Origin of the sequence: Pseudomonas sp. Irchel 3H9 (assembly GCF_900187495.1) — a bacterium.
GTDB lineage: Bacteria > Pseudomonadota > Gammaproteobacteria > Pseudomonadales > Pseudomonadaceae > Aquipseudomonas > Aquipseudomonas sivasensis.
On sequence record NZ_FYDK01000003.1, the window covers coordinates 115343 to 230685 of the forward strand.

The following is a 115343-nucleotide window of genomic DNA, read 5'->3' on the forward strand; positions in this document are numbered from 1 at the left end:
GCCGAAGGTCACCGGCGTGTAGTTGGGGCGGAACATGGTGGTGCCCATCTGCGGGATGGTCACGTTCAGCGAGCGCGCGGCAATCGCCAGGCCGTTGACGTTGCCGAGCTTGCCCTGGTCGGTGCCGAAGCCCAACGCGGTGTAGCGTTTGACGTGTTCCACCGACTCGAAACCTTCGCGGGTGGCGAGTTCGATGGCGGCGGCGGTGACGTCGTTCTGCAGGTCGACAAATTGCTTCGGCGCCCGTGCGGTAGCTTTCTCGTGAGGCACTTGGAACAGCGCCAGGGTTGGCTCTTCCAGACGGCTCAAGGCTTTTGGCAGCGTACCTTCCACCGGGGCAAAACCGGCTTCGCTGGCCGCGCGTACGCCGCCTTCAAAACCATCCGCCAGGGAATCGCCAAGGCCGTAGACGCCGTTGATGCCACCGACGCACACACGTTTCTGCGGTGCTTCGCCCGGTACAAAACCGAGGATGTCTTCGCGCCAGGTCGGCTTTCCACCCAGGTGCGAGGCCAAGTGGACCACCGGGCTGTAGCCGCCGGAGCTGGCCACCAGGTCGCAGTCCAGCCACTCGCCGGGGCTGGTGACTTTATGCGCCTTGACGTCGATCGCGGCGATACGCGCAGCGGTCACGCGCTTGGTGCCACGAGCCTCGATCACGGCGCTGCCGGTGAGGATACGAATACCTTTGGCGCGAGCTTCTTCAACCAGCGCGCCGCGTGGGTTGTGGCGCACATCAGCCACCGCCACCACTTGCAGACCGGCATCGAGCCAGTCCAGCGCAACGCGGTAAGCGTGGTCGTTGTTGGTCGACAGCACCAGCTTTTTACCCGGCGCTACGCCATAGCGACGCACGTAGGTGGACACTGCACCCGCGAGCATATTGCCCGGCACGTCGTTGTTGCCGTACACCAGCGGACGCTCGCAAGCACCGGTCGCCAGGACCACACGCTTGGCACGCACGCGGTGGATGCGCTGGCGCACCACACCAATCGGCGCACGGTCACCCAAGTGATCGGTGAGGCGCTCGTGAATGGTCAGGAAGTTATGGTCGTGGTAACCGTTGACGGTGGCGCGGGGCAGCAGCACCACGTCCGGCAGGGATTTCAGTTCGGCGATGACACTCGCGACCCATTCAGTGGCCGGCTTGCCGTCGAGGCTTTCGCGGGAATCGAGCAGCGAACCGCCGAACTCTTCCTGCTCATCGGCGATGATCACGCGGGCACCGCTGCGCGCAGCAGCCAGTGCAGCAGCGAGGCCGGCGGGGCCTGCGCCGACCACCAGCACGTCGCAGTGACGGTTGAAGTTGTCGTAGGTGTCCGGGTCGTTCTCGGTCGGCGAGCGACCCAGCCCTGCGGCCTTACGGATGTACTTCTCGTAGGTCATCCAGAACGATTGCGGGTACATGAAGGTTTTGTAGTAGAAACCCGGCGGCATCAGCTTGCCGCCGACCTTGCCGAGAATGCCCATCATGTCGTTGTTGACGCTCGGCCAGCCGTTGGTGCTGGTGGCGACCAGGCCTTGGTACAGCGCCTGTTGCGTGGCGCGCACGTTAGGGATTTGCGTGGCTTCGGTGGCGCCGATCTGCAGCACCGCGTTTGGCTCTTCAGCGCCGGCAGCAAAGATGCCCCGTGGACGCGAGTACTTGAAGCTGCGGCCAATGATGTCGACGCCGTTGGCCAGCAATGCAGCGGCCAGGGTATCGCCTTCAAAGCCTTTGTAGCTCTGGCCGTTGAAGCTGAAGGTCAGGACTTTATTCCGGTCGATCCGGCCACCGTTGGACAGGCGATTGATCTGGCTCATACCTTCTCTCCAGAGGCCTTGGCGGTGAATTGCGGCTTCTCACCGATCTTGTAGGTTTCAAGAATTTCGTAGGTCACGGTGTCGCGGGTCACGTTGAAATATTGGCGGCAACCGGCGGCATGGATCCACAGTTCGTGATGCAGGCCGCGCGGGTTGTCGCGGAAGAACATGTAGTCGCCCCACTGCTCGTCGGTGCAGGCATTCGGGTCCAGCGGGCGCGGGATGTGCGCTTGGCCGGACGCGTGGAATTCCTCTTCGGAGCGCAGTTCGCCACAGTGAGGACAGAAGATATGCAACATAGGAAATTTCTCCTGTTAGTGGGCGACGGCCGCAGCGCCGTGTTCGTCGATCAACGCACCGTTGTGGAAACGGTCGATGGAGAAAGGTGCAGCCAATGGGTGCATTTCACCCTTGGCGAGACTCGCGGCAAACACGTTGCCTGAGCCCGGCGTAGCCTTGAAGCCACCGGTGCCCCAACCGCAGTTGAAGAACATGTTCGGCACTGGGGTCTTGGAGATGATCGGGCAGGCGTCCGGCGTGGTGTCGACGATGCCGCCCCACTGACGGTTCATGCGCACGCGCGACAGCACCGGGAACATCTCGACAATGGCCTGGATGGTGTGTTCGATCACCGGGTACGAGCCGCGCTGGCCGTAGCCGTTGTAGCCGTCGATACCGGCGCCGATCACCAGGTCGCCCTTGTCGGACTGGCTGATGTAACCGTGCACGGCGTTGGACATGATCACGCTGTCGATAATCGGCTTGATCGGCTCCGACACCAACGCTTGCAGCGGGTGGGATTCGATCGGCAGGCGGAAACCGGCGAGCGAAGCCATGTGGCCGGAGTTACCCGCCGTCACCACACCGACGCGCTTGGCGCCGATAAAACCCTTGTTGGTTTCCACACCGATGCACACGCCGTTTTCCTTGCGGAAACCGATCACTTCGGTCTGCTGGATCAGGTCCACGCCGAGTGCGTCAGCGGCGCGGGCAAAGCCCCAGGCCACGGCATCGTGACGGGCAACGCCGCCGCGACGTTGTACGGTGGCGCCAAGCACCGGGTAGCGGGTGTTCTTGGAGCAATCCAGGTACGGGATCTCGTCGGCCACTTGCTTGGCATTGAGCAGTTCGCCGTCCACGCCGTTGAGGCGGTTGGCGCTCACACGCCGCTCGGAATCACGGATGTCCTGCAGGGTGTGGCACAGGTTGTACACGCCACGCTGAGAGAACATCACGTTGTAGTTCAGGTCCTGGGACAGGCCTTCCCACAGTTTCATCGCGTGTTCGTACAGGTGCGCCGACTCATCCCACAGGTAGTTGGAACGCACGATGGTGGTGTTGCGCGCGGTGTTACCGCCGCCCAACCAACCTTTCTCGACCACGGCCACGTTGGTGATGCCGTGTTCTTTGGCCAGGTAGTAAGCCGTCGCCAGACCATGCCCGCCGCCGCCGACGATAACCACGTCGTAGACCTTCTTAGGGGTCGGCGTGCGCCACATCTTCTGCCAGTTTTCGTGGTGGCTGAGGGAGTGCTTGAAGAGGCCGAAGCCCGAGTAGCGTTGCATAGTCATTACTCCAAAACCGCGCTCAGCGATAAACCGGGAAATCAGCGCACAGGGCAGACACGTGCTTGGCCACGTTGGCCTCGACGTCGGCATCGCCGAGGTTGTCGAGGATGTCGCAGATCCAGCCGGCCAACTCAACACACTGCGCCACTTTGAAACCGCGCGTGGTCACCGCCGGGGTGCCGATGCGAAGGCCCGAGGTCACGAACGGCGACTGCGGGTCATTCGGCACGGCGTTTTTGTTGACGGTGATGTGGGCGCGACCGAGGGCGGCATCCGCCTCTTTGCCGGTGAGGCCCTGACGGATCAGGCTGACCAGGAACAAGTGGTTATCAGTGCCGCCGGACACTACATCGTAGCCGCGTTTGATAAACACGCCGGCCATGGCCTGGGCGTTGTCGATCACCTGCTGCTGGTAGACCTTGAAGCCTGGCTCCTGGGCTTCCTTGAAGCACACGGCCTTGCCGGCGATCACATGCATCAGCGGGCCGCCCTGGGCGCCAGGGAACACGGCGGCGTTGAGTTTCTTTTCAATTTCTTCGTTGGCCTTGGCCAGGATCAAACCGCCACGTGGACCGCGCAGGGTCTTGTGGGTAGTGGTGGTGACCACGTCTGCGTAGGGCAGCGGGTTGGGGTACAGGCCGGCGGCAACCAGGCCGGCGACGTGGGCCATGTCGACGAACAGCAGCGCGCCGACTTTGTCAGCGATGGCGCGAAAGCGTGGGAAATCCAGGGTCTTGGAGTAGGCAGAGAACCCGGCCACCACCATTTTCGGCTTGTGCTCGACGGCCAGGCGCTCGACTTCGTCGTAGTCGATCAGGCCGGTGTCGGTGTTGATGCCGTATTGCACCGCGTTGTAGAGCTTGCCCGAGGACGACACTTTGGCGCCGTGGGTCAGGTGACCGCCGTGGGCCAGGCTCATGCCCAGGATGGTGTCGCCGGCATTGATCAACGCCAGGTACACAGCGCTGTTGGCAGACGAACCGGAGTGTGGCTGCACGTTGGCGTAATCGGCGCCGAACAGTTGCTTGGCGCGCTCGATGGCCAGGGCTTCAACCTTGTCCACGTGCTCGCAGCCGCCGTAGTAGCGCTTGCCTGGGTAGCCTTCGGCGTATTTGTTGGTGAGGCCGCTGCCTTGAGCTTCCATCACACGCTTGCTGGTGTAGTTCTCCGACGCGATCAGCTCGATATGATCTTCCTGACGCTGCTCTTCGGCATTCATGGCCGCCAGCAGTGCGTCGTCATATCCCTGGATCTGGTCTTGTTTGCTGAACATCGCGTCTCTCCCAGCCTTTCGTATTGTTGAGGCCCGTCGCAGGGCCCTTTGATGCGATGGTAGGGCTGGTGCAGACAGGCCAAATGCCTACGGACGCCACGCAAAGGTGCGTTTACGACATTGCCGGAACAACACAGAACAAATGTGGGAGAGGGCTTGCTCCCGATAGCGGTGTATCAGCCACAGCATGTGCAAGCTGATCCACCGCTATCGGGAGCAAGCCCCCTCCCACAATGGGTCAGGTGATGAACTTGCGAAGGAGTAGCAGCAGCAGGAAATGCGCGGGATAGAGCACATACGCCCAACGACGCATGGCCGGGGGCCCGGCGCTTTTGGCATGTCGCAATAAGACCAATCCGGCCAATGGCGCAATCAGGCAGGTCGCCAATCCCAACAGCGCCACCGGCGTGCCGCTATTGAGCAGGATCTGCCACTGGTTGGCCGCGACGCAGACCAGGCCCGGCAACACACTGAAATACCAAGGCCGACTAAACACCAGCAGCATCGCCAATGGCAGCAATACACCAAAGAAACCGAACATTAAGTGGGATGAAAATACGGCCGCTATCGTGGCGGCGATCAACGCCAATCCTCGATCAATAAGCGCCTTCTGCTGCCATCCCCGGGCAACCAGCAAGCCCAAGGCCAAGGTCGGCAGCACATTCAACGTATCGGCATCGTCGATAAACATCCGGTACGGCACTTCGCTGATCACACTGAACAGCAGCAGCCAGCCCAGGTAACGCCAATGCCCAGTCACCGGTGCGTTTGCGACGCGGTGCAGGTTCGCCGCAATCGCCAGGCAAAACCACGGGAACGCCAAGCGCCCCGGTACGTAGAGGCCATCGAGGCTCAAGCCGACATAACGCAGGTGGTCGAGCACCATGCTCAGCAGCGCCAGCCACTTGAGCAAATCCAAAGCGCCATCACGGACACGTCCGACAGGTATCGTTTCAGTACCGTGCATAATTCCCCAGTGACTTTGCATTTACAGAGCGTGCGTACGCCCGACAATCTTGGTTAAAGTGCGCACCAACATCGACCACAGGAATGGGCCATGACCGACAAGAGCCAACAATTCGCCAGTGACAACTATTCGGGCATTTGCCCGGAAGCCTGGGCCGCCATGGAACAAGCCAACCAAGGCCATCAACGCGCCTATGGCGATGATGAATGGACCCACCGCGCCGCCGACGGTTTCCGCAACCTGTTCGAAACCGACTGCGAAGTGTTCTTCGCCTTCAACGGCACCGCCGCCAATTCACTGGCGCTGTCCTCCTTGTGCCAGAGCTACCATAGCGTGATTTGCTCGGAAACGGCCCACGTCGAAACCGACGAATGCGGCGCGCCAGAGTTTTTCTCCAACGGCTCCAAACTGCTCGTAGCCCGCACCGAAAACGGCAAGCTGACCCCGGAATCGATCCGCGAGATCGCGCTCAAACGCCAAGACATCCATTACCCCAAACCCCGCGTAGTCACCCTGACCCAAGCCACTGAAGTCGGCAGCGTGTACACCCCGGAAGAAATCCGCGCCATCAGCGCCACTTGCAAAGAACTGGGCCTGAACCTGCACATGGACGGCGCGCGCTTTTCCAACGCCTGCGCCTTCCTCGGCTGCTCGCCAGCAGACCTGACTTGGAAAGCCGGTGTGGACGTACTGTGCTTTGGCGGCACCAAAAACGGCATGGCCGTGGGGGAAGCGATCCTGTTCTTCAACCACAAGCTGGCCGAAGACTTCGACTACCGCTGCAAACAGGCCGGCCAGCTCGCGTCGAAGATGCGCTTCCTGTCGGCGCCATGGGTGGGGCTGCTGGAAAACGACGCCTGGCTCAAACATGCACGCCACGCCAACCACTGCGCACAACTGCTGAGCAGCCTGGTGGCGGATATTCCGGGCGTGGAATTGATGTTCCCGGTACAGGCCAACGGCGTATTCCTGCAACTCTCGGAACCAGCCATTGCCGCGTTGACCGCCAAGGGCTGGCGCTTCTACACCTTCATCGGTAAAGGCGGCGCGCGATTCATGTGCGCGTGGGATACCGAGGAAGAACGCGTGCGCGAACTGGCCGCAGACATCCGCGAAGTTATGGGCGCCTGACAATGACTCACTGATGTACATAAAAAAATGTGGGAGGGGGCTTGCTCCCGATGGCGATGGGTCAGCTTGCACATGCAGTGACTGACACTCTGCTATCGGGAGCAAGCCCCCTCCCACATGTGGACTGTGTTGTGCCTGGAGGAAGAGCGTGCGCGAACTGGCCGCAGACATCCGCGAAGTTATGGGCGCCTGACAATGACTCACTGATGTACATAAAAAATGTGGGAGGGGGCTTGCTCCCGATGGCGGTGGGTCAGCTTGCACATGCAGTGACTGACACTCTGCTATCGGGAGCAAGCCCCCTCCCACATGTGGACTGTGTTGTGCCTGGAGGAAGAGCACGTGCGAACTGGCCGCAGACATCCGCGAAGTCATGGGCGCCTGACAATGACTCACTGATGTGCATAAAAATGTGGGAAGGGGCTTGCTCCCGATGGCGATGGGTCAGCTTGCACATGCAGTGGCTGACACTCTGCTATCGGGAGCAAGCCCCCTCCCACATCTGGACTGTGTTGTGCCTGGAGGAAGAGCGCGTGCGAACTGGCCGCAGACGTCCGCGAAGTCATGGGTGCCTGACAATGACTCACTGATGTACAAAAAAAATGTGGGAGGGGGCTTGCTCCCGATGGCGGTGGGTCAGCTTGCACATGCAGTGACTGACACCCTGCTATCGGGAGCAAGCCCCCTCCCACATTTGGACTGTGTTGTGCCTGCAGGAAGAGCGCGCGCGAACTGGCCGCAGACGTCCGCGAAGTCATGGGCGCCTGACAATGACTCACTGATGTGCATAAAAATGTGGGAGGGGGCTTGCTCCCGATGGCGGTGGGTCAGCTTGCACATGCAGTGACTGACACTCTGCTATCGGGAGCAAGCCCCCTCCCACATTTGGACCCTGTTGTGCCTGTAGGAAGAGCGTGTGCGAACTGGCCGCAGACATCCGCGAAGTCATGGGCGCCTGACAATGACTCACTGATGTATATAAAAAAATGTGGGAGGGGGCTTGCTCCCGATGGCGGCGGGTCAGCTTGCACATGCAGTGGCCGACACTCTGCTATCGGGAGCAAGCCCCCTCTCACATGTGGACTGTGTTGTGCCTGGAGGAAGAGCGTGCGCGAACTGGCCGCAGACATCCGCGAAGTCATGGGTGCCTGACAATGACTCACTGATGTACATAAAAAATGCGGGAGGGGGCTTGCTCCCGATGGCGGTGGGTCAGCTTGCACATGCAGTGGCTGACACTTTGCTATCGGGAGCAAGCCCCCTCCCACATTTGGACTGTGTTGTGCCTGCTTGAGCAATCAGAACTCGATACGCACATCCCCCTTCGGCACGCTGCAGCACGACAGGATGTAACCGTCGGCTTCGTCTTCCTCGGTGATCCCGCCGTTGTGGTCCATCTCGACCTCCCCGCCCAGCTTCATCACCTTGCACGTTCCGCAAATGCCCATGCCGCAAGCTTTCGGGATCAACAGCCCAAGCTTGGCCGCCGCTGCGTGCACGGTTTCGCCCGGCGCCACGCGGATGCTCTTGCCTGACGAAATGAATTCCACCTGATGCAGGTCTGCCAAATCGATTTCCGGCGCGTCGGCCGCTTGTTCGGCTTGTTCCACCGCATCGGCACGAGCTTCCGGCGGCGTCGCACCGAAGGATTCCTCGTGATAGCGCGCCATGTCGAACCCGGCCACTTCCAGCAGGCGCTTGACCGCGTTCATGTACGGCGTCGGGCCGCAGCAGAACACTTCGCGCTCCAGGAAGTCGGGCACCATCAGTTCGAGCATCTTGTGGTTCAGGTAGCCCCGATAACCGGCCCAAGGCTCGCCCAGACCGTGCTTCTCACAAATCAGGTGCAGGCTGAAGTTATCGATCCGCGACGCCATGTGCTCCAGCTCGCGGTGGTAAATGATGTCTTTGGGCGAGCGGGCGCTGTGGATAAAGGTCATGTCGACATTGGCGTTGGTGTCGTAGAACCAACGCGCCATGGACATCACGGGAGTAATCCCCACCCCGCCGCTGAGGTACAAGACTTTGGGGCTTGGGAAGTCGATGGCGTTGAACAACCCCACCGGTCCGTGTACCGCCAGTTCCTGGCCTTCGTGCAGCGTGTCGTGCAGCCAGTTGGACACCTTGCCGCCCGGCACACGCTTGATGGTCACCGAGAAGCTGTAAGGCACCGAGGGCGAGCTCGAAATCGTGTACGAGCGCATGATCGGCTGGCCTTCGATTTCCAGCTCCAGGGTGACAAATTGCCCCGGCTTGAAAAAGAACAGGATCGGCTGGTCGGCCATGAAGCAAAAGGTGCGCACGTCCCAGGTTTCCTGGATGACTTTGACGCAACGGACGATGTGCCGACCATTGGCCCAGGTCTGGGTAGTTACTGGATTCAGGAAACTGTTGGACATGCTGATTCTCCACTGCCGATATTCGGCTTTATGGTGGCGATTCTGCGTAACGCGAGAACCACCCATTTACCTATCTGCGACATTCACATACTTATCGCGACCAGCCCCCAACGACAGGGGGTTGCGCGTCGGGATCAGATTGGGCCATGTCGCCCATGGATAAGGATCGTCGCAACGCCGGCCCCACACTCGCACCCAACAACTACGCTTTCTTTACGCCTTGCATAGCATCAACCGTAGCCACTATTCGCCGGCCACACAGAATGGCCATGAGGACACACACGATGGACGTCACCGCAACCTTAAGCTTGGGCGATCCGCTGGAACCCGCACGCAAGGCCACCGCGCAAATGCTGCAAGAGCGCGAGCGCACGTTTTCGCTGCCGCAGCCGTTCTACTCTGATGACCGGCTGTTTGATATCGACATGCAGGAGATTTTCCAGAAAGAGTGGTTGATCGCCGGCATGACCTGCGAAATTCCCGCCAAGGGTAACTACCTGACCCTGCAAATCGGCAAGAACCCGATCATCGTGATTCGTGGCGCCGAAGGCGTGGTGCATGCGTTCCACAACGTCTGCCGCCATCGCGGTTCGCGCCTGTGCACCAGTGACAAGGGCAAGGTCGCCAAACTCGTGTGTCACTACCACCAGTGGACTTACGAGCTGGACGGCCGCCTGCTGTTTGCCGGTACCGAAATGGGCGCCGACTTCGACATGAAGCAGTACGGTTTGAAGCCGGTGAACGTTAAGACCGCCGGTGGCTACATCTTCATCAGCCTGGCCGAGAACCCGCCGGCCATTGATGACTTCCTGTCGACCCTGAACCACTACATGGAACCGTACGACATGGAGAACACCAAGGTGGCGGTGCAAACCACCTTGATGGAAAAAGCCAACTGGAAGCTGGTACTGGAAAACAACCGCGAGTGCTACCACTGCAACGCCTCGCACCCGGAACTGCTCAAGACCCTGCTGGAATGGGACGATGTCACCGACCCGCGTGCCGACCAGGCGTTCAAGGACCACGTGGCCGCCTCCGCAGCCGCTTGGGACGCGGAAAAAATTCCTTACGCCCACGCCAGCTTCGGCCTGCGCAACCGCATCGTGCGCATGCCGCTGCTCAAGGGCACTGTGTCGATGACGCTGGACGGCAAGCAAGGCTGCGCCAAGCTGATGGGCCGCATCAAAAACCCCGATCTGGGCTCGATGCGCATCCTGCACCTGCCGCATTCCTGGAACCACTGCATGGGCGATCACATCATCGTGTTCACCGTGTGGCCAATCAGCGCCCAGGAAACCATGGTCACCACCAAGTGGATCGTGCACAAGGACGCCGTCGAAGGCGTGGACTACGACGTGGAGCGCATGCGCCAAGTGTGGGACGCCACCAACGACCAGGACCGTCGCTTGGCCGAAGAGAACCAGCGCGGGATCAACTCCACCGCTTACCAGCCAGGGCCGTACTCCAAGACCTATGAGTTCGGCGTGGTGAACTTTGTGGACTGGTACAGCGAGCGCCTGCTGAGCAATCTGGGCGCTGCACCGGCGCCTTACCTCAAAGGCGTGGCTGCACACGAATAACCGATACCCGCAGCTCAACAAGGTGGGAGGGGGACAAGCCCCCTCCCGCACTTGAACCTCACACTGCTCAATATTTGATCAAATCTCTCGCAAGCCTCTGCCTGCGCGCCCTCCAGCCTTTACCCAACAACTTATCCACAAAGCCACCCACAGTAATTGTGGGCAACTGGCTTACTTGTCCAAAATTAACTGAAGAAAATCCGTGACTTATTCAACTCCACGGGTTTCGCCCTGCTTTGATCAATTTATGATCAATAGTCTGCAAGCCACGTAATACAAAGCCCACAGCGGTACGCAAACACCTTATCCACAGATCCGCCAACAGACTTTGGGGGCAACTCTGGCGACGCTGTGGAAAACCGCCTCAAACCTTCATAAACCGGGGCATCTACCGGTTTAGCGGAACAAAAAGGCCGAATTGATCAAAATACAACCAACTCACTGAGAGCCGCTGTTTATATGGCCTGTAGCTGATAGCGAACATCTTATCCACAGAACCGCCAACAGAGTTTGGGGGCAAGTCGAGAATGGGCAGCGTCCTTATCCACATCAAAACGCCTGTAAAAACCGCCACTTAGCCTGGTTGTTTTTCGTACAGCGCGCTGTAGGCCTTGATTTACAAGCTCTGTGGACAACCACAAACACCTTATCCACAGGCACGTGCACAGTGATTGTGGGTAACCACCGCTTATCGGCCAACTGTACAAAAAATACTCAGATTCAAAGTTCATCTACACTCACTTTTGCAGTTATATCCATTGGCCTGGGTTAATGCAGAAGTCCTTGGCGCGATAGAGGGAGATAGATCAGTGATAGGGCGGGGTCATTCCAGCCATCACTGCGCCAAAGGTTTTACGCTGATTGAATTACTACTGACGCTGGCCTTACTGGCCACGCTTTCGACAGTGGCTTATCCGCTGACGGCGTTGATGGGTAAACGCGACAGGGAACTTGACCTGCAACGCTCGTTGCGGGAAATACGCCGTGGGATCGACGCCTACAAAGAAGCCAGCGACGACGGACGTATTGAAAGAAGTATCAGCGACAGCGGTTATCCACCCTCCCTCCAAGCATTAGTCGAGGGGGTCACGGACAAGACCGATCTCAAAGGCAAAAAACTCTTCTTCCTGCGCCGCATCCCCCGCGACCCCGTCTGCGAGTGTCCGGAACTGTTGCCCGCGCAAACCTGGCAACTGCGCAGTTACAAGAGCACCGCTGATAACCCACAAGAGGGGGAAGATGTATTCGACGTTTCGTCCCGCAGCACACGGGAGAGTTTGAATGGAACGTCATACAGCCAGTGGTAATCGGGGTTTTACCCTGATCGAGTTGCTGGTGGTGATGGCTATCATCGCCACCCTCATGACCCTCGTGACGCCCCAGTATTTTCGCCAGCACGCCAAGGCCCAGGAAACCGTGCTGCGCCATAACCTGTCCTCCATCCGCCAGGCCCTGGACCAATACCGTGAAGACCACGGCAACAATCCCGAGTCCCTGCAAGCCCTGGTCGACCGGCGCTATTTGCGCGAAATCCCCATGGACCCGCTCACCGGCAAGCGCGACACCTGGCAACTGCAACCCTCCGACGAACAAGGCCTGGGCGACGTGCGCAGCGGTGCGCCCGGCAGCGCCCACGACGGGAGCGCCTATGCAGACTGGTAAACACCGCCAGGACGGCTCGGTGTTCATGGGCATGTTGGTGACAGTGGCCGTGGTGGCCGTGATGTTGATGGAAACAGGCACGCTGTGGTCCAGCGTGTTGCAGCGCGAGCGTGAGTTGGAACTGCTGGCGCGAGGCAATGAAATTCGGCGGGCGATCGGCCTGTACTACGCCGCCGGTAATACGTTCCCCAAGTCCCTCGAAGATTTGGTGCTGGACCGCCGCCAACCGACCATCAAGCGCTACCTGCGCCGGGTCTATGACGACCCGCTGACCGGCACCGCCGATTGGGGCGTGGTCCCGGGGCCGGGTGAAACGATCATGGGCGTGTTCAGCAACGCCAGCGGCACGCCGTTCAAGCAAAGCAACTTTGCGGTGATCAATCAGAGTTTTACAGGGCAAGGCAGTTATCAAGGGTGGGTGTTTCTGTACGGCCCTGGACAGAGTAACCCTCCAATCCCCAGCACTCCCCGTGGAGACCAGCCCAACCAATGATGCCCTTGCACACACACTGATCGTTCCAGCCGTTCGGAACTTTTCTATCTGAATTGAGGCGGACTACAACATGAATAACCTACAGCGCTACACAAGGAACTTGATTAACTGGGTGCTCGCACTGGCAATTCTGATGCCGGCGCTAGCGATAGCCCATGGCGGCGTGGATACCCCCGTCGCACGACAGATCCACTGCAGAATGCTTCCGGACTTTTGGTCAGGTAGCAAAAGTGACGCTGGGTGCGCAGCACTGGACAAAAAAAGTGAAAAGTATCCAGGTCAACAATGGAATGAAGTCGCGCATTTGATCCGGGCGCCCGGTTATGAGGACCTGGAGACCGTCAAGCGAGAAGTGCCGGACGGCAAACTGTGCTCGGCAGCCGACAGCAAAAAAGACGGCCTGAACCTGGTGGGGAACGAATCGCCGTCGGAGGCGAAATGGGATTGGCACCGCACCGACGTGACGCCCGAAAACGGCAAAATGGACGTGCGCATCATCGGCACGGCGCCCCACGTGCCCAGTTTTGCGCGGGTGTTCCTGACCAAACCAGGCGTTGACCCAACCCGCGCCCCCTTGACCTGGAATGACTTGACCCTTATCCACACCGAGCAATTCACGGTCGCGCAAACCAACTGGGGCAACAAGCCACCGGCTATTTCGGCCTCGGGATACTTCAAAATGTCAGTTCCGGTTCCGGCACAGCAGTCCGGCAAGGCGACGCTCTTCGTGCAATGGCAGCGCATAGATCCGGCCGGGGAAGGGTTCTACAACTGCAGCGACATTAACATCGTCGGGGGCGGTATTCCGGAGCGCTGGCGCGAGCTTGGCCAGTTCATCGACGCCGTCATGGGCGCCCTCAAACCCGGTGACGCCGTGCGCTTCCGCATCCTCGACAACACCCCGCGAGCCCAGGAGGTCGTCGATATAACCCTGCCCATCACGGCAGCCAATCTGGACGCGAAAATCTGGGGCCAACAACTGGCCAGTCAGATCAATGCGAGCATCGCCAAAGTCGGGGAAAAGCACGGTAACGACATTGCGTTCAACTCAGCCGACCCAAGCGCCAACTCAGTGTTCGTCCAGAACGAGGGTTACTCCAAGGCGATGTCCATCATTCCGGGTGGGGAAACGCCTGTTAACCCTGCGCCACCGGTTGCCCGTATTACCGGCCCCACTTCGTTGAAGTCCGGACAGGCATTTACCTTCAGTGGCACGGGCTCGACCGGTAGCAACGGGCAACTGCTCTACCAATGGGCGGTGCCTGGGATGACCGTGGCGCAGAACGCCGCCAACGTCAGCGGTACTGCCTACACCGTCACAGAGGCGACCCCGTTCAAGGCACGCCTGAATGTGCGCGACCAGCAAAACGGCAAGACCAGCCAGGCGGAGTTCGACTTCACGGTGACTCCGGACAGCGGCGGCGGAGAGTATCCGGCCTACGTAGAGGGCACACCGTACAAAGCCGGGGACATCGTGAGCAACGCTGGCGGTAACTACCGCTGCAGACCGTTTCCGAACAGCGGCTGGTGCGCTGGTGCCGCATGGGCTTATGCACCGGAAACCGGCGAAGCATGGCGCGACGCTTGGGAAAAGGTGGAATAAGCCGACGCGCATATTCATTAACTCGATAACCCCAAGAGCCAAACGTTATAGGGCGCCTCACGGCGCCTTATATCGACGAACGCTACAGTTGTAGAGGTGTAATTCGAATAGCGATGCAGTACTACCGGCGGTGCCCGCTCAAACGCGGGCCGGGAGATGGCTACACAACCGCCGTGCCTTGGCACTCCCACAGGGTATCTCCATGTACAGTCGCGCCTTTTTCCGCACCCGCTCCTGCGGTTTCACCTTGCTTGAGCTGCTGGTAGTCCTGCTGATCATCGCCCTGCTCGCCAGCTACGTCGGGCCGAAGATGTTTGATCGATTGGAACTGGCCAAGGTGCAAACAGCCCAGGGGCAGATGAAGTCCCTTGCCGATGCCTTGCATCAGTACCGCTTGGACAATGGCACCTACCCCGACGAAACACTCGGCCTGAATGCGCTCACGACGCGCCCCGCCAACGCGAACAATTGGCAGGGGCCGTACCTCAAGTCACTGCCGCCAGACCCATGGGGCAACCCTTACCTTTTCAAGAACCCCGGTACTGCGCCCAACGACGCAGAGATCATCTGCCTGGGCCGAGACGGCAAAGCCGGCGGTGAGAACACCTACGCCGACATCGTCTACGGGCTGTGACCCACCATGCGCCGCCTGCCGCTTGCCTTAACCCTGTTGTGCTGCATGGGCGTTGCCCAGGCCAACTGCTGGCAATTGGCGGCCAGCCGTTACCACGTTGACCCGCTTCTGCTGTACGCCATCGCCAAGGTCGAGTCCGGCCTCAACCCACACGCGCGTAACCTCAACAGTGACGGCAGCCAGGACATCGGCCTGATGCAAATCAACAGCCGTCACTTGCCCGCGCTCGCGCAATGGGGCATCACCGAACAACACCTGATTACCCAGCCCTGCACCAGCGTGATGGTCGGCGCGTGGATCCTCGCCGGGTTTATCCGCGAACAGGGCTATGGCTGGCAGGCAGTCGGCGCCTACAACGCCGGGGCCAAGTCGGATCGCCAGGCACAGCGCTCGCGCTACGCCCGGGCGGTGTGGCGCTACTACGGTGAGTTACTGCAACAACGCCAACAACTGGCGAGGCAGGCACCATGATCGACGTCGACGCACGCATCATCCGCGACGGCCATTTGCAGTCCCTGCAACTGCACGCCGTTGACCTCTCCCAGGCGCGCCGGCAACTGCAGGCCGAGGGTGTGCAAGTCATCTCGCTCAAAGCCCGCCGCCAACTCAAACTGCCGAGTCGCCGCAGCACGTTCGCCCTTGGCCTGTTTATCCAGGAACTGGTGGTGCTGCTGGACGCCGGACTGGTGCTGGTGGAAGCGGTGGAAACCCTGCGCGACAAGGCGCCGCCGGGCGTCAACCGACAGGTCATGAGCGATCTGCTCGCCTCCATGTATGAAGGCAACTCACTGTCCAAGGCGATGCAGCTCAAGCCACAGACGTTTCCTTCGCTGTTGATCGCCACCGTGGCGTCCTCCGAGCACAGCGGCCAATTGGCCGTGGCCCTGCGCCGCTACCATCATTTCGAAGCGCATTTGGAAACCGTCAAAAAGCGCGTCAGCGGCGCCCTGATGTACCCCTTGGTGGTGCTCAGCGTGGGCGCGTTGATCCTGCTGTTTCTGCTGTTTTTCGTGATCCCGCGCTTCGCCTCGGTATTCGATGCGGTCACCGACCTGCCAGCCACCGCGCGCTTCATGGTGTGGTGGGGCGCGCTGGTGGACGCCCATAGCCTGGAGATGCTGGTCGGCCTGGTACTGGTCATCGCTGCACTGGTGCTGATGTTTCGCAGCGCCGGGTTCAAGCGTCGCGCAGCGGGCCTGTTCTGGAAAATCCCCAGCCTGGGAGCCCAGCGCACGCTGTTTGTGCTCGCGCGGTTTTATCGCACCGCAGGCATGTTGCTGATGGGCGGAATGCCGGTGGTCACGGCGGTGGAATTGTCCGGCGCGCTACTGCCCGTGGAACGTCAAGGCGCCTTGCGCCAAGCCATGACCGATATCCAGGCCGGCCAACCCCTCTCTACCGCCCTCGCCCGCCATCAACTGACCACCGCCGTCGCCGAACGCCTATTGCGGGTGGGCGAGCAAAGCGGCGAATTGGCGGCCATGTGTGAGCGCATCGCGCAGTTTCACGATGAGGCACTGGAGCGCGCCATTGAGCTGTTCAGCAAGGTGTTCGAGCCACTGTTGATGCTGGTGGTGGGCGGGCTGATCGGCTTGATCGTGTTCATGCTGTACATGCCGATTTTCGAACTGGCGGGTTCCATTCAGGGGTAACGCGATGAGTGAGCAGACACTGCAATGGCAAGCGCTTGCGGCACAACGAGGCATCCCCTTGTCCGATTACCTGCGGGAGGTCCTGGAAAAAGCACCCGACCAATTAAGCACTATCGCCCAGCCCCTCGGCCTGCTTGCCATCGCCCCGCAAACCCTCAGTGAAAACTGGCGTTTTGATCTGCTGGCATTGCCCCAGGCACTGATCCATAACGCGCTGCCTGTGGATAACCACGGTGAGCCCTGCCTGGTACTGGGCGACCCGTTCACCCTGGCCAACCGACACTGGTTGCAGTCCTCCAAAACCTTGCGCCAATTACCCCTCGCCATGAGCCTGCCCGGCGCGGTGAAAGCTCAATTGACCCTGGCCGAAGCCAGCCAACGGGTCATGCAACCCTTCGGCAGCGACGATGAAAGCGCCCGTGTCAGCCAGGCCGCCCAGGAAATTTCATTGAGCAGCATCGCCCGCGACGACAACCCAGTGGTGCGCCTGGTCAACTCCATGTTGTTCGATGCGCTGCAAAGCCGCGCCAGTGACATCCATGTGGAAACCACGCCCCAGGGCCTGGTGATCAAATACCGTATCGACGGCGTGTTGCAGCAGATGGGCCAGGCCAGCGGCCTGGACATGGCCGAGCAGGCACTGTCGCGGATCAAGGTGCTGTCGGAGCTGGATATCGGCGAGCGGCGGGTGCCCCAGGACGGACGCTTCAAGATGAAGATCCAGGGCCGCGAGGTGGATTTTCGTGTGTCGATCATGCCCAGCATCCACGGCGAAGATGCGGTGCTGCGGATTCTCGACAAGTCCCAGCGCGGCGAATCCCTGAGCTTGGAAACCCTTGGCCTGAGCGCCGACACCATCGCGCGCATCCGCGTATTGGCCAGCGAACCCTATGGCATGTTGCTGGTGACCGGCCCCACCGGCAGCGGCAAATCCACCACGCTGTACGCCGCCCTGTCGGAGACCAATACCGGCGAGAAAAAGATCATCACCATCGAAGACCCGGTGGAATACGAACTGCCCGGCGTGCTGCAAATTCCGGTCAACGACAAGAAGGGCCTGACCTTCGCCCGTGGCCTGCGCTCGATCCTGCGCCACGACCCGGACACGATTCTGGTGGGGGAAATCCGCGACGGCGAAACCGCCGGCATCGCGGTGCAGGCGGCGCTGACCGGGCACCTGGTGCTGTCGTCGGTGCACGCCAACAGCGCGTTCAGTGTGCTGGAGCGCTTTACCTATATGGACGTGGACCCGGCCAGTTTTGTCGAAGCCCTCAACGGCGTGGTCGCCCAGCGCCTGGTGCGGCGCATTTGCCCGGACTGCGGCGTCGACGCCGAGCCCGACCCCGATATTGTCCGCCTCGCCCAACTGCCTGACGCCCAACTCAGACAGGGCCACTACCGTGTGGGCACAGGCTGCGAGACCTGCCGCCACACCGGCTATCGAGGCCGGCTCGCCCTGGCTGAAGTGCTGACGCTGACCGACAGCATCAAGGAGGGCCTGCTCAACCGCAATTCGGCCTCCAGCCTGCGTGAACTGGCGCGTGAAGCCGGCCACGTATTTATCCGCGATATCGCCCTGGCCCATGCCGCCCAGGGCGATACCACGCTCAAGGAGATACACCGTGTCATTTCCCTTTATTGAGCATGTGGTGTGGCTGCACAGCACCGGTGCCGAGTGGGCCGCGCGCCCGCGCTGGCGCGGTGCGCCGGTGTGGCGCGCGCAACATGAAGGCGTGCCCTTGGCCGCCTGCGCCGAGCTGTTGGAACAGGCGCCGCGCGGCCGCGTAGGGTTCCTGGACCGCGCCACGGTGCTGCTGGGATTTCCCCATGTGCATTACCTGATGCTGGGGTGGCAAACCGGGTTGTACAGCGCAGACGATTGGCAAGGATTCGCCGAGGCCACGTTCAGCCAACAAGCCGGCATCGACCCTGAGCAGTGGCAGATACACGTGGCGGACAGCGCCTTCGGCCATGAACGCCTGGCGGTCGCGATGCATCGGGAGCTGCTGCACGACCTGCGTGAGCTATTCAAGCTGCGTCGCCTGCCGCTGGTGACGTGTATGCCATTGCTGACAGCGGTGGCGCAGCGGTATTGGCGGCACTTACCGGCCGACTGTGTGCTGGTGGTGCCCGAAACCGAAAGCCTCAGTTGCCTCTATCGACAACAGGGTGTGATCGACCAGGTCTGCGTCATACCCACTCCACGCGGCAGCACCTTGAGCGACAACCTGTTCACCGCCGACCTGCTGGTGGAGCGGCATGCCGCTGCCACCTTGGTGGTCACCAACACTCCGGCGGAAAACCGGTTGGGTCCGGTGCACCCCTGGCTGGAGGAGTCGTCTGCATGAAATCCAGGCTCGCGACTGTCTGGCAGCACCTGCGTACGCCTCAAGGGCCACACGTGGATTTCCTACGCGCCAGCGCCACCCGCCGGCCGTGGGTGACTGTCCTATGGCTGGGCGCAGCCGCCCTGCTGTTCAACACCTGGCAGCACTGGCAACGCATGGAGCAACAGCAACAACAGACCGACGCATTGGAGCAGCACTTCATCCAGCTGACTCGCCGTCAGGAGCAGTTGATCCAGGCCGCCATTCGCCTGTCGCCCACGCAAAAACAGCAGCTGTCCACGTTCGCCCAACAAAAGGCCACCCCCTTCGCACTGATGGATGCCGTGGCTCAGGCCTGGTCCCGAGATATCGCCCTGACCCGCGTCGAGATCAACACACAGGCCCAACTGATTCATCTGGACCTGGAAGCCAAAGTGCTGGGCGACGCCTTTCGATTTGCCGAGCGACTCAAGGCGCAACCCGGTGTACAGGTGAACCTGCAACAAAGCGCCCGCAAGGCCAACGACCCGCAACACCCGGTGCAGGTCAAACTCACCGTTGGCGCGGGGTAATGCCCATGCATGCCCTTACTCGCCACCTGCCGCGCCTGCGCTGGCAACTGACCCAGTGGCAACAGCGCCTGGGATTTTGGGGCCTGCTGGCGGTGGTGGCCATGATGGCGGCGCTGGTGATCGAAGTGACGGTGATCTACCCGGCAGGCATCAGCGACAACCTGCGCCGCCAGGAACTGCAGGCCGGCATCGATGAACAGCCTCAGGATGTGCAAGTCACCGAACCGGCGGTGGTCGAGCGCTTACCCAGCGCGCAGGACTTTGCCCCCCGCCTGGAAACGCTGCTGGGTGTGCTCAGCCGCTACGGCTTTGCCATCGAACAGACCACGCTGGCCTACTCCGCGCCCGGCGACACAGGGCTGCAACGGCTGGACGTGGAGATCCCGCTCTCCGGCCCCTACGCCTTATTGCGCAATGCCCTGGTCGACCTCTCGAACGAGCCCGCCGTGCGCATCGAGCGCGTGACCCTGGAACGCAAAGACATCAGCAGCGGCATGCTGGACATCAACCTCAAGGTCAGTGTGCTGGGGGTGGTGGAATGAAGCTGCCACTGTATTTGCGCGTGCTCCTGTTATTGACCCTGATCAGCTGTGGCTGGCTGTTCTGGCAGGACACGGTGGACAGCCCTGCCCCTGCATCGTCACCCGTGACGACCACGCCGCAGATCAAACCCACAGCGCCAGCGTCACCCTCCGCGCCAACCTTGGCTGAAACGGTCGACCTGTTCCCCACCCAAACCTGGACACCTGCGCCGCCCCCCATTCCAGTCGACACCGCACCGCCCAAACCACCTGCGCTGCCCTTCAGCGTGAGCGCGCAGTGGCGTTATGAGAACCAATCGAAAATCGTCGTGCTGCGCGGTAATGATCGCCAATACACGCTGTGCAACCGCTGCTCGGTGCCGGGGCGCATCGTGCCCGGCAAGATGCTCGACTCGCACTACCGACTGGACAAGCTGACCGACACGACCGTGGTGCTGACCTACATGCCGCTCAAGCATGTCAGCACCTTGCGGCTTGACACTCACTGACCAGGGCGGGACACGATCATGGCGATACGTACATGGATTTACTTGAGCCTGACCCTGGCTCTGCTCAGCGCGTGCCAGACCCAACGCGCAATCAAAGAGAGCGATGAGTTGCGCCAAAAGGGCGACATCATCCGCTCGGTGGAAGTGCTCCAAGCCGAAGCCAAACAAGACCCAGACGACGTGCAACTGCGCACCGCCAATTTCAGCAAACTGGAGTTGCTGGTGGCCCAGTACAGCCGCGAGGCCAGTACCGCACTGATGCGTGGTGACGACGCGGCCGCCATCCGCGCCCTGGAAACCATCCTCAAATACGACCCCAGCAACCTCGGCGCACGCCAGGAAATCCAGAGCATCCAGGCGATGAAACAACTGCGCCCACAACTGGCGCAGGCCTACGAAATGAAACGCGCAAACCCAGTGGAGGCGCTCAACCTGGTGCGCCGGATCATCGCGCAAAAGCCCAACTACCGAGAGGCCCTGGACTTTCGCAATGCCCTGACCCGCGAGCTGGTCAGCGCCGACTACCTCAGCGCCGACCTTTCCGAGGCCATGCGCAAACCCCTGAGCCTGGAGTTCAGCGCCCAGAGCCTGACCACGATTTTCGAGACCATCGCGCGACTCTCGGGGGTCAACTTCGTCATCGACAAAGACGTCAATCCCAGCGCCTCGGCAAGCATGACCGCCAGCCGAACCACCGCCGAAGATGCGCTGAACCTGCTGCTGACCACCCAAGGGCTGGACAAGAAAATCCTCAACGCCAACACCATCCTGGTTTACCCCCGCCGCCCAGACAAAGAACGTGAATACCGTGAGTTGGCCGTCCGCACCTTCTACCTCAGCCATGGCGACCCCAAGGTCATCGCTGCCGAGATCAAGCAGGTGCTCAAGCCCAAGGAGGTGTTGGTAGACGAGCGCCTGAATGCGGTGATTGTGCGCGATGGGCTGGACACCCTCAGCGCCGTGGAAAAACTGGTGGAGGCCATCGACATTGCGCAGTCGGAAGTGACCATCGATATCCAGGTGCTGGAGGTCAGCCTGACCGACGAATTGAACCTGGGCATCCAGTACCCGGAAGGTATCGGCTTGTCGGTAGGCAACCTGGCCAACGTGCCCGCCGGGCTTGCGGGTATCCCCATCAGCGCGTTGCGCGGGATCAACGGTGACAACATCCTGCTGGATTCGGGCAGCACATCGGCGCGTATCAATATGCTGCAGCGCAGCGGCAACACCGTGACCCTGGCCAACCCCAGGGTGCGGGTGCGCAATCGTGAAGAAGCCCAGGTGAATATCGGCGACAAGATCCCGGTGGTGACCACCACCACCGCCAATCAGATCACCACCTCATCGGTGTCTTATCAGGACGTGGGGCTGCAGATCTCCGTCAAGCCCAATATCAGCCTGAGCGATGAGGTGAACCTGGAGCTGAACGTGGAAATGAGCCACATCACCAAGCGCATTCCCGGCTCGGAAAACGTGCCAGCCACCTTCGAACTGGGCTCACGTTCCACCAAGACCCTGCTGACCGCGCGCAACAACGAAACCCAGATCGTCTCGGGGCTGATCCGCACCTCGGATGTCGATGAAGGCTCGGGGCTGCCGTGGTTGAGCCAGATCCCGTGGATCGGCAAGAAGCTGTTCGGCACTAACCAGAACACTCAGCAGAAAACCGAGATCATCCTGCTGCTGACGCCGAGGATCGAACGCAACCTCGACCTGCCGATTTCCCAGATCAGCACCTTTCACAGCGGCACCGAAGCGCGCAGCTCAACCCAGGGCATGATCCTGCGCGACACCACCGACAAAATGATCCTCAAGCCGATGGGCGGCGACCCTACACAGGCCCTGCCACCGCCGATGCAACAGCCGGATGCCACCTGGCAGCCGCTTCCGCCACCGCTGCCGGAGCTGGTGCCGAAACCCGCGCCAGCCGCCCCTTAACCTCAGACCCTGATGGAGATAAAAATGTGGGAGGGGGCTTGCCCCCGATTGCGGTGGATCAATCAGCTCATCTGTAACTGAACCACTGCCATCGGGGGCAAGCCCCCTCCCACATTTGTTTTGCAGTGTTGGTGGGTTAGCGCACGACGCCTTCTTCTATGAGCAACTTGAGAATGGCTTGGGCGCCTTCCTCGGCGCTGACACCTTTGAGCACTTGCCCACCGCCACCACTGGCCTTGGCCGTAGCGGCTTTCATGCGGTCGGCGCCGCTTTTGGCTTTGATCACCTTGAGGCGTTTGGGACGAGGCTTGGCCGGTTGCAGCACCGCGCCTGTGAATAACTCATCGGCTTCAACTTCAACCTCATGGGCTGCCAACTCACCGCGCTGTGCCGGGCCATAGGCGCTCTGCCGAGGCTTGGGCGCGGCGTTATCCACAGTCGCCAAAAACGGCAAGCGCACCTTCAAGCGCCGCCGCTGCCCACGCGGCAAGGCTTGCAGCACATGAGCAACGCCGCCTTCGATGGACTCCACCTGAGCCAACCCGACAACCAGCGGCCAGCCCAATTGCTCGGCCAGCAGAAACGGCAGCATGCCCGAGCCTTCACCGGTTTCGGCCTGGCTGCCGGTGAGCACCACCTGGGCGCCTGCCTCGCGCAGATAATCACTGAGTACCGGCAAGGCATCGGCACCCTCCGGTTGTTCGAGCACATGCAGTTGCGGCAAGCCCATGCCCAAGTAGCTGCGCAAGGTGGGTTCGGCGATATTGCCCGCGTGCAGCACCTGCAACTTATCCCCAGCCATTTGCAGGCCGAGTTCAACGGCTCGCGCATCCTGCTCTGCCCGGCGCGGGCGCCCGGAGGTGGGGTGTGCGCCGATGGACACCAGGCTGATTACATTCGTGGTCATAGTCATGTCCTCAAGCCGCATCGCGCTTGGCGCCGTTGCGGTAGGCCTCGACCGCATCGATCAAGGCTTGCAGTATCGCGGCGCTTTCGCCGATCACCGACAGGTCGGCACGCTTGATCATGTCGCAACCCGGATCGAGGTTGATCGCCACCACCTTGTCGCAGGCACCGATGCCTTGCAGGTGCTGGATTGCCCCGGAAATCCCCACGGCCACATACACCCGTGCGGTGACCCAGGTGCCGCTGGCGCCGACCTGGCGATCGCGGGCCATAAAGCCGTCGTCCACGGCCACCCGCGACGCGCCTTCGGTGGCGCCCAGGGCAGCAGCGGTCTGGTGGAACAGGTTCCAATCCTTCACGCCGTTGCCGCCAGAGAAAATAAACTCGGCCTCGGCCATAGGGATCGCCGCCGGGTCCACCGCCACCGCGCCGAGGTCTTCGATGCGCGGTAGGCTGCGTGCCAGGGTTGTGGATAACTCCACGGGCAAGACTTCATGACGTGTGTCGCTGACCGGATCGGCACATTCGACGGCGGCGAGGATCAGGCGCGGCAGTGGCCGCGCCAGGTCTTCCTGGCCAGCGCCGGCGCGGCCGATGCACTCGTCGCCCTTGATCTGCCACACCCGCGTGGCCGGGCGCTCCTTGAGGCTCGCGGCAAACCGCCGACCCAGCTCACCACCGCCGCTGCGGCTGTCGGGCAGCAACCAATGGCGTGGGTTGAACTGGTTATCCACAGCCCGCAAACCCTGCACGCGTTGTTCCGGTGAATAACCGTCGAATTCGTGGCCGTCCAGCACCAGCAGACGGTCGACACCGGCCGTGGCGAACGCGTTTTCCTTATGCTCGCCAAACACCACCGCCAACACCGCACCGTCGCTGCCGGCAAGTTGCCGAGCCAGGCCGAGCAGGTCGCGGTCGTGGCTGCTCAAGCGGCCGCCGACCATGTCCGGCACCACGTTGATATAGAACGCCGGCGCAGGCACCTGATGCAGCGGCAACTGCACTTCAATCGCCGCCGTACGCTTGGTCACGCCACCCTGCTGGGCGCCGCTGCGGTCGATGCGCTTGATGCCGTTGGGGCCGATAAAACCGACGCCATGTACGTTTTTGCGGATAACGCCGTTCGGCCCCATCCAGCTGTGTTGTACCGGCTGCATCGCCGCATGCAACGGGTGCAGGCGGTTACGGGCGATCCATTCGGCCCGTGGATCGCGGCGGATAATGTCGCTCATCAGTGCACCTCCGCAGGTTCACGTTTGATGGGAGCTTTGGCTGGCGAAGCCTCGTCAAGCAACGCATCGGCCACCAGCTCGGCGATATCCTTGATCAACGGACGCGGCTCGACCACACCTTCAAGCATCGCAGTGCATTGTGGACAGCCCACCGCCACCAGCTCGGCGCCGGTTTCGCGGATGTCGTCCATGCGCATGTCGGGGATACGTTGCTTACCGGGGATGTCGGTGATCGGCGCGCCGCCGCCACCGCCGCAGCAACGCGAGCGGAAGCCCGAACGTTGCATCTCCTTGACCTCAATCCCCAGCGCCCGCAGCACTTCGCGCGGCGCCTCGTATTCGCCGTTATAGCGGCCCAGGTAACACGGGTCGTGGTAGGTCACGCTGTCGCCTTTATGCTGGCCCAGGTTCAGCGCGCCCTCGCCGATCAGCTCGGCCATGAAAGTGCTGTGGTGCTGTACGCGGTAGTTGCCGTTGAAGGCGCCGTACTCGTTTTTCAGCACATGAAAACTGTGCGGATCGCAGGTGACGATGCGCTTGAAGCTGTACTTGGCCAACGTCTGGATATTGCGCGTAGCCAGCAGTTGGAACGTCGCCTCATCGCCCAGGCGACGGGCAACGTCGCCACTGTCGCGCTCTTCCAGGCCGAGCACGGCGAAATCGACTTTGGCTGCTTTGAGCACTTTGACGAAAGCGCGCAGGGTGCGTTGGTTGCGCATGTCGAAGGCGCCATCACCGACCCAGAACAGCACGTCAACGCTGCTTTTGTCGCTGAGCAAAGGCAGGTTCAAATCCGCCGCCCAGTTCAGGCGACCGCCCGGTGCGAAACCGCCGGGGTTGTCGGTGGCGATCAGGTTTTCCAGGACTTCGGCGCCTTTGTTCGGCGTGGCGCCTTTCTCCAGGGTGAGGTGGCGGCGCATGTCGACGATGGCATCCACGTGCTCGATCATCATCGGGCACTCTTCCACGCAGGCGCGGCAGGTGGTGCAGGACCACAGGGTCTCGGCGTCCACCAGGCCGTTGACGATCGGTTGATGCGGATTGCCGCTGTGTTCGCCAATGGCTTTGCCTGGGTATGGGCTGCCGGCGAATTTGGCATCGGTGCCGCCGGCCAGGCCGACCACCATGTCCTGAATCAGCTTTTTCGGGTTCAACGGCTGGCCGGCGGCAAAGGCCGGGCACGCCGCTTCGCACTTGCCGCACTGCACGCAGGCGTCGAAGCCGAGCAGTTGGTTCCAGGTGAAATCCTTGGGTTTCTCCACGCCCAACGGCGCGGTTTTATCGCTGAGGTCCAGCGGCTTCAAACCGGTGGAACGACCACCGCCAAAGCGTTCGGCGCGACGGTGCCAGGCCAGGTGCAGGGCACCGGCGAAGGCGTGTTTCATCGGGCCGCCCCAGGTCATGCCAAAGAACATTTCGGACACGCCCCACAGCACACCCACACTCAAGAGCGCAGCCAGCAACCAACCGCCGAAGTCCGCCGGCAGAATCCCGGCCACGGGCAAGGTCACCAGGAAAAAGCTCACCGAGAACGCCATCAGGCTTTTCGGCAGGCGCATCCATGGGCCTTTGGACAGGCGTGCCGGCGGGTTGCGCCGACGCAGGTAAACGAAGGTGGCGCCGACAAACATCAACACCGAGGCCAGCAGCAAGGCGTAGCCGAGGATACGGTTTTGCAGGCCGAAGCCATGCACCAGAATCGCCAGCAGTGCCGACAGCACAAAGCCCAGGGCCGTGGCGACGTGGGTGTTGGCGATGTATTTGTCGCGGGCGACCACGTGGTGCAGGTCGACCATGTAGCGCTTGGGCATGGCCAGCAGGCCGCCCAGCAGGTCGACTTTGGACGCGCGGCCACGGCGCCACATGTTCACCCGGCGCAGGGCGCCGAGGACGGCAAGGCCCAAGGCGGCGAACAAGAGAATAGGCAGCAAGGTGTTCAACATGGTGAAGCTCCCACAGACCACACAAATCTAATGCGAAACTGACCCGAATGTGGGAGGGGGCTTGCCCCCGATGGCGGACTGTCAGTCGGTACAGTTGTCGCTGACCCACCGCTATCGGGGGCAAGCCCCCTCCCACATTTTTGGCCCTGTGGTGTCAGAAATCCTTGCACAGGCGCAGGGCGTCATAGATGGCAGCGTGGGTATTTCGCTGTGCCACACAGTCACCGATGCGGAACAGCAAGTACCCCTCGCCCGTCTCGCTCAGGCACGGCTGCGGCTTGATCGCGAACAGGGCTTCAACGTCAATCTGACCCTTGTTGCGCGAACCTTCCTTGAGCCCGTAGTAGATGGCTTCGTCCGGACGCACGCCGTTCTCGACCACCACCTGGTCCACCACCCGCTCTTCTTTGGCGCCGGTGTATTCGTTCTCCAGCACCGCCACCAGCTTGTCGCCTTCGCGGTAGACCTTTTCCAGCATCATGTCGCCGGTCATGATCACTTCTTTCGGGTACATGCTGCGGTAGTAGGTCGGGAACGACGTACCGCCAATCGCCACGCCCGGCTTGATGTCGTCGGTGACGATTTCCACCTGGCTGCCTTTGTCCGCGAGGAAGTCCGCAACCGACATGCCGGTGAATTCGCAGATGGTGTCGTAGACCAGCACGTTCTTGCCCGGCGCGACTTTGCCGTCGAGCACGTCCCAGCTGCTCACCACCAGGCCTTCGGCCGCGCCCCAGTGTTCGTTCTGCTCGATGTTCGGATGCCCGCCGACCGCCAGCACCACCACGTCTGGACGCAGGTCCAGGATGGTCTCGGCATCGGCCGCCACGCCCAGGCGCAGGTCGACTTTCAAGCGTGCCAGTTCCAGTTGGAACCAGCGCGTGATGCCGGCGATCTGGTCGCGTTGCGGCGCCTTGGAAGCAGTGGTGATTTGCCCGCCGATAAATTCTTTCTTCTCCAACAGCGTCACGTCGTGGCCACGTTCAGCGGCAACGCGTGCGGCTTCCATCCCGGCTGGACCGGCGCCGACCACTACGACCTTGCGTTTCGGTCCGGTGGATTTCTCGATGATGTGCGGCACGCCCATGTATTCACGGGACGTCGCGGCGTTCTGGATGCACAGCACATCCAGGCCCTGGTACTGGCGGTCGATGCAATAGTTGGCGCCGACGCACTGTTTGATCTGGTCGATCTGGCCCATCTTGATCTTGGCGATCAAGTGCGGGTCAGCGATGTGTGCACGGGTCATGCCGACCATGTCCACATAGCCGCCTTCAAGGATGCGCGTGGCCTGGTTCGGGTCCTTGATGTTCTGCGCGTGCAGCACTGGAACCTTGACCACTTCCTTGATACCGGCCGCCAGGTGCAGGAACGGCTCCGGCGGGTAGCTCATGTTCGGGATTACGTTGGCCAGGGTGTTGTGGGTGTCGCAACCCGAGCCGACGACGCCGATGAAATCGAGCATGCCGGTGTCGTCGTAATACTTGGCGATCTGCTTCATGTCCTCGTGGGACAGGCCGTCCGGGTGGAACTCGTCACCGCACAGGCGCATGCCCACGCAGAAGTCATCACCGACTTCCGCGCGCACGGCTTTCAACACTTCCAGGCCGAACTTCATGCGGCCTTCGAAGGTGCCGCCCCATTCGTCGGTACGCTTGTTGACCCGCGGGCTCCAGAACTGGTCGATCATGTGCTGGTGCACTGCCGACAGTTCCACACCGTCGAGGCCACCGGCCTTGGCACGCTTGGCGGCACTGGCGTAGTTGCCGATCACGCGCCAGATCTCTTCCGGCTCGATGGTCTTGCAGGTCGCGCGGTGCACCGGCTCACGTACACCGGACGGCGACATCAGGGTCGGCCAGTTAAAGCCGTCCCAACGCGAGCGACGGCCCATGTGGGTAATCTGGATCATGATTTTGGCGCCATGCTTGTGCATGGCGTCAGCCAGGTTCTGGAAGTGCGGGATGATGCGGTCGGTGGACAGGTTTACCGAACTCCACCATTCCTGGGGGCTGTCGATGGCGACCACCGAGGAACCGCCGCAGATCGCCAGGCCAATACCGCCCTTGGCTTTCTCTTCGTAGTACTTCACATAGCGATCGGTGGTCATGCCGCCGTCGGTGGCATACACCTCGGCGTGGGCGGTACTGAGCACGCGGTTGCGGATGGTCAGTTTGCCGATCTGGATCGGCTGGAACATTGCTTCGAAAGCCATGGCACGGTCCTCGGCTTACAACGGCTTGACGGTGAACAAGCCGTCATCGTGGCCCTCTTCGGAGCCTCCGTAGACTTGTTCGGCCACAGTGCGGATCTTGCTGCCACGGGCCTCAAGAATCTGGTCCATCGCGCCGGCAAACCAGCCGGTGAACATGTAGTCCACTTTGCGCCCGACCTTGCCGTACACGTAGACAAACGCCGAATGTTCGAGCTTGACGCTGGCGGTGCCTTTATCCAGGTCGATGTCCTGGATTTTGAACAGGCCCCAGCCGCGTTGCGACAGGCGCTTCATGTAGTGTTCAAACACCGCGACGCCTTCCAGACCGTGGCATTCAGCTTCTTTCTCACACCAGTGCCAGGCGGATTTGTAGCCGGCCTTGTAGAGGATTTCGGCGTAGGCGTCAGCGCCCAGGACTTCTTCGATGCCCATGTGGTTATTGACGAAGAAATGGCGTGGCACGTACAGCATCGGCAGGGCGTCGGAGGTCCAAACACCGGTTTCGCTGTCGACTTCGATAGGCAATTGAGGGGCGATCTTGGCCATGGAAACTTAACTCCAGAAAATTCGTTTGGATGCCCTCGGCGCCGGATGGCCGAGGGTAAAGAAGTGTCAGCGGTGGCTTATTCGCCCCAGACGTCCTTGAGCACGTTGACCCAGTTCTCGCCCATGATCTTGCGCACCACGCGCTCGCTGTGGCCGCGCTTGAGCAGGGTTTCGGTGAGGTTGGGGAACTCGCCCACGGTGCGGATGCCCAGCGGGTTGATGATCTTGCCGAAGCTGGTCAGGCGGCGGGCGTAACCCTTGTCATGGGTCAGCATTTCGAAGAAATCCTGGCCATGGCCCTGGGTGAAGTCGGTGCCGATGCCAATGGCGTCTTCGCCGACGATGTTCATGGTGTATTCGATGGCTTCGGCGTAGTCGTCGATGGTCGAATCGATGCCCTTGGCGAGGAACGGCGCGAACATGGTCACGCCGACAAAGCCGCCGTGGTCGGCGATGAACTTCAGCTCTGCATCGGACTTGTTGCGCGGGTGCTCTTTAAGACCGGAAGGCAAGCAGTGGGAGTAGCACACCGGCTTTTTCGATTCGAGGATGACTTCTTCGGAGGTTTTGGAGCCGACGTGGGACAGGTCGCACATGATGCCGACGCGGTTCATCTCGCCGACGATCTCGCGCCCGAAGCCCGACAGGCCGCCGTCACGCTCGTAGCAACCGGTGCCGACCAGGTTCTGGGTGTTGTAGCACATCTGCACCACACCAACGCCGAGCTGCTTGAAGATCTCGACGTAGCCGAGTTGGTCTTCAAACGCGTGGGCATTCTGGAAGCCGAAAATGATGCCGGTCTTGCCCAGTTCCTTGGCGCGACGGATGTCGGCGGTGGTTTTCACCGGGATCACCAGGTCACTGTTCTCGCGGATCAGGGTCTGGCTCGCGACGATGTTATTGATGGTGGCCTGAAACCCTTCCCACACCGACACGGTGCAGTTGGCGGCGGTGAGGCCACCTTTGCGCATGTCCTCGAACAGGTCGCGGTTCCACTTGGCAATAATCAGCCCGTCGATAACGATGCTGTCGGCGTGCAATTCGGCTGGGCTCATCAGGCGTCCCCTTATTGGCGATTCATGCGCCGAATCGTCTGCCGGCGCTTTGGGGCCAGCATATGCCCAGGGGCAACCTGAGCCGGGTGCAAAAACGACAGGGGAATTGCCGAAAGCGTCAATCCGCGACAAAGGCCTACATGACAGCTCTGACTGGCGACTGTTCTTTGTCTTACGCTTGAGCCAGAATTCCCGCATCACCTGATATGAGACGGCGCAATGAAATCGATTTTCCTGGCTTTGGCACTCATCGCAACCGGCGTCCACGCGGCTGAAGACACCGACAGCACGCCGTGCGATGGCATCGAAAACGACAAGCAAACCCTGGAATGCGCCACTTACAACAAAACCACCGCCGAACAATTGTTGAAAGACAACTATCAGGGCCTGCTGGAACGCATGGGTTCTACCTATGGCAGCGACAAGACCAAGCTCGCCGACATTACCGCTCGTCTGAAGGACGCCCAGCAGAAGTGGGAAAAACTACGTGACGCCGATTGCGCGGTGGACACCTTCCCGGCAGTGACCGGCACCAAAGCCTATGCGATTGCGCAAAATGACTGCCTGGCGCGGATGAGTGATGAGCGGTCGGAGTTTTTGGAGTCGATTGGGCAGGAATAAGCGACAATCCCCGCCACTTCTACTCTGAGCCAAGGTTTTTCATGACTATCTGCGGCATCGAAATCAAAGGCAGCGAAGCCATCATCGCTGTCGCCTCCCTGGACAACCATGCGCTGAGCCACGTCGCCCTGGCTACCAAGAAAATCGCCCTTGAAGACGATGATGAAGCGGCCAACGTCAAAGCCTTTGCCGCCCAGGTGAAGGCCTTCGTGCAGGCCAACGCCGTCACTCGCATCGCGATCAAGAAGCGCAGCAAAAAAGGCGAATTCGCCGGTGGCCCGACCACGTTCAAGATTGAAGGGGTGTTTCAACTGCTGGAGGGGGTTGAGGTGACGTTGCTGTCGCCGCAGACCATCAATGCGCAGAACAAGAAGCACACCTTTGAACTGCCGGCGACGTTGAACAAGTATCAGCATGAGGCCTTCAAGACCGCGTGCTCCGCCCTGCTGAAGAAATAAGCCACGCCGAAATCCACTGTGGGAGGGGGCTTGCTCCCGATGGTGGTGGATCAGCTTGCTCATGCATTGGCTGACATACCGCTATCGGGAGCAAGCCCCCTCCCACACTGGGTCTGTGGTGCCTTTAGTGGGGTGTATGGCGCTTGTGCCGCAGCCAGTCGCCGAACGTTTTGTCCTCCAGGGCATACCCACCCCGGCTCGACTTCCACACCAACTCCTTATCGCGTAACGCATCGATACAGGCCTGAATGGTCTGGGTGCCCGGCACCACGTCGCTGCCCATGTCCTCCAGCGCCTTGCTGACCGCTATCAGTGTGCTGTCGGTAAACGGCGCAAGAGGTTCGTTGTTGTGTGAGCGCGCCACCATCACCTCCAACACCGCACGCTGCGGGATCGTCAGGGCGTTCCAGGCGCTTTCGAACTCGGTCCATACACCCGCGCGCAGCAGTTCGGCACGGCTGTGCAGCAGTTGGCCCAGATTGCTGGCCTCGCCCAACTCCAACGCCACTTCGCCGATGATCGTGCGCAGCATTTCGGGACGACGGCCGACCAACTCGAAGGCTTCGTCGATATCCGCAGCACTGAATTGATTGTCTTGGGCCAAGTGCGCATTGAGGTGCACGGTGTAGGCCTGGGTGAACTCTTTGCCCAGCAACGGAAACGGCGTAATGCTGGAGCCGAAAAACGGTTGGCTTTTGCCCAGCACCAAATGGGCCAGTTTGTCGCGATTGGAGCCCGTGAACACGAGATGCAATCCGCTGCCCTCCTCGTCACGACCCTGGTTGAGTTGATCCCGGGCAGCTTTGAGCGCGAACATCGCGTTGATACCTGAATCGCTGGTCAATGCGTGCTGCGCTTCGTCTATCACCAGCACGACGGTTTTTTGCGCAACGCTGTGGAGCAATTCCAAAGCTTGGGTCAACGTGGCGCCGACCGGCAATTGCGGCTTGCTGAAATCCCAGGACAGGGTACGCAGAAAGCTGAGCTTCTCGATCCCGATATTCTTGGCCAGCTTACGAATGCCCTTTTCATAGGGAACCAGCGCAGCGGCTATGGCGCTGGCGATCAACTCGGCGGGGTCCTTTTCCTTGTCGGCCCACAAATCCACGTACACGGTCAGCCATCCCCGAAGCTGACACTCCGGGATCAGGTCTTCGCGTAAAAAAGTACTCTTACCGGTGCGGCGCGGCGCTGCGAGAAACAAGCCGGAAGTGAAATCCTGAATACCGGCCCCCACAAGACCATCGGCAATGCTGCGCGCCAGGACTGGGCGGCGGAACACGAAACCGCTGTTCTTGGACATGGTTTTATACTCAATTATGGAAAGGACTATAAATTATAGCCACGAGTATAATTGACTATAATCGCCCGTCAAACCACCTCCCGTCGCCGATCCTCCCTCGGGCACTTCGCAAACCTAGCGCGATAGCTGCGCGTGAAATACGACGGCGACTCAAACCCACAGGCAATGCTGACTTCCAGCACGCTCAAATCGCTCTGGCGCAGTAACTGCCGGGCCTTTTCCAGGCGCAGGCCGAGGTAGAAGTTGCTGGGCGTGTCATTCAGATGCAGGCGAAACAGCCGCTCCAACTGGCGCCGAGTCACCTTGATCGCTTCGGCCAGGGCCAAGGTGCTCAAGGGCGGTTCGGTGTGTTGCTCCATTTCGCCGATCACGTGCACCAATTTTTTGTTGTTGATGCCGTAGCGCGTAGCGATCTGCATGCGCTGGTGGTCTTTGCGTGGGCGGATGCGGCCGAGTACGAATTGTTCGGAGACTTGAATCGCCAGTTCCGGGCCGTGGGCCTGGGCGATCAGGTCGAGCATCAGGTCGATGGACGCGGTGCCGCCGGCGCAGGTGATGCGGCGGCGGTCGATCTCGAACAGTTCCTGTGTGACGGTCAGGTGAGGATAGGACTCCTTGAACGCGTCGATGGCTTCCCAGTGCAGGGTCAGACGATGGCCGTCAAGCAGGCCGGCTTCGGCGAGGACGCAGGCGCCGGTATCAATGGCGCCAAGGGTCACGCCGTCGTGGTCGAGGCGACGCAGCCAGTGTTCCAGGGCGGGGGTGGCGAACTGCAGCGGTTCAAAGCCGGCCACCACCAGCAAGGTCGCCCCTTTTTTCAGCGGTTCCAGCCCGGCGTCCGCGTTGACCGACATGCCATTGCTCGCCAACACCGCGCCGCCATCGGCACTCAGCACATGCCAGCGGTACAGCTCGCCACGAAAGCGGTTGGCCACCCGTAGCGGTTCCAGCGCGGAGATAAAACCAATGGCCGAAAACCCCGGCATCAGCAGAAAGTAGAAATCCTGGGACATGGTGGCGCTCTCGTCGGACGGGCAGCGTGGCACTGTGATACTCCCGTTCAGGGGCGGATTCAAGGGGGCAGGTCGCTGCAGTGCAAGAGGTGGTCGCCGCCGTGCGTTTTGCTGGCCCCTGGCTTGCGTAACTTGGCTGCACGGCGCACAAAGACGCCGGACCCCACAATAACGACCTGCCGAGGGATCCACCATGAATCGACTGATCAGCCGCTGCGTGCTTGCACTCAGTGCCAGCGCTATTTTGAGCACCAATGTGATGGCAGCGGATGCCGCTTCATGCCAGAACGTGCGCATGGGCGTGGTGAACTGGACCGACGTCATCGCCACCAGCGCCATGACCCAAGTACTGCTCGACGGCCTCGGCTACAAGACCAAACAAACCAGCGCCTCCCAGCAAATCATCTTCGCCGGCATCCGCGACCAGCGCCTGGACTTGTTCCTGGGGTACTGGAACCCGCTGATGACCCAGACCATCACGCCATTCGTCGACGCCAAACAAGTCAAAGTCCTCGACAAACCAAGCCTGGAAGACGCCCGCGCCACCCTCGCCGTGCCGACTTACCTGGCGGACAAGGGCCTGAAAACCTTCGCCGATATCGCCAAATTCGAAAAAGAACTGGGTGGCAAGATCTACGGCATCGAGCCGGGCTCAGGGGCTAACACCCAGATCAAGGCGATGATCGCCAAGAACCAGTTCGGCCTGGGCAAATTCCAACTGGTGGAATCCAGCGAAGCCGGCATGCTCGCCGCCGTCGACCGCGCCGTTCGCCGCAAGGAAGCCGTGGTGTTTTTTGGCTGGGCGCCGCACCCGATGAACGTCAACGTGGCGATGACTTACCTCACCGGCAGCGACGACGCCCTGGGCCCGAACGAAGGCATGGCGACCGTCTGGACCGTCACTTCGCCGACCTACGCCGAGCAATGCCCCAATGTGCACAAACTGCTGACCAACCTGACCTTCACCGCGGCCGACGAGAGCCGAATGATGCAGCCGTTGCTGGATCACAAGGACGCTATCGAGTCGGCCAAGCAGTGGCTCAAGGATCACCCTCAAGACCAGGCTCGCTGGCTGGAAGGCGTGACCACCTTCGATGGCAAACCGGCCGCCGCCAACCTGCAATTGACCGGCAAGTAACACACTTTCAACCACTGCTTCGCAGCCAGACACGGCTGCGAACGGCATCACCACGCCTGTAAGGAACCGTCTCATGAATCACGACGTCATCATCACCTGCGCACTTACCGGTGCTGGCGACACGACCGCCAGAAGCCCACACGTGCCGGTCACCCCCAAACAAATCGCAGCCGCAGCGGTTGAAGCCGCCAAGGCCGGCGCCACCGTGGTGCACTGCCATGTGCGTGACCCCGAAACCGGCAAGTTCAGCCGCGACGTGGCGCTGTATCGCGAAGTGATGGAGCGCATCCGCGAGGCGGACATCGACATCATCGTCAACCTCACCGCCGGCATGGGCGGCGACCTGGAGATCGGCGGCGGCGAGAACCCGATGGAGTTCGGCCCCAATACCGACCTGGTCGGCCCGCTGACGCGCTTGGCCCATGTGGAAGAACTGCTGCCGGAAATCTGCACACTGGACTGCGGCACGCTGAACTTCGGCGATGGCGACACCATTTACGTGTCCACCCCTGCGCAGTTGCGCGCCGGTGCCAAACGCATTCAAGAGTTGGGTGTAAAAGCCGAACTGGAAATTTTCGACACCGGCCACCTGTGGTTCGCCAAGCAGATGATCAAAGAGGGCCTGCTCGACAACCCGCTGTTCCAACTGTGTCTGGGCATCCCATGGGGCGCGCCGGCCGACACCACCACCATGAAAGCCATGGTCGACAACCTGCCCGCCGACGCAGTGTGGGCGGGCTTCGGCATCGGCCGCATGCAAATGCCGATGGCGGCGCAAGCGGTACTGCTGGGCGGCAATGTGCGGGTAGGCCTGGAAGACAATCTGTGGCTGGACAAGGGCGTGCTGGCGACCAATGGGCAGTTGGTAGAACGGGCCAGTGAGATCCTCAGCCGCTTGGGCGCGCGAGTCATGACCCCCGCAGAGGGCCGGGCAAAGATGGGCCTCACCAAACGCCGCTGATCAACATGTGGGAGGGGGCTTGCCCCCGATGGCGGAGGATCAGCACCAGCTGTATCGACTGACACACCGCTATCGGGGGCAAGCCCCCTCCCACAGGGGATTACCAACCTCTTTAGGAATGTGCCATGAGCTTTATCACCGAAATCAAAACCTTCGCCGCGCTCGGCAGCGGTGTCATCGGCAGTGGCTGGGTATCCCGCGCCCTCGCCCACGGCCTTGATGTAATCGCCTGGGATCCGGCCCCCGGCGCCGAAGCCGCCCTGCGCAAACGCGTTGCCAACGCATGGGGTGCGCTTGAGAAACAAGGCCTCGCACCCGGCGCATCCCAAGACCGCCTGCGCTTTGTCGCCACCATTGAAGAGTGCGTAAAAGACGCTGACTTCATCCAGGAAAGCGCCCCAGAACGCCTGGAGCTGAAGCTGGAACTGCACAGCAAGATCAGCGCGGCAGCCAAGCCCAATGCATTGATCGGCTCCAGCACCTCAGGCCTGTTGCCGAGCGAGTTTTACGAGGGCTCGACCCACCCTGAGCGCTGCGTGGTCGGCCACCCGTTCAACCCGGTTTACCTGCTGCCATTGGTGGAAGTGGTCGGCGGCAAAAACACCGCGCCCGACGCTATTCAAGCCGCGATCAAGGTGTACGAATCCCTCGGCATGCGCCCGTTGCATGTGCGTAAGGAAGTCCCCGGCTTCATTGCCGATCGCCTGCTCGAAGCGCTCTGGCGTGAAGCGTTGCACCTGGTGAATGACGGCGTGGCGACCACCGGCGAAATCGACGATGCCATCCGCTTTGGCGCAGGGTTACGCTGGTCGTTCATGGGCACCTTCCTGACCTACACCCTCGCGGGCGGCGATGCGGGGATGCGGCATTTCATGGCGCAGTTTGGTCCGGCACTGCAGTTGCCGTGGACGTATCTGCCGGCGCCCGAGCTGACTGACAAATTGATTGATGATGTGGTGGATGGCACTAGCGATCAGTTGGGTACACACAGCATTTCGGCACTGGAACGCTATCGTGATGATTGCCTGTTGGCGGTGCTGGAAGCGGTAAAAACCACCAAAGCCAAGCACGGTATGACTTTCGCCGAATAACCCATGTGGGAGGGGCGGTGCGACGATTCGACTTGCCTCCGATAGCATTGGATCAGTCAAGAAATCTGGCAACTGACACACCGCTATCGGGGGCAAGCTCCTCCCACATTTTGACCGAGTACTGATCCGGGAGTTTTCCATGCCTGCACTGACGACCTACACCACAGCAATCCTCCCCGAGTGGGTCGACTACAACGGCCACCTGCGCGACGCGTTTTACCTGCTGATCTTCAGCTACGCGACCGACGCGCTGATGGACACGTTGGGCCTGGACAGCGAAAACCGCGACGCCAGCGGCCACTCGCTGTTCACCCTTGAACTGCACCTGAACTACCTGCACGAGGTGAAACTCGGCGCCGAGGTTGAGGTGCATACCCAACTGATCGCCCATGACGCCAAGCGCCTGCACCTCTATCACAGCCTGCATCTTGTGGGCGAAGAGCGGGCGCTGGCGGGTAACGAACAGATGCTCTTGCACGTCGATCTGGCCGGCCCGCATTCGGCGCCGTTTACCGAGCCGACGCTGGAAAAAATCATCGCTGTCAGCGCTGCACAGGCTGACCTGCCCAAGCCTGCACTGCTTGGCCGTGTCATCGGTTTGCCGGTCAGACAATAAGCAAAAAAAACCCCGATCCAATGTGGAGTGGATCGGGGCAGAGTGCCTTGTGTGAGCCGTACATCCCGAGGGTGACCAAACCGTCAAGCTGTGTGCCTGGGTTCAGTGTGCCGATAAGTGCGGTTGGCAAATGGCCCGAAAACGACACGCTCATAGCCATCTGAGGCATTCGCGCATTCTGCCCTTGCCGACCGCATGGGCGGCTACCAGAATCCCAGTCAGACCTCGCTCCCCTCACCAGGATAAACGTCATGATGCATGCGGATTTGATTGACCAGGATGACCTGCTGGGCCAACTGCGCTCACTGGGTTTCGACGTGTCCAGCGGCGCCACCGCTGAGCAGGCCTGCGAGTGCGCCGTGCGCGGTTTGAGCGAAGCACGGGCTAAAGCGCTCAAGGGCATGGTGGAACAGATGTACAGCGGCAGCGCGACGATCCTGCCGGCGGTGCGTCAGGCGATTGATAAGCAGCTGTTGCCGGCTTTGGTGCAGTTCAAGCAGAACTCTGGTGTCTGATAGAACGCTATCGAGAGCAAGTCGAATCGTCGCACCGCCCCTCCCACACTTGGAATCCATTCCCATGTGGGAGGGGGCTTGCTCCCGATGCAGTCAACTCGGTCTAAAGCCGCACGCTCGCAAAAGTCGACTCATTGCGCGCCTGACTCAACGCCGACATCGGCCCGGCCAACGGTGACAACACCAGCGCCTGCGGAATCGGCATCATCGCCACCTGCTGGGTGGTGTTGGAACCGACGCGCTCATCCCGTGGCGGAATGCCGAAGTATTCGCGGTAGCACTTGGAGAAGTGCGGCGTAGACACAAACCCGCACACCGAGGCCACTTCGATGATCGACATCGGCGTTTGCTTGAGCAACTGCCGTGCACGGATCAGGCGCAGTTTGAGGTAGTAGCGCGACGGCGAGCAGTGCAGGTATTTCTGGAACAGGCGCTCCAGCTGGCGCCGCGACACGGCGACGTACACCGCCAGTTCGTCCAGGTCGATAGGCTCTTCCAGGTTGGCTTCCATCAACGCCACAATTTCCTGCAGCTTCGGCTGGTTGGTGCCCAGCATGTGCTTGAGCGGCACACGCTGGTGATCCTGTTCGTTGCGGATGCGCTCGTACACAAACATCTCGGAGATCGCTGCCGACAGTTCGCGGCCATGATCGCGGCTGATCAGGTGCAGCATCATGTCCAGCGGCGCGGTGCCGCCGGAGCTGGTGAAGCGATTGCGGTCGAGGGTGAACAGGCGTGTGCTCATGGCCACGCGCGGGAAGGCTTCCTGCATCGACGCCAGGCATTCCCAGTGCACGCTGCAATCAAACCCATCAAGCAGGCCGGCGCAAGCCAGGGCCCAACTGCCGGTGCAGACGGCGCCAAGACGGCGGGACTGGCGCGCCTGGCTTTGCAGCCACGACACGTGTTCACGGGTAACGGTGCGCTGAATACCCACGCCGCCGCACACGATGACGGTGTCCAGGGCCGGAGCTTTGTGCATGGAGGCATCGGGGGTGATTTGCAGACCGTCGCTGGCCCAGACTTGGTTGCCGTCGACACTCAGGGTTGTCCAGCGATACAACTCGCGACCGGACAATTGGTTGGCCATGCGCAGCGGTTCCACGGCTGACGCCAGGGAAATCAGCGTGAAATTGTCCAACAGCAAAAAGCCGATGGATTGAGGCGCACGGTTCTGGGGTTGGGCCCCTGAGTTGAACGACGTCATCGCGGTATCTCCTCACACTAAGCGGGTGTTGGCCTCAGGCGAGGCTCTTGTTATGGCGGTCGGCCTCAGGAAGGCGACGCTTTAAATAGATAGAGCAAATGCCATGCCTAAAATTGAATGGCTATTCAATAACTCCTGAAAACGACCTTATGACGTGTCTATATAAGCCCGCGCAGGAAGTGCGGGATACGGCCGAAAAGGGACGTAGGAGCAGCACTGCTAAGGGGTGTGAGCAGATCGGTAGCACTTGTGGGAAGGCGCTTTGCGGGCGTAGGAGAAGTCTGTCACCCCATGCACAGGTGACGGGTGGTCGGAGGGAAAATCGTTCGGGAGCTACTTATCTGTTTGCGACGCGCTAAAAGGTGGCGATTTTGGTTGGAGTGTTCACTTGTAGTGAGCGGGCTTGCTACGCGCTGGGTGGCGAAGCCGCCCCAAAATCAGGCGACCGGGTTTTATCTGAAACTATGTGGTGCCTTTATTGATTGGGGCGGCTTCGCCACCCAGCGCGGGGCAAGCCCGCTCACCACAAAAGCCCGGCTCACCACAAAAGCCCTGTTCATCACTAAGGCCCTGTTCATCACAACAAGCTCATCAGCACTCCACTGCACTGACCGCCAACCCACCCCGCGATGTCTCTTTGTACTTGTCATGCATATCTGCCCCGGTATCGCGCATGGTGCGGATTACCCGGTCCAGGGAAATAAAGTGCTGACCGTCGCCACGCAAGGCCATTTGCGCCGCGTTGATCGCTTTTACCGCCGCAATCGCATTGCGCTCGATGCACGGCACTTGCACCAACCCACCCACGGGGTCGCAGGTCAGGCCGAGGTTGTGTTCCAGGCCAATTTCGGCGGCGTTGCACAGTTGCTCCGGCGTAGCGCCAAGAATCTCGGCCAGCCCGGCCGCGGCCATGGCACACGCAGAACCCACTTCCCCCTGGCAACCGACTTCGGCACCCGAGATCGAGGCGTTCTTCTTGCACAGAATCCCTACCGCCGCCGCGCTGAGCAGGTAGTCGACCACGTTGGCTTCGGTGACTTCGTCACTGAACTTCATGAAGTAGTGCAGCACCGCCGGAATAATCCCCGCCGCGCCATTGGTGGGCGCGGTGACCATGCGCCCACCGGCGGCGTTTTCTTCGTTGACCGCGAGGGCGAACAGGTTGACCCACTCCATGGCACTCAACGTCGAGCCAATCACATTAGGCTTGTTCAACTCCTGCAGGCTGCGGTGCAACTTGGCCGCGCGGCGACGCACGTTAAGGCCGCCAGGCAGGATACCTTCGTGCTTGAGGCCCTGCTCCACGCACGCCTGCATGGCGCGCCAAAGCTTCATTAGGCCGTTGCGGATTTCTTCTTCGGAGCGCCAGACCTTTTCGTTGGCCAGCATCAACTCAGCAACGCGCAGGTTGTGGGTCTTGCACAACTGCAACAACTCCACCGCGCTGGAAAAGTCATAGGGCAACTCGGTGCGGTCCATATCCGCCACGCCGCTTCGGGCCTGGGCTTCATCCACCACGAAACCACCGCCCACTGAGTAGTAGGTGTCGCGGTGCAGCTCGCCATCATCACCAAATACCACCAAGGTCATGGCGTTGGGGTGGAACGGCAGGTTCTCATCGAGCAGGCGCATGTCCCGTGCCCATACAAACGGCACCGGCAAACGCCCGTCCAGCAGCAGTGTGTCGGTCTCGCGCAGGGTGTGGATGCGCAGGCCGATCTGCGACGGATCAATTGCATCCGGCCACTCGCCCATCAGGCCCATGATGGTAGCGGTGTCGCTGCCGTGGCCGATGCCGGTGGCTGACAACGAGCCGTACAGCTGAACTTCGACGCGCCGTACTTGTTCCAACAATTCACGTTCACGCAGTGCTTGGACGAACAACGCCGCGGCGCGCATGGGGCCGACGGTGTGAGAACTAGAAGGCCCGATGCCGATCTTGAACAGGTCGAAAACGCTGATAGCCATTAACGTGGAACTCCTCGATAAGCACGGGCCGGACTTGAACAAGCTGCTACGCTCAGATCGCCCAGATGGCGGCATCATCAAGGTTTTATCTGCCGTCACGGCGTCTCACACCGACGCACCCATGCTCACCAGCGTCGCTCGCGTGCGATCGCCTGTTTTGGCCGTTTTCAGCGGCGCAGATGGGCAAAAACTGCGGTTTTGCCTTGGGAAAAACCTGTAAGCGACGTCACCGACACTGGATGCGACCCTCCCTGTACTGGATACGACGCCCCCTGTAGGCGTCAGATTTTCACTGGTACATGATCAGTCTCGACTCGTTTGCAAGGCACCGTGGCAGAGCTGTTGTCGCACGCTCCAACCGCAACACTTATAAAGCGCGGCGAAGGCCGCCAGAAAAAACACAGGAGTCTACCCAGATGAAAGGTTCACCCTCGTTGTTGTTGGCCGCCATGCTGAGTCTTCCCGTCATGGCGCACGCTGCAGAACCGGAACAGTGCAAGACCGTCAACTTCTCCGATGTCGGCTGGACCGACATTACCGTCACTACCGCGACCACCAGCGAAATCCTCAAGGGCCTGGGCTACAAGCCGCGCACCACGATGATTTCGGTACCGGTGACTTACAAGTCCCTGGCCGACGGCAAGAATATGGATATTTTCCTCGGCAACTGGATGCCGACCATGGAAAACGACATCAAGCAGTACCGTGATGCCGGCACCGTGGAAACCGTGCGCGCCAACCTGGAGAACGCCAAATACACCCTGGCGGTCCCCGAGGCGCTGTACAACAAAGGTCTGAAAGACTTCGCCGATATCGCCAAATTCAAGGATGAGTTGGGCGGCAAGATCTACGGCATCGAGCCGGGCAACGACGGCAACCGCACCATCCAGACGCTGATCGATAAAGACGCCTTCGGCCTGAAAACCGCCGGCTTCAAAGTGGTCGAATCCAGCGAAGCCGGAATGCTCTCGCAGGTGGAACGCGCCTCCAAGCGCGACCAGGCCATCGTGTTCCTCGGCTGGGAACCGCACCCGATGAACACCCGTTTCAAGATGAAGTACCTGACCGGGGGTGACGATTCGTTCGGCCCCAACTACGGCCAGGCCACCATCTACACCAACGTCCGCAAGGGCTATACCCAGGAATGCAGCAACGTTGGCCAACTGCTGAAAAACCTGTCGTTCACCTTGAACATGGAAAGCACCCTGATGGGTAACGTACTTGACGACAAGATGAAGCCCGACGCCGCCGCCAAGGCCTGGCTGAAAAAGAACCCAGAAGTACTCGACACCTGGCTTGCAGGGGTCACCACCGTCGATGGCAAACCAGGTCTGGAGGCCGTCAAAGCGTATCTCGCCAAGTAATACTGCTGACCCCGGGGCGGTACGCTGCCCCGGGATGTATTCCCTCTTCGCATGTGGACATTCACTACCATGCTGACTGAACAGAAAATCCCACTAGGCCAGTACATCGCTGCCTTCGTCGATTGGTTGACCCAACACGGTGCCAACTACTTCGACGCAATCGCATCGACACTGGAAACGATGATCCACGGCGTGACGTTTGCGCTGACCTGGTTCAATCCGCTGGCATTGATCGGTCTGATTGCGCTGCTGGCTCACTTTATTCAACGTAAGTGGGGACTGACGGTTTTTGTCATCGCCTCCTTCCTGCTGATCCTCAACCTGGGGTACTGGCAGGAAACCATGGAGACCCTGGCGCAGGTGCTGTTTGCCACCCTGGTCTGCGTGGTCATCGGTGTGCCGCTGGGCATTGTTGCCGCGCACAAACCGATGTTCTACACCATGATGCGGCCGGTGCTCGATCTGATGCAGACCGTACCGACCTTCGTCTACCTCATCCCTACCCTGACCCTCTTCGGGCTGGGTGTGGTGCCTGGGTTGATCTCCACGGTGGTATTCGCCATTGCCGCGCCGATCCGCCTGACCTACCTGGGTATCCGCGATGTACCGCAAGAGTTGATGGACGCCGGCAAGGCCTTTGGCTGCTCGCGCCGTCAGTTGCTCTCGCGCATTGAACTGCCCCACGCCATGCCGAGCATTGCCGCCGGCATTACCCAATGCATCATGCTGTCGCTGTCGATGGTGGTGATCGCCGCGCTGGTAGGCGCCGATGGCCTCGGCAAGCCAGTGGTCAACGCGCTGAACACCGCCGACATCGCCCTGGGCTTTGAAGCGGGCCTGGCAATCGTGTTGCTGGCCATCATGCTCGACCGCATCTGCAAACAACCCGACGCCAAAGTAGGGGGTGATGCATGAGCATTATCCGATTCGACAATGTCGACGTGATCTTCTCCAAAGACCCACGCGAAGCACTCAAGCTGCTCGACCAGGGCATGCATCGCAACGAGATTCTGAAAAAGACCGGGCAGATTGTCGGCGTTGAAAAAGCCAGCCTGGATATCGAGAAAGGTGAAATCTGTGTGCTGATGGGCCTGTCGGGCTCCGGCAAATCGAGCTTGCTGCGTTGCATCAACGGCCTTAACACCGTGAGCCGTGGCCAGCTGTTTGTGGAGCATGAAGGTCGCCAGATCGACATCGCTTCCTGCACCCCTGCCGAGCTGAAAATGATGCGCACCAAGCGCATCGCCATGGTGTTCCAGAAGTTTGCCCTGATGCCTTGGCTGACGGTGCGTGAAAACATCAGTTTCGGCCTGGAAATGCAGGGCCGTCCGGAGAAAGAACGGCGCAAGCTGGTGGACGAGAAACTTGAGCTGGTGGGCCTGACCCAGTGGCGCAACAAGAAGCCGGACGAACTCTCCGGCGGTATGCAGCAGCGTGTTGGCCTGGCCCGTGCGTTGGCGATGGACGCCGATATTCTGCTGATGGACGAACCCTTCTCCGCCCTCGACCCGCTGATCCGCCAGGGCTTGCAGGACGAGTTGCTGGAACTGCAACGCAAGCTGAGCAAGACCATCGTGTTCGTGAGTCACGACCTCGACGAGGCGCTCAAGTTGGGCAGCCGCATCGCGATCATGAAAGACGGCAAGATCATTCAGTACAGCGTGCCGGAAGAGATCGTACTCAACCCCGCGGACGACTATGTGCGTACCTTCGTCGCCCACACCAACCCGCTGAACGTGCTGTGCGGCCGCAGCCTGATGCGCACGCTGGACAACTGCACGCGAGTGAACGGCTCGGTGTGCCTCGATCCGGGCGGCGACTCGTGGCTGGACCTGGCCGAGGGCAACACTATCCAGGGCGCCCGTCAGAATGGCGTGGTGATGAACCTGCAGAACTGGGCACCGGGGCAAGCAGTAGAAGGCCTGGGCCGGGTACCGACGCTGGTGGATTCGAATATCGGCATGCGTGATGCGCTGCAGATTCGTTACCAGACAGGGAACAAGCTGGTGTTGCATGACAACAACCAGGTGGTGGGGATCCTGGGCGACAGTGAGCTCTACCACGCCCTGCTGGGCAAAAACCTGGGCTAGCAAACACCGCAAACGCCATTGGAGAAACTGGGTCAAACATGTGGGAGGGGGCTTGCCCCCGATAGCGGTGGATCAGTAACAGATGAACTGACTGACACACTGCAATCGGGGGCAAGCCCCCTCCCACATTTTTTGCCCCAGTGGTGTCAGTGACAACACCACCGGGCTTTCAAAGCATCAGCTATAGACACGGCCAAGGAGCTGCCGATGGCTTTCAAACTGATCGAGCACGTCCCGGGTGATCTGTTCCTGGGCGAAGCCCATCAGGTCGTATTCCTGAGGCCCGTTGTGCAGGTACACCTCGGCACGGTAATAGCGGGTGCGTTCTTCTTCAGGCAGGTCGCTCGGCGCCGACGAGTAAGCATCCAGGCTCACTTCATAAACGAACGGGTTGCCCTCTTCCATTTCGATCCGCACACCGATGCAACGCTTGGACTTGCCCAACAGCGTCTGCACTTCCAACCCTTGCTCACGCAACGCGACCGCCGCCTCTTCCAGCGCTGGCGTGACGTGCTTGTCCATGAAGCGCTGCACAGTGCCCTGGCTCGGTTGCAGGTCGAGTGCCGTCAAACGCTCGCTGAAACCACGACGCCCGCGTTCAGCCAGTTGCGCCTGCTCCTGTTCGATCGCCGCGTCCTGGCGCATGGCCTTGTGCAGACCGAACATGAAGAAAATCAGCACCACCGAAAACGGCAGCCCCGCCAACACCACCATGGTTTGCATGGCTTCGAAGTTGCCGGCAAACAGCAGGCCGATGGTCACCAGGGTGATCACCACCGACCAGAAGATCCGCAGCCAGTGCGGCGCATCTTCATCCACGTTGCCGCCTTTGCAGGAAAGGTTGGCCATCATCACTGCGCCGGAATCCGCCGGGGTGAGGAACAGCACGAAGCCTACGAAGATCGACACACCAATGACGATTTTCGACGCTGGGTAGTGCTCCAGCAGTTGGTAGATGGCCATGGACGGTTGTTCCAGCGCCGTCTTGCCCAACTCCACCGCCCCTTGGTTCAGCACCAGGTCCAGCGCCGAGTTACCAAAGATCGACAGCCACGCCAGGGTAAAGCCCAGCGGGATCAGCAGCACGCCGGCCACCAGTTCACGCACCGTGCGACCACGGGAAATACGCGCGATGAACATACCTACAAATGGCGCCCAGGAAATCCACCAGGCCCAGTAGAACAGAGTCCACAGGCCCATCCAGCGCTCGGTTTTTTCACCGTCGCCTTCATACACATACAGGTCAAACGTCTTCAGCACGATGCCGTTGAGGTAATCACCGGTGTTCTGCACCAGGCCATTGAGCAAGTGCAGGGTCGGGCCGAACAGCAGCACGAAGATCAGCAAACCGCTGAACAGCACGATGTTGAGGTTGGACAGGCGACGAATGCCATTCTCCACACCCGACACGGCAGCGATGGTGGCGACGGTGCTCATCACGATGATCACGATGAGCAGGTTGGTGTTGCTGTGTTCCATGCCGAACAGGTTTTCCAACCCGGACGACACCTGCAACGAACCGATCCCCAGGTTGGTTACCAGGCCCAGCAGGGTCACGAACATGCCGAAACCGTCCACCGCGTGGCCCGCCGCGCCTTTGACCCAACGCTCGCCCATCAGCGGGTACAACGCCGAACGCAACGCCAGCGGCTGGTTATGGCGGTACGCAAAGTACGCCACGGCCAGGCCGACCAAGGCGTAGATCGCCCAGCCATGCAAGCCCCAATGCAGGAAGGTCAGTTGCAACGCCTGGCGAGCGGCGCCATTGCTGGCGGCCGCGCCTTCAGGCGGGTTGAAGTAGTGATCCAACGGCTCCGAGGCGCCGAAGTACAGCAGCGAGATGCCGATGCCCGACGAGAACAACATGCCGGCCCAGGCGCCGTAGCTGAAGTCCGGGGTGTCGTCCTTGCTGCCCAGTTTCAACTTGCCGTAGGACGAAAACGCCAGGCCGACTACGAATACGAGATAGGCGGCGATGACCACCATGTAGTACCAGCCGAAGCTTTTGGAAAGCCACGCCTGGGCTACGCCGAGCATGCGCCCGGCCTCCTGCGGGGCGATGATCAGAATGGCAGTCAACAACAGAATCAGCGCGGTGGAGGTGTAGAACACCCAACCGTTGACCCGCACCTTTTCCGGCGGGGTCTTTATAAGAGAGGCAGAACTCATGGCGCAGATGCTCCGGGCAGTGCGAGAGAGAAACACAAGGCAACGGTTATCCCAGGCCATCGATTTTTCGGCAGTCGACGGACGGGTGTTATAAAGACACCCCGAAAATTCTTGCGCCCCGTCGATGCGGTGCCAGGCGCTTATGCGGCCTGTTTCAAGGGTTTCCCAGGTGTCAGATGTCGCCGCCCTCACGTAGGAAATACCTGTAGGCAGCGACCATTTGTCGCAGAGCTTATTCTTTGTTGATTGAACGTTCAATCAAAACAAAATAGACTGGCCTTCAAGTCGACGAACGTTCATCGCCCGTCGGCAGGCCTAAGGAGAGGTGCTACATGCCCAAGGTCGGTATGCAACCCATACGCCGCCAACAGTTGATCGAAGCCACGTTGACGGCCATCGATCAGGTCGGAATGGGAGATGCCAGCATTGCGCTGATCGCCCGTTTGGCCGGCGTTTCGAACGGCATCATCAGTCACTATTTCAAGGACAAGAACGGCCTTATTGCAGCGACGATGCGCTACCTGATGAACGCGCTGATTGAGAACGTCCACGAACGCAGGCTTGCGCTCACGGACGACAGCCCACGGGCACACCTTCAGGTGATCATCGAGGGCAACTTCGATGCCAGCCAGGTCAACGGCCCGGCAATGAAAACCTGGCTGGCCTTCTGGGCCACCAGCATGCACCACCCGTCATTGCACAGGTTGCAGCGGATCAACGATCAACGTCTGTATTCCAACCTGTGCTGCCAGTTCCGCCGAACGCTGCCGCTGCCGCATGCACGCAAAGCAGCCCGAGGCCTGGCGGCGTTGATCGACGGTTTGTGGTTGCGCGGCGCCCTGTCGGGAGACGCTTTCGACACGGCGCAAGCGCAACGGATCGCTTACGAATACATGGATTTCCAATTGGCCAAGCAGGTGAGTTAGAGCCCTTATAAACGCTCAACCCCTGAACGTCTGCCGCTCAGTGTTGCCACACTCTTATGGCCCACTTAGCGGCGGGTAACGCCAACCACTTATGCACTTGCGAGGACTTTATGGCCCGTTTCGACCTGCAAAAACTCTACATTGACGGCGGCTACAGCGACGCTGGCAGCGATGCCACCTTCGAAGCCATCAACCCGGCTAACGGTGAAGTTCTCGCCCAAGTGCAACGCGCAACGAAAGAAGACGTTGAACGTGCCGTGGTCAGCGCTGAAAAAGGCCAGAAAATCTGGGCCGCCATGACCGCCATGGAGCGTTCGCGCATCCTGCGTCGTGCCGTCGATATCCTGCGCGAGCGCAATGACGAGCTGGCCGCCCTGGAAACTCTGGACACCGGCAAATCTTTCTCCGAAACCAAGTACGTCGACATCGTCACCGGCGCTGACGTATTGGAATACTACGCAGGCCTGGTGCCAGCCATCGAAGGCGAGCAGATCCCACTGCGCGACACCTCGTTTGTCTACACCCGCCGCGAGCCGCTGGGTGTGGTCGCCGGTATCGGCGCGTGGAACTACCCGATCCAGATCGCCCTGTGGAAATCCGCACCGGCCCTGGCTGCCGGTAACGCGATGATCTTCAAGCCAAGCGAAGTCACTTCGCTGACCACCTTGAAACTGGCCGAGATCTACACCGAGGCTGGCGTTCCAGCTGGCGTGTTCAACGTACTGACCGGCAGCGGCCGTGAAGTCGGCACCTGGCTGACCGAGCACCCACGCATCGAGAAAGTCTCGTTCACCGGCGGCACCGACACCGGCAAGAAAGTCATGGCCAGCGCGTCGAGCTCTTCGCTCAAAGAAGTGACCATGGAACTGGGCGGCAAGTCGCCGCTGATCGTGTTCGAAGACGCCGACCTGGATCGTGCGGCCGACATCGCGATGATGGCCAACTTCTACAGCTCCGGTCAGGTCTGCACCAACGGCACTCGCGTGTTCGTGCCTAAGCACCTGCAAGCGGCGTTCGAAGCCAAGATCGTTGAGCGTGTTGCGCGCATCCGCGTTGGCGACCCGCAAGACGACAACACCAACTTCGGTCCGCTGGTCAGCTTCGCCCACATGGAAAGCGTGCTGGGCTACATCGCCAAAGGCAAAGAACAAGGCGCCCGCCTGCTGTGCGGCGGCGACCGCCTGACCGACGGCGACTTCGCCAAAGGCGCATTCGTGGCACCGACTGTCTTCACCGACTGCACCGACGACATGGTGATCGTGCGTGAAGAAATCTTCGGCCCGGTGATGAGCATCCTCACCTACGAAACCGAAGAAGAAGTGATCCGCCGCGCCAACGACACCGACTTCGGTCTGGCCGCCGGCCTGGTCACCAAAGACCTGAACCGCGCTCACCGCGTGATTCATCAACTGGAAGCGGGTATCTGCTGGATCAACGCTTGGGGCGAGTCCGACGCAAAAATGCCGGTCGGCGGCTACAAGCAATCGGGTGTTGGCCGTGAGAACGGCATCAGCTCGCTGAATAACTTCACCCGCATCAAATCGGTACAGGTTGAACTGGGCGATTACGCCTCGGTGTTCTAAGACCCGAGCCTTGCGTTGCCTTTGCGGCCGCCATCAGGGGCGAGCCCCCTCCCACCTTTGACGGTGTGAACCCGATCACATGTGGGAGGGGGCTTGCCCCCGATGAGGCCCGACCTGACCACACATCAAAGAGGGTGCATTCAATGTCCCAAGAATACGACTACATCATTGTGGGTGCCGGCTCCGCCGGTAATACCCTGGCGACCCGTCTGACCGAAGACGAAGGCGTCACCGTCCTGCTGCTGGAAGCCGGCGGCCCCGACTACCGCCTCGACTTCCGTACCCAAATGCCCGCCGCCCTGGCATTCCCACTGCAAGGCCGCCGCTACAACTGGGCCTACGAGACCGATCCAGAGCCACACATGGACGGCCGTCGGATGGAATGCGGTCGCGGCAAGGGCCTGGGTGGCTCTTCGCTGATCAACGGCATGTGCTACATCCGCGGCAACGCCATGGACTACGACAACTGGTCGAAGCTGCCAGGTCTGGAAGACTGGAGCTACCTCGATTGCCTGCCGTATTTCCGCAAGGCTGAAACCCGAGACATCGGCCCGAACGACTGGCATGGCGGCGATGGCCCGGTCAGCGTGACCACGCCTAAAGCCGGCAATAACCCGCTGTTCCACGCCATGGTTGAAGCGGGCGTGCAGGCCGGTTACCCGCGTACCGAAGACTTGAACGGCTACCAGCAGGAAGGCTTCGGCCCGATGGACCGTACCGTCACGCCGAACGGCCGTCGCGCCAGCACCGCGCGCGGTTACCTGGACACGGCCAAGAAGCGTTCGACCCTGACCATCGTCACCCACGCCCTCACCGACAAAGTCTTGTTCGAAGGCAAGCGTGCCGTTGGCGTGCGTTACCTGATCGGTGCCGCCGAAGAGCGCGTTGAAGCCCGTGCGCGTAAAGAAGTGCTGGTGTGCAGCGGCGCAATCGCTTCGCCGCAACTGCTGCAACGCTCCGGCGTGGGCCCGGCCAAATTGCTGGAAAGCCTCGACATCCCGGTGGTCCATGACCTGCCTGGCGTCGGCGAAAACCTGCAGGACCACCTTGAGCTGTACCTGCAATATGCATGCACTCAGCCGGTGTCGTTGTACCCGTCGCTGCTCTGGTACAACCAGCCGGCCATCGGTGCCGAATGGCTGTTCAACGGCACCGGTATCGGCGCCAGCAACCAGTTCGAAGCGGGCGGTTTTATCCGTACCCGTGAAGAATTCGAATGGCCGAACATCCAGTACCACTTCCTGCCGGTAGCGATTAACTACAACGGCAGCAACGGTGTGAAAGAGCACGGTTTCCAGGCACACATGGGCTCCATGCGCTCGCCGAGCCGTGGCCGCGTACAACTGAAGTCGAAGAACCCACGGGACTACCCGAGCATCCTCTTCAACTACATGGCCACCGAGCAGGACTGGCAGGAATTCCGCGACGGCATTCGCCTGACCCGTGAAATCATGCAGCAGCCGGCCCTCGATCAATACCGTGGCCGCGAAATCAGCCCGGGCATCGATGTGCAAACCGATGAGCAGTTGGACAAGTTCATCCGCGAGCACGCCGAAACCGCGTTCCACCCGTCCTGCTCGTGCAAGATGGGCACCGACGAGATGGCCGTCGTGGATGGCGAAGGTCGCGTGCATGGCATGCAAGGTCTGCGTGTGGTCGATGCCTCGATCATGCCGATCATCACCACCGGTAACCTGAACGCGCCGACGATCATGATCGCCGAAAAAATCGCCGACAAGATCCGTGGTCGCCAGCCGCTGCCCCGCAGCACGGCGGATTACTACGTGGCAGGCGATGCGCCGGTGCGTGGCAAGCCGCTGCGTGAAGTGGGGCCGACTGCGCAGTAACTGATTCACTGCGGTGCCTTCATCGGGGGCAAGCCCCCTCCCACATTTGAATGTATTCACAAATCAAATGTGGGAGAGGGCTTGCCCCCGATAGGGCCCTATCAGGCACTGCAAACCTTACCTCTACACTTTCCTTGATCAGCCCCCAGCCCAGGCCTACTCTGTTTGCCTGCCCGCGCTGAGCTGCCCACAAGGAAGGCCCCATGTTCGAACACCACGCCACACTCAAACGGCATTTCAGTGCCCTGCGCACTACCGCCGATTTCTTCTCCCTACGCTACGTTCGCGAATCCGGCCAGTACCTGTCGGTGCGCAAGAACGTCGCCGAACCGCCACACTTGAGCAACGACGAAGGCGCCATGCTCACCGTGCGTCTCAACGGTGTCGAAGCCTACGCCGCGACCAACGACATTTCCCTTGCCGGCCTGCAAGCCGCCCTTGAGCGCGCCGAACAGCAAGCCCGGCAAATCAAGCCTCACGCCCTGCTGGATGTGCGCGACCAACACGTCTCCAGCGACATCGCCGACTATCTGTCGCCTGACCTCGACCAAGCCTTCCCGTCCCTAAGTGACTGCTATCACCTGCTTGGCGACGAATCGGCCGCCGTGCCCAAGGACGAGCGCCTGGTCAGTTGGGATGTCAGCCTGGGTCTGACCCACGTCGAGCAGATCTACCTCAATACTGCCGGCGCCGAGCTGCGCCAGGCCCAGCGTTTTGTGTTCCCTGGCGTCAACGTTACAGCCTTTGACGGCAACGACAGCCAGACCCGCACCCTCGGCGGCAGCAACTTTGGCCAGCAAGGCGGGGTTGAGGTGATCAACCGTTTCGGCCTGGTCGGCGCGGCCCCGCGCATTGCCGACGAAGCCCTGCAACTGCTGCTGGCGCCGAACACGCCCCAAGGCCCGCGCGACCTGCTGCTGATGCCTGACCAGATGATCCTGCAGATCCACGAGTCCATCGGCCACCCGCTGGAACTGGACCGTATTCTCGGCGACGAGCGCAACTACGCCGGCACCAGTTTTGTGAAGGCCAGCGACTTTGGCCACCTGCAATACGGCTCCAAGCTGCTCAATGTGACGTTCGACCCGAACATTCCCGAACAGCTCGCCAGCTACAGCCATGACGACGACGGCACCGCCGCCAGCAAGCAATTCCTGATACGCGAAGGGCTGTTGATCAAGCCGCTGGGTGGGGCGCTGTCGCAATTTCGATCCGGCATGAGCGGCGTGGCCAACAGCCGCGCCAGCAGTTGGAACCGCGCGCCGATCGACCGCATGGCCAACCTGAATATCGAAGCCGGCGACAAGAGCCTGGCGCAACTGATTGGCGGCATCGAAAACGGCATCCTGATGTCGACGAACCGTTCATGGTCCATCGACGATGCGCGCAACAAATTCCAGTTCGGCTGCGAATGGGGCCAGTTGATTGAAAACGGAGAGCTCAAGGGCGTGGTGAAGAACCCCAACTACCGAGCTATTTCCGCGCAGTTCTGGCGCAAGCTCAGCGCCGTGGGTGACGCCAGCACCACCAAGGTGCTGGGCACGCCGAACTGCGGCAAGGGCGAACCCAACCAGGTGATCCGTGTCGGCCACGCCTCACCCGCGTGTGTGTTCAGCAACATTGACGTATTTGGGGGAGATGCCTGATGAATACCTTCAAGGCATTGGTGGAGTGGCTCAAGCAGGCCATCACCGAAAAGGAACAATTTCACCTGAGCTATGCGGCCGAGGCGTCCGAGTTCGTGCGGTTCAACCACGCCAAGGTGCGCCAGGCCGGACAAGTGCAACAGGCCAGCCTCAACCTGAAACTGATCAACGATGGCCGCCACGCCGACCTCGCTATCACCCTGGCCGGCACGCCTGAGCTGGACCGCCAGCGCCTCGCCGATGGCCTGCAACAACTGCGCGAAACATTGCCGTTGCTGCCCCATGACCCGTATCTGTTGCTCAACCACGATGCCTGGCACAGCCACAACGAACAGGCCCAGCCGCTGCCCGATCTGGCCCTCGTGCTGGAGGACATCAGCCAGTCCACTGACGGCGTGGACTTGGTTGGCATCTACGCCGCCGGGCCGATCAGCCGTGGCTTTGCCAGTTCCGATGGGGCATTCGGCTGGCACCAGGCCAATAGCTTCAACTTCGACTTCAGCCTGTTCCATGCCAACGGCGAAGCGGTAAAGGCCAACTATGCCGGGCACACCTGGGACAGCGCCGAGTTCGCCCGCCGCTTGCAACAGGCCCGCAACCAGCTTGAGTTCCTCGGTCGACCGTTGCACACCCTGGCGCCCGGGCAGTATCGCGCCTACCTCGCCCCGGCGGCGCTGGAAGAAATCATCAGCATCATCACTTGGGGTGGTTTCTCCGCACAGGCCATCGCCAGCAAAGGCAGCTCACTGCAAAAGCTGTACGCGGGCGAGCAACACCTCAGCCCGTTGGTAACAGTGAACGAACACGTCAGCGGCTCCCTGAGCCAGGCGTTTTCCAGCGAGGGCTACCCGCGCGGCGATGTCACGTTGATCAACGCGGGCAAGGCCGAAGGCCAACTGGTGAACTCGCGCAGTGCCGCCGAATATGGTCTCAGCACCAACGGCGCCAGCAGCGACGAATCCCCCAGTGCCTTGCAGATGGCAGCGGGCAGCCTGGCCGAAGCTGACATCCTCAAACAACTCGGCACCGGGTTGTACATCAGCAACCTGTGGTACCTGAACTATTCAGACCTGCCCGCCGCCCGCCTCACCGGCATGACGCGCTTCGCCACGTTCTGGGTGGAAGACGGCGAGATCAAGGCGCCGGTCAGCACCATGCGGTTTGATGACAGTGTCTACAGCCTGCTCGGCTCGCAGTTGGAAGCCCTCACCGCTGAGCGCGAGTTGCTGCTGTCGGCCAGCACCTACGGACAGCGCAACACTGCATCCAACCTGTTGCCGGGGGCCTTGGTAAAACGCCTGACCCTGACTCTCTAAACATCAAATGCCTGTGGGAGGAGCCCCTCCCACAGTGTTTTGTGCTGATTTCAGACATCCCGGTTTCGGCCCTTCCTACCGTAAATTCTCTTCCTGTCCGTTTGCACGGGCGGCCTGTTGTCGCCTGCAAAAAACCTCGCTATAACAGCTAGTGGCATACCGCCACATACTGGAAGTACTGCGATGAACCATGGAAGTTTCGTCATACAAAAGCTGTTCAAACACTACAACGTTCACATGGAGCAACTGGGTCACGACCCGCAAAAGAAAACGGTACTGATGGTCAATGGCGCGCTCTCCACCACCCGCTCCTTCGCCCGCACCAGCAAATGCCTGGCCGAGCATTTCAATGTGCTGCTCTTCGATTTGCCATTCTCCGGCTATTCCCGCGAGCACAACACCGACCTGGACCTAGTGACCAAAGACGACGAAGTGCAGATGCTGCGCGCCCTGGTGGAACGCTTCGAGGTCAACCACCTGGTATCGGCCTCCTGGGGTGGCATCTCCACGCTGCTGACCCTCGCGCACAACCCGCCGTCCATCGAAAGCTCGGTGGTGATGGCCCTGGCGCCCAACCTCAACCAACCCATGCTCGACTACGTGGAGCGCGTGCGTGTGCTGATCGAGGCCGATGACAAATCCGCTGTCGGCCACTTGCTCAACGAGACGGTCGGCAAATACCTCTCGCCCCGGCTCAAACGAAATAACCACCGTCACCTGTCGACCATGGCCACCACCGAGTACCGCCAGGCGCGCTTCCATATCCATCAGGTACTCGGCCTGGGCGACGGCAACTACCTGCCAGCACTGCGGCAGATTGAAACGCCGGTGCATTTCCTCAACGGCGCCCTGGACGAATACACCCCGGCCGCCGAAGCCCAGCTGTTCAAGCATTACGTGGCCCGCAGCAGCTTTGCAGTGGCCGAGCACACCGGTCATTTGCTTGATCTGGAGTCCCGCGAGGCCGCGTTATCGGTGCACCGCGCGCTGCTGAATTTTTTGGTGGGCGAGCACGCGGTGTTGTCGGACTTAGACGAACCGCCAGTGGGAAAAAGCGCGACGAATGGCGCATAATCGCCAACACATAGCCTGCTAACAAAAGGGTTCCCATGCCGAATCGCGTCCCGCTCGATGACAAGACCGCCCGCTGGCTCCCCTGGGTGGTGGCGATTGCCTTCTTCATGCAGTCGCTGGACGGGACGATTCTGAATACGGCGCTGCCGGCAATGGCGCGGGACCTCGCCGAGAACCCGCTGCGTATGCAAGGTGTGGTGATCGCCTACATGCTCACCGTCGCCCTGCTGATCCCGGCGTCCGGCTGGATTGCCGACCGCTTCGGCACTAAGAAAATCTTCTTTGGCGCGATCATGCTGTTCAGCATCGGCTCCTTGCTGTGCGCCTTGTCCAGCAGCCTGACCATGCTGGTGGGTGCGCGGGTGATCCAAGGCTTGGGCGGCGCGCTGATGCTGCCGGTCGGAAGGCTGGTCGTTCTCCGTGCTTACCCGCGCTCCGAGCTCGTGCGGATCATGGGCTTCATCACCATTCCTGGCCTGCTCGGCCCATTGCTCGGCCCGACCATGGGCGGCTGGATGGTGCAATACCTGACGTGGCACTGGATCTTCCTGATCAACCTGCCGGTGGGCATGATCGGCTGCTACGCCGTGTGGAAATTCATCCCCGACCTGCGCGGCAGCGAGCGCACACGCTTCGATGGCCTCGGCTTTTTGCTGTTCGGCGCGGCGATGGTGTTGATCACCATCGCGATGGAAGGCCTGGGCGAACTGCACTTGCCGCACCTGCGGGTAATGTTGCTGCTGTTCGGCGGGCTGGCGTGCCTGGCGGCGTATTGGCTGCGGGCCGGGCATATCGACAATGCGCTGTTCTCGCCGGTGCTGTTCAAGACGCGCACGTTTGCGGTGGGCATTCTGGGCAACCTGTTCGCCCGCTTGGGCAGCGGCGCGCTGCCGTTCCTGGTGCCGCTGTTGTTGCAGGTAGCGCTGGGTTATTCGCCATCGCAAGCCGGTATGAGCATGCTGCCCCTGGCGGCGGCGGCGATGTTTGCCAAGTCCGTGGCGCGTCCGTTGATCGAGCGCCTGGGTTATCGCATCGTGCTCACCGGCAATACCCTGGCGCTGGGGATGATGCTCGCCAGCATGGGTCTGGTTACGGAACAGACGCCCTACCCTTTGCTGCTGGGCATGCTCGCGGTGCTGGGGGCGATCAACTCCCTGCAATTCACCGCCATGAACACAGTGACCCTGATCGACCTCGACGACGCTCAGGCCAGCAGCGGCAACAGTTTGCTTTCGGTGGTGGCGCAACTGTCCCTGAGCCTGGGCGTGGCCTGCGCCGGTGCGCTGCTCGGCGGCTTCACTGCCGAATCGGGCAATGATGGCGTGGAAAGTGTGTTGGGCGCCTTCCAGTTGACCTTCCTCACCGTGGGCATCATGGCGATGCTGGCGGCGGCGATCTTCCTGCAACTGTCGCCAACAGACGGCAAACGGGTGGTCAACCCGGACCAACATATCGAGCATTAAGCGGCGTCTCGTCTAGAACTTGCGGGGAAATTCCCACAGGGCTGGTACACTGCGCGACATTTTGTTTTGCAGAGCCAGTCCCGTGACTACCATCGCCACCGCTTTTAATACTTTGCCCCTGTCCGCCGCCATGCTGGCTAACCTCGACTCGCTGGGTTATGTCGAGATGACGCAGATCCAGGCGCAAAGCTTGCCGGTGATCCTCAAAGGGCTGGACCTGATTGCCCAGGCCAAGACCGGCAGCGGCAAGACCGCTGCATTCGGTATCGGCCTGTTGAACCCGATCAACCCGCGCTACTTCGGCTGCCAGGCGCTGGTGATGTGCCCGACGCGTGAACTGGCCGACCAGGTCGCCAAAGAAATCCGTCGCCTGGCCCGCGCCGAAGACAACATCAAGGTCCTGACCCTGTGCGGCGGCGTGTCCCTCGGTCCGCAGATCGCCTCCCTTGAGCACGGCGCCCACGTGATCGTCGGCACCCCGGGCCGCATCCAGCAACACCTGCGCAAAGGTTCGCTGGTGCTGGACGGCTTGAACACCCTGATCCTCGATGAAGCCGACCGCATGCTCGACATGGGCTTCTACGACGCGATCGAAGACATCATCAGCAAGACCCCACCACGCCGCCAAACCCTGCTGTTCTCGGCCACCTACCCGGTGAGCATCAAGCAGCTGGCCTCGAAGTTCATGCGCGCGCCGCAGCAAGTGAAAGCCGAAGCGTTCCACTCCGACGACCAGATCGAGCAGCGTTTCTACGAGATCTCCCCGGAAGAACGCATGGACGCCGTGACCAAGGTGCTGGCGCATTTCCGCCCGGCTTCCTGCGTGGCGTTCTGCTTCACCAAGCAGCAAGTACAGGAAACCGTCGACCACCTGACGTCCAAGGGCATTTCCGCCGTTGGCCTGCATGGCGACCTGGAACAGCGCGACCGTGACCAGGTGCTGGCGATGTTCGCCAACCGCAGCACCTCGGTACTGGTCGCCACCGACGTCGCCGCCCGTGGCCTGGACATTGACGCGCTGGACATGGTGATCAACGTCGAACTGGCCCGCGATTCGGAGATCCATATCCACCGCGTCGGCCGTACCGGTCGTGCGGGCGAGACCGGCATCGCAATTAGCCTGGTGGCGCCGTCCGAAGCGCACCGCGCCCAGGCCATCGAGCAACTGCAGAAGTCGCCGCTGAACTGGGACCAACTGGACAACCTCAAACCGCAAAGCGGCGGTCCGTTGCTGCCGGTGATGAGCACCCTGTGCATCGCCGCAGGCCGTAAAGACAAAGTGCGTCCGGGCGACATCCTCGGCGCACTGACCGGCGAAGCCGGCATCCCGGGCGCGCAGGTCGGCAAGATCGCGATCTTTGACTTCCAGGCCTTTGTGGCTGTTGAGCGCGGAATCGCCAAGCAAGCGTTGCAGCGCCTGAATGACGGCAAGATCAAAGGCCGTTCGTTGCGCGTTCGGATCCTGTAACACGATCTCCGCACCAATGGAGATCCAATGTGGGAGGGGGCTTGCCCCCGATAGCGGAGTGTCAGTCAATATAGATGTGACTGAACCGCCGCTATCGGGGGTAAGCCCCCTCCCACATTAACTGCATTCCAAATCAGAATTTGTATGAGGACACCGTTTTGCGCTCGACCGAAGTTGTGATCATTGGCGCCGGCGCCGCAGGCTTGATGTGCGCGCTGACCGCCGCCGGGCGCGGGCGCAAGGTGATGCTGATCGACCATGCGAACAAGGCCGGCAAGAAGATCCTGATGTCCGGCGGTGGCCGCTGCAATTTCACCAATATGTACACCGAGCCGGCCAACTTCCTCTCGCACAACGCGCACTTCTGCAAATCCGCCCTGGCCCGCTACACCCAGTGGGACTTTATCGGGCTGGTGGCCAAACACGGCGTGCCGTATCACGAGAAGAAGCTTGGCCAGTTGTTCTGCGATAACAAGTCCAGCGACATCCTCGGCATGTTGCTCGATGAATGCATCCAGACCGGCGTCAGCATGCACTTGGACACGTCGATCCAGGAGATTGCCAAGGTCGACGGCGGCTACCAGTTGCAAACCACGCTGGGTGAGTTGCGCTGCGAATCCCTGGTGATCGCCACCGGCGGCTTGTCGATTCCGACCCTGGGCGCCACCGGTTTTGGTTATCAAGTGGCCAAGCAATTCGGTCACGAACTGCTGCCAACCCGCGCCGGGCTGGTGCCGTTCACCATCACTGATCAGCTCAAGGACTTGTGCGGCGAGTTGTCCGGCACCTCCGTGGACTGTCTGGTCAGCTGCAACGACCAGAGCTTTCGCGAGAACATTCTGTTTACCCACCGTGGCCTGAGCGGTCCGGCGATCTTGCAGATTTCCTCCTATTGGGAATCCGGCGACACCGTGGAAATCAACCTGCTGCCCGACCACGACGCCCACACCTGGCTGCAACAGCAACAGGTCGAGCGCCCCAACAGCGAGCTGAAAACCCTGCTGGGTGAGATCTTCACCAAGAAGATGGCCAACCTGCTGGCGGACACCTGGTTTGCGTCCAAGCCGATGAAGCAGTACACCCACGCCGAAATCGCCGACATCGCGCAGAAGCTGGGGAGCTGGCAGCTGGTGCCGGCGGGCACCGAGGGCTATCGCACCGCCGAGGTGACGTTGGGTGGGGTGGACACGCGGGAAGTGTCGTCCAAAACCATGGAATCGCTGAAAAGCCCTGGCTTGTACTTTATTGGGGAAGTGCTGGACGTGACCGGCCATCTGGGCGGATTTAACTTCCAGTGGGCGTGGGCCTCCGGTTACGCGGCCGCGCAGTTTGTTTGACGCGACGCAGTAAAAAATGTGGGAGGGAGCTTGCCCCCGATAGCGGTGCATCAGTCACCGATATTCTGGCTGACACACTGCAATCGGGGGCAAGCCCCCTCCCACATTTTGATTTGAGGTGTGCCTGCGAATAATTTGTTGTCAGATGTGATCACCACCCTTGCCGTGGCGTCACTGATGGCTCAATTTAACGGCATCGTCCCGGAAGACTCACGACTTCATGTCATCGACCTCGTTCAAGCAGTCTATGCGGCGCCTGTGGGCGCTGGATAAATTCAGTTACAGCATTCGGGTATTCATCGCCCTCACCGGCAGCATGGCGCTGTGCTGGTATCAGGATGAAATGACGCTGCTGATCCCGCTGTTCCTGGGGATTATCGCCAGCGCCCTGGCTGAGACCGACGACAGTTGGCAGGGCCGCCTCAATGCCCTGGCAGTAACGCTGGTGTGCTTCAGCATCGCCGCGCTGTCGGTGGAATTGCTGTTCCCTTACCCCTGGATTTTCGCCATCTCCCTGGCTCTGGCGACGTTCGGCCTGACGATGCTCGGGGCGCTGGGCGAACGCTATGGCGCGATTGCGTCGGCCACCTTGATTCTGTCGGTCTACACCATGATCGGCGTGGACCAGCGCGGCGGCGCCGTCAGTGATTTCTGGCATGAGCCGTTGCTGCTGGTGGCCGGCGCGGCCTGGTACGGCGCGTTGTCGGTGCTGTGGCAGGCGCTGTTTTCCAACCAGCCGGTGCAGCAGAGCCTGGCGCGGCTGTTCCGCGAGTTGGGGCGCTACCTCAAGCTCAAGTCGTCGCTGTTTGAACCAATCCGCCAGTTGGATGTGGAGGCGCGCCGCCTGGAACTTGCCCAGCAAAATGGCCGGGTGGTGGCCGCGCTGAATGCCGCGAAAGAAATCATCCTGCACCGCGTGGGCAATGGCCGACCGGGGTCGAAGGTCAGTCGCTACCTCAAGCTGTATTTCCTGGCCCAGGACATCCACGAACGCGCCAGCTCATCCCACTACCCTTACAACGCCCTGGCCGATGCGTTCTTCCACAGCGATGTGCTGTTCCGCTGTCAGCGCTTGCTGCGCCAACAAGGCAAGGCCTGCCAGGCCCTGGCCGAGTCGATCCAACTGCGCCAACCGTTCATCTATGACGACAGCTTCGCCGAAGCCCTGAGCGACCTGAACGCCTCCCTGGAACACTTGCGCATCCAGAGCAACCCGGCCTGGCGCGGCCTGCTGCGTTCGTTGCGCGCCCTGGCGGCCAACCTGTCCACCCTTGACCGCCTGCTCGGCGACGCGAGCAACCCCGACGCCCTGGCCGACGCCACCGACAGCAACCTGTTGGACCGCGCGCCGCGCAACCTTAAAGAAATGTGGACGCGCCTGCGCACCCAACTCACGCCGACGTCGCTGCTGTTCCGACACGCGTTGCGCCTGTCACTGGCGCTGACCATCGGCTACGGCACCTTGCATGCCATCCACGCCTCCCAAGGTTATTGGATCATCCTCACCACCCTGTTTGTGTGCCAGCCCAACTATGGTGCGACGCGGCGCAAGCTCGGCCAGCGGATCATCGGCACCGCTATCGGCCTCACCGTGGCCTGGGCGCTGTTCGACCTGTTCCCAAGCCCCTTGGTGCAATCGATGTTCGCCATCGCTGCCGGCCTGGTGTTCTTTATCAACCGCACCACCCGCTACACCCTGGCCACGGCAGCAATCACCCTAATGGTGCTGTTCTGCTTTAACCAGGTGGGGGATGGCTACGGGCTGTTTTTGCCACGGCTGTTCGATACCTTGCTCGGCAGTTTGATCGCCGGCCTGGCCGTGTTCCTGTTCCTGCCGGACTGGCAAGGCCGTCGCCTGAACAAAGTGCTGGCCAACACCCTGACCTGCAACAGCATCTACCTGCGCCAGATCATGCAGCAATACGCCGCCGGCAAAAGCGACGACCTGGCCTATCGCCTGGCCCGCCGCAACGCGCACAACGCCGATGCGGCGCTGTCCACCACGCTGGCGAACATGTTGATGGAGCCGGGGCATTTCCGTAAGGAGGCGGATGTGGGCTTCCGTTTCCTGGTGTTGTCCCACACCTTGCTCAGCTACTTGTCAGGCCTAGGAGCCCACCGCGATACGCCATTGCCGGCTGAGGTGCGCGAGCATCTGATCGACGGCGCGGGTAAAACCCTCGCTGCGAGCATCGATGAAATCGCGACTGGTTTGGCCAACAAGCAACCCATTGCGATCCAAAGCGACGCCGAGGAAGCCCTGGCGGCGGACTTGGAGCAGATGCCGGATGAGATTGATGAAGGGCAGCGATTGGTGCAGACACAGTTGGCCTTGATTTGCCGGCAGTTGGGGCCGTTGCGCACCTTGGCGGCGCACCTGATCAAAGATACCAGCGCGGCTTAGGCCGCTATCGGGGGCAAGCCCCTCCCACACTTGATCGGATTCACACGGTCCAAATGTGGGAGGGGCGGTGCGACGATTCGACGTGCTCCCGATGAGGCCCGCACTGGCACTACATGCCATGGGCCTTCATCAACCGCGCATAACTGCCATCGACCTTCATCTTGGCAATCTCGCGGTCAAAGCTCGCCACAATCTGCGCGTGCTCAGGGTTCTTCAGGCTCACCAGAATATGCAGGCTGTTTTCACTCAGCGGCTGGGGCAGGAACTCCACCGTATTACGCACCCGGGCCGACTCCCGTGCCAGGTAAAAGCGCGCCACATATTCATCCTCCACCGTCAGCCGCACCCGCTGCGCCGCCAGCATGCGCACGGCCATGGCGAAGTTATGCACAGGCACTTTCTGCAACTGCGCATCCCCATCGAACGCCGCTGAATACGCATAACCACGTACCACCGCGATGGGATAGTCGTGCAGTTGCTGCAGGTTCTGAAACTCGATGGGATCGTCACGGCGCTTGATAAAACGCACGCGGTTGAGCAGGTATTCGCCGGAGAATTGCCCCAAGTGCGTACGCGCGTCGTCGTACCAGGCGTTGACCAGCACGTCATAGCGCCCGTCACCCACGCCCATCAGCGCGCGAGCCCAGGGCACCTGCTCGAAATCGCTGGCATAGCCCGCGCGAGCCAAGGCCGTGCTGACAATATCAGTGGCCAAGCCCCCGTTGATCAGCGTGGCATCGGTAAAGGGCGGCCACGCATCCGCGACCAGGCGCAGGCGCTGTGCACATGCAGGCGTTGCTAGCAGCAACACTCCAATCAAAGCAACGGCACGAGAGAATCGCGGCATGCTCAAAATCCTTGGCGGACAGGCGGTGGCCTTAGCTCAGGCTGCGCCTGAGGTTCTAACATTAGCTCAGATTACACAAAGAAACGGCCGCCGCCTGCACTCAATAGTGGCAAATTGATTTCATTCACAAAAATAGTTGATTTAGACACCCAAGCCCGTCGCGCCTACTATCCAGAACAGACATTTACGAGAGAACACACCATGACAGTCGATTGGGTCTGCAAACATCACACCGACCTGGGCAAGGAGCAGCTATACGCCATCCTGCGCTTGCGCTGCGAGGTTTTCGTTGTCGAGCAGAAGTGCGTTTATCAGGACATCGACGGGCAGGATCTGACGGGTGATACCCACCACCTGATGGCTTGGAAAGACGATGAACTGATGGCCTACCTGCGCCTGCTGGATCCGGAATCCCAAGGTGGCGACGTGGTTATCGGTCGGGTGATCGTCGCACCGGCGGCACGGGGTACCGGGCTGGGGCACGAGATGATGGAAGAAACTCTCAAGCAGATTGAGGAGACCTGGCCTGAGACGCCGATCTTCCTGTCAGCCCAGGCGCATTTGCAGGGCTATTACGGGCGGTATGGGTTTGTGGTGGCGGGTGAGGAATACCTGGAGGATGACATTCCACATATTGGTATGCGGCGCGCTTAAGGCCGCCATCGGGAGCAAGCCCCCTCCCACATTTGAATGTGTGAATACATTCAAATGTGGGAGGGGGCTTGCTCCCGATAGCGCCAGACCAGCCACCGCCAAACTCAGGGATAACCCAGAACCCGCTTGATCTGGTCGAGATTCACCTCGATCCAGCCCCGATCAATCGCGCCCCAGTCGCGAATCCGATAGTGCCCGGCATGGTTGCGGGCGCCGTCTTCCTGTTCGAATTCACACACGATATCCAGGTCAGCCAACGCCGCAATCGTGTCCTGCGCCGTTCGCCGGGGCATACCGGTGACGTCGGTCAGCGCCGGCACACTGCTGGCGAGCCCGCTGTCGATCAGGTACGCCACGTACAGGCGGCGGTAGAAGCTGCTTTTGGTCTTGCTCACATCCATGGTCAGTCGCCTTGTGCGGTCAGGGCTTGCCCTGCAGGTCGCGATACGTGAGGTACACCCGCAGGTCGAATTCCACCTGGTGGTAGCCCGGCATCATGTGATCGCAGAGTTTATAGAACGCCTTGTTGTGGTCCGATTCCTTAAAGTGCGCCAGCTCGTGCACCACGATCATGCGCAGAAATTCCGGAGCGGCGTCCTTGAACAGCGAAGCAATGCGGATCTCTTTCTTGGATTTGAGGTTGCCGCCCTGCACCCGCGAAATCGTGGTGTGCAGCCCGAGGGCGCGGTGGGTCAGATCCAGGCGGTTATCGAACAGCACTTTGTCGATCGCTGGCGCATTGCGCAGGTGTTCCTGCTTCAACGCCAGTGCGTAGGCGTACAGGGCTTTGTCGCTCTGCACCGCATGACGCTCGGGATAACGCTGCTCCAGGTAAGCGCCCAACTGGTCCTTGGCGATCAGTTGACGTACTTGCTCCTGGAGGGCTGCGGGGTAAGCCTGGAGGTATTTCAGCGCGGTCATTGAGGTCTGCAACAGGGTTCGAATGGGCGCCAGTGTAGCGAATTCAGCGCAGGCGGGCGCGTGACCAGTCGACCACTTCGTCGGCCATCAGTGGGTGCGCCGCCCACGGTCCCTGGATAAATGGGCAGCCATGGGCTTTGAGCCACTGAGCTTGCTCCTGGGTTTCCACACCCTCGGCCACCACCAGCACGTCAAAATGCCCGCACAGTTCGATAATGCTGCGTGCCATCGCTGCGTCCCTCACCGACCCCGGCAGGCGCGCGACTAATTGCGGATCGAGTTTGAGGGTGTCGAACTCCAAGTCACGCAGATGCGCCAGGGAGCATTGTCCCGAACCAAAGTCATCCAAAGCGATGCGCACCCCGATTCGGCGCAGTAACTTGAGCTGCTTGGTGGCCTCTTCCAAGCTACTCATCAGGCAATCCTCGCCGATTTCCACCTCCAACTGCCCAACCTGAAGCCCATGTCGCTCCATCACCTGCTGCAACTGGTTAGCCAGGTTGGGCATATTGAACTGGCTGCTACTCAGGCTGACGCTCAGCACCAATTCATCGTCGAAGGTGCTTTGCCACACCTGACGCTGGGCAGCGACCTGTTGATAAATCCACGCGCTCAGTTGGCTGATCAGCCGCGCTTCCTCCAGCAGCGGTAAAAACAGCCCAGGCGGTACATCGCCGACGCTGGGGTGTTGCCAACGCAATAACGCCTCGACACCGCGCAGGCGCCCATCCGCCAGAGAGACCTGAGGCTGGTAGACCAGGGTGAAATCCTTGTTTTGAATGGCAGTACGCACGCTGTCTTCGAGCATCAGCCGCGAGCGCGCGCGGCCGTTCATTTCCTGGTCGTAATAGCGATACTGCTGACGGCCCGCGCGCTTGGCTTCGTACATGGCGATGTCGGCCGCACGCAGCAAACCATTCAAGTCCGAACCGCAGTCCGGGAAGGTCGCAATGCCAATGCTCACGCCGAGCATCACATCCAAACCGTCAACCTGCTGACAAACAGAGACTCGTTCGATCAGTTTTTCCGAAATTTTTGCTGCCTGCTCTGGGAACTCCAACTCCAGCAGCGCAGTAAATTCATCACCGCCCATGCGGCCGATAATGTCGTAGGAGCGCAAGCCGCCCTGCAATTGCTCCGAAACCCAGCGTAAAACCCGGTCGCCCGCATCATGGCCCAAAGAATCGTTGACGCGCTTGAAACCGTCGAGGTCCAGGTACAGCAACACCAAGGACTGCTCTGTGCGCTCACTGCGCAACAGCGTGTTTTCCACAGCCTGGTGGAAGCCGCGTCGATTCAGCAGCCCGGTCAGCGGGTCGGTAACGGCTTGGAATTCCAACTGCTGATGCAGGTGGCGCACTTCGGACATATCCAGCACCGTCACCACCATGGCCTTCTGTTCGGCGGGCAGCGGCGCGCATGACAACGCCGCCGGCACCTGCTGGCCACGGCCGGTGCGCAGAAGCGCATCGTGCAGGCGCCAGGTTTCGCCCTTGCGGTAACCGGCGTACATCTGCGAATCCAGCCACGTGGGCACATGGGGCTTTTGCATGAAACTCAGGAATTCCTGGCCCTGCAACTCTTGGATCGGGGCATTGAGCAGGCGCGAGATCGCCGGGTTGGCGTATTCGATCACGCCCTCCTCACTCACCACCAGGATGCCCTCGGCGGCGTTATCCAACACCGAGGCATTAAAGGCCCGGGCTGACTCCAGATCATGGCTCAGGCGCTGCAAGGCCCGGCGAATGCGCTGATGCTCCAGCAACGCCTGGACCTTGGGCTTGAGAATATGCGGGTCGAAGGGTTTGAACAGGTAGTCGATGGCGCCACTGGCATAGCCTTCCAGCACGGCGGCGGGCGACTGGGCGTTGGCACTCAGGAAGATAATAGGGGTCATGCGTGTGCGCTGGTTGCCACGCATCAGGCGGGCGACTTCAAAGCCGTCCATGCCGGGCATCATGACATCCAGCAATACCAGGTCCACTTCATGCTGCAGCAGCACCTCCAGAGCTTCCAACCCGGATTCCGCGGTGACCACCTGCCAGTCATCACGTTGTAGCAGCGCACGCATGCTGATCAGGTTTTCCGGGTAGTCATCGACGACCAGAAGAACCGAACTGCCATCGCCATGAGGTGGAGCGCATTCCATGCTGGGTCTCTTCCTTAGGTCTACTCCGGTCACTTCTGAGAGAAAACACGGATAAACATTGAGGGCTCACTCTAGCCCTGGATACTGAAAATCAGAAGTGACGTGGATGCCATCATTGCGCCAAAGTTCACTCAGCCGACTAACGGTCAACCTCTACAGCCCACGGTTCATGGGAAACATGGCTTTTTGGCATTCATTTGGCGCCAATAAATTGCCAGCAAATGTTTAACAACAGGCCGGCCACCGCCTATAAAGAACCTGTAAGGCCCACGGGCCAAAGCCTTCACCCCCTGTAAAAGGCCAACGCCATGATCGACCTCTCCACTTGGAACCTGAGCATTCCGGTCGGCTCGCCCCCCGCGACTATCGACACCCCAAAGCTGCTCAGCGGCTTCAACGACCAGTACTTCCAGGCCGAAGGCAGCTACGTGCAGTTCTGGACACCCGTCACCGGCACCCGCACCGAAAACGCCATCTACCCACGCAGTGAGCTGCGCGAAACTTACGCCGACGGGCGCTTGCGTAACTGGACCTACCCCGAAGCCGACAACTTCCTGCGCGCCACCTTGGCCGTGAACCAAGTACCCTCCAGCGGCAAGATCGTCATCGGCCAGATCCACGCCTATGACAGCCAAAAACCGCTGATCAAGCTCGAATACCAGTTCAAGGAAAAGACCCAGACCGGCAACATCGTCGCCAAAGTGCGCATGCGCCCGGATGAAGGTGAAAGCCGCGTGGTCATCGTCGCGTCCAATGTGCCGCTGGAGAAAAGCTTTACCTACGTGATCAACCTCAACAAAGCCGGGCTGCTCAGCGTGTACGCCGCCGACAGTGAATGGAACGAGCGCATTGGCGCAGCGTGGGGCAGCAAGCCGCTGTACTTCAAGGCCGGCGCGTATGTGCAGGACAACAGCGGGGACAGCAAGGAAGGCGCGAAGGTGACGTTTGCGAAGTTGGATATTGATCACGAGTGATGCGTGACCCAACGTTTTCGCGATATCACGCATAGCCAAATCATCTTGAAAACTGTCAGGCCTCACAGTCGCCAAGATTAACCTATTGGGGGAATCTAACGCCCATAACCGTGGGCCTCCCCCATGGATCTGGAGTCTTGAGATGCGCATCTCAATGCATGACATCCGTAAAAAACTTCAATCGACGAAGAAATTCAAAATAGACGTCCGCCTGAGCGATAGCTCCGACGAGACCGATGAAGGAGAAGACCCAAGGTTCGACGATAAAAAAGCAGAGCTGACTTACTATCGCTCAGCAGGCGTGTACCGGACCGTCAACCTCAGGACATAAAGACCATTGAGCCGATCAGCGATAACACAAGTCATCGAACCCTTTGGATTACTGAGCCCGGCATAAACTCGGCAGGTGTTTTCTGTTGCCCCAAGGATGATTCACTGACATCCCCAGCCTCTTAAACAATGCACCAGCTCCTGCGGTAAGGGCACTTGCTACCGCCGGAAGCCGCTGCGCAGTCCAACCGAAGCGCCCTTGCCACACGCAGTTTTCTGTTCGCTCTCTCGATTGACAGCCAACTAATCCGGCCCTTTTTGAATCGATAGCCCATCCGCTATTAACGACCTGCATCTCCCGCTACCTGGACCATCAAGGCGTGGCTGCCTTATAACAGGTGGAGGGCTGGAATTCGCACTAACATACATAGCAAAAAGTCATAAAAAACTGTTAATTATTACAGGTTTCAAAACCATTATTTCAATCCAAACTAATTATCACAAGATGGAAAAAAGGTTTATGCAGCGAACACGCCATCCTGACAAACCATGGCGCCCCCCTAGTTAGAGCAACATTAAATATCACTTACCCGTACAACTTTGTTGTTCGAAAAAACAAGGAGCATTCAAATGAGCGTCATTACCCCTATCATCGAAAGAATAAACGGCTCTACAGCATCGCCAAGCGCTACAGCTCTCGTTGACCGCTCTTTCAGAATCGAAGGCATTGGCTTTCCAAATGGGGAACTAGAGGTACGACTGGGCGCTGCCAGCAGCAAGCCACTGAAAACGATAAAAATCTCAGCGAATGGAATATTTTCAGATAGTGTAATGGCCTCAATCTCAGGCCCTGTTACTTTGACGCTGACTGAAACTGATGCGACCCCGAAACAAGTCTCGATAAATCTTGATATTCAGAAAAAAATCACTGAAAACTTAGCCGATGAAGAGTTGAGATTCGCCCTTAATCAAGAATTTGTTACCAATAACAACTTTAAATTCATACACGAGGGCAACATCGAGCGATCTTTCAGCAAATCCATAGAAGCCATAAGCAAGACTAACCTTAGACAATATGTAATTAGTGACATTCAGCGCGAAGCACTCTTCGGGCCTAAAGTCTATGTTAGTAGATCAGAGCAGGCCGTGGCCGCATCGGTAAAAATTTATTTGCGAGGAACAGATGATGTCCCTCTCAATTTCAACAAAATGAGTTTTTCATATATCGCTGTTGGCCCTTTGTCATTCGAATGGTCGGATGGCAAAACCACTACCCCCATAAAAGCAGCAACACAGGGTTTAGACCGGTTTACCTTCAGCACTTTAAACATGGAGCATATTGTTATAAGGAGCAAGCCAACGGGCTCATTCTATTTTGTAGCAGGAAACTTTGAAGCGGAGCCTGTATAACGTCCAAAATCAGCTAAATATAACAACCCGTCTCACGACGGGTTGTTATATTGCACAACTACAGGACACCGTAAATTTCATGCCCGCGAGCGAGGCTCCAACGAACATTACGCTTGCTCATCAAAAACCCGCATCGCCACGGGTTTATTCACGCTTGCGGTTCAATTCACCTTAGCGTTCAACTCACCTTTCAGGTAACGCTGGTACATCGCTTCCAGCGAGATCGGCTTGATCTTCGAGCCGTTGCCGGCAGTGCCGAAGGCTTCGTAGCGAGCGATACACACATCACGCATCGCGGTTACGGTGGCGCCGAAGAATTTACGCGGGTCAAATTCGCTCGGGTTGGTGGCCATCAGGCGACGCATTGCGCCGGTGGACGCCAGGCGCAGGTCGGTGTCGATGTTGACCTTGCGCACGCCGTGCTTGATGCCTTCAACGATTTCTTCAACCGGTACGCCGTAGGTTTCTTTGATGTCGCCGCCGTACTGGTTGATGATCGCCAGCCACTCTTGCGGGACCGAGGAAGAACCGTGCATCACCAAGTGGGTGTTAGGGATGCGCTTATGGATTTCCTTGATGCGGTCGATGGCCAGCACGTCGCCGGTAGGCGGCTTGGTGAACTTGTAGGCGCCGTGGCTGGTGCCGATGGCGATGGCCAGGGCATCGACCTGGGTCTTCTTGACGAAGTCAGCGGCTTCTTCCGGATCGGTCAGCATTTGGCTGTGATCAAGCACGCCTTCGGCGCCGATGCCGTCTTCTTCGCCGGCCATACCGGTTTCCAGGGAACCCAGGCAGCCCAGTTCGCCTTCAACCGAGACGCCGCAGGCGTGAGCCAGGGCTACGGTTTGCTGGGTTACGCGCACGTTGTATTCGTAGTCGGTTGGGGTCTTGCCGTCTTCGCCGAGGGAGCCGTCCATCATCACCGAGCTGAAGCCCAGTTGGATGGAGCGCTGGCACACGTCTGGGCTGGTGCCGTGGTCCTGGTGCATGCACACCGGGATGTGCGGAAATTCTTCGATTGCGGCGAGGATCAGGTGACGCAGGAATGGAGCACCGGCGTATTTGCGGGCACCGGCCGAAGCCTGGACGATCACTGGGGAGTCGGTCTTGTCAGCGGCTTCCATGATGGCGCGCATCTGCTCAAGGTTGTTGACGTTAAAGGCTGGAACGCCGTAGCCGAACTCGGCTGCGTGGTCCAGCATTTGACGCATGCTGATAAGTGCCATTGTGTTGTCTCTCCCGGTCGAGGGTCGTTAATCGTGCAAGCCTGCCGTAGCGGCGGCTGCTATTCAAGTTATTGCCGGTCAGGTTTTGCATGCCTGGCCTGCTGAATCGTTATTGCAGTGTCCGGCTCGCCATTTGGAACCGAATCAATGTGGGAGGGGGCTTGCTCCCGATAGCGATCTATCAGTCGCTGACTTCGGTGACTGACCCACCGCAATCGGGAGCAAGCCCCCTCCCACATTTGGATCTCAATACATTCGAGACCGTGTTCTGTTTACTGGGCCTTGCAGCCCCGCCCGATCAAATCGTCGGTGGCAACCCAGTAAATCAGGCCTTCCTCACCCTTGGTGTGAAACGCCAACTGGTCGTTGCTGTACAGCACGCCCGAAGCGGCAACGTCCTGTTTAAGGCGGTAAACCTGGTCGGAACCGCCGAGGCGTACATCCACCTCGCTACGGGCCTGGTTGGCAAATCGCCAGTTGACCTCGGCCTTGCTGTCGCAGGTCCAAGTGGTCCACTTATCGGCAGGCTCTGCCTTGTTGAACATGTTCATGCTGCTGCAACCGGCCAGTAGGGCCAGGGCTGCCAGGGCGAAAACGCCTTTCATTGCCAATCCTCGCAGCGGCGCCAGAGGCCGCCGATGCTGTCGGTTAGTTGATCAGACCCGTCAAGGGCAACCCTGTTCCTGACCGTTGGGCGCGGAGTCGTATTTCTCCAGCCGTTCGTTGCCGATGCGCTTGTTGATCACCGGCATGGTCTCGGCTTGCCAGTCAGCCTGGTAGCAGCTCTTTTTCTGCACAGGCAACGGCTTTCCAGCCTCCTGCGCCGCGCTTGGCGTGCTGCCGCAGCCGGCCAGAAGGCCCGCTGCGATCAACAGTGCCAACGACTTGATCATGGGAATGCTCCTTTTCCTGATCACGGGCCTTAGCCTTTGGCTCGAGCTTCCAACACTTCAACGGCGGGCAGCACTTTGCCTTCGACGAATTCAAGGAACGCGCCGCCACCAGTAGAAATGTAGGAGATACGGTCAGCCACACCATATTTGTCGATGGCCGCCAGGGTGTCGCCACCGCCAGCGATGGAGAACGCCGAGCTTTCAGCGATGGCATTGGCCAGCACTTTGGTGCCGTTGCCGAACTGGTCAAACTCGAACACGCCGACCGGGCCGTTCCACAGAATGGTCTGGGAGGCTTTCAGCAGTTCGGCGAAGTTGGCTGCGGTTTGCGGACCGATGTCCAGGATCATGTCGTCGGCAGCCACGTCAGCGATGAGCTTGACGGTGGCGGCGGCGCTTTCAGCGAATTCCTTGGCAACCACCACGTCAACCGGCAACGGCACACTGACCTTGGCAGCGATGGCGCGAGCGGTATCCAGCAGGTCCGGTTCATACAGGGACTTGCCCACCGGGTGGCCGGCTGCGGCCAGGAAGGTGTTGGCGATGCCACCACCGACGATCAATTGGTTGCAGATCTGGCTGAGGCTGTTGAGCACGTCCAGCTTGGTGGACACCTTGGAGCCAGCCACGATGGCAGCCATCGGCTGAGCCGGTGCGCCGAGGGCCTTGCCCAGTGCATCCAGTTCAGCAGCCAGCAGCGGGCCAGCAGCCGCGACCTTGGCGAACTTGGCCACGCCGTGGGTGGAACCCTCAGCACGGTGAGCCGTACCGAACGCATCCATCACAAACACGTCGCACAGGGCTGCGTATTGCTGGGCCAGTTCGTCGCTGTTCTTTTTCTCGCCTTTGTTGAAGCGCACGTTTTCGAACAGCACGATGTCGCCGGCCTTGACGTCAACGCCACCCAAGTAGTCAGACACCAACGGCACTGTGCGGCCCAGGGCCTCACTCAGGTAATCGGCCACAGGCTTGAGGCTGTTTTCTTCCGAGAACTCACCTTCGGTCGGACGACCCAGGTGGGAGCAGACCATTACGGCCGCGCCTTTTTCCAGGGCCAGCTTGATGGTCGGCAGCGAAGCCCGGATTCGCGCATCGCTGGTGACAACACCGTCCTTGACTGGGACGTTGAGGTCTTCGCGAATCAGTACGCGCTTACCTTGCAGATCGAGGTCGGTCATCTTCAACACGGTCATGGGTCGCAGTTCCTGAATTGACTTATTTAAAGGGCAGGTTTTGATGAGGCAACGTGCAGATAGTGTTCTGCAACATCCAGCATGCGGTTGGCAAAACCCCATTCGTTATCGAACCAGGCCAGGATATTCACCAGCCTCGGGCCGGAAACGCGGGTCTGGCTGGCATCGACAATTGCCGAATGCGGGTCATGGTTGAAGTCACAACTGGCGTGGGGCAACTCGGTGTAGGCCAGTAAGCCTTTGAGCGGGCCGCTGGTGGCGGCATCGCGCAGAATCCGGTTGACCTCCACCGCATCGGTGTCGCTGACGGTTTGCATGGTGATGTCCAGACAAGACACGTTTACCGTCGGCACCCGTACGGCTTTGGCCTGAATTCGCCCGGCAAGTTCCGGCAGCAGGCGTTCGATGCCACGGGCCAGGCCGGTGGACACCGGAATCACCGACTGGAACGCCGATCGCGTACGGCGCAGGTCTTCGTGGTGATAGGCGTCGATCACCGGCTGGTCGTTCATCGCCGAATGGATGGTGGTGATCGATACGTAATCGATGCCAATCGCCTGATCCAACAGGCGTAACAGTGGCACGCTGCAGTTGGTGGTGCAGGAGGCGTTGGACACCAGCAGCTCATGGCCGGTCATGCAATCCTGGTTGATGCCGTAGACGATGGTGGCGTCGACATCCGCCTCGCTGGCCATTGGCTGGGAAAACAGCACACGCGGCGCGCCGGCGTCGAGAAAACGCTGGCCATCGGCGCGGGTGTTATAGGCACCGGAGCACTCCAACACCAGGTCGACGCCCAGCGCCGCCCAGTCGATGCCCTCGGGGGTGGCACTGCGCAGTACTTTTACGCAGTCGCCTTTGATATGCAGACAATCGCCCTCAACCCGCACTTCGCCAGGGAAGCGGCCGTGGGTGGAGTCAAAGCGTGTCAGGTATTCGATGCTGGCCATGTCGGCCAAATCGTTGATCGCGACAATTTCAAACCCGGCTGCCGCCCCTCGCTCGAACAGAGCACGCAAGACGCAACGACCAATGCGGCCGTAGCCGTTGAGTGCAACTTTGTAGGGACGCGGTTGGGGCATGGGGTTCTCGATCAAGGTTAGTTCGGTGCTGAATGCACTATCGCCATCGCGGGCAAGCCCGCTCCCACATTAGACCGCGATCCAAATGTGGGAGCGGGCTTGCCCGCGATAGCGCCAGTTCAGACAACGCAGACTGACTTAGTCTTCCAGCAGCTCTTCAGCCTGACCCAGGATGTTTTCCAGGGTGAAACCGAACTCTTCGAACAAGGCTGGAGCCGGCGCCGACTCACCGTAGGTGGTCATGCCGATCACGCGACCTTCCAGGCCCACGTACTTGTACCAGTAGTCGGCGTGAGCCGCTTCGATGGCGATACGCGCGCTGACCTGCAACGGCAGGACCGATTGCTTGTAGCCGGCATCCTGGGCTTCGAACACGCTGGTGCACGGCATGGACACAACGCGCACGTTACGGCCTTGGGCAGTCAGCTTGTCGTAGGCCTGAACGGTCAGGCCCACTTCGGAACCGGTGGAGATCAGGATCAGCTCCGGCTCACCCACGCAGTCTTTGAGCACGTAGCCGCCACGGCTGATGTCGGCGATCTGTGCGTCGGTACGCACTTGGTGCTGCAGGTTCTGACGGGAGAAGATCAGCGCCGAAGGGCCGTCTTTACGCTCGATGGCGTGCTTCCATGCCACGGCGGATTCCACCGCGTCGGCTGGGCGCCAGCAATCCAGGTTCGGCGTGGTGCGCAGGCTGGTCAGTTGCTCGACCGGCTGGTGCGTCGGGCCGTCTTCGCCCAGACCGATGGAGTCGTGGGTGTAGACATGGATCACACGCTTCTTCATCAGCGCAGCCATACGTACCGCGTTGCGCGCGTATTCCATGAACATCAGGAAGGTTGCGCCGTAAGGCACCAGGCCGCCGTGCAGGGACACGCCGTTCATGATGGCGCTCATGCCGAACTCGCGCACGCCGTAGTACATGTAGTTGCCGCTGGCGTCTTCGGCCGAGACACCTTTGCAACCTTTCCACAGGGTCAGGTTGGAACCGGCCAGGTCAGCCGAACCGCCGAGGAACTCAGGCAGCAGTGGGCCAAAGGCGTTCAGGGTGTTCTGGCTGGCTTTACGGCTGGCGATGGTCTCGCCCTTGGCCGCGACTTCGGCGATGTAGGCCGAGGCTTTTTCCGAGAAGTCGGCAGGCAGGTCGCCAGCGAGGCGGCGAACCAGCTCATTGGCCAGCTCTGGGAATTCGGCTGAGTAGGCAGCAAAACGCTGGTCCCACTCGGCTTCGGCCGCCAGGCCTTTTTCCTTGGCGTTCCATTCGGCGTAGATGTCGGCCGGAATTTCGAACGGGCCGTGGTTCCACTTCAGCGCTTCACGGGTCAAGGCGATTTCCGCGTCACCCAGTGGGGCGCCGTGGCAGTCTTCTTTACCTTGCTTGTTCGGCGAACCGAAGCCGATGGTGGTCTTGCAGCAGATCAGGGTCGGCTGCGCGCTCTTGCGAGCGGTGTCGATGGCAGTCTTGATCTCTTCCGGATCGTGGCCGTCGACATTGCGGATCACCTGCCAGTTGTAGGCTTCGAAACGCTTAGGGGTGTCGTCGGTGAACCAGCCTTCGACTTCGCCGTCGATGGAGATGCCGTTGTCATCGTAGAAGGCGATCAGCTTGCCCAGGCCCAGCGTGCCGGCCAGCGAAGCGACTTCGTGGGAAATGCCTTCCATCATGCAGCCATCACCCAGGAACACGTAGGTGTGGTGATCGACGATGTCGTGGCCAGGACGGTTGAATTGCGCGCCCAGGACTTTTTCAGCCAGTGCGAAACCTACAGCGTTGGCCAGGCCTTGGCCCAGGGGACCGGTGGTGGTCTCGACGCCTGGGGTGTAGCCGAACTCAGGGTGACCCGGAGTACGGCTATGCAGCTGGCGGAAGCTCTTGAGGTCATCAATGGTGACGTCGTAGCCGGTCAGGTGCAGCAGCGAGTAGATCAGCATCGAGCCGTGGCCGTTGGACAGCACGAAGCGGTCACGGTCGGCGAAGGACGGGTTGCTCGGGTTGTGTTTCAGGTAATCACGCCAAAGTACCTCGGCGATATCCGCCATGCCCATCGGGGCACCGGGATGGCCGCTGTTGGCTTTTTGCACGGCATCCATGCTGAGGGCACGAATGGCGTTGGCACGCTCACGACGGCTGGGCATCGCTGTTCTCCTGAGGATTTTGAAGAGTGAATGATTAAAAGAAACGGAAAAAAGGACCGGCATTTTCCCTCAGCCACCGCCTGCGGGCAATGACAGATAGTCACTTGTGGCTGTTTTTCCTGTGCTTTGCGCGGCAATCGCCTGCATTGACCGCCTACTTGTTCGTCTAAAAGTTATAGCGGCTGCTTATAACCGCCACTTATCGATCAATATCAAAACTTTTTGATATTGACCTTGCGAGGATATCCACCCGTCACTAGACTGCTGCCCTTATGAATCTACCCGTGCCCTCACTGCGTCCCGACGACGGCGATGAACTGGCAGCCTTGTGCAAGGCCGCTGGCGACCCGTTGCGTCTGAACGTCTTGCGCGCACTGGCAAACGATTCCTTCGGCGTACTGGAACTGGCGCAGATCTTCGCCATCGGCCAGTCCGGCATGAGCCACCATTTGAAGGTGCTGTCCCAGGCCGACCTAGTGGCCACACGCCGCGAAGGCAATGCAATTTTTTACCGCCGCGCCCTGCCCCACACCGACCTGCTCGGCGGCAAGCTGCACGCCGCCCTGCTCGAAGAAGTCGACAACCTGAGCCTGCCAACCGACGTACAGTCGCGTATCGGTCAGGTTCACGGGCAACGCGCAGCGGCGAGTCAGGATTTTTTCGCACGGGTGGCCGAGAAGTTTCGCGCGCAGCAAGACTTGATCGCCGGTCTGCCGCAGTACCGCGACAGCGTGCTGGCGCTATTGGACAAGCTGAGCTTCAGTGATGAGGCGACCGCGTTGGAAGTCGGGCCTGGGGACGGCGGTTTTCTGCCGGAGTTGGCGCGCCGCTTTCATCAAGTAACCGCGCTGGACAACAGCCCGGCGATGCTCGAACTGGCGCGCCAGTTGTGCGAGCGTGAATCGCTGCGCAATGTGACCCTGCAACTGGCTGACGCCTTGAGCGGCACACAGATCAAAGCCGACTGCGTGGTGCTGAACATGGTCTTGCACCATTTCGCCGCCCCCGCCGACGCGTTAAAGCAAATGGCCGGGTTGCTGCACCCCGGCGGTAGCCTGTTGGTTACGGATTTATGCAGCCACAACCAGAATTGGGCCAGGGAGGCCTGCGGTGATCTCTGGTTGGGTTTTGAACAGGACGATCTGGCCCGTTGGGCCACCGCTGCGGGGCTCGTTCCCGGGGAAAGCCTCTATGTAGGCTTACGTAATGGTTTCCAGATCCAGGTTCGCCATTTTCAGCGACCGGCTGGCGACACTCACCATCGGTAATATCAGGAAAACATCGAGATGAGCGAATACTCCCTTTTCACCTCCGAGTCCGTGTCTGAAGGGCATCCGGACAAAATCGCCGACCAGATTTCTGATGCGGTGCTGGACGCCATCATTGCTGAAGACAAGTTCGCCCGTGTGGCGTGCGAGACTCTGGTGAAAACCGGTGTAGCGATCATCGCTGGCGAAGTGACCACCACCGCCTGGGTTGACCTGGAGCAGATCGTCCGTGACGTGATCACCGACATCGGCTACACCAGCTCCGACGTCGGCTTCGACGGCGCGACCTGCGGCGTGATGAACATCATCGGCAAGCAGTCCCCAGACATCAACCAGGGTGTCGACCGTGCCAAGCCGGAAGACCAGGGTGCCGGCGACCAGGGCCTGATGTTCGGCTATGCCAGCAACGAAACCGACGTGCTGATGCCTGCACCGATCACTTTCTCGCACCAGTTGGTACAGCGCCAGGCCGAAGCCCGCAAATCCGGCCTGCTGCCATGGCTGCGCCCGGACGCCAAGTCCCAGGTGACCTGCCGCTATGAAGGCGGCAAAGTCGTCGGTATCGACGCTGTCGTATTGTCGACCCAGCACAACCCGGACGTGTCCTACGCCGACCTGCGTGAAGGCGTGATGGAGCTGATCGTCAAGCACGTACTGCCGGCCGAGCTGCTGAGCAAAGACACCCAGTTCCACATCAACCCGACTGGCCAGTTCATCATCGGTGGCCCGGTGGGCGACTGTGGCCTGACCGGTCGCAAGATCATCGTCGACAGCTACGGCGGCATGGCTCGTCACGGCGGCGGCGCGTTCTCCGGTAAAGATCCGTCCAAGGTTGACCGTTCGGCCGCTTACGCAGGTCGTTATGTGGCCAAGAACATCGTTGCTGCCGGCTTGGCCGAGCGTTGCGAGATCCAGGTGTCCTACGCCATTGGTGTGGCCCAGCCTACGTCGATCTCGCTGAATACCTTCGGTACCGGCAAGATCAGCGACGACAAGATCGTTAAGCTGGTGCGTGAGATCTTCGACCTGCGCCCTTACGCGATCACCACCATGCTCGACCTGCTGCACCCGATGTACCAGGAAACCGCAGCCTACGGCCACTTCGGCCGCACCCCGGAGCAGAAGACCGTCGGCGACGATACCTTCACCACCTTCACGTGGGAAAAAACCGACCGCGCCAACGACCTGCGCACCGCCGCCGGCCTGTAAGTACGCGTTGCACCCAAAAGCCCTGCCGGGTTCGCCCGGCAGGGTTTTTTATTGCCTGCGCGATCACCTTCACATTTTTTGGATCCAAACCTTGCAGGCCCAATGATGGCCCTCTAGAATCCGCGCCCTCTCGGGCCCTCTACCTTATTTGGATATTGCCCTGCGCCAGCCCGGGATAGACACGCGCGCAGGCAATCGAACATTGAGGTTTTTCATGCGCATCTCCACGCTCGCCCCTGCTGCCCTTCTGCTCAGCCTGTTCGCCCTGCCGGCCCACGCCGCCGACCTGAGCGCACTGAGTGGCGCCCTGAGCTCCCAGTTGGGTGGCGGTAACTCCGGCGACTGCCAGAAGCAAGCCGCAGACCTGCAAACCAAAATCGATGCGGCCGAAGCCAGCAAAGACGCCTTCAAAGTGAAGGCCTTCAAAGCGGCGCAAGACCAGATCAACAAAGGTTGTGACAAACTGTCTGAAGCCCAGGCCAAAGCCGATGCCAAGCAGCAAACCCAGGAAGCCAAGGCTGACAAGCCGGATGCCGTGAAAGCCTTGGGCGGTTTGTTCAAGTAAGCAGAAACACCCGGTAAAAAGCCCCGCACTGTCGGGGCTTTTTTGTGGCCGGGAGGTTCATTTAGGCTGGGCACCCTTTCCGAGCAAGGATGCTCATGATGCGTTTACTGATTGCTCTGTCACTCAGCGCGCTGCCCTTTTTGGCATGGGCCGAAGCCTGTACCGATGAGGCCAGAACCCAGGTCGACACCCTGGCCGAACAGGTCCGTCTGTGGGACGACAGCTACCACCGCCTCGGCCAATCACCCGTCCACGATGAACTCTACGACCAAGCCCGCCAGCGCCTAGCCCATTGGCGCCAGTGCTTCCCTCAAACCCTCGCAAAACCTGACAACCCGCTGGCCGGCGCTCGGGGCACCTTCCGGCATCCCGTTGCTCATACTGGCCTGGAAAAACTGCTGGATGAACAGGCCGTCGCTGCCTGGCTCGATAGCCGACAAGACGTGTGGATTCAACCCAAGGTCGACGGGGTTGCAGTGACGCTGGTGTATCGTCAGGGCCGGTTGGAGCAAGTGATCAGCCGCGGCGATGGCGCACTTGGTCAGGACTGGTCCGCTTCCGCCCGCAGGATCCCCGGCATTGTCCAGCAACTGCCGGAGCCTATCGACGTGGTACTGCAAGGCGAGCTCTATTGGCGCTTGGACGACCACGTGCAATCGACCACTGGTGGGCTCAATGCCCGCAGCAAGGTGGCTGGCCTGATGAACCGTCGACAGCTGAGTGACGCCGACGCCGCTGGTATAGGCCTGTTTGTCTGGGCCTGGCCGGACGGCCCAAGCGTATTTACCGAGCGCCTGGCCACCCTGGCACGATGGGGTTTCACCGACAGCCTGCGTTACAGCCAGCCCATCCGAACTCTCACCGAAGCCGCGCACTGGCGCATGTATTGGTACAACCACTCACTGCCCTTCGCCAGTGATGGAGTGGTGCTGCACCAAGCATCACGAGCGCCCGGCAAGCGCTGGCAAGTCAGCGCCCCCTATTGGGCGGTCGCCTGGAAGTACCCGACTTCCAAGGCGCTGGCTCTGGTACGCAAGGTGCAGTTCAAGATCGGCCGCACGGGGCGCATCACCCCCATTCTGGAGTTGGAGCCGGTGCGGCTGGACGACCGACAGATCCGCCGTGTCAGCGTCGGCTCCTTGAAACACTGGCAAGCGCTGGATATTCGCCCTGGCGACCAAGTATCCATCAGCCTGGCGGGCCAGGTGATCCCTCGGTTGGACCACGTGATCCTGCGCAATCCCACGCGGATCGACCTGCCAGTGCCCGACCCGCGAGACTTTCACGCCCTGAGTTGCTGGCAACTGGACCCAGGCTGCGAAGAACAGTTGCTCGCACGCCTGACCTGGCTGAGTAGCAACCAGGGCCTGGCGTTACCGCACATGGGGCGCGAGACGTGGAACGTATTGATCCAGGCCGGTCTAATCGCAGGCTTTCTCGATTGGTTAACCCTGGATGCGGCAGAGCTTGCTAACATTGATGGCTTGGGTGAGCGCAGCCGCACCCGACTGCTCGACAGCCTTCACAGCGCTCGGCAACGACCCTTTGCACAATGGCTAAAAGCCTTGGGTGTGCCGCCTGCGGCCCGCAGCAACCTGGAAGGAAACTGGCAGACACTGGTTGCCAGAGACACCCAGGCCTGGTTGGAGATCGATGGCATAGGTCCGGCTCGTGCAGCGCAACTGAGCGCTTTTTTTCGCGACCCGCAGGTACAGTCCTTAGCTGAAACATTACGTGTGGCCGGAATAGACGGGTTTTGAACGCGCCCCCAGCCACCTTTAAACCACCGCAGAATTCACCCTGCCCTTTGCGAATCTGGAGCCCCACATGAAATTCCTCGCCCCTTTTGCCCTGCTGACCGTCGCAAGCTTCATGGCCACGCCGCTGCTGGCCGCCGAAGAAGCCACCCAACTCACCGGCTGCGCCGCTAAGCGCCAAGCCATCAGTACCCAGATCGAACAAGCCAAGGCCCATGGCAACAGCGACCAACAAGCCGGCCTGGAAAAAGCCCTGAGCGAAGTCACCGCCAATTGCACCGACGCCTCGCTGAGGAAGGAGCGGGAAAACAAGGTGCTTGACGCCAAGCACGACGTCAGCCGCCGTCAGGCGGACCTCGACAAGGCAATGAAAAAGGGCGACGCGGAGAAGATCAACAAGCGTAAGGACAAACTTGCCGAGTCCCGCAAGGAACTGCAGGACGCCGTGGAAGAACTTGACCAGTAAAACCGGTCAGTGGTCCCGAAACTGTTTATGGCAGGCACTGCAGGCATCTTCGACTTTCTGTACGGCAGGGGAAAGGTTACTGGCCTTGTAGGGCTGCACTTGGCTGGCGATCACCAATTCACCGGTGGCCGCCTCCAGGTCGCGGGCCAACTGCTGGAATTGCGCTTGTTTTTGCCACACGTCATCCTTGGCGCTGGTGTGATCTTCCTCGCGCACGCTCGGAAAGTGTTTCCAAGGTTCATGGGACAACGCATCGAGCTTGACCGCGCCCTCAGCGAATTTCGCGCCGTCGAACGCAATGCGTCCGCGCAACATGCCGCCCAGGTCTTCGCCGGTCTTGAGCATCTGCTTGAAGATCGCCTTGCGCTGGCCCAAGGGCGAATTCGGATCGACACCGCCGCAGGCAGACACTGCCAGGCAGGCCAACAATACAACCGTCAATTTTTTAAAAGTCATGGTGGCTCAGGGTCACGGGAAACGGCGGCCAGTATCCTCGCCCCACCCGCAAAGACCAATAGCCCTATTAATAATAAGGGTTGCCCAACGGCGCTACGGCGCGGGCAACCGTTTCAGGAATTACATGTATGAGTCTCACATTGAAACCCTGGAGCCGCCGCCTGGCATGGGCTCTGCCGATGATTGCGCTGCTGGCCGGCTGCGACGCGGGCAAGGACACCGGCAAAGACACGGCCAAAGATGAAGTTGCCAAACCCCACGCCGTCGCCACCTATGTAAACGCACCTTGGGAAGCACTGCCGGCGGTGTCCGACAGCGACCTGCTGGCCGGCTTTGAGTCATGGCGCAGTGCTTGCCAACGCCTGAAGGCCGACCCTGTATGGGGCGCGACCTGCGCGGCAGCGGCCAGCGTGCCGGGCAATGCTGTGGCGGTGCGAGGCTTTCTCAAGGAGCGTCTGGATGTGTTCGGCTTGCGCTCGTCCGATAACACCCCTAACGGTTTAATCACCGGCTACTACGAACCGGTCTACCCCGGCAGCCTGACCAAGACTGCCACCGCCCACGTGCCGGTGTATGGCGTGCCGGATGACCTGATCATCGTCAACCTGGAAAGCATTTATCCTGAACTGAAAGGCAAGCGCCTGCGCGGTCGTCTTGAAGGTCGCGTGCTCAAGCCTTATGACGATGCCAGCGCCATCAACGGCCAAGGCTCCACAGCTAAGCCGATCGCCTGGCTGACCAACCCGATGGACCTGCAATTTCTGCAAATCCAGGGTTCAGGCCGCATTCAATTGAAAGACGGGCGCCAACTGCGCGTCGGTTACGGCGACCAGAACGGCTATCCCTACCGCCCTATCGGCCGCTGGCTGGTGGAGCAAGGCGAGTTGAAAAAAGAAGACGTGACCATGGGCGCCATCAGCGCCTGGGCGAAGGCGCACCCGGAACGAATCCCGGAACTGCTGGCGAGTAACCCCAGCTACGTGTTCTTCAGTGCTCGCCCCGACAGCAACGAAGGCCCACGTGGCTCGCTGAACGTGCCGTTGACCGCCGGCTACAGCGTGGCGGTGGATCGCAAAGTCATCCCGCTGGGCAGCCTGCTGTGGCTGTCGACGACAAAGCCCGATGGTTCGCCGATCGTTCGACCGGTCGCGGCCCAGGACACCGGCGGTGCAATTACCGGTGAGGTGCGTGCGGATTTGTTCTGGGGCACCGGCGATGCGGCAGGTGAGCTGGCGGGGAACATGAAGCAGCAAGGGCAAATCTGGATGCTATGGCCCAAGGGCGCAGCGTTGCCGCAGGTGCCGGAGATACTCTAGATCAACTGTGGGGGCGGTTGGACTTGCCGCCCCTCACAAATGGATCTGCGTCACGGCTCAGATCGAGACAAAGAAGAAACTCGCAATCAACGCCATGCCCACGAACCATACCAGTGAACGCAGGATCGCCCAGTCGGCCACGTAGCAAATGATGTACAAGAGGCGGCTGGTGATAAACAGCACGGCCAGTACATTGATGGTCACCAGTTCGGCCGTACCCGCCAGGTGCGCGATAATCACCGCCGCTGCAAATGCCGGGGTAACTTCAAAGCTGTTGAGCTGGGCGTTGTGGGCGCGCCGAGCGAACCCATCGAGAGTCTCCAGAAAAGCGCGAGGGTCATGGTTCTGCCGAGGCCCGAACTTGCCCTGACTGAACTTGGCCAACCCTGTGCACAGGTAAGGCAAGAAAATTGCGATCAACACACACCAGAAAGCTACCGTCATCACTGATTCCTTTTTAGTTTTCTATTTTTAATTTGAAACAGAAATTAGAGTTTTAGCACCAATTCTGGCAAGCCGCACCCACCGCTATGAGCCGCCACACGCCAAAAGGTTCTACCGGTGTTTTGCGCCCTGCCTGCAACCTCAGGCCGCTGCGGCGGTCCATCCACCCACTCATGACTGATCTTTCCCACTCCAAGGACCCCGGATGCTTGAACTTGTCGCCGCCTTCATTTGCCTCACCACCCTGCTCACCTATGTGAACTTCCGTTTTATCGGACTGCCGCCCACCATCGGTGTGATGGTCACGGCCCTGCTGTTTTCCCTGATCCTGCAAGGCTTGAGCGTGCTCGGCTACCCAGGCCTTGAGGAGCGTATCCAGCAACTGATCGGCCAGATCGACTTCGGCGACTTGCTGATGAACTGGATGCTGTCATTCCTGCTGTTCGCCGGCGCTTTGCACGTCAACCTCAACGATCTGCGCAGCTACCGCTGGCCCATCGGCCTGCTGGCAACCTTCGGCGTGTTGATCGCCACCGTAGTGATCGGCAGTCTGGCGTACTACATTTTTGCCCTGTTCGGCTGGCACGTGAGCTTCCTCTACTGCTTGCTGTTCGGCGCACTCATCTCGCCCACGGACCCGATTGCGGTACTCGGTGTATTGCGAACCGCCAATGCGTCGAAACCGCTGAAAACCACCATCGTCGGCGAGTCGCTGTTCAACGACGGTACAGCGGTGGTGGTATTTACCGTGCTGCTGGGCATCGCACAATTGGGCGAGACGCCTACCGTGGGCGCCACAGCCATGTTGTTTGTCCATGAAGCCGTTGGCGGCGTGGCGTTCGGGGGGCTGATCGGCTATCTGGTCTACCTGATGATCAAGAGCATCGAACAGCACCAGATCGAAGTCATGCTGACCCTCGCCCTGGTGATCGGCGGCTCAGCGATGGCCACCGAGCTGCACGTCTCCGCCCCGATTGCGATGGTGGTGGCCGGGCTGATCATCGGTAACCTCGGGCGCAAGCTGGCGATGAACGACATGACCCGTCGCTACCTGGACGGTTTCTGGGAATTGCTCGACGACATGCTCAACGCTCTGCTGTTTGCGCTGATCGGCATGGAATTGCTGCTGTTGCCGTTCAATTGGCTGCACGTATTCGCGGCCAGTTTGCTGGCAGTGGCGATCCTGCTCTCACGCCTGCTAACTGTGGCCCCGGCGATCCTGCTGCTGCGCCGCTGGCGTACCGTGCCGCGCGGCACCATCCGTATCCTCACCTGGGGCGGCTTGCGCGGCGGGGTTTCGGTGGCACTGGCGCTGGCCCTGCCACTGGGGCCGGAGCGCGATCTGCTGCTGAGCATCACCTACATCGTGGTGCTGTCGTCGATCCTGCTGCAGGGTTTGAGCATCGGCAAACTGGTCAAACGCGTGACCCGGGACGACCCCCAGGCCACGCCTGACGCTCACTGATCCTTGTCGATAGGTTGCGGATGCCTTGGGTCCGCAGCCTTCTTACCCGGCAAGCTGCCTTCACTGCGAATCTGCGCATGGCTGATCAAGGCAAAGATAAAGCTGCCACCGATGATGTTGCCGGCCAGAGTCGGGCCGGCAAACACCAGCCAGAAATCCTTCCACGGCAACTCTCCGGCGAATACCAGATAAGACACTTCCGCAGACCCCACCACGATATGGGTGAAATCCCCCAGCGCCATCAGGTAGGTGATCAGGATGATGATCCACATCTTGGCGCTTTCCATCGACGGGATCATCCACACCATGGTGGCGATCATCCAGCCGGAGACGATGCCTTTGGCAAACATCTGGCCGGTGTCGTTCTCCATGATCTTGCGCCCGATTTCCAGGAAGGCCTGGTCGGTCTTTGTGTCGAAGATCGGCAAGTGCAGCATCACATACGCCACCAACAGGGTGCCGCAAAGATTACCCACCAGCACCACCGACCACAGCCGTAACAGGCGCCCGGCATTGCCAAAGGTCGGCTTGCTCATCACCGGCAGCACCGCGGTCAGGGTGTTTTCGGTGAACAGTTGCTGCCGCGCAAGGATTACCGCGAGGAAGCCCGCGCAGTAGCCGAAGCTGGCAATCACCTTGAAGGCTTCACCCTCGGGAAGACGTGAATTGAGCAATCCCATGGCCATCAGCGACAGGCCCATGGTCAGTCCGGCCGCCAGTGCCGACCACCACAAAGCGGCAACACTGCGCTCCAGCTCCTGATCTCCCTGGGTGCGGATAATTTCATGCAGGACCGCAGCGCGGGGCGGCTGGTTGTCGTCGACGTCCTGTTGCTCTTCCTGGGATAAGTTGGGGGTCTTGCCGTCTTGTTGCGTGGCCATGGCGATACCTGAACGGGGGGGCGGTGTTCAGGTACGACCTATGGCCGATCAATAGCGTTCACTGGTCCGACGCAGGATTATTCGCTGACGCCGTCGTCCTGGAACTGGTCTTTGACGTACTTGATCTCGGTACGCCCGTGAGGCGCCGGCAATCCGTCTTCGCCGAGGTTGACGAAGACCATTTTCTCAACCGTGAGGATGCTCTTGCGGGTGATCTTGTTGCGCACTTCACAGGTCAAGGTGATGGAGGTGCGGCCGAACTCGGTGGCGGTGATGCCCAGTTCGATGATGTCGCCCTGGCGCGAGGCACTGACGAAGTTGATTTCGGAGATGTACTTGGTCACCACCCGTTGGTTGCCCAGTTGGACAATGGCGTAGATGGCTGCTTCTTCGTCGATCCAGCGCAGCAGGCTGCCACCGAACAGGGTGCCGTTGGGGTTGAGGTCTTCAGGTTTTACCCATTTGCGGGTGTGGAAGTTCATGGTCACTCCAAAGCGTCTTGCCGAATGATGGGCGACATCATGGCAGAGCCCAGGCCCAAGCTCTATGAGCCATTGCCTATCAAGCCCATGAACGATCTTCATGCCGCCGACAGAAAGGCTTGGGAAGTCTGGCGCACACGGCTATAATCGCCCCCGTTTCAAAACGGTCATCTTCGATTGATACCGTTCTCCCGCCACCTGTCCGAGGGGCGCTGCAGCAGGCTAGGCCTGTCAGGCTCGGATGGGGCGTTGTCCGGCCTGATTCCCCTGGCCTGATACTAAACGCACAACGGCGCCCATTCGCACACTACGAATGGAGGCTCTTCATGAGCGCTGTCAACACGCCTGCAGATTTCACCGACTACAAAGTCGCCGACATGTCCCTCGCTGCCTGGGGCCGTCGCGAAACCTTTATCGCCGAATCCGAAATGCCAGCCCTGATGGGTCTGCGCCGCAAGTACGCCGCTGAGCAACCACTCAAAGGCGCGAAGATCCTCGGCTGCATCCACATGACCATCCAGACTGCCGTGCTGATCGAAACCCTGGTTGCCCTGGGTGCCGAAGTACGCTGGTCGTCCTGCAATATCTTCTCGACTCAAGACCAGGCCGCCGCAGCTATCGCCGCTGCCGGTATCGCGGTTTATGCCTGGAAAGGCGAGACCGAAGAAGAGTACGAGTGGTGCCTGGAGCAAACCATCCTCAAAGATGGCGCGCCTTGGGACGCCAACATGATCCTCGACGACGGCGGCGACCTGACCGAGCTGCTGCACAAGAAATACCCGGCGATCCTGGACCGTGTCCACGGCGTCACCGAAGAAACCACCACCGGCGTACACCGCCTGCTGGACATGCTGGCCAAGGGCGAGCTGAAGATCCCGGCCATCAACGTCAACGACTCGGTGACCAAGAGCAAGAACGACAACAAGTACGGCTGCCGTCACAGCCTGAACGACGCCATCAAGCGCGGCACCGACCACCTGCTGTCGGGCAAACAAGCCCTGGTGATCGGCTACGGTGACGTGGGTAAGGGTTCTTCCCAGTCCCTGCGCCAGGAAGGCATGATCGTTAAGGTCTCCGAAGTCGACCCGATCTGCGCCATGCAAGCCTGCATGGACGGTTTCGAAGTGGTTTCGCCGTTCATCGACGGCGTCAATGACGGCACCGAAGCGAGCATCGACAAAGCCCTGCTGGGCAAGATCGACCTGATCGTGACCACCACCGGTAACGTGAATGTTTGCGACGCGAACATGCTCAAAGCCCTGAAGAAGCGCGCCGTTGTCTGCAACATCGGTCACTTCGACAACGAGATCGACACCGCTTTCATGCGCAAGAACTGGGCATGGGAAGAAGTGAAGCCGCAGGTACACAAGGTTCACCGTACCGGCGCTGGCGATTTCGACCCGCAGAACGATGACTACCTGATCCTGCTGGCCGAAGGCCGTCTGGTTAACCTGGGCAACGCAACCGGCCACCCGAGCCGCATCATGGATGGTTCATTTGCCAACCAGGTACTTGCCCAGATCTTCCTGTTCGGCCAGAAGTACGCCGACCTGTCGCCAGCCCAGAAAGCCGAGCGCCTGACCGTGGAAGTACTGCCGAAGAAACTCGACGAAGAAGTGGCCCTGGAAATGGTCCGCGGCTTCGGCGGCGTAGTGACTCAACTGACCAAGACCCAGGCCGACTACATCGGCGTGACCGTCGAAGGCCCGTTCAAGCCGCACGCTTACCGCTACTGATTTGCCTGTGCCCGCTCTCTATCTTAAGGGGAGCGGGCTTTATGTGGGAGCGGGCTTGCTCGCGAATGCGGTGTTTCAGTCAACTTATTCTTCACTGACATACCGCATTCGCGAGCAAGCCCGCTCCCACATTGGCGGTGTACACACTCCGGCTTCTGAGTTTCAAAGGGTATGACCATGTCCCAAGACCGTCGCTACAGCTTCGAGTTCTTTCCCACCAAGACCGATGCTGGGCATGAAAAACTGATGGCGACTGCCAAACAGTTGGCAAGCTACAACCCCGACTTCTTCTCCTGCACCTACGGCGCTGGCGGCTCGACCCGTGATCGCACGATCAACACCGTGTTGCAGCTGGAAAGCGAAGTCAAAGTTCCCGCCGCGCCGCACTTGTCGTGCGTGGGCGACAGCAAGGACGACCTGCGCGGCCTGCTGACCCAATACAAACAAGCCGGCATTCAGCGCATCGTCGCCCTGCGCGGCGACTTGCCCTCCGGCATGGGCATGGCCAGCGGTGAGCTGCGCTACGCCAATGACCTGGTGAGCTTCATCCGTGAAGAAAGCGGCGATCACTTCCATATCGAAGTGGCGGCTTATCCGGAGATGCATCCTCAGGCGCGCAATTTCGAAGACGATCTGCAGAACTTCGTACGCAAGGCAAACGCGGGCGCCGACAGCGCGATCACTCAGTACTTCTTCAACGCCGACAGCTACTTCTATTTCGTCGAGCGCGTACGGGCCATGGGTGTGAACATCCCGATCGTGCCGGGCATCATGCCGATCACCAACTACAGCAAGCTGGCACGTTTCTCCGACGCCTGCGGTGCCGAAATCCCACGCTGGGTGCGCAAGCAACTGGAAGCCTATGGCGACGACGTCAAGAGCATCCAGGCGTTCGGCGAACAGGTCATCAGCGAAATGTGTGAACGTTTGTTACAAGGTGGCGCGCCGGGGTTGCACTTCTATACCCTGAACCAGGCTGAGCCGAGCCTCGCTATCTGGAACAACCTTAAACTGCCACGCTAAGCCGGTTTAATAGCAGTTCCCGGCCCTCGTTATCACGGGGGCTTTTTTCGTCTACATGTCCCCGGAAAGGAAGCCAGCAGTAAATGAATACAGCGTCCCCGACTCCTCGCCCCCAGCTGATTTACCTGGTATTCGGCGCCGAGACCTACCATCAGGAAGCCGTATTCAGCATCGCCAGTGCCGTTGCCCAACTGGGCGGGCCTCAGGATATGCCGTTAGACATCCAAGTGTTCAGCGACAACCCGGCCCCGTACCGTGGCTTGCCAGTACAGGTCCACACATTGGACAGCGCCACGCGACAACGCTGGAGCGAACCCCACGGCTACCATTTCCGTACCAAACATGTGCTGTTGCGTCAGGTGCTGGAAACGGCGGAACTGGCGCTGCTGATCGACACCGATACATTTTTCCACGACTCGCCCATGGCATTGTTCGAGCGCGTAACACCGGGCACCGTGCTGTGCAACGCCTTCCAGGCCAAGTATGGCGACAACCGCGAAAGCGTACTGTATGAAGCCCTGGCCAAATACCTGGCCGACAAAGGCCTCGCCGACGATGATATGTGGCTGCTCAACTCAGGCGTGATGGGCTTGACCCGGCAAGACGCGCACATTCTGGACCGTTCGATCGAGTTGATGGATGAGCTGTTCCCCATGGCTCACGGCGCCTACACCCTCGAAGAGTTCTGCCTGTCAGTAGCCGCGTACCGCACGCTCAACGTGCGCCAGTGCCCGGACCTGATCCATCACTATTGGAGCCGCAAGCAGTTGTTCCGGGCCAAGGTCAAGGCGTGGGTAACCAAGCATGCCGCCGCCCCTCTCTGCGCCCAGGCCCTGGCCGATACACGCAAGGTCTCCGCCCACCTGCCCCGCCCACCACGCTTGCAGCGCCTGATGTACAAACTGATCACCCTGGCGCTGCCCAAGCGCAAGCAGCAGTTCATCCGTGAGATTCTCTACGGCTGCTACGAGCACGAAAATGAATTCGACAAGGCCTGCGGCCCAGTTTGGTGGGAAAAAGCCCTTCAAAACCAGGAAGAACGCCAGAAATGCCCGGTGGACGCACACCAACTCGAACACTGGTTCGCCAACCCCGTGGTGCGCCTGATTCTGGGGGAGCGACGCGCAGCCATCTATGAACACCTGATGACCTCGCCCACAAAATAGAGCGGCCCGCAGAAGCTTAAGCCAGAGCTTCTCTTTAACGCACGGGCGTCGTAACCTCAGGGCATGCCTGTCATTCTGAAGCTGTTGATCGCCGCGTTTTTCACTTGCCTGAGCCTGGCCGCTTACGGCGAGAAACTGCGCATTGTCACCGAGCCCTGGGCGCCTTATGTGTATGAAGAAGACGGCGCCATGCACGGGCTGGATTACGAAACGACGGTGATCGTATTCCAGCGCCTGGGGGTCGAAGTGCAATGGCAGTTCCTGCCCTGGAAGCGCTGTCTGGCCATGCTTGATCAAGGCCATGCCGATGGCGCGCTGGATATTTTCCACAGCCACGACCGCGACGCCCTGCTGCTGTACCCCAGCGAACCGCTGTCGGAAGTGGAGTTCGTAATGTTCTACGCCAACGACCGTCCGCATCCGGTCCAAAGCCTCGACGACTTGCGTGGCCTCACAGTCGGCACGTCGCCAGGCTACCTGTACGGATTACCCTTCAGCGACTCCACCTTATTCAACCGCGAGCCGGCCCCCAGCCATGAAGCCAACTTCGGCAAATTATTGCTGGGGCGCATCGACCTTGTGATCACCGACCGCCGGGTTGGCCAGCACGTGATCAAGACACTGGGCCTGGAAGGCAAGGTCAGCCAGGCCCCCGTTGTCGTCAGCCGCCAGCAGCAGTACCTCGCCGTACGTCGTGGCGCAGGCATGGACCTGCTGGTGCAACGCTTTGCCGCCGAGCTCAAACGCTTCAAACAGGAGCCGGCCTACACGGCATTGAGCGCCAAATATGGTGGATTCGAAGCGATTACGGCGTCCGGACACACCGTTGAGCAGCAGGAAAGCGGCGCACCGTGATTGCTCTGCTATACTCCGGCCTTCCCGCCAGGCTTACGCCCGGCCGCTGAGGTCTTGAAAAAGGCACCCAACCCCGCTACTGCGCAGCTTTCAGCCCGCGCGAGCCGGTGGAGTGCCCGCCAGACGCAGCAGGACCGGACGGGATTGCGCTCCCCTAAGCGCCATTCACGCCCGGCAAGATTATCCCTTTGGGCCAAGCCCTAACTAAAACAGGATTACTCATGTCCTTTGCTTCCCTCGGTCTCTCCGAGGCTTTAGTCCGCGCCATCGAGGCAGCGGGCTATACCGAGCCTACTCCGGTGCAACAGCGGGCCATTCCCGCCGTGTTGCAAGGTCGCGACCTGATGGTTGCGGCTCAGACAGGTACTGGTAAAACCGGCGGCTTCGCCCTCCCGATTCTGGAGCGGTTGTTCCCCAACGGTCACCCGGACAAATCCCAGCGTCACGGCCCGCGCCAACCACGCGTACTGGTTCTGACCCCTACCCGCGAACTCGCCGCCCAAGTGCACGACAGCTTCAAGCTGTATGCCCGCGACTTGAAGTTCGTCAGCGCCTGCATCTTCGGCGGCGTCGGCATGAACCCACAGGTTCAGGCCATGTCCCGTGGTGTTGACGTGCTGGTGGCATGCCCTGGTCGCTTGCTCGACCTGTGCGGCCAAGGCAGCGTCGATTTGTCCCACGTGGAAATCCTCGTGCTGGACGAAGCCGACCGCATGCTCGACATGGGCTTTGTCCATGACGTGAAAAAAGTCCTCGCCCGCCTACCGGCCAAACGTCAGAACCTGCTGTTCTCGGCAACGTTCTCCCAAGACATCACCGCCCTGGCCGGCAAGCTGCTGCACAACCCGGAGCGCATCGAAGTCACGCCGCCGAACACCACGGTCGAGCGTATCGAGCAACGCGTCTTCCGCTTGGCCGCCAGCCACAAGCGCTCGCTGCTGGCCCACCTGATCACCCACGGTGCGTGGGAGCAGGTGCTGGTGTTCACCCGTACCAAACACGGCGCCAACCGCCTGGCTGAATACCTGGACAAGCACGGCCTCACCGCCGTCGCCATCCACGGGAACAAGAGCCAGAACGCGCGCACCAAAGCCCTGGCTGACTTCAAGGCCGGCAGCGTACGCATCCTGGTAGCGACCGATATCGCCGCACGCGGCCTGGATATCGACCAGTTGCCACACGTGGTCAACTTCGAGCTGCCAAACGTCGACGAAGACTATGTGCACCGTATCGGCCGTACTGGCCGTGCCGGTCGTTCGGGTGAAGCCATTTCCCTGGTAGCACCGGACGAAGAAAAACTGCTGAAAAGCATCGAGCGCATGACCAAGCAGAAAATCGCCGATGGCGACCTGATGGGCTTTGATGCCAGCGCTGTAGAGGCCGAAAAGCCTGAAGTGCGCGAACGTCCTGACGTGCGTAACCCACGCAACCCACGCGGTCCGAAGGGCGATGGCCCGAACGGCGGCGGTGGTGGCGGTGGTCGTCGCGACAAAGGCAAAGACAAAGGCGGCAAGGAAAAAGCGCCAACCAACGGCCGTGGCGAACGCCCAGCCCGCGAGCAGAAGCCTCGTGAAGGTACCCCGGCCCGTGAACAGCGTCAGCCGAGCCAACCGCCGCGCGCTGCAGCCGACCGTGCCCCGGACGAGTTCCTCGACGACGACGTGGATAACTTCGGTAACCGCGTCGACTACGTGCCACAGGCCAAACCGGCCCAAGGCCGTGGCCGTCGTCCAGGTGCCCCAGCACAGGGCGCAGGCACTGGCGCACCCCGTGGCGGCCAGCCACAGGGCGCGCGCCAGAACGGTCCGCGCAACAGCAGCGGCGGCACCACCGGCACCCCGCCTGCCAAACGCAGCGGCCCGCGTAGCGGTGCACCGCGTGACGGCCAGGCCCGCCGCGAAGATTCGCGCAGCAACAACCGCCGCCCAGCCCGTGACGACCAGCCTCGTTCGTCCGAGCCAGCCGTGCAAAACCCGCGCGGTGGCCCAGCGCCGAAGATCATCCACAAGGAGTCGAAAGCTGACCGCTTCCCGACACCTGAGCAGTTGGATCAACTGCCAGGCCGTCCTCGTGGTGAAAAACCAGCGCTGCTGACTCGCAACCGCTGAGTTTCAAAGCTCCATAAAAAATGCCCCGCCTCTTTCGAGACGGGGCATTTTTTTGGACTCAACAAAAAAGAATGAGCCCTGCTGTGGGCAGAAATTACTTCTGCTTAACACCTTCCAGCGAGATGTCCAGGTTAACAGTCTGCGAAGACGGGCCCGGGCCTTTGATGCCAAAGTCGTTCAGGTCCAGCGTAGTGGTGGCGTTGAAGCCCGCACGCTCGCCGCCCCATGGATCCTTGCCTTCACCGTTGAAGGTAGCCTTGAATGTCACAGGCTTGGTCACGCCGTGGAACGTCAGGTCGCCGGTCACGTCAGCGGTTTTTTCGCCGGTGGATTTAACAGCGGTAGATACAAACTTGGCGTCAGCAAACTTGGCAACGTCCAGGAAGTCCTTGCTGCCGATGTGCTTGTCACGCTCAGCGTGGTTGGACCACAGGCTGGCGGTTTTCACGTCGACAGCGATTTTGCTGGCCTCAGGCTTGGCGGAATCCCAGCTGAACGTACCGTCCCAGTCCTTGAAGGTACCGTGGATGAAGCTGTAGCCCAGGTGGCTGATTTTCCAGTCGATGAAGGCGTGTTGGCCTTCCTTGTCGATTTTGTAGTCAGCGGCCATCACCTGACCTGCAGACAGCAGCGCTGTACCGATTGCCAGAGCGGCGAGGGTCTTCTTCAACATGCTTTATATTCCTTGTGAGTCGAGGTTGAACATCAGGCTTTGCGCCCCAGCATTCGCGTGAGGGTCGCATCACGATCGATAAAGTGGTGTTTCAACGCAGCCACGCCGTGCAAGCCGGCGAAAACCACGAGCACCCAGGCCAGGTAGAGATGCACCAAGCCCGCGTTGTCTGCCTGGTCCGGTAGACCGGAAACCACGGCAGGAATTTCAAACAGGCCAAACACCGGGATACCGACACCATCGGCGGTGGAAATCAGGTATCCGGCAATCATCACGGCAAACAGCCCGAGATAAAGGAACGCGTGGCCGAACGCGGCAGCGATGCGGGTCAAGCGGCTGTAACTGGCCAACGGCGGTGGTGACGGGCTGATCAGGCGCCAGACGATACGCACCAGCATGATGGCGAACAGCGTGATGCCAATGCTCTTGTGCAGGTCCGGCGCGTCTTTACGCCAGGCGCTGTAGTAGTCGAGCCCAACCATCCACAAACCCAGGGCGAACAGACCGAACACAACCAGGGCCACACCCCAGTGCAAAATCATACTGACCCAGCCATAACGGGCCGGTGAGTTACGTAGCTGCATGTACTTAATCCCGTAAGAGCTGCGCCCAAGACTAGCGATTTACCTATCGAATTAAAGCGGAAAATTTTGCTTTGAAATATCGAGAAATACGATCTAGAGCGTATGCACAATAAGTTAACCAAGGATTAAGGACTATCCCTAACAAACGTGACAGTCCGTCCCGCGTTTACTCCGAATTCCCCACAATGGCTTGTGACCCAGGCCTCCATTGCATAGGCTTGCGCGATTGTTTCGCCTGCGCCGTTCGCAGGACCGCTTCGAGGAGATCACCGATGGGCTTGAACAACCAGTGGATGCAACGCGACCTCGCCGTGCTGTGGCATCCCTGCACCCAGATGAAAGACCACCAGCAGCTGCCGCTGATCCCGATCAAGCGCGGGGAAGGCGTCTGGCTGGAAGACTTCGAAGGCAAGCGCTACCTCGACGCTGTCAGCTCCTGGTGGGTCAACGTGTTCGGCCACGCCAACCCACGCATCAACCAACGCATCAAGGACCAGGTCGACCAACTGGAACACGTGATCCTCGCCGGCTTCAGCCACCAGCCGGTGATCGAACTGTCCGAACGCCTGGTCGCGATGACCCCCGAAGGCCTGACCCGCTGCTTCTATGCCGATAACGGTTCGTCGTGCATCGAAGTCGCGCTGAAGATGAGCTTCCACTATTGGCTCAACCGCGGTTTGCCGAACAAAAAGCGCTTCGTCACCCTGACCAACAGTTACCACGGCGAAACCATCGCCGCGATGTCAGTGGGCGACGTGCCGCTGTTTACCGAAACCTACAAGGCGCTGCTGCTCGACACCATTAAGGTGCCAAGCCCGGACTGCTACCTGCGCCCCGAGGGCATGAGCTGGGAAGAGCACTCGCGCACTATGTTCCTGGCCATGGAACAGACCCTGGCCGACAACCATGACACCGTCGCCGCCGTGATCGTCGAGCCGCTGATCCAGGGCGCTGGCGGCATGCGCATGTACCACCCGGTGTATCTGAAGCTGCTGCGCGAAGCCTGCGACCGCTACGGCGTGCACCTGATCCACGACGAAATCGCCGTGGGCTTCGGCCGTACCGGCACGATGTTCGCCTGTGAACAGGCCGGCATCCGTCCGGACTTCCTGTGCTTGTCCAAGGCCCTCACCGGCGGTTACCTGCCGTTGGCGGCGGTGGTCACCACAGATGATGTCTACGACGCCTTCTACGACGACTACCCGACCCTGCGCGCCTTCCTGCACTCCCACAGCTACACTGGCAACCCGCTGGCGTGCGCGGCGGCCCTGGCGACCCTGGATATTTTCGAAGAAGACAACGTCATCGAAAACAACAAGGCCCTGGCCCAGCGCATGGCAACCGCCACTGCCCACCTGGTCGATCATCCCCATGTGTCGGAAGTGCGCCAGACCGGCATGGTATTGGCCATCGAAATGGTCCAGGACAAGGCCACCAAAACCGCCTATCCGTGGCAGGAGCGCCGTGGTTTGAAGGTGTTCGAGCATGCCCTGGAACGTGGTGCGCTGCTGCGGCCATTGGGCAGCGTGGTGTATTTCCTGCCGCCGTATGTGATTACGCCGGAGCAGATCGACTTCCTCGCCACCGTTGCCAGCGAAGGCATCGATATCGCGACCAATAGCAAGGTCAGCGTCGCCGTGCCAAAAGACTTCCACCCAGGCTTTCGCGACCCGGGCTGATGGTTCCTACCTAAATTCTTCAGAGAACAGACATGAGACTGTCCCGCTTTTTCACCGACACCCCGCTGAGCCTCGGTGACCATGAACTGCCAGAAGCCCAGGCGCATTACATCAGCCGCGTGCTGCGCATGGTCGAGGGCGACGCCGTGCAATTGTTCGACGGCTCCGGCCTGGAGTTTCGCGGCACATTGCTGGAGGTCGGGAAAAAACGCGTCACCGTACAACTCACCGAAAGCTTCACGGGCCAGACCGAATCGCCACTGCACATCCACCTTGGCCAGGGCCTTTCCCGGGGCGAGCGCATGGATTGGGCAATCCAGAAAGCCACTGAACTGGGGGTCAACGAAATCACCCCGATTTTCAGCGACCGCTGCGAAGTGCGACTCAAGGACGAACGCGCTGACAAACGCCTGCTGCACTGGCGCCAGGTGGCGATCAGTGCGTGCGAGCAATGCGGGCGTTCGACGGTGCCGGTGATTCACCCACCGCTGTTGCTGGCGGACTGGCTGAAGCAGGTCGAGGCGGACCTGAAGCTGGTGCTGCACCCGGTGGCAGAGCCGATGGTCAGCCATGCCAAGCCTGCGAGCCTGGCGTTTCTGATCGGGCCGGAAGGCGGGTTGACGGACAATGAAGTCGACACCGCCCAAGCCGCCGGCTTCCATGCCGCCCGTCTCGGCCCACGGGTGCTGCGTACCGAGACCGCGCCAGTGGTAGCGCTGGCCGTCGCCCAACAACTCTGGGGCGACTTCTAGCCCACAGCTGCAAAAACGATCGTAATGCGGGAGGGACTTGCTCCCTCCCACATTTAGATTCGGTTACCCCTTCTTACTCCACCGGATCACTCACCGGCTTGGCAATAATCGCCTTCAACTCGCTGGTCATCGGGAATTCCAGGTTCAAGCCCTTGGGCGGAATCGGCTGTTCAAACCAGCGCTGGTAAATCCCGTTGATCTCCCCCGAGCGGTACAGGTCGCCGAGGGTCTCGTTGACCACCGCAAGAAACTGCGGATCGTCCTTGCGCACCATGCAGCTGTAGATCTCCCGCGACTGCTCCTCGCCCACCACCACCCATTTGTGCGGGTCTTTGGCTTTGGCGCGTTCGCCGTAGAGGAGCGCGTCGTCCATATAAAACGCCACGGCGCGGCCCGTCTCCAGCATCTTGAACGCTTCGCCATGATCCTTTGCGCTGATCACGAACATATTGGTTTTGTGCTCGGCGTTGTAGCTCTTGAGAAAACGTTCGTTGGTGGTGCCGGCGGTGGTCACCACGTTCTTGCCGGCAAGGTCGGTGAAGCCTTTGATGCCACTGTCTTTAGCCGTCAGCAACTGGCCTTTCACATAAATAAACCCATAGGAAAATGCCACCTGTTTCTGGCGCTCAGCGGTCACTCCGGTGGAACCGCATTCCAAGTCAACGGTGCCGTTCTGCACCAGCGGAATTCGCGTCTGGGACGTCACGAGGTTGTACTTCACCTTGAGGTCGGCCACTCCGGTTTTCTGCTGGATGCGCTCGACAATCTTGCTCGACAGGTCCACCGAATAACCCATGGGTTTGCCGCTGTGATCCCCCACATAGGAAAACGGCACCGACGCATCGCGATAGCCCAGGGTGATGGACTTGGCGTTGGCGATCTTGCTCAACGTGCCGTTCAGCGCCGGTTCATTTGCCTGAACCTGAGCCCCAAACAACAGCCCCACGGTACAACCGGTCAACAGGATTTTTTTCATTGTTCTACTCCGTTGGTTATTTACGTACAGCGATGACACTGATTTCCACCAACACACTCGGTCGCGCCAGCTCCGCCTGCAGGGTGGTTCGCGTGGGCGCCATCCCCGGCGACAGCCACGCCGACCACACCTCGTTCATCGGCGCAAAACCGGTGCCGATGTCTTTGAGGTAAATGGTCGCATTGAGCAGATGGTCCTTGTCGCTGCCCGCCTGGGCCAGCAACCCGTCGATTTTGGCCAGCACTTCGCGGGTTTGTGTCGCGACATCCTGACCGTCGCCCGGTACCTGACCCGACAAGAACACCAAGTCCTTGAAAGTCACGGCACCAGAAAGACGCTCGTTGCTGCTGATTCGATTGATGGTCATGGTTACATCCTCAAGCGGCGCGGGGCGTCAGGCCCTGCATATCAATGGAAAGGGCGTGCCGACCGATCAGCTCGGCCAACAGCTGGCCGCTGCCGCATGCCAGGGTAAACCCCAGGGCGCCGTGGCCCAGGTTCAGCCACAGGTTGCGATAAACGCTGGCGCCAATCAGCGGCACACCGGTAGGCGTGGCCGGGCGCATGCCGGCCCATTCGACCGCACGGGCATAGTCGCCGCCCAGAGGGAACGTCTCGACCGCCTGGCGCTTGATCAGGGCCAAACGCTTGGGCTCCAGGCCCGCGTCGAAACCGACGATATCCACCATCGCCGCCACCCGCAGTTGCTCGCCGATGCGCGCGTAGACGATCTTGCGGTCGTAGTCGGTGATGCTCACATTCGGCGCCTGGTGCTGCGGGCCAATCGGCACGCTCAGGCTGTAGCCCTTCAGCGGATACAGCGGCAGCGAAAGCCCCGGCAGCCCCAACTCGGCGCTGCGATACCCCGCGGCCAATACCAGGTGCTGGACCGGCATCACTTCATCCGCCAATTCGATGGCTTGCACCGCGCCGTCCGCGTGACGAATCCCGGTCACCTTGCGCCCCAGCAAAAATCGGCAGCGCCCAGAGGCCTCAAGCCGCGCAGCCAATCGTTGGCAGAACGCGTGACAGTCCGCGACTTCCTCGTTCGGCGTGTAGATGCCGCCGACAAACCCATCGCCCGCCAGCGCAGGCTCCAGCCGCGCGCAATCGGCGGCGGACCATACCTGCTGCTGCAAAATATCCGTGACCTTGCTGCGCGCATGCGCGAATGAACGGCTATCGCGGAAAGTCACCAGCTTGCCATTGCGCCGCCAGTCGAAACCGTCCAGGTGGTCATCCTCGCGCCATTGCTGCAACGTGCGTTGGCTCAAGGAGGCCAAGCGCAGCAGGTGCTCGGCATTACGCTTGTTCACCGAACCTCGGCATGCGCCGATAAACGCCGCCATCCAACGCCATTGCTGGGGATCGAGGCGTGGGCGCAATTTCAACGGAGAGTCACCGCGCACCAGCCAGCCAAGCGCTTGCAGCGGCACTCCGGCATCAGCCAACGGCGCGACATAGCGGTAGGACAGTTGCCCGCCGTTGGCGAAACTGGTTTCGCTGCCCAGTCGGTCGCGAGCGTCGATTACCGTCACTTCATGGCCGGCACGCACCAGCGCATACGCACTCGCCAAGCCAATGACTCCACCGCCAATGATGCAAACCTGCCTGGCCATCCCCGCCCCCTCGCCATCGATTAAGTAGGCTCAAGCGTAGGGGCAGGTGACAGGCCGCCGACAATGAATAAAGATGGCTCACCTATAAACAAAGGTTATGGACTTGCCATGCGCCTGCGTCATATCGAAATCTTCCAGGCAATCCGCCAGACCGGCTCCGTCAGCGCCGCCGCGCAATTGCTGCACGTGTCGCAGCCGGCGGTAACCAAAGTGTTGCAGCACGCAGAGCTGCAACTGAGCTTCCCACTGTTCCTGCGCGTACGCGGCAAGTTGCAGCCCACGCCGGAAGCACTGGCGCTGGAGAGTGAAGTGGAGAAAGTCACCGCGAGCCTGCAAGGGGTGCGGCGTCTGGCCAAGAGCTTGCGTCGTGCGCCGGGGCAAAGTGTGCGCATCGGCGCAACCCCCGCGCTGGCGCTGTCGCTGCTGCCGCCGGCGATTCTGGAATGGAAGCGAGACTACCCGGACATGGCCTGTGAACTGTCCAGCGACCACAGCCGCGAACTGGTGCAAAAGTTGTTGATGCGCGAGATTGATCTGGCGCTGACGCTCAACTTCTCCGGCCATCCAGGGTTGACCACCCAGGTGTTGGCCAACGGTGTGCTGGTGGCGTTGGCATCCAAAGGCTATTGGCCGGAGACTGAGCTGCATCAGCCCCTGCCATTGGCCGACTTGGCGGGCGCGCCGCTGATTGGCCTGTCCAGCGCCGACCCGCTGGCGGCAAAACTCGACAGCTACCTGGAGAATGTCGACCCTGCGCCCCGGGTGACGATCTCGGTGCAAACCTATTCGCTGGCGCGCGCGATGGTGGAGTCCGGCGCGGGGTTAACGGTGATCGACCCGTTCACCGCGCTGGGCGCCTCGACGGACACCACTTGCATCCGCACGCTCACCCCGCCGCTGCCGATCACCCTGTATGCCCTGACCCGCGCCGACGGACCGCCGCCGCATATGCTGGCCAATCTGCTGGAGATCTTGGGCAAGCGGTCATGCGAGTTGTTGGGACGCCTCTAAGGACATCGCCCCTCTCATTCAAAGCACGTAATGCATGATCGCCACAAAGTGCAGCAGGCTGCCGCCGATCACAAACAGATGCCAGATCCCATGGGAATGCCGCAGGCGGTCCTCCAGGGCAAAAAAGATAATGCCCACGGTGTACAACACCCCGCCCGCCGCCAGCCAGGTAAACCCCGCCGTCCCCAGCGCGGCGATCAGCGGCTTGACTGCCACCAGCACGATCCAACCCATCACCGCATAAATCACAATGGACAGGATGCGCGCCTCAGAGCGCGGCTTGATCTCTTGCAGGATGCCAATCACCGCCAGCCCCCACACGATGCCGAACAGCGTCCAGCCCCACGGGCCGCGCAGGGTCACCAGGCAAAACGGCGTGTAGCTGCCGGCGATCAACAGGTAGATCGAAAAGTGATCGACCTTCTGCATGATCTCTTTTCGCCGACCTTGCACGCTGTGGTACACGGTCGACGCGCTGTACAGCACCATCAACGTAAAGCCGTAAATCGCCACGCTGACGATCTTCCAGGGGCTGCCGTCCAGGCTCGCCACCACCAACATCCACACAGCGCCAATACACGCCGCGACTGCACCGAGCAAATGGCTCCAGGCGTTGAATCGTTCCCCGTGGTACATGTGTCACCGACCTCCTGTAACCGTTAACAGCTGGCGGCAAGCCTCCCGCCTTGGGCATAAGAGTGCAAGCGTCGCATGACGTTCCGGCGACGCCGCGCGGTTTTGCGGGCACAATCGACGGCATTCGAACAAGAGCCCACGGCCATGCTGATCGACGAAGAGTTCACCCTCAAAAAGCTGGAAATCTTCCTGGCATTCATGCGTACCGGCAACCTGGCCCGCGCCGCTGCCGAACTGCAAACCAGCAATGTCAGCGTGCACCGCGCCATCCACTCGCTGGAAAATGCACTGCGCTGCCCGCTGTTCAAACACGAGGGCCGCAACCTCACCCCGCTGGAAAGCGCCTACGTCCTCGAAGAACGCGCACAGAAACTGGTGGCCGATGTGGTCGACAGCGTGCGCCTGACCCGCGAAGCCGCCGGCTTCTCGGCCGAGCGCTTCAAGTTGGGCTCGCTGTATTCGCTGACGGTCAAGACCGTGCCGCAACTGATCATGGGCCTGAAGATTCGTCGCAGCGAGCTCAATATCGACCTGATCTTGGGTTCCAACTTCGACCTGCTCTACAAGCTCAAGAACATGGAAGTGGACGCGATCCTGATCTCCCTCGATGAACAGGCCAACGACCCCGACTGCGAGCAGATCGCGCTGTTCTCCGACGACATCTTCCTCGCCACTCCGGCGGATTCACCCTTCGACCGTGATCACGAAATCGACCTGGCCGACGTGCGCGACGCGACCTTCATCACCCTCACCCAAGGCTTCGCCACCCACCAGGATGGCAACCGAGTGTTCAAGCAAGCGGGGTTCGAGCCGAAGGTGGCGATGCAGGTCAATGACATCTTCACGCTGTTGAGTATGGTCAGCTCAGGCGTGGGCTATGCGTTGTTGCCGGGACGGATTGCGGCGGTGTATGAAAACCGCGTGAAGCTGATACCGCTGCAAGCCAGGTATCGATTGCAGCAGCAGATCGGCGTGGTGTTTCTGAAAGCCAAGGAACGTGACCCAAATTTGCTGGCGTTGTTGGCGGAGTGTCGGATGTATGCCAATCGGCAGGCTTGAGATAGCCATTGGGGGCAAGCCCCCTCCCACACTTGAATGTGTTCGCAATTCAAAATGTGGGAGCGGGCTTGCCCCCGATGAGGCCCAACCAGACAACACAACTTCCGAAGCTAGCCAACCAACCCACGCACAATGAAGTACAGCAGCGAAGGCCCAAGCAAACACCCAAGTCCGGTGTGGAACGTGGCCGTCAATGCACCATAAGGCACCAACCGTCGGTCCGTTGCCGCCAGCCCAGCCGTTACGCCGCTCACGGTGCCGGCCAAGCCACCAAACACCATCGCCGAACGCGGGTTATCCAAGCCCATCCAACGCGCCGCCACCGGTGTACCGACCATCACCAGGATCGCCTTGATCAACCCGGTCGCAATGGACAGCGCCATCACATCCGAGGTCGCGCCAATCGCCGCACCGGTCACCGGGCCGACGATGTAGGTCACGGCACCCGCGCCGATGGTGGTCATGCTGATCGCGTCGCGATAGCCAAACACCCAGGCCATGCTGGCGCCGACGATAAACGGCAGGATCGTGCCCAGCAGCAGCGCAATCACACCGATCATCCCGGCTTTGCGCGCTTCGGTGGCTTGCACCTCAAACGCCGTGGCAACGATGGCGAAGTCGCGCAGCATCGCGCCGCCCATGAGGCCGATACCGGAGAACAGCGCCAGGTCCGCCAGGCCTTTTTGCCCGCCGGTAATGGTGCCGCCGACCCAGGCCAGGATCAGGCCGATGACGATGGCAATCGCCGAGCCATGGATACGCCCGAACGTCAGGCGCTTGGACAGCACCACAGAAATCCACATCACCACGCCAACAAAGGCAAACGCGGTGATCAGGCCGTTATGTTCCAAACCTTTTTCGATGAGGTCCCACATATCAGCGACCTCCCGCAGGCACGATCAACGGCTCTTCGGCGGGCAGAGGCTCGCCCTTGTGGGTACGGCTGATCAAGGCAATGGTGCAACCACAGACCACCACCGAACCAATGGCCGCCAGCACCGCGACCGGGCCGCCGTGCAAGGCGGTCACGACGTTTTGTTGCGCGGCCATCGCCACCACCACGGGGATATACATCGCGCCCCAAAAGCCGACGCCCATCTCGCATTCCTTGGTCATGCCGCCGCGTTTTTGCATCCACAGGCGGGCGCAGATCAGCAGGATCATGGCGATGCCCACCCCGCCCACGTTGGATTTGACGCCAAGCAACACGCCGAGCATGTCGCCCATGATCACACCTGCAAGCGTGCAGATCGCCAGCAATGCCACACCGTAAATAATCATTGTTGTTGTCCTCGAAGTGCTCGATCGAAATTGTTGTTTTTGTGATTCGACAGCCTTGGGTAGTGCTTTATCGGTGGCGGCGCTCCTCCTCTTCCAGCAGGGCCTGCAAGGTATCCAGGCGTGCGCCTTCACAGGCGATCACCGTGCCTTGTTCGAACACGCGGCGTGACAGGCCGGTAAGCACGGCGCCCGGGGGCAGTTCGATTTGCAGGCGCACGCCGCGCTCGTAGGCGCTTTGCACGGTGCCGCGCCAGTCGACAACGCGGCACATGTTGAAGGCCAGGTCGTCGCAAAGGTGTTCGGGATTGTGGATCGGCCGCGCGCGGGTGCTGCTCAGGTAGGTGATGCGCGGCGCCTTGAGCGGGACAAACGCCTGGGCCAGGGCCTCGGCCGGTTGCTCCAGCAGCGCGCAATGGGACGGCACACTGACGGCCAGGCGCTTGGTGATGCCATTGCCCTTGATGCGCGCGGCAACACGCTTCATGGCCTCGTCGCTGCCGGCGATCACGCTCTGGTTATCGGCGTTGATATTGGCCAGGTATACCGGGGTTTCGGGGCTGTGGATGTCGGCGAGGATGTTTTCGACGGTGGATAACTCCACGCCGATGATCGCGGTCATGCCGTAGCCGTGTGGATAAGCGCTTTGCATCAGTTGGCCGCGCAGGCTCACAAGCTTTACCGCATCGGGAAAATCCAGCGCACCAGCGATGACCGCAGCCGGATAGGCACCGATGGACAGGCCCGCCACGTAATCCGGGGTGCGATCCAACAGACGGGCGTGGGCAACGCCAGCAATCAACAGGCACAGCTGCACGGCGCGGGTACTGGCCAGGGCTTGCGCGGAATCGAGCAGGCGCACGTCTTCGCCCAGGGCATCGCTGGCTTCGGCCAGGATGTCGGCAGGCAGCGCCTGGAGCATGCCCGTGCGCTGGGCGCCCTGCCCCGGAAACACCAGCAGGCTGCTCATGCCACAACCTGCCAGGGGTCGATTACAAGGTGCGCACCGCTGGTGGTTTTGAGTAATACGCGGCGGGATGGCCCGGCCCACTCGCGCAACGCGACGGCGCCGAACGGGGTTTGCAATTGCAGGTCTACGCTGCACACCGCCTTATCCAGTCGTTCCAGAAGAGCCCGCGCGTCATTGCGATCCAGCGGCTCAGGCGCGCGCAGAATCAAATCCAGATCACTCTCAGCATGCAGCGCCTCAATGCCGGTCGCCAATTCAAAACCCGCACTGCCGCTGACGCCCCAGCTTGTCTGGGCCAGCACCGGGCGCAACTGCTGCAATGCCTGCAACGCAGGTAAATCCCGCGTCGAAATCACTGCGCGCAACGCCTCCGGCACCACACGCCGACGCACCGCTGCAATCGGCATCACGGCGGCAAAACGCTGTTCGCGCAAACGTCCACGCACGCCGACCGCCACCTGGCCCGGCTCGGCGAGCGCGCGACGCACCACTACCGGGTGACCGGCGCTGATCGCGTCCACCGCCCAGGCCGGTGCGTCGATGGGCAGATGCGCCGGGCTCATGCCCCAGAGCAGGTCGTGCGCGTTCACCATTGCTCCCGCAACAACTCGCGCACGTGGCTGGAAGCGGTGCGATTAGTGGCGCCGAGGCGTCCGCTCAAATCGGGTGTGCCAATGTCCTTGATTGCACTCACCAGACATTCACTGACCCGCACCACATCGTCCGCTGTCGGTTGTTCAATCTGGCTCACCGACAAGGTCTCCCACAGCAATCCGAGGCTGGCATAGCTGTCGATGTCATAGGCCATGGGCGGCACGCTGGCGGCCAGGGCTTCCAGCTCTTCGACACTGCGCAGGGTCACCCGCGCAGCCGAGGCCTTGCCCATGGCGTGCACCATCACACCAGGATCACGCAAGGCGATCAGGCGGTTGGCTTGGTAACCGTGGGCCAGGAACGCACCGGACATGGCCTTGCCCACCAGCAGCGCAATCACCGGGTGGCCGGCGAGGCGAGCGCGGGCATAGCTGTCGGCGGCAGCGGCCAGGGCCTGATGGATGCCGAGGGCTTCTTCGCGACGGCCGTAGGCTTGGCTGGGTACATCGACGATGGCGATGATCGGGCGCTTGTCGCCGCGGGCGATGGCTTCATCGACGGCCTTGGCCAGGCCCCAGCCTTCGAGCAGGCCGACTTCGCCATTGCGCGCCCGAGGGAAGCGGTTTTGCGCGTCAGTCACCACGGCGACAAAGCGCACCTTTTGCTCACCCAATACACCGTCGGCAACCCTCAGCGACGCGGGAAAACCGTCTACAGGTGGAGCGCCGGCGCTCAATGCGTTGAACCACTGCAAACCTCTCATGAGCGTTCTCCTTGATACAGCTCGCGCACCGTCGCCGGGTCGATTTGCGATACGGCGTCCAACTCGGCCAAGCGCGTGAGGTAATAATCAGCCTGGCGACTGCGTTGTTGGGCGGGCACGCCTTGCTGCAGCAACGCGCTGACCGTCTGTTGGATCTGCGCCACATCGTCGGCCACGTAACGGTCGGCCAGGCCACTGTTAAAGCGCTGCTCGCCACCCGTGAGGCTCCAGATAAAGGGACGGTCGCGGGAGTCGTATTCTTCCAACCCGGCTTCCTGTTCGATCACCTGCGGGCCATTGAGGCCCAGGCGCGCTTCGCGGGTCACGACGAGGTAGCTGCACAGCCCGGCCGCGATGGACATGCCGCCGAAACAGCCAACGCTGCCCGCCACCACGCCGATCACCGGCTGGTACTGGCGCAGGTCGACAATCGCCGCGTGTATATCGGCAATTGCGGCCAGGCCGAGGTTGGCTTCCTGCAAGCGCACGCCGCCGGTTTCCAGGAGCAGCACCGCGCGGGTCGGGATGCCCTTGCGGTTGTCCTCCGCTGCCAACTCCAGGGCGCCAGCGATTTTCGCGCCGCCCACTTCACCGAGGCTGCCGCCCTGGAAGTTGCCCTCAATGGCCGCAATCACCACAGGCAAGTCGCCGATGCTACCCTTGGCGATCACCACCCCGTCATCGGCCTGGGGTACCACACCTTGGCGGCTGAGCCAGGGCGACATGATCCGCTGGAACGGGTCGATCAGTTCGCGAAAGGTGCCGGCATCCAACAAGGCCTTGGCCCGCTGCCGCGCACCCAGTTCCACGAAGCTGTGTTTAGCGAGCAAGTCAGTCATGGCCGATCTCCTCGAAACCCTGCTCCAGGCGCAAACGCACCACGCCGGGGGTGGCGCCGAAGTCGTGGATATCAATGTTCAGGGCGGGTGGTGTCTGCTCTTGGAAGATGCGTTCGAACAGGTGCTGCCAGCGTTGTTCGGCGCCATTCACCGAGGTCTGTACCTGAATGGTCAACGTGCCGGCCGTGCCCGGTTCCAGCAGCACTTCCAGGTCGCCCGAGCCGACGCAACCCACCAGCGCACGGCCTTTTGGCGGCTGCCCGGCGGGGAATTCAAAGGATAAGGTTTCCATCACAACGCTCCGTCGAGGCGGTCGATAAACAGGCAGGCGGCCAACAGGTCGGCGGCGCCACCGGGGGAGGCATTCAGGGCCAGCAGTTGGTGGTCCAGCTCATGCAGTTGGCGGCGCCCGGCGAGGCTAGCGCTGCCGCCAGCATCGAGCACGGCCTGAGCGCCGCGCTGCATGGCATGCAGGCCTTGCAGGCCGGCGCGATAGAGCACGCAGGTGTCGGCCAGATCGGTCATGATCGCGAGCAAGGCGTCCAGGCGTGCGTTCTGTTCGCCGGCGTTTTGGCGGCGACTTTTGTGCAGTTGCGGCAGGCCGCGCTGCATCACCGAGGGGAAGCCAAGCTGCGCTTCTTCACGGGCACCGCGCGCGCCGTAGCGTTGCGCGACCTGGGCGCCGTGGCTCAGTGGCTGTGGGGCGTAGCGGTCGTTGAGCAGGGCTAATCTGGCCGCTTTCAGCGTTATAGCGCGGGGCTCCAAGGCTGCCGCAGCAGTGAGCAAGCCGAGCGCCCAGATCGCGCCGCGATGGGTATTCACACCCTGAGTGGTGGTGAGCATCGCTTGCTCACCCTCACGGCCAATACGACCGAGGGCTTCGCGCAGAGGCAAGCCGACCTCACCGATTTCAATCGCCGCTTCGGCCATTTCCTTGAACATCGGCCATAACGACAGCGCCGAGGCGTGCATCAGCCCCAGGTGCAAATCACTGTGGGCGCCGTTGCCGCGACGGTCCACCAGGGCGGGTTTAGGCGACAGGTCGGCTTCATCGATCAGCGCATCGACGGCCATATCCGCCAGGCGATCCGCAAGACTGAGTTCATGCAGTTTGAGAGCGCGCATTTACCAGCTCCTGAATTTGGCGGGCGGGTTGTACAGGCCACCGGACCACTCCACCAGGTCGGCCACGCTTTTGGCGGCCAACAGCTCGCGGGTGGCGTCGGTGCGGCGGATGCCCAAGTCTTCGGGCAAGGCGATCAGGCCTTCGCGGCGCATGCGTGCGGTGTCCTTCGGGTTGTGGCGCAGGCCGATGGCGGTCACCCCGGCGACGGCGGCGATCATCGCCTGGCGTTCTTCCAGGGAGCGCGCCTTGTACAGGTAGGCGATGCCTTCTTCGGTGAGCAGGTGGGTGACGTCGTCACCGTAAATCATGATCGGCGCCAGGGGCATGCCGCTTTTGCGTGCCACTTCCACGGCGTCGAGGGTGTCGACGAAGGTGGGTTTGCCGCCTTCCTGGAAGGTCTCGACCATCTGCACCACGAGCTTTTTGCCGCGCTCCAGCAGCGCGACCGGCGCATCGTCGTGACGCATATCCAACCACGCCGGCGTGCCATGGCGGCGACCGCGCGGGTCATGGCCCATGTTCGGCGCACCGCCAAAACCGGCGAGGCGGCCACGGGTCACGGTGCTGGAATGGCCGTCGCCGTCGACTTGCAGGGTGGCGCCGATAAACAGGTCCACTGCGTACTGGCCGGCCAATTGGCAGAACATGCGGTTGGAGCGCATCGAACCGTCGCGGCCGGTGAAGAACACATCCGGGCGGGCGGCGATGTAGTTCTCCATGCCCAGTTCGGTGCCAAAGCAATGCACGCTTTCCACCCAACCGCTTTCGATGGCGGGGATCAGCGTGGGGTGCGGGTTGAGGGTCCAGTTGCGGCAGATCTTGCCCTTAAGGCCCAGGGATTCGCCGTAGGTGGGCAGGATCAATTCGATGGCGGCGGTGTTGAAACCGATGCCGTGGTTGAGCGATTGCACATTGTGTTTTTCGTAGATGCCACGGATCGCCATCATCGCCATCAACACATGCACCGGTTTGATATGGCGCGGGTCGCGGGTGAACAGCGGCTCGATGTAGAACGGCTTGTCGGCCACCACCACAAAATCCACCCAACTGGCGGGGATGTCGACGCGAGGCAAATCGGTGACGTCATCCACCAACTGGTTGACCTGCACGATCACGATGCCATCGCTGAACGCGGCGGGTTCGATCAGCGCCGGAGTGTCTTCGGTGCTGGCGCCGGTGTAGATATTGCCGGCGCGGTCGGCCATGAAACCGGCGGAGAGCACCACGTTGGGGATCAGGTCCACCACCAGCCGTGCATAAAGTTCGATGTAGGTGTGAATCGCGCCGATTTCCAGCAGGCCGTCTTCCAGCAACTGGCTGATGCGCAGTGATTGGGTGCCGGCGAATGAGAAATCCAGCTTGCGGGCGATGCCCTTTTCAAACAGGTCCAGGTGCTCGGACCGCCCGACACTGGGCATGATCATGTGCAAATCGTGAAGCTTGGCCGGGTCGGCCTTGGCCAGCGAGCGCGAGAGGAAGTCGGCTTGCTTCTGGTTGTTGCCTTCCAGCACCACGCGGTCGCCGGGGAGGATCAGCGCCTCAAGCGCCTCGACAATCTTGTCGCTGGGCAGCACCGCGCCGTCTGCGTACTTTTTGACCAGCCCGAGCCGCCGCTGCTTCTCGTCGCGCCGCCGCGTCCAGCGCGAGTCGGGGGTTATTGTTGTTGTCATGGTCGCTCCACGAGGTTAGCTGTCGTGAGGCTTACCTTAGGAGTGAATCCGGGAGCCATCAATCAAGCTTAGCGATGGATCGTTACGGTTAGAGTAATGGAACATAAGCAAACACTGACCTGAGCCCAAAGAAGATCAACATGTGGGAGGGGGCTTGCTCCCGATGGCGGTGTGTCAGCTAAGTGATGTTTCAACTGACACTCAGCCATCGGGGGCAAGCCCCCTCCCACATTGGATCTTCACATGACTTAGAGTCAGGCCAACCCGGACTCCACCAGCAGCGCCTCAAGCCCCATCAAATCCGGCACCTTCGCCACATGTTCCCCCACCTGCACCGCTGCCAGTTCCAGCGGGCACAGCGGCACGTCCACATAGCTCAACTCGCTATCGAGCTTGTACGACCGCGGAATACCCTGGATCACCAGCGCAATAAACTTCAACGTCGGCCGCCCGCCCAACGCATTCAACACCACGATCCGCGAGCGTTCGCCGGTCACGCTGGCCTCGCCGCACACGGCTTCGAAACTGATCAACGGAATCTGCCGATCCCGCCACGTCACTTGCCGCAAATACCACGGCGGTGCGTCGCTGGCCGGTTCGCCGCGTTGGAAGTCGATCAACTCGGCGATGGCGACGTTGGGCAGTACCAGGTGACGGTCGGCCAGGGGCAGCAGCAGGCCGGTGAGTTGGCTGGTGCGGTGGTCAAGCATGGGACTTGCTCCAATAGGCGATGCTTTCCAGCAGCACCGACTCTTGATACGGCTTGCCGAGGTATTCGTTGACGCCGATCGCCATGGCGCGGTCGCGGTGTTTCTGGCCAGTGCGGGAGGTGATCATGATGATCGGCAGGCGCATCAAGCGCGGGTCGTTGCGCACTTGCGTGGCCACTTCAAAGCCGTCCATGCGCGGCATTTCGATGTCGAGCAGCATCAAGTCTGGGGTGTGTTCTTCAAGCACAGCCAGGGCGTCGATGCCGTCTTTGGCAGTGAGCACGTTCATGCCGTTGCGCTCCAGCAGCCGGCTGGTGACTTTGCGCACGGTAACCGAGTCGTCCACTACCAGCACCAGCAAGGGGCGTTTTTTCAACGGGTCGTTGAGGATCAGTGGCGCATCCACCGACTGCGCCGGCAAGGCCGGTTGGCGGGCGCGGATATGCGCCAGCAAGTCGATAATCAGCACCACGCGGCCGTCGCCGAGGATGGTCGCGCCGGACAAGCCTTGCACCCCCGCGAACTGCGGCCCCAGGCCCTTGACCACGATTTCCCGCGTGCCGGCCATGGCATCCACATGCACCGCCACACGCCGCTCATTGCACTGCACCAAGAGCACCGGCACCGGCTGGTACTGGCCCAGCAGTTTCGGACGGGCCACGGTATGCAGCAGGTCGCCGAGGTAAAACAGTTCGTAGCGCTGACCTGCGTATTCATAACGCGGCGGATCTTGCTGGTAGTGCCCCGCCAGCTCATGGGGCAGCACACGCACCAGCCCTTCGATGGTGTTGAGCGGGATTGCGTATTGGTCGTCGGCGCACTGCACCATCAGTGCGCGGTTGACCGACACGGTGAACGGCAGACGAATCCGAAAATGCACGCCCTCGCCCGGCGTCGACTCAATGAACATCGAGCCGCCCAGCTGGCGCACTTCTTCATGCACCACGTCCATGCCCACGCCACGCCCGGAAATCTGCGTGATCTTTTCCGCAGTGGAAAACCCCGGCTGCAAGATGAACTGCAACACGTCGCGGTCGCTGATCTCTTGATGAGGGGCGAGCAACCCGCGCTTGATCGCCTTGCGCCGCACCGCTTCGAGGGGCACGCCGGCGCCGTCGTCGCGCATGTCGAAAACGATATCGCCGCCTTCGTGGGTCAGGTCCAGGGTGATGCGGCCCTTTTCCGGCTTACCGGCCAGCAGCCGCACATCGCGGGACTCCAGGCCATGGTCAACGGCGTTGCGCAGCATGTGCTCCAAGGGCGCCGCCATGCGTTCAAGCACGTTGCGGTCCATCTCACCCTCGGCATTGCCGACGATGAATTCCACGTCCTTGCCCAACTCGCCCGCCACCTGGCGCACGATGCGTTTGAGGCGCGGCAACATACGCTCGAACGGCACCATGCGCGTGCGCATCAGGCCTTCCTGCAACTCGGTGTTGATGCGTGCCTGTTGCTGCAACAGGTCGTGCGCATCCTCGTTGCGACGGTCGAGGGTGTCCTTCAGGTCGAGCAGGTCGGAGGCGGATTCGGACAACGCGCGGGACAGTTGCTGCAACTGCGAATGGCGGTCCATCTCCAACGGATCGAAGTCTTCGTAGCCCAGGCGTTCGGCCTCGGCCTGTTGGCGGCTGAGGATGCGACCTTGGGTTTCGGTGTCGAGGCGGCGCAGTTGATCACGCATTCGCTCAATGGTGGTTTCCACCTCGTTCAACGCAATGCGCGCGTCGTTGACCTGCTGTTCGATGCGGCCACGGAAGATCGAGGTTTCACCCGCCAGGTTGACCAGATCGTCCAGCAGGTCGGCGGAGATTTTCACCATGTCGGCGGTAGGATCAGCGACCGCTTCGGCCTTGCCTGCGGGCAACGCCACCGGCACCACTGGCTCTACGCTGGGGTGCACCAGGCTTTTGATGCGTTCGATGAGCTTGTCCACTGAGCCCACCGGCATCCCATCCGTCACGGCGTCGATCATCTGCGCCAGGCGGTCATGGCAGCCTTGCAGCAGCGCGAACAGCTCAGCCGACGGCGCGAGCAAACCGGCGGACAGCCCTTCGTACAGAAACTCAAGCTCATGGGCCAAGTCACCAATCGGCCCGATCTCGACCATGCGCGCGCCGCCCTTGAGGGTGTGCAGGTCGCGCAACAGGGTTTCGACTTCCTGGCGATTGTTCGGCTCGGCCTGCCAGCGCAGCAACGCGCTGCCCGAGCTGTCGAGAATGTCGGCAGCTTCTTCGAGGAAGATATCCAGCAATTCCGGGTCGGCGCCCGCCGTTTCAGGCGCTGGCGCCTGGGTCGCGGGCGTACTGCTCTGTCGCAGCTCACGAAGCTTGGCAACCAGCTCGACGCTGTCGCTCAAGGGCTGGTGGTGGTGCAGTTCTTCCAGCTGCAAGCCTAGGTGTTCATGGCTGGCCATCAGCACTTGAGACAACTCGGCGCTGTAGCTGTAGCGACGGTCAACCAGGCCTTCGTAAAAGCATTCCAACTCATAGGCCAGATCGCCCACCGGGCCGATTTCAGCCATGCGCGCGCCGCCCTTGAGGGTGTGCAGGTCGCGCTGCAACGAGGACAACGGTGCAGCGTTTTCGGGCTCCAGCAGCCAGCGCTTGAGGGACTGCCCGGCGCTGTCGAGAATGTCCACGGCTTCTTCGAGGAAGATCTCGACGATCTCATCGTCCATCGCCGTTTCATGCTCCAACTGCGCGGTGGCTGCACCGAGTTCAGCGATGCTCAGGGCGCGGTTACCGTCGCTTTTGATCAGGCCGGTGGCGGACGGGTCCAGGGCTCCGTCCAGCAATTCGCGCAGGGCCTCGACCCGTGCCGGGGCCAGGCTGATTTCCTGCCCGGCGGCCAGTTGGTCAAGCATGTTGATCAGCGCTTCATGGGCCTGTTCGGCCTCCCGGAAAAACCGCTCGCTGACGGCCAGACTGCTCTCTTCCACCGCGCCATAGAGGTCGAGCAAGGCTTCGCACAGTTCGTCGATAGGGTGCAGGTCGGCGATGTGTGCCCCTTCTCCCAGCGTGGTCAGTTCATCCAGCAACGCCGTGAGTTCCTGGCGCTCGCCAGGGTGCTGTTGCCAACGACGCAGCAGGCTTTCGGCGTCGAGCAGGATATCCATGCCCTGGGCCAGGAAGTTGGTGATCAGTTGCGGGTCACGCTTGATGCGCAAGCCGGTGTTGGGCGCGTCGAGCAGCGTTGCCAACTGATGGTCAAGCAGGGCTTGGGTGCGGCCAATCAAATCGGCCGCCCCCCTGATCGGCACCAGAGGGTCGCGATCCAGTTGGCGTAAGCCACGCTGGAACAGAGCTTCGGCTTCCAGCAGTAACTCCACCTCGTCCAGGTCCAGCGGCAGACGATGGGCCTTGTATTCGCGTGTCAGGTGATCCAGTGGGCGCACCAGCTCGGCAATCGGCAACACGCCGGCCATGTACGCACTGCCCTTGAGAGTGTGCAGCGCGCGTTGCAGCTCATCGCTGACCTGCAGCGGCACATGCTCGGCGGCCTGTTGCAGGAAGTGGTTGAGGCTGTCCAGATGGCTCTGGGCTTCGTTGCGGAAAATTTCCAGCAGCATCGGGTCGTGGGGTTCGCCAGCAGATAGGGCGCCGCCGCTGGCATAGGCGTGGGCGCGAGCGGCCAAGGCGTCGACCTCGTCGCGTTGGTGTTGGTCGTCCGTCGCAAAGTCGGAGATCAACTCCGGCAGCAGGGCCACGGCGTCATCCAGCACCTGCTGGATCTCGGGGCCTAGGGCCACACTGCGTTCCAGCACACGGTTCAGCAGGTTTTCAACAGCCCAGGCCAACTCGGCCAGGACCAGGGCACGCACCATGCGGCCACTGCCTTTCAACGTGTGGAAAGCGCGGCGCATTTCGCCTTGGGCGGTTTTGTCCGCGCTGTTGGGCAGGTGGCGGTGCAGCACTTCGAGAACTTCGTCAGTCTCTTCAAGGAAGACTTCGCGTAGCTCATCGTCGATAGGCGCTTCATCGGCTGGCGGCGGCAGCAGACTACCGGGGCGTTGCAGGGCCGGCGGGTTGAGGCGCGAGGTAGGGTTGGCCAGTGCGTCAAACTGCGACTGACTGGGCGTGACCTCGCTCGACAACGCACCATCGGGAGCGACCAGCGCCTGGCGCCAGGGTTTCTCGGCGGGCAGATAGCCCAGCGTCGCCAGGCTTTGGGTGGCCAGTTCCAATACCCGCTCGCCAGCAGCGTCGGGGTCCTGGAGCATGCGTTCGAGGTAGTACTCCAAGCTGCTGATCACATCGGCAAAATGCTCCAGTTGCGCCTCTGCCGGCGGGCCTGCGTTGACCATCAACTGCTCATCGACATAGTCGGTGCAGCCGCGCATCAGGCTCGCTGCACGCGGTAGCGGAATCATCGCCAACGCGCCACGCACCTGGCTCAGCAACTCCGGCAGCGATTCCAGGCGCTGACGGTCCCAGTCGGCTTCCATGCAGTCGATCACCAGCTCTTTAGCCTGCTTCAGGCACTGGCAGCACTCACGGATCACCAACTGGTGAATCTGGGTTAGGTCGGTAGTGGGCAGGCGGCTTTCTTCGCGGCTTTCCGGCTCGACGGTGCCGGCCATTCCCGCCAAGGTGGCTTCGACGTAGAGCAGCGCGCCAGCGACATCCATCAGCACGGCGTCGTTGGGTTCGCGTTGGCCTTGGGCCAGGCTCAGTACTACCGCAAGCTGGTCGATGATGACTTTGCGCGGCTGACCGAACCCCAGCACCGCCAAGGTATCGGCGATCTGCCGCAGCGGCGCCAACAGCGCATCAAGGTCGCTGGTGTGTTGGCGGTCGCTGCGCACGAACAGGTCGAGGCGTTCCTTGACCCGCACCAGTTCCTCGCACAACGCACCGAGCACTGAGCCCATGGCATTGCGGTCCGGCCCGGCCAGGCGGGCGCGCTCGGCGTCGACCACCGTGCTGTCGGGCAAGGCTTCATCCAGGCCGTAGCGCTCTTTCAGGCTTTGCATGCGCGGCGTTGGCCGGGTGACTTTAGCGACGTAGAACAACAGGCTCTTGAGCAACTCATCCGGCGCAGATTGGTTGATGCCGCCTATGCCCTGGGCGAGCAGGCGCTTGAGTTGTTTGTCACTGGCCTTGAGCAAGCTGCGCAAAGCCGGGCTGTTGGCGACCACACCTGTGAGCATGCCCTCGACCAGCGCCGAAGCCACTTGCCACAACGGCAACAACGGCGCGCCCTGGCAGAGGGCTTCGAGGCGTGCGAACACCCGCGCCATGTCTTCCAGGTTGCTTGGGCCGTGGTCTTCACGCAGCAGTCCGGCCAACGCCTGTTGCAACAACTGGTGCCATTGACGCAATTGCTCATGCAGCTCAGGCGGCGCG

Annotated in this window: 103 protein-coding genes and 1 riboswitch (2 of these 104 running past the window's edge); of the genes, 55 read left to right on the forward strand and 48 right to left on the reverse strand. The window is 60.8% G+C overall.

Annotation, left to right across the window (positions count from 1 at the left end; translation table 11 throughout):
* The 5 genes from CKW32_RS12265 to CKW32_RS12285 form a co-directional block, all read right to left on the reverse strand.
* Positions 1-1803, reverse strand: the 5' portion of a protein-coding gene (locus CKW32_RS12265) for a sarcosine oxidase subunit alpha (protein WP_095185076.1). 1215 nt of this gene lie to the left of the window's left edge; the window shows 1803 of its 3018 coding nt (coding positions 1-1803); the start codon lies at positions 1801-1803; its stop codon lies off the left edge, out of view.
* The gene (locus CKW32_RS12270) at positions 1800-2102 is read right to left on the reverse strand and encodes a sarcosine oxidase subunit delta (RefSeq protein ID WP_095185077.1); all 303 of its coding nucleotides are present in this window, start codon (positions 2100-2102) and stop codon (positions 1800-1802) included. The genes CKW32_RS12265 and CKW32_RS12270 overlap by 4 nt, the downstream gene beginning before the upstream one ends.
* Before the next feature lie 15 nt (positions 2103-2117).
* Positions 2118-3368, reverse strand: coding sequence for a sarcosine oxidase subunit beta (locus CKW32_RS12275; RefSeq protein WP_010207084.1), 1251 nt, complete (start codon positions 3366-3368; stop codon positions 2118-2120).
* A gap of 22 nt (positions 3369-3390) precedes the next feature.
* Positions 3391-4644, reverse strand: coding sequence for a serine hydroxymethyltransferase (gene glyA, locus CKW32_RS12280; RefSeq protein ID WP_032883977.1), 1254 nt, complete (start codon positions 4642-4644; stop codon positions 3391-3393).
* A 238-nt stretch (positions 4645-4882) separates the two neighbouring features.
* Entirely contained in the window at positions 4883-5611 is a 729-nt protein-coding gene (locus CKW32_RS12285; protein WP_095185078.1) for a TraX family protein, read from the reverse strand.
* A 90-nt stretch (positions 5612-5701) separates the two neighbouring features.
* Here CKW32_RS12285 and CKW32_RS12290 point away from each other — a divergent pair, with 90 nt between their 5' ends.
* Positions 5702-6742, forward strand: a complete 1041-nt coding sequence (locus tag CKW32_RS12290; RefSeq protein WP_032883981.1) for a low specificity L-threonine aldolase — start codon at positions 5702-5704, stop codon at positions 6740-6742.
* Positions 6743-8040: 1298 nt separating this feature from the next.
* Here CKW32_RS12290 and gbcB read toward each other — a convergent pair.
* Positions 8041-9141: a glycine-betaine demethylase subunit GbcB gene (gbcB, locus tag CKW32_RS12295; protein WP_032883983.1), complete on the reverse strand. Its 1101-nt coding sequence runs from the start codon at positions 9139-9141 to the stop codon at positions 8041-8043.
* A gap of 284 nt (positions 9142-9425) precedes the next feature.
* Between gbcB and gbcA the strand changes: the two genes are divergently transcribed.
* From gbcA to CKW32_RS12370, 14 genes are all read left to right on the forward strand, one after another.
* Positions 9426-10721: a glycine-betaine demethylase subunit GbcA gene (gene gbcA, locus CKW32_RS12305; RefSeq protein WP_032883986.1), complete on the forward strand. Its 1296-nt coding sequence runs from the start codon at positions 9426-9428 to the stop codon at positions 10719-10721.
* An 812-nt stretch (positions 10722-11533) separates the two neighbouring features.
* Positions 11534-12028 carry a prepilin-type N-terminal cleavage/methylation domain-containing protein gene (locus CKW32_RS12310; protein WP_095185315.1) on the forward strand — a complete coding sequence of 165 codons (495 nt, stop codon included), beginning with the start codon at positions 11534-11536 and terminating at the stop codon, positions 12026-12028.
* A complete protein-coding gene (locus CKW32_RS12315; RefSeq protein WP_032883989.1) occupies positions 12003-12383 on the forward strand; it encodes a type II secretion system protein in 381 nt (126 codons plus the stop codon). The genes CKW32_RS12310 and CKW32_RS12315 overlap by 26 nt, the downstream gene beginning before the upstream one ends.
* Positions 12370-12876: a type II secretion system protein gene (locus CKW32_RS12320; protein WP_177434272.1), complete on the forward strand. Its 507-nt coding sequence runs from the start codon at positions 12370-12372 to the stop codon at positions 12874-12876. Before CKW32_RS12315 ends, CKW32_RS12320 begins: the two co-directional genes overlap by 14 nt.
* Before the next feature lie 133 nt (positions 12877-13009).
* Entirely contained in the window at positions 13010-14479 is a 1470-nt protein-coding gene (locus tag CKW32_RS12325; protein WP_256585333.1) for a lytic polysaccharide monooxygenase, read from the forward strand.
* 202 nt (positions 14480-14681) lie between these two features.
* Positions 14682-15113, forward strand: a complete 432-nt coding sequence (gene gspG, locus CKW32_RS12330; RefSeq protein ID WP_095185080.1) for a type II secretion system major pseudopilin GspG — start codon at positions 14682-14684, stop codon at positions 15111-15113.
* Positions 15114-15119: 6 nt separating this feature from the next.
* Positions 15120-15584 (forward strand): transglycosylase SLT domain-containing protein, encoded by a 465-nt coding sequence (locus CKW32_RS12335; RefSeq protein ID WP_095185081.1) that lies wholly within the window; start codon positions 15120-15122, stop codon positions 15582-15584.
* Complete coding sequence (locus CKW32_RS12340) at positions 15581-16765, forward strand: type II secretion system F family protein (RefSeq protein ID WP_032883996.1); 1185 nt, start codon at positions 15581-15583, stop codon at positions 16763-16765. Before CKW32_RS12335 ends, CKW32_RS12340 begins: the two co-directional genes overlap by 4 nt.
* A 4-nt stretch (positions 16766-16769) precedes the next feature.
* Positions 16770-18407, forward strand: coding sequence for a GspE/PulE family protein (locus CKW32_RS12345; protein ID WP_095185082.1), 1638 nt, complete (start codon positions 16770-16772; stop codon positions 18405-18407).
* A complete protein-coding gene (locus CKW32_RS12350) occupies positions 18388-19113 on the forward strand; it encodes a hypothetical protein (RefSeq protein ID WP_095185083.1) in 726 nt (241 codons plus the stop codon). The genes CKW32_RS12345 and CKW32_RS12350 overlap by 20 nt, the downstream gene beginning before the upstream one ends.
* Entirely contained in the window at positions 19110-19664 is a 555-nt protein-coding gene (locus tag CKW32_RS12355; RefSeq protein WP_095185084.1) for a hypothetical protein, read from the forward strand. Before CKW32_RS12350 ends, CKW32_RS12355 begins: the two co-directional genes overlap by 4 nt.
* A gap of 5 nt (positions 19665-19669) precedes the next feature.
* A complete protein-coding gene (locus CKW32_RS12360; RefSeq protein ID WP_095185316.1) occupies positions 19670-20206 on the forward strand; it encodes a hypothetical protein in 537 nt (178 codons plus the stop codon).
* Positions 20203-20694: a hypothetical protein gene (locus CKW32_RS12365; RefSeq protein ID WP_095185085.1), complete on the forward strand. Its 492-nt coding sequence runs from the start codon at positions 20203-20205 to the stop codon at positions 20692-20694. The genes CKW32_RS12360 and CKW32_RS12365 overlap by 4 nt, the downstream gene beginning before the upstream one ends.
* Positions 20695-20712: 18 nt before the next feature.
* Positions 20713-22632, forward strand: a complete 1920-nt coding sequence (locus CKW32_RS12370) for a secretin N-terminal domain-containing protein (RefSeq protein WP_095185086.1) — start codon at positions 20713-20715, stop codon at positions 22630-22632.
* A gap of 136 nt (positions 22633-22768) precedes the next feature.
* Here the strand turns inward: CKW32_RS12370 and CKW32_RS12375 are convergent, their stop codons facing one another.
* The 6 genes from CKW32_RS12375 to CKW32_RS12400 form a co-directional block, all read right to left on the reverse strand.
* Positions 22769-23539 (reverse strand): electron transfer flavoprotein subunit beta, encoded by a 771-nt coding sequence (locus CKW32_RS12375; RefSeq protein ID WP_032884002.1) that lies wholly within the window; start codon positions 23537-23539, stop codon positions 22769-22771.
* A 10-nt stretch (positions 23540-23549) separates the two neighbouring features.
* Positions 23550-24770, reverse strand: a complete 1221-nt coding sequence (locus CKW32_RS12380) for an electron transfer flavoprotein subunit alpha/FixB family protein (RefSeq protein WP_095185087.1) — start codon at positions 24768-24770, stop codon at positions 23550-23552.
* The gene (dgcB, locus tag CKW32_RS12385; RefSeq protein WP_095185088.1) at positions 24770-26713 is read right to left on the reverse strand and encodes a dimethylglycine demethylation protein DgcB; all 1944 of its coding nucleotides are present in this window, start codon (positions 26711-26713) and stop codon (positions 24770-24772) included. The genes CKW32_RS12380 and dgcB overlap by 1 nt, the downstream gene beginning before the upstream one ends.
* A 154-nt stretch (positions 26714-26867) precedes the next feature.
* A complete protein-coding gene (gene dgcA / locus CKW32_RS12390; RefSeq protein WP_095185089.1) occupies positions 26868-28928 on the reverse strand; it encodes a dimethylglycine demethylation protein DgcA in 2061 nt (686 codons plus the stop codon).
* Positions 28929-28943: 15 nt separating this feature from the next.
* Positions 28944-29474 (reverse strand): DUF5943 domain-containing protein, encoded by a 531-nt coding sequence (locus CKW32_RS12395; RefSeq protein ID WP_005792152.1) that lies wholly within the window; start codon positions 29472-29474, stop codon positions 28944-28946.
* A 77-nt stretch (positions 29475-29551) separates the two neighbouring features.
* On the reverse strand, positions 29552-30529 hold the full coding sequence (locus tag CKW32_RS12400; RefSeq protein ID WP_032884008.1) for a dipeptidase: 978 nt from the start codon (positions 30527-30529) through the stop codon (positions 29552-29554).
* A 219-nt stretch (positions 30530-30748) separates the two neighbouring features.
* On the opposite strand from CKW32_RS12400, the gene CKW32_RS12405 reads away from it, so the two are divergent.
* Together CKW32_RS12405 and CKW32_RS12410 are read left to right on the forward strand one after the other, a co-directional pair.
* Positions 30749-31150, forward strand: coding sequence for a lysozyme inhibitor LprI family protein (locus tag CKW32_RS12405; protein ID WP_032884009.1), 402 nt, complete (start codon positions 30749-30751; stop codon positions 31148-31150).
* 41 nt (positions 31151-31191) lie between these two features.
* The gene (locus CKW32_RS12410; protein ID WP_095185090.1) at positions 31192-31608 is read left to right on the forward strand and encodes a DUF3010 family protein; all 417 of its coding nucleotides are present in this window, start codon (positions 31192-31194) and stop codon (positions 31606-31608) included.
* A 124-nt stretch (positions 31609-31732) separates the two neighbouring features.
* Here CKW32_RS12410 and CKW32_RS12415 read toward each other — a convergent pair whose 3' ends face one another.
* Both CKW32_RS12415 and CKW32_RS12420 read right to left on the reverse strand, forming a co-directional pair.
* On the reverse strand, positions 31733-32911 hold the full coding sequence (locus CKW32_RS12415) for an AAA family ATPase (RefSeq protein WP_095185091.1): 1179 nt from the start codon (positions 32909-32911) through the stop codon (positions 31733-31735).
* Positions 32912-32979: 68 nt separating this feature from the next.
* Complete coding sequence (locus tag CKW32_RS12420) at positions 32980-33924, reverse strand: GlxA family transcriptional regulator (RefSeq protein WP_164444906.1); 945 nt, start codon at positions 33922-33924, stop codon at positions 32980-32982.
* Positions 33925-34117: 193 nt separating this feature from the next.
* On the opposite strand from CKW32_RS12420, the gene CKW32_RS12425 reads away from it, so the two are divergent.
* From CKW32_RS12425 to CKW32_RS12445, 5 genes are all read left to right on the forward strand, one after another.
* On the forward strand, positions 34118-35062 hold the full coding sequence (locus CKW32_RS12425) for a choline ABC transporter substrate-binding protein (RefSeq protein WP_032884015.1): 945 nt from the start codon (positions 34118-34120) through the stop codon (positions 35060-35062).
* A gap of 73 nt (positions 35063-35135) precedes the next feature.
* Positions 35136-36023, forward strand: coding sequence for a 3-keto-5-aminohexanoate cleavage protein (locus CKW32_RS12430; protein WP_032884016.1), 888 nt, complete (start codon positions 35136-35138; stop codon positions 36021-36023).
* Positions 36024-36148: 125 nt separating this feature from the next.
* Positions 36149-37114, forward strand: a complete 966-nt coding sequence (locus CKW32_RS12435; RefSeq protein ID WP_095185093.1) for an L-carnitine dehydrogenase — start codon at positions 36149-36151, stop codon at positions 37112-37114.
* 139 nt (positions 37115-37253) lie between these two features.
* The gene (locus CKW32_RS12440; RefSeq protein WP_095185094.1) at positions 37254-37730 is read left to right on the forward strand and encodes a thioesterase family protein; all 477 of its coding nucleotides are present in this window, start codon (positions 37254-37256) and stop codon (positions 37728-37730) included.
* Between the two features lie 251 nt (positions 37731-37981).
* Positions 37982-38245 (forward strand): hypothetical protein, encoded by a 264-nt coding sequence (locus CKW32_RS12445; protein WP_032884020.1) that lies wholly within the window; start codon positions 37982-37984, stop codon positions 38243-38245.
* A 103-nt stretch (positions 38246-38348) separates the two neighbouring features.
* Here the strand turns inward: CKW32_RS12445 and CKW32_RS12450 are convergent, their stop codons facing one another.
* Both CKW32_RS12450 and CKW32_RS12455 read right to left on the reverse strand, forming a co-directional pair.
* A complete protein-coding gene (locus CKW32_RS12450) occupies positions 38349-39452 on the reverse strand; it encodes a GlxA family transcriptional regulator (protein ID WP_032884022.1) in 1104 nt (367 codons plus the stop codon).
* Positions 39453-40043: 591 nt separating this feature from the next.
* Positions 40044-41420, reverse strand: coding sequence for an L-serine ammonia-lyase (locus CKW32_RS12455; RefSeq protein ID WP_095185095.1), 1377 nt, complete (start codon positions 41418-41420; stop codon positions 40044-40046).
* Positions 41421-41836: 416 nt separating this feature from the next.
* Here CKW32_RS12455 and CKW32_RS12460 point away from each other — a divergent pair, with 416 nt between their 5' ends.
* From CKW32_RS12460 to choV, 3 genes are all read left to right on the forward strand, one after another.
* Positions 41837-42784 carry a choline ABC transporter substrate-binding protein gene (locus tag CKW32_RS12460; protein WP_032884025.1) on the forward strand — a complete coding sequence of 316 codons (948 nt, stop codon included), beginning with the start codon at positions 41837-41839 and terminating at the stop codon, positions 42782-42784.
* A gap of 69 nt (positions 42785-42853) precedes the next feature.
* Complete coding sequence (choW, locus tag CKW32_RS12465; RefSeq protein ID WP_003194913.1) at positions 42854-43699, forward strand: choline ABC transporter permease subunit; 846 nt, start codon at positions 42854-42856, stop codon at positions 43697-43699.
* On the forward strand, positions 43696-44874 hold the full coding sequence (choV, locus tag CKW32_RS12470; protein ID WP_032884027.1) for a choline ABC transporter ATP-binding protein: 1179 nt from the start codon (positions 43696-43698) through the stop codon (positions 44872-44874). Before choW ends, choV begins: the two co-directional genes overlap by 4 nt.
* Before the next feature lie 177 nt (positions 44875-45051).
* On the opposite strand, the gene CKW32_RS12475 is transcribed toward choV, so the two are convergent.
* Positions 45052-46986 carry a BCCT family transporter gene (locus CKW32_RS12475; protein ID WP_233897097.1) on the reverse strand — a complete coding sequence of 645 codons (1935 nt, stop codon included), beginning with the start codon at positions 46984-46986 and terminating at the stop codon, positions 45052-45054.
* A gap of 389 nt (positions 46987-47375) precedes the next feature.
* Between CKW32_RS12475 and betI the strand changes: the two genes are divergently transcribed.
* From betI to yccS, 10 genes are all read left to right on the forward strand, one after another.
* Entirely contained in the window at positions 47376-47969 is a 594-nt protein-coding gene (gene betI / locus CKW32_RS12480; protein ID WP_032884029.1) for a transcriptional regulator BetI, read from the forward strand.
* Positions 47970-48079: 110 nt separating this feature from the next.
* Positions 48080-49552: a betaine-aldehyde dehydrogenase gene (gene betB, locus CKW32_RS12485; protein WP_032884031.1), complete on the forward strand. Its 1473-nt coding sequence runs from the start codon at positions 48080-48082 to the stop codon at positions 49550-49552.
* A gap of 143 nt (positions 49553-49695) precedes the next feature.
* On the forward strand, positions 49696-51399 hold the full coding sequence (betA, locus tag CKW32_RS12490) for a choline dehydrogenase (RefSeq protein ID WP_032884032.1): 1704 nt from the start codon (positions 49696-49698) through the stop codon (positions 51397-51399).
* 203 nt (positions 51400-51602) lie between these two features.
* The gene (locus CKW32_RS12495; protein WP_095185096.1) at positions 51603-53045 is read left to right on the forward strand and encodes a TldD/PmbA family protein; all 1443 of its coding nucleotides are present in this window, start codon (positions 51603-51605) and stop codon (positions 53043-53045) included.
* On the forward strand, positions 53045-54361 hold the full coding sequence (locus CKW32_RS12500; protein ID WP_095185097.1) for a TldD/PmbA family protein: 1317 nt from the start codon (positions 53045-53047) through the stop codon (positions 54359-54361). The genes CKW32_RS12495 and CKW32_RS12500 overlap by 1 nt, the downstream gene beginning before the upstream one ends.
* Positions 54362-54544: 183 nt before the next feature.
* On the forward strand, positions 54545-55435 hold the full coding sequence (locus CKW32_RS12505) for an alpha/beta fold hydrolase (protein ID WP_032884035.1): 891 nt from the start codon (positions 54545-54547) through the stop codon (positions 55433-55435).
* 35 nt (positions 55436-55470) lie between these two features.
* A complete protein-coding gene (gene mdtD / locus CKW32_RS12510; RefSeq protein WP_032884036.1) occupies positions 55471-56898 on the forward strand; it encodes a multidrug transporter subunit MdtD in 1428 nt (475 codons plus the stop codon).
* Positions 56899-57028: 130 nt separating this feature from the next.
* Complete coding sequence (gene dbpA, locus CKW32_RS12515) at positions 57029-58366, forward strand: ATP-dependent RNA helicase DbpA (RefSeq protein ID WP_233897098.1); 1338 nt, start codon at positions 57029-57031, stop codon at positions 58364-58366.
* A gap of 158 nt (positions 58367-58524) precedes the next feature.
* Positions 58525-59703 (forward strand): NAD(P)/FAD-dependent oxidoreductase, encoded by a 1179-nt coding sequence (locus CKW32_RS12520; protein ID WP_032884038.1) that lies wholly within the window; start codon positions 58525-58527, stop codon positions 59701-59703.
* A gap of 220 nt (positions 59704-59923) precedes the next feature.
* A complete protein-coding gene (gene yccS, locus CKW32_RS12525; RefSeq protein ID WP_032884039.1) occupies positions 59924-62107 on the forward strand; it encodes a YccS family putative transporter in 2184 nt (727 codons plus the stop codon).
* Between the two features lie 109 nt (positions 62108-62216).
* Here the strand turns inward: yccS and CKW32_RS12530 are convergent, their stop codons facing one another.
* Positions 62217-62954 carry an ABC transporter substrate-binding protein gene (locus tag CKW32_RS12530; protein ID WP_032884040.1) on the reverse strand — a complete coding sequence of 246 codons (738 nt, stop codon included), beginning with the start codon at positions 62952-62954 and terminating at the stop codon, positions 62217-62219.
* A gap of 201 nt (positions 62955-63155) precedes the next feature.
* On the opposite strand from CKW32_RS12530, the gene CKW32_RS12535 reads away from it, so the two are divergent.
* Positions 63156-63608 carry a GNAT family N-acetyltransferase gene (locus CKW32_RS12535; RefSeq protein WP_095185098.1) on the forward strand — a complete coding sequence of 151 codons (453 nt, stop codon included), beginning with the start codon at positions 63156-63158 and terminating at the stop codon, positions 63606-63608.
* A gap of 104 nt (positions 63609-63712) precedes the next feature.
* Here the strand turns inward: CKW32_RS12535 and CKW32_RS12540 are convergent, their stop codons facing one another.
* From CKW32_RS12540 to CKW32_RS12550, 3 genes are read right to left on the reverse strand one after another with little or no spacing between them, the layout of a single operon-like run.
* Complete coding sequence (locus CKW32_RS12540) at positions 63713-64009, reverse strand: helix-turn-helix domain-containing protein (protein WP_032884042.1); 297 nt, start codon at positions 64007-64009, stop codon at positions 63713-63715.
* Positions 64010-64028: 19 nt separating this feature from the next.
* Positions 64029-64529: a M48 family metallopeptidase gene (locus CKW32_RS12545; RefSeq protein WP_095185099.1), complete on the reverse strand. Its 501-nt coding sequence runs from the start codon at positions 64527-64529 to the stop codon at positions 64029-64031.
* A gap of 43 nt (positions 64530-64572) precedes the next feature.
* Positions 64573-66678 (reverse strand): bifunctional diguanylate cyclase/phosphodiesterase, encoded by a 2106-nt coding sequence (locus CKW32_RS12550; protein WP_032884044.1) that lies wholly within the window; start codon positions 66676-66678, stop codon positions 64573-64575.
* A 308-nt stretch (positions 66679-66986) separates the two neighbouring features.
* Between CKW32_RS12550 and CKW32_RS12555 the strand changes: the two genes are divergently transcribed.
* From CKW32_RS12555 to CKW32_RS12565, 3 genes are all read left to right on the forward strand, one after another.
* Positions 66987-67652 (forward strand): polysaccharide lyase family 7 protein, encoded by a 666-nt coding sequence (locus CKW32_RS12555; RefSeq protein ID WP_095185100.1) that lies wholly within the window; start codon positions 66987-66989, stop codon positions 67650-67652.
* A 142-nt stretch (positions 67653-67794) separates the two neighbouring features.
* Positions 67795-67983 carry a hypothetical protein gene (locus CKW32_RS12560; RefSeq protein WP_095185101.1) on the forward strand — a complete coding sequence of 63 codons (189 nt, stop codon included), beginning with the start codon at positions 67795-67797 and terminating at the stop codon, positions 67981-67983.
* 569 nt (positions 67984-68552) lie between these two features.
* A complete protein-coding gene (locus CKW32_RS12565) occupies positions 68553-69332 on the forward strand; it encodes a hypothetical protein (protein WP_095185102.1) in 780 nt (259 codons plus the stop codon).
* Positions 69333-69493: 161 nt separating this feature from the next.
* Here CKW32_RS12565 and fba read toward each other — a convergent pair whose 3' ends face one another.
* From fba to tkt, 6 genes are all read right to left on the reverse strand, one after another.
* Entirely contained in the window at positions 69494-70558 is a 1065-nt protein-coding gene (gene fba, locus CKW32_RS12570) for a class II fructose-bisphosphate aldolase (RefSeq protein WP_032884050.1), read from the reverse strand.
* Between the two features lie 272 nt (positions 70559-70830).
* Positions 70831-71163 carry an MliC family protein gene (locus CKW32_RS12575; RefSeq protein ID WP_095185103.1) on the reverse strand — a complete coding sequence of 111 codons (333 nt, stop codon included), beginning with the start codon at positions 71161-71163 and terminating at the stop codon, positions 70831-70833.
* Between the two features lie 60 nt (positions 71164-71223).
* Positions 71224-71451: a hypothetical protein gene (locus CKW32_RS12580; RefSeq protein WP_032884051.1), complete on the reverse strand. Its 228-nt coding sequence runs from the start codon at positions 71449-71451 to the stop codon at positions 71224-71226.
* A gap of 29 nt (positions 71452-71480) precedes the next feature.
* Positions 71481-72644 carry a phosphoglycerate kinase gene (locus CKW32_RS12585; RefSeq protein ID WP_032884052.1) on the reverse strand — a complete coding sequence of 388 codons (1164 nt, stop codon included), beginning with the start codon at positions 72642-72644 and terminating at the stop codon, positions 71481-71483.
* 26 nt (positions 72645-72670) lie between these two features.
* Positions 72671-73726: an erythrose-4-phosphate dehydrogenase gene (gene epd, locus CKW32_RS12590; RefSeq protein WP_095185104.1), complete on the reverse strand. Its 1056-nt coding sequence runs from the start codon at positions 73724-73726 to the stop codon at positions 72671-72673.
* Between the two features lie 138 nt (positions 73727-73864).
* Positions 73865-75862 (reverse strand): transketolase, encoded by a 1998-nt coding sequence (tkt, locus tag CKW32_RS12595; RefSeq protein WP_095185105.1) that lies wholly within the window; start codon positions 75860-75862, stop codon positions 73865-73867.
* A 272-nt stretch (positions 75863-76134) separates the two neighbouring features.
* Between tkt and CKW32_RS12600 the strand changes: the two genes are divergently transcribed.
* The 5 genes from CKW32_RS12600 (at position 76135) to CKW32_RS12620 (ending at position 81127) form a co-directional block, all read left to right on the forward strand.
* Positions 76135-77130, forward strand: coding sequence for a metalloregulator ArsR/SmtB family transcription factor (locus tag CKW32_RS12600; RefSeq protein WP_095185106.1), 996 nt, complete (start codon positions 76135-76137; stop codon positions 77128-77130).
* An 18-nt stretch (positions 77131-77148) separates the two neighbouring features.
* On the forward strand, positions 77149-78339 hold the full coding sequence (metK, locus tag CKW32_RS12605) for a methionine adenosyltransferase (protein ID WP_032884058.1): 1191 nt from the start codon (positions 77149-77151) through the stop codon (positions 78337-78339).
* Between the two features lie 214 nt (positions 78340-78553).
* On the forward strand, positions 78554-78904 hold the full coding sequence (locus tag CKW32_RS12610; protein WP_095185107.1) for a hypothetical protein: 351 nt from the start codon (positions 78554-78556) through the stop codon (positions 78902-78904).
* A gap of 95 nt (positions 78905-78999) precedes the next feature.
* Entirely contained in the window at positions 79000-80664 is a 1665-nt protein-coding gene (ligB, locus tag CKW32_RS12615) for an NAD-dependent DNA ligase LigB (protein ID WP_095185108.1), read from the forward strand.
* Between the two features lie 67 nt (positions 80665-80731).
* Entirely contained in the window at positions 80732-81127 is a 396-nt protein-coding gene (locus CKW32_RS12620) for a DUF1090 domain-containing protein (RefSeq protein ID WP_095185109.1), read from the forward strand.
* 6 nt (positions 81128-81133) lie between these two features.
* On the opposite strand, the gene CKW32_RS12625 is transcribed toward CKW32_RS12620, so the two are convergent.
* A complete protein-coding gene (locus CKW32_RS12625) occupies positions 81134-81583 on the reverse strand; it encodes a cytochrome c (protein WP_032884063.1) in 450 nt (149 codons plus the stop codon).
* A 128-nt stretch (positions 81584-81711) separates the two neighbouring features.
* On the opposite strand from CKW32_RS12625, the gene CKW32_RS12630 reads away from it, so the two are divergent.
* Positions 81712-82899: a murein transglycosylase A gene (locus CKW32_RS12630; RefSeq protein WP_095185110.1), complete on the forward strand. Its 1188-nt coding sequence runs from the start codon at positions 81712-81714 to the stop codon at positions 82897-82899.
* 57 nt (positions 82900-82956) lie between these two features.
* Here the strand turns inward: CKW32_RS12630 and CKW32_RS12635 are convergent, their stop codons facing one another.
* On the reverse strand, positions 82957-83343 hold the full coding sequence (locus tag CKW32_RS12635; protein ID WP_032884065.1) for an MAPEG family protein: 387 nt from the start codon (positions 83341-83343) through the stop codon (positions 82957-82959).
* Between the two features lie 205 nt (positions 83344-83548).
* Between CKW32_RS12635 and CKW32_RS12640 the strand changes: the two genes are divergently transcribed.
* The gene (locus tag CKW32_RS12640) at positions 83549-84808 is read left to right on the forward strand and encodes a sodium:proton antiporter (protein ID WP_032884066.1); all 1260 of its coding nucleotides are present in this window, start codon (positions 83549-83551) and stop codon (positions 84806-84808) included.
* Here the strand turns inward: CKW32_RS12640 and CKW32_RS12645 are convergent.
* A complete protein-coding gene (locus CKW32_RS12645) occupies positions 84802-85689 on the reverse strand; it encodes a formate/nitrite transporter family protein (protein WP_032884067.1) in 888 nt (295 codons plus the stop codon). The genes CKW32_RS12640 and CKW32_RS12645 overlap by 7 nt on opposite strands.
* A 77-nt stretch (positions 85690-85766) precedes the next feature.
* Positions 85767-86171 carry an acyl-CoA thioesterase gene (locus tag CKW32_RS12650; RefSeq protein WP_032884068.1) on the reverse strand — a complete coding sequence of 135 codons (405 nt, stop codon included), beginning with the start codon at positions 86169-86171 and terminating at the stop codon, positions 85767-85769.
* 198 nt (positions 86172-86369) lie between these two features.
* A riboswitch (S-adenosyl-L-homocysteine riboswitch) is annotated at positions 86370-86476 on the forward strand.
* A 21-nt stretch (positions 86477-86497) separates the two neighbouring features.
* Between CKW32_RS12650 and ahcY the strand changes: the two genes are divergently transcribed.
* The 5 genes from ahcY (at position 86498) to CKW32_RS12675 (ending at position 93059) form a co-directional block, all read left to right on the forward strand.
* Positions 86498-87907, forward strand: a complete 1410-nt coding sequence (ahcY, locus tag CKW32_RS12655; RefSeq protein WP_032884071.1) for an adenosylhomocysteinase — start codon at positions 86498-86500, stop codon at positions 87905-87907.
* A 177-nt stretch (positions 87908-88084) separates the two neighbouring features.
* Entirely contained in the window at positions 88085-88930 is an 846-nt protein-coding gene (metF, locus tag CKW32_RS12660; RefSeq protein ID WP_032884515.1) for a methylenetetrahydrofolate reductase [NAD(P)H], read from the forward strand.
* 83 nt (positions 88931-89013) lie between these two features.
* Complete coding sequence (locus CKW32_RS12665) at positions 89014-90096, forward strand: hypothetical protein (protein WP_095185111.1); 1083 nt, start codon at positions 89014-89016, stop codon at positions 90094-90096.
* Positions 90097-90159: 63 nt separating this feature from the next.
* The gene (locus CKW32_RS12670) at positions 90160-90951 is read left to right on the forward strand and encodes an ABC transporter substrate-binding protein (protein WP_032884074.1); all 792 of its coding nucleotides are present in this window, start codon (positions 90160-90162) and stop codon (positions 90949-90951) included.
* Between the two features lie 221 nt (positions 90952-91172).
* Positions 91173-93059 carry a DEAD/DEAH box helicase gene (locus tag CKW32_RS12675; protein ID WP_095185112.1) on the forward strand — a complete coding sequence of 629 codons (1887 nt, stop codon included), beginning with the start codon at positions 91173-91175 and terminating at the stop codon, positions 93057-93059.
* Between the two features lie 94 nt (positions 93060-93153).
* Here CKW32_RS12675 and CKW32_RS12680 read toward each other — a convergent pair whose 3' ends face one another.
* Positions 93154-93732: a YceI family protein gene (locus CKW32_RS12680; protein WP_095185113.1), complete on the reverse strand. Its 579-nt coding sequence runs from the start codon at positions 93730-93732 to the stop codon at positions 93154-93156.
* Positions 93733-93764: 32 nt separating this feature from the next.
* Positions 93765-94316: a cytochrome b gene (locus CKW32_RS12685; RefSeq protein ID WP_095185114.1), complete on the reverse strand. Its 552-nt coding sequence runs from the start codon at positions 94314-94316 to the stop codon at positions 93765-93767.
* A gap of 272 nt (positions 94317-94588) precedes the next feature.
* Between CKW32_RS12685 and CKW32_RS12690 the strand changes: the two genes are divergently transcribed.
* Positions 94589-95995, forward strand: a complete 1407-nt coding sequence (locus tag CKW32_RS12690; protein WP_032884084.1) for an adenosylmethionine--8-amino-7-oxononanoate transaminase — start codon at positions 94589-94591, stop codon at positions 95993-95995.
* Between the two features lie 32 nt (positions 95996-96027).
* On the forward strand, positions 96028-96747 hold the full coding sequence (locus CKW32_RS12695) for a 16S rRNA (uracil(1498)-N(3))-methyltransferase (protein ID WP_032884087.1): 720 nt from the start codon (positions 96028-96030) through the stop codon (positions 96745-96747).
* Between the two features lie 73 nt (positions 96748-96820).
* On the opposite strand, the gene CKW32_RS12700 is transcribed toward CKW32_RS12695, so the two are convergent.
* Genes CKW32_RS12700 through CKW32_RS12710 form a run of 3 tightly spaced genes read right to left on the reverse strand, consistent with a single transcriptional unit; the run spans position 96821 to position 99342 of the window.
* Positions 96821-97723 carry a transporter substrate-binding domain-containing protein gene (locus CKW32_RS12700; RefSeq protein ID WP_095185115.1) on the reverse strand — a complete coding sequence of 301 codons (903 nt, stop codon included), beginning with the start codon at positions 97721-97723 and terminating at the stop codon, positions 96821-96823.
* Positions 97724-97739: 16 nt separating this feature from the next.
* On the reverse strand, positions 97740-98090 hold the full coding sequence (locus CKW32_RS12705; RefSeq protein WP_032884091.1) for a RidA family protein: 351 nt from the start codon (positions 98088-98090) through the stop codon (positions 97740-97742).
* Positions 98091-98100: 10 nt separating this feature from the next.
* Positions 98101-99342, reverse strand: coding sequence for a D-amino acid dehydrogenase (locus CKW32_RS12710; protein ID WP_095185116.1), 1242 nt, complete (start codon positions 99340-99342; stop codon positions 98101-98103).
* A 108-nt stretch (positions 99343-99450) separates the two neighbouring features.
* Here CKW32_RS12710 and CKW32_RS12715 point away from each other — a divergent pair, with 108 nt between their 5' ends.
* Positions 99451-100353: a LysR family transcriptional regulator gene (locus CKW32_RS12715; RefSeq protein ID WP_095185117.1), complete on the forward strand. Its 903-nt coding sequence runs from the start codon at positions 99451-99453 to the stop codon at positions 100351-100353.
* An 18-nt stretch (positions 100354-100371) separates the two neighbouring features.
* Here CKW32_RS12715 and CKW32_RS12720 read toward each other — a convergent pair whose 3' ends face one another.
* Positions 100372-100989, reverse strand: coding sequence for a hemolysin III family protein (locus CKW32_RS12720; protein WP_032884097.1), 618 nt, complete (start codon positions 100987-100989; stop codon positions 100372-100374).
* Between the two features lie 144 nt (positions 100990-101133).
* Between CKW32_RS12720 and CKW32_RS12725 the strand changes: the two genes are divergently transcribed.
* A complete protein-coding gene (locus tag CKW32_RS12725) occupies positions 101134-102048 on the forward strand; it encodes a LysR substrate-binding domain-containing protein (protein WP_032884099.1) in 915 nt (304 codons plus the stop codon).
* Between the two features lie 110 nt (positions 102049-102158).
* Here the strand turns inward: CKW32_RS12725 and madM are convergent, their stop codons facing one another.
* The 11 genes from madM to CKW32_RS12780 all read right to left on the reverse strand — a co-directional run.
* The gene (gene madM / locus CKW32_RS12730; RefSeq protein WP_032884101.1) at positions 102159-102923 is read right to left on the reverse strand and encodes a malonate transporter subunit MadM; all 765 of its coding nucleotides are present in this window, start codon (positions 102921-102923) and stop codon (positions 102159-102161) included.
* A 1-nt stretch (position 102924) separates the two neighbouring features.
* Positions 102925-103329, reverse strand: a complete 405-nt coding sequence (madL, locus tag CKW32_RS12735; protein WP_027606068.1) for a malonate transporter subunit MadL — start codon at positions 103327-103329, stop codon at positions 102925-102927.
* 67 nt (positions 103330-103396) lie between these two features.
* A complete protein-coding gene (mdcH, locus tag CKW32_RS12740) occupies positions 103397-104296 on the reverse strand; it encodes a malonate decarboxylase subunit epsilon (RefSeq protein WP_095185118.1) in 900 nt (299 codons plus the stop codon).
* Complete coding sequence (locus tag CKW32_RS12745; protein ID WP_095185119.1) at positions 104293-104889, reverse strand: malonate decarboxylase holo-ACP synthase; 597 nt, start codon at positions 104887-104889, stop codon at positions 104293-104295. Before CKW32_RS12745 ends, mdcH begins: the two co-directional genes overlap by 4 nt.
* On the reverse strand, positions 104883-105653 hold the full coding sequence (gene mdcE, locus CKW32_RS12750; RefSeq protein ID WP_095185120.1) for a biotin-independent malonate decarboxylase subunit gamma: 771 nt from the start codon (positions 105651-105653) through the stop codon (positions 104883-104885). The genes CKW32_RS12745 and mdcE overlap by 7 nt, the downstream gene beginning before the upstream one ends.
* A complete protein-coding gene (locus tag CKW32_RS12755) occupies positions 105650-106492 on the reverse strand; it encodes a biotin-independent malonate decarboxylase subunit beta (RefSeq protein ID WP_095185121.1) in 843 nt (280 codons plus the stop codon). The genes mdcE and CKW32_RS12755 overlap by 4 nt, the downstream gene beginning before the upstream one ends.
* Positions 106485-106784, reverse strand: a complete 300-nt coding sequence (locus tag CKW32_RS12760; protein WP_032884109.1) for a malonate decarboxylase subunit delta — start codon at positions 106782-106784, stop codon at positions 106485-106487. The genes CKW32_RS12755 and CKW32_RS12760 overlap by 8 nt, the downstream gene beginning before the upstream one ends.
* Positions 106784-107617 (reverse strand): triphosphoribosyl-dephospho-CoA synthase, encoded by an 834-nt coding sequence (locus CKW32_RS12765; protein ID WP_095185122.1) that lies wholly within the window; start codon positions 107615-107617, stop codon positions 106784-106786. Before CKW32_RS12765 ends, CKW32_RS12760 begins: the two co-directional genes overlap by 1 nt.
* Positions 107618-109288 carry a malonate decarboxylase subunit alpha gene (gene mdcA, locus CKW32_RS12770; RefSeq protein ID WP_095185123.1) on the reverse strand — a complete coding sequence of 557 codons (1671 nt, stop codon included), beginning with the start codon at positions 109286-109288 and terminating at the stop codon, positions 107618-107620.
* A gap of 254 nt (positions 109289-109542) precedes the next feature.
* The gene (locus CKW32_RS12775; RefSeq protein ID WP_010207210.1) at positions 109543-109998 is read right to left on the reverse strand and encodes a chemotaxis protein CheW; all 456 of its coding nucleotides are present in this window, start codon (positions 109996-109998) and stop codon (positions 109543-109545) included.
* Positions 109991-115343, reverse strand: partial view of an Hpt domain-containing protein gene (locus tag CKW32_RS12780; RefSeq protein ID WP_095185124.1) — the 3' portion only. 467 nt of this gene lie beyond the right edge of the window; the window shows 5353 of its 5820 coding nt (coding positions 468-5820); the start codon falls outside the window, past its right edge — the gene reads right to left on this strand; it ends in the stop codon at positions 109991-109993. Before CKW32_RS12780 ends, CKW32_RS12775 begins: the two co-directional genes overlap by 8 nt.

Excerpts from the sequence above, each read along its gene's own strand:
- CKW32_RS12270 (WP_095185077.1), bottom strand. The coding sequence starts at position 2,102 with ATGTTGCATATCTTCTGTCCTCACTGTGGCGAACTGCGCTCCGAAGAG.
- CKW32_RS12275 (WP_010207084.1), bottom strand. The coding sequence starts at position 3,368 with ATGCAACGCTACTCGGGCTTCGGCCTCTTCAAGCACTCCCTCAGCCAC.
- glyA (WP_032883977.1), bottom strand. The coding sequence starts at position 4,644 with ATGTTCAGCAAACAAGACCAGATCCAGGGATATGACGACGCACTGCTG.
- CKW32_RS12285 (WP_095185078.1), bottom strand. The coding sequence starts at position 5,611 with ATGCACGGTACTGAAACGATACCTGTCGGACGTGTCCGTGATGGCGCT.
- CKW32_RS12290 (WP_032883981.1), top strand. The coding sequence starts at position 5,702 with ATGACCGACAAGAGCCAACAATTCGCCAGTGACAACTATTCGGGCATT.
- gbcB (WP_032883983.1), bottom strand. The coding sequence starts at position 9,141 with ATGTCCAACAGTTTCCTGAATCCAGTAACTACCCAGACCTGGGCCAAT.
- gbcA (WP_032883986.1), top strand. The coding sequence starts at position 9,426 with ATGGACGTCACCGCAACCTTAAGCTTGGGCGATCCGCTGGAACCCGCA.
- CKW32_RS12315 (WP_032883989.1), top strand. The coding sequence starts at position 12,003 with ATGGAACGTCATACAGCCAGTGGTAATCGGGGTTTTACCCTGATCGAG.
- CKW32_RS12320 (WP_177434272.1), top strand. The coding sequence starts at position 12,370 with ATGCAGACTGGTAAACACCGCCAGGACGGCTCGGTGTTCATGGGCATG.
- CKW32_RS12325 (WP_256585333.1), top strand. The coding sequence starts at position 13,010 with ATGCCGGCGCTAGCGATAGCCCATGGCGGCGTGGATACCCCCGTCGCA.
- gspG (WP_095185080.1), top strand. The coding sequence starts at position 14,682 with ATGTACAGTCGCGCCTTTTTCCGCACCCGCTCCTGCGGTTTCACCTTG.
- CKW32_RS12335 (WP_095185081.1), top strand. The coding sequence starts at position 15,120 with ATGCGCCGCCTGCCGCTTGCCTTAACCCTGTTGTGCTGCATGGGCGTT.
- CKW32_RS12340 (WP_032883996.1), top strand. The coding sequence starts at position 15,581 with ATGATCGACGTCGACGCACGCATCATCCGCGACGGCCATTTGCAGTCC.
- CKW32_RS12345 (WP_095185082.1), top strand. The coding sequence starts at position 16,770 with ATGAGTGAGCAGACACTGCAATGGCAAGCGCTTGCGGCACAACGAGGC.
- CKW32_RS12355 (WP_095185084.1), top strand. The coding sequence starts at position 19,110 with ATGAAATCCAGGCTCGCGACTGTCTGGCAGCACCTGCGTACGCCTCAA.
- CKW32_RS12360 (WP_095185316.1), top strand. The coding sequence starts at position 19,670 with ATGCATGCCCTTACTCGCCACCTGCCGCGCCTGCGCTGGCAACTGACC.
- CKW32_RS12365 (WP_095185085.1), top strand. The coding sequence starts at position 20,203 with ATGAAGCTGCCACTGTATTTGCGCGTGCTCCTGTTATTGACCCTGATC.
- CKW32_RS12370 (WP_095185086.1), top strand. The coding sequence starts at position 20,713 with ATGGCGATACGTACATGGATTTACTTGAGCCTGACCCTGGCTCTGCTC.
- CKW32_RS12375 (WP_032884002.1), bottom strand. The coding sequence starts at position 23,539 with ATGACCACGAATGTAATCAGCCTGGTGTCCATCGGCGCACACCCCACC.
- CKW32_RS12380 (WP_095185087.1), bottom strand. The coding sequence starts at position 24,770 with ATGAGCGACATTATCCGCCGCGATCCACGGGCCGAATGGATCGCCCGT.
- dgcB (WP_095185088.1), bottom strand. The coding sequence starts at position 26,713 with ATGTTGAACACCTTGCTGCCTATTCTCTTGTTCGCCGCCTTGGGCCTT.
- dgcA (WP_095185089.1), bottom strand. The coding sequence starts at position 28,928 with ATGGCTTTCGAAGCAATGTTCCAGCCGATCCAGATCGGCAAACTGACC.
- CKW32_RS12395 (WP_005792152.1), bottom strand. The coding sequence starts at position 29,474 with ATGGCCAAGATCGCCCCTCAATTGCCTATCGAAGTCGACAGCGAAACC.
- CKW32_RS12400 (WP_032884008.1), bottom strand. The coding sequence starts at position 30,529 with ATGAGCCCAGCCGAATTGCACGCCGACAGCATCGTTATCGACGGGCTG.
- CKW32_RS12405 (WP_032884009.1), top strand. The coding sequence starts at position 30,749 with ATGAAATCGATTTTCCTGGCTTTGGCACTCATCGCAACCGGCGTCCAC.
- CKW32_RS12410 (WP_095185090.1), top strand. The coding sequence starts at position 31,192 with ATGACTATCTGCGGCATCGAAATCAAAGGCAGCGAAGCCATCATCGCT.
- CKW32_RS12415 (WP_095185091.1), bottom strand. The coding sequence starts at position 32,911 with ATGTCCAAGAACAGCGGTTTCGTGTTCCGCCGCCCAGTCCTGGCGCGC.
- CKW32_RS12420 (WP_164444906.1), bottom strand. The coding sequence starts at position 33,924 with ATGTCCCAGGATTTCTACTTTCTGCTGATGCCGGGGTTTTCGGCCATT.
- CKW32_RS12425 (WP_032884015.1), top strand. The coding sequence starts at position 34,118 with ATGAATCGACTGATCAGCCGCTGCGTGCTTGCACTCAGTGCCAGCGCT.
- CKW32_RS12430 (WP_032884016.1), top strand. The coding sequence starts at position 35,136 with ATGAATCACGACGTCATCATCACCTGCGCACTTACCGGTGCTGGCGAC.
- CKW32_RS12435 (WP_095185093.1), top strand. The coding sequence starts at position 36,149 with ATGAGCTTTATCACCGAAATCAAAACCTTCGCCGCGCTCGGCAGCGGT.
- CKW32_RS12440 (WP_095185094.1), top strand. The coding sequence starts at position 37,254 with ATGCCTGCACTGACGACCTACACCACAGCAATCCTCCCCGAGTGGGTC.
- CKW32_RS12445 (WP_032884020.1), top strand. The coding sequence starts at position 37,982 with ATGATGCATGCGGATTTGATTGACCAGGATGACCTGCTGGGCCAACTG.
- CKW32_RS12450 (WP_032884022.1), bottom strand. The coding sequence starts at position 39,452 with ATGACGTCGTTCAACTCAGGGGCCCAACCCCAGAACCGTGCGCCTCAA.
- CKW32_RS12455 (WP_095185095.1), bottom strand. The coding sequence starts at position 41,420 with ATGGCTATCAGCGTTTTCGACCTGTTCAAGATCGGCATCGGGCCTTCT.
- CKW32_RS12460 (WP_032884025.1), top strand. The coding sequence starts at position 41,837 with ATGAAAGGTTCACCCTCGTTGTTGTTGGCCGCCATGCTGAGTCTTCCC.
- choW (WP_003194913.1), top strand. The coding sequence starts at position 42,854 with ATGCTGACTGAACAGAAAATCCCACTAGGCCAGTACATCGCTGCCTTC.
- choV (WP_032884027.1), top strand. The coding sequence starts at position 43,696 with ATGAGCATTATCCGATTCGACAATGTCGACGTGATCTTCTCCAAAGAC.
- betI (WP_032884029.1), top strand. The coding sequence starts at position 47,376 with ATGCCCAAGGTCGGTATGCAACCCATACGCCGCCAACAGTTGATCGAA.
- betB (WP_032884031.1), top strand. The coding sequence starts at position 48,080 with ATGGCCCGTTTCGACCTGCAAAAACTCTACATTGACGGCGGCTACAGC.
- betA (WP_032884032.1), top strand. The coding sequence starts at position 49,696 with ATGTCCCAAGAATACGACTACATCATTGTGGGTGCCGGCTCCGCCGGT.
- CKW32_RS12495 (WP_095185096.1), top strand. The coding sequence starts at position 51,603 with ATGTTCGAACACCACGCCACACTCAAACGGCATTTCAGTGCCCTGCGC.
- CKW32_RS12500 (WP_095185097.1), top strand. The coding sequence starts at position 53,045 with ATGAATACCTTCAAGGCATTGGTGGAGTGGCTCAAGCAGGCCATCACC.
- CKW32_RS12505 (WP_032884035.1), top strand. The coding sequence starts at position 54,545 with ATGAACCATGGAAGTTTCGTCATACAAAAGCTGTTCAAACACTACAAC.
- mdtD (WP_032884036.1), top strand. The coding sequence starts at position 55,471 with ATGCCGAATCGCGTCCCGCTCGATGACAAGACCGCCCGCTGGCTCCCC.
- dbpA (WP_233897098.1), top strand. The coding sequence starts at position 57,029 with ATGCTGGCTAACCTCGACTCGCTGGGTTATGTCGAGATGACGCAGATC.
- yccS (WP_032884039.1), top strand. The coding sequence starts at position 59,924 with ATGTCATCGACCTCGTTCAAGCAGTCTATGCGGCGCCTGTGGGCGCTG.
- CKW32_RS12530 (WP_032884040.1), bottom strand. The coding sequence starts at position 62,954 with ATGCCGCGATTCTCTCGTGCCGTTGCTTTGATTGGAGTGTTGCTGCTA.
- CKW32_RS12535 (WP_095185098.1), top strand. The coding sequence starts at position 63,156 with ATGACAGTCGATTGGGTCTGCAAACATCACACCGACCTGGGCAAGGAG.
- CKW32_RS12540 (WP_032884042.1), bottom strand. The coding sequence starts at position 64,009 with ATGGATGTGAGCAAGACCAAAAGCAGCTTCTACCGCCGCCTGTACGTG.
- CKW32_RS12545 (WP_095185099.1), bottom strand. The coding sequence starts at position 64,529 with ATGACCGCGCTGAAATACCTCCAGGCTTACCCCGCAGCCCTCCAGGAG.
- CKW32_RS12550 (WP_032884044.1), bottom strand. The coding sequence starts at position 66,678 with ATGGAATGCGCTCCACCTCATGGCGATGGCAGTTCGGTTCTTCTGGTC.
- CKW32_RS12555 (WP_095185100.1), top strand. The coding sequence starts at position 66,987 with ATGATCGACCTCTCCACTTGGAACCTGAGCATTCCGGTCGGCTCGCCC.
- CKW32_RS12560 (WP_095185101.1), top strand. The coding sequence starts at position 67,795 with ATGCGCATCTCAATGCATGACATCCGTAAAAAACTTCAATCGACGAAG.
- CKW32_RS12565 (WP_095185102.1), top strand. The coding sequence starts at position 68,553 with ATGAGCGTCATTACCCCTATCATCGAAAGAATAAACGGCTCTACAGCA.
- fba (WP_032884050.1), bottom strand. The coding sequence starts at position 70,558 with ATGGCACTTATCAGCATGCGTCAAATGCTGGACCACGCAGCCGAGTTC.
- CKW32_RS12575 (WP_095185103.1), bottom strand. The coding sequence starts at position 71,163 with ATGAAAGGCGTTTTCGCCCTGGCAGCCCTGGCCCTACTGGCCGGTTGC.
- CKW32_RS12580 (WP_032884051.1), bottom strand. The coding sequence starts at position 71,451 with ATGATCAAGTCGTTGGCACTGTTGATCGCAGCGGGCCTTCTGGCCGGC.
- CKW32_RS12585 (WP_032884052.1), bottom strand. The coding sequence starts at position 72,644 with ATGACCGTGTTGAAGATGACCGACCTCGATCTGCAAGGTAAGCGCGTA.
- epd (WP_095185104.1), bottom strand. The coding sequence starts at position 73,726 with ATGCCCCAACCGCGTCCCTACAAAGTTGCACTCAACGGCTACGGCCGC.
- tkt (WP_095185105.1), bottom strand. The coding sequence starts at position 75,862 with ATGCCCAGCCGTCGTGAGCGTGCCAACGCCATTCGTGCCCTCAGCATG.
- CKW32_RS12600 (WP_095185106.1), top strand. The coding sequence starts at position 76,135 with ATGAATCTACCCGTGCCCTCACTGCGTCCCGACGACGGCGATGAACTG.
- metK (WP_032884058.1), top strand. The coding sequence starts at position 77,149 with ATGAGCGAATACTCCCTTTTCACCTCCGAGTCCGTGTCTGAAGGGCAT.
- CKW32_RS12610 (WP_095185107.1), top strand. The coding sequence starts at position 78,554 with ATGCGCATCTCCACGCTCGCCCCTGCTGCCCTTCTGCTCAGCCTGTTC.
- ligB (WP_095185108.1), top strand. The coding sequence starts at position 79,000 with ATGATGCGTTTACTGATTGCTCTGTCACTCAGCGCGCTGCCCTTTTTG.
- CKW32_RS12620 (WP_095185109.1), top strand. The coding sequence starts at position 80,732 with ATGAAATTCCTCGCCCCTTTTGCCCTGCTGACCGTCGCAAGCTTCATG.
- CKW32_RS12625 (WP_032884063.1), bottom strand. The coding sequence starts at position 81,583 with ATGACTTTTAAAAAATTGACGGTTGTATTGTTGGCCTGCCTGGCAGTG.
- CKW32_RS12630 (WP_095185110.1), top strand. The coding sequence starts at position 81,712 with ATGAGTCTCACATTGAAACCCTGGAGCCGCCGCCTGGCATGGGCTCTG.
- CKW32_RS12635 (WP_032884065.1), bottom strand. The coding sequence starts at position 83,343 with ATGACGGTAGCTTTCTGGTGTGTGTTGATCGCAATTTTCTTGCCTTAC.
- CKW32_RS12640 (WP_032884066.1), top strand. The coding sequence starts at position 83,549 with ATGCTTGAACTTGTCGCCGCCTTCATTTGCCTCACCACCCTGCTCACC.
- CKW32_RS12645 (WP_032884067.1), bottom strand. The coding sequence starts at position 85,689 with ATGGCCACGCAACAAGACGGCAAGACCCCCAACTTATCCCAGGAAGAG.
- CKW32_RS12650 (WP_032884068.1), bottom strand. The coding sequence starts at position 86,171 with ATGAACTTCCACACCCGCAAATGGGTAAAACCTGAAGACCTCAACCCC.
- ahcY (WP_032884071.1), top strand. The coding sequence starts at position 86,498 with ATGAGCGCTGTCAACACGCCTGCAGATTTCACCGACTACAAAGTCGCC.
- metF (WP_032884515.1), top strand. The coding sequence starts at position 88,085 with ATGTCCCAAGACCGTCGCTACAGCTTCGAGTTCTTTCCCACCAAGACC.
- CKW32_RS12665 (WP_095185111.1), top strand. The coding sequence starts at position 89,014 with ATGAATACAGCGTCCCCGACTCCTCGCCCCCAGCTGATTTACCTGGTA.
- CKW32_RS12670 (WP_032884074.1), top strand. The coding sequence starts at position 90,160 with ATGCCTGTCATTCTGAAGCTGTTGATCGCCGCGTTTTTCACTTGCCTG.
- CKW32_RS12675 (WP_095185112.1), top strand. The coding sequence starts at position 91,173 with ATGTCCTTTGCTTCCCTCGGTCTCTCCGAGGCTTTAGTCCGCGCCATC.
- CKW32_RS12680 (WP_095185113.1), bottom strand. The coding sequence starts at position 93,732 with ATGTTGAAGAAGACCCTCGCCGCTCTGGCAATCGGTACAGCGCTGCTG.
- CKW32_RS12685 (WP_095185114.1), bottom strand. The coding sequence starts at position 94,316 with ATGCAGCTACGTAACTCACCGGCCCGTTATGGCTGGGTCAGTATGATT.
- CKW32_RS12690 (WP_032884084.1), top strand. The coding sequence starts at position 94,589 with ATGGGCTTGAACAACCAGTGGATGCAACGCGACCTCGCCGTGCTGTGG.
- CKW32_RS12695 (WP_032884087.1), top strand. The coding sequence starts at position 96,028 with ATGAGACTGTCCCGCTTTTTCACCGACACCCCGCTGAGCCTCGGTGAC.
- CKW32_RS12700 (WP_095185115.1), bottom strand. The coding sequence starts at position 97,723 with ATGAAAAAAATCCTGTTGACCGGTTGTACCGTGGGGCTGTTGTTTGGG.
- CKW32_RS12705 (WP_032884091.1), bottom strand. The coding sequence starts at position 98,090 with ATGACCATCAATCGAATCAGCAGCAACGAGCGTCTTTCTGGTGCCGTG.
- CKW32_RS12710 (WP_095185116.1), bottom strand. The coding sequence starts at position 99,342 with ATGGCCAGGCAGGTTTGCATCATTGGCGGTGGAGTCATTGGCTTGGCG.
- CKW32_RS12715 (WP_095185117.1), top strand. The coding sequence starts at position 99,451 with ATGCGCCTGCGTCATATCGAAATCTTCCAGGCAATCCGCCAGACCGGC.
- CKW32_RS12720 (WP_032884097.1), bottom strand. The coding sequence starts at position 100,989 with ATGTACCACGGGGAACGATTCAACGCCTGGAGCCATTTGCTCGGTGCA.
- CKW32_RS12725 (WP_032884099.1), top strand. The coding sequence starts at position 101,134 with ATGCTGATCGACGAAGAGTTCACCCTCAAAAAGCTGGAAATCTTCCTG.
- madM (WP_032884101.1), bottom strand. The coding sequence starts at position 102,923 with ATGTGGGACCTCATCGAAAAAGGTTTGGAACATAACGGCCTGATCACC.
- madL (WP_027606068.1), bottom strand. The coding sequence starts at position 103,329 with ATGATTATTTACGGTGTGGCATTGCTGGCGATCTGCACGCTTGCAGGT.
- mdcH (WP_095185118.1), bottom strand. The coding sequence starts at position 104,296 with ATGAGCAGCCTGCTGGTGTTTCCGGGGCAGGGCGCCCAGCGCACGGGC.
- CKW32_RS12745 (WP_095185119.1), bottom strand. The coding sequence starts at position 104,889 with ATGGTGAACGCGCACGACCTGCTCTGGGGCATGAGCCCGGCGCATCTG.
- mdcE (WP_095185120.1), bottom strand. The coding sequence starts at position 105,653 with ATGAGAGGTTTGCAGTGGTTCAACGCATTGAGCGCCGGCGCTCCACCT.
- CKW32_RS12755 (WP_095185121.1), bottom strand. The coding sequence starts at position 106,492 with ATGACTGACTTGCTCGCTAAACACAGCTTCGTGGAACTGGGTGCGCGG.
- CKW32_RS12760 (WP_032884109.1), bottom strand. The coding sequence starts at position 106,784 with ATGGAAACCTTATCCTTTGAATTCCCCGCCGGGCAGCCGCCAAAAGGC.
- CKW32_RS12765 (WP_095185122.1), bottom strand. The coding sequence starts at position 107,617 with ATGCGCGCTCTCAAACTGCATGAACTCAGTCTTGCGGATCGCCTGGCG.
- mdcA (WP_095185123.1), bottom strand. The coding sequence starts at position 109,288 with ATGACAACAACAATAACCCCCGACTCGCGCTGGACGCGGCGGCGCGAC.
- CKW32_RS12775 (WP_010207210.1), bottom strand. The coding sequence starts at position 109,998 with ATGCTTGACCACCGCACCAGCCAACTCACCGGCCTGCTGCTGCCCCTG.